This is a genomic window from Pseudomonas sp. MDT1-16, assembly GCF_054898115.1.
Window position 1 is genome coordinate 6,142,147 of sequence record NZ_CM142717.1, and the last position, 87,401, is coordinate 6,229,547.

General features: G+C 59.7%; 84 protein-coding genes, 1 other RNA gene and 5 pseudogenes (1 of these 90 running past the window's edge). 37 read left to right on the top strand and 53 right to left on the bottom strand.

Features of this window, described 5'->3' with window-relative positions; all coding sequences use genetic code 11:
• Nucleotides 1-1,263: the 5' portion of an OprD family porin gene (locus tag ACYZT3_RS28440; protein WP_462031223.1), read on the bottom strand. Its footprint begins 102 nt before the window's first position; 1,263 of the gene's 1,365 nt are visible here — the first part of the coding sequence; its start codon is at nucleotides 1,261-1,263; its stop codon lies off the left edge, out of view.
• 363 nt (nucleotides 1,264-1,626) lie between these two features.
• On the opposite strand from ACYZT3_RS28440, the pseudogene tauA reads away from it, so the two are divergent.
• Nucleotides 1,627-1,797, top strand: a pseudogene (gene tauA, locus ACYZT3_RS28445) (taurine ABC transporter substrate-binding protein); the annotation flags it as partial.
• Between the two features lie 269 nt (nucleotides 1,798-2,066).
• Here the strand turns inward: tauA and argA are convergent.
• A complete protein-coding gene (gene argA / locus ACYZT3_RS28450; protein ID WP_283182106.1) occupies nucleotides 2,067-3,365 on the bottom strand; it encodes an amino-acid N-acetyltransferase in 1,299 nt (432 codons plus the stop codon).
• Between the two features lie 135 nt (nucleotides 3,366-3,500).
• On the bottom strand, nucleotides 3,501-4,658 hold the full coding sequence (argE, locus tag ACYZT3_RS28455) for an acetylornithine deacetylase (RefSeq protein WP_462031224.1): 1,158 nt from the start codon (nucleotides 4,656-4,658) through the stop codon (nucleotides 3,501-3,503).
• Between the two features lie 158 nt (nucleotides 4,659-4,816).
• Here argE and ACYZT3_RS28460 point away from each other — a divergent pair, with 158 nt between their 5' ends.
• Nucleotides 4,817-6,184 carry a CYTH domain-containing protein gene (locus ACYZT3_RS28460; RefSeq protein ID WP_462031225.1) on the top strand — a complete coding sequence of 456 codons (1,368 nt, stop codon included), beginning with the start codon at nucleotides 4,817-4,819 and terminating at the stop codon, nucleotides 6,182-6,184.
• 100 nt (nucleotides 6,185-6,284) lie between these two features.
• Here ACYZT3_RS28460 and ACYZT3_RS28465 read toward each other — a convergent pair whose 3' ends face one another.
• A complete protein-coding gene (locus ACYZT3_RS28465; RefSeq protein WP_046045137.1) occupies nucleotides 6,285-6,749 on the bottom strand; it encodes an Lrp/AsnC family transcriptional regulator in 465 nt (154 codons plus the stop codon).
• Nucleotides 6,750-6,875: 126 nt separating this feature from the next.
• On the opposite strand from ACYZT3_RS28465, the pseudogene ACYZT3_RS28470 reads away from it, so the two are divergent.
• From ACYZT3_RS28470 to ACYZT3_RS28490, 5 genes and pseudogenes are all read left to right on the top strand, one after another.
• Nucleotides 6,876-7,215, top strand: a pseudogene (locus tag ACYZT3_RS28470) (hypothetical protein).
• Nucleotides 7,216-7,305: 90 nt separating this feature from the next.
• On the top strand, nucleotides 7,306-9,090 hold the full coding sequence (locus ACYZT3_RS28475) for a GspE/PulE family protein (RefSeq protein WP_462031226.1): 1,785 nt from the start codon (nucleotides 7,306-7,308) through the stop codon (nucleotides 9,088-9,090).
• Nucleotides 9,091-9,198: 108 nt separating this feature from the next.
• Nucleotides 9,199-10,119 carry an SPFH domain-containing protein gene (locus tag ACYZT3_RS28480; protein WP_008150402.1) on the top strand — a complete coding sequence of 307 codons (921 nt, stop codon included), beginning with the start codon at nucleotides 9,199-9,201 and terminating at the stop codon, nucleotides 10,117-10,119.
• Between the two features lie 8 nt (nucleotides 10,120-10,127).
• Entirely contained in the window at nucleotides 10,128-10,577 is a 450-nt protein-coding gene (locus ACYZT3_RS28485; protein ID WP_282376115.1) for an NfeD family protein, read from the top strand.
• Nucleotides 10,578-10,645: 68 nt separating this feature from the next.
• Complete coding sequence (locus ACYZT3_RS28490) at nucleotides 10,646-10,963, top strand: DUF2388 domain-containing protein (protein WP_010466645.1); 318 nt, start codon at nucleotides 10,646-10,648, stop codon at nucleotides 10,961-10,963.
• 57 nt (nucleotides 10,964-11,020) lie between these two features.
• Here the strand turns inward: ACYZT3_RS28490 and gcvP are convergent, their stop codons facing one another.
• The 10 genes from gcvP to ACYZT3_RS28540 all read right to left on the bottom strand — a co-directional run bounded on the left by gcvP (nucleotide 11,021) and on the right by ACYZT3_RS28540 (nucleotide 23,075).
• Nucleotides 11,021-13,894 carry an aminomethyl-transferring glycine dehydrogenase gene (gcvP, locus tag ACYZT3_RS28495; RefSeq protein ID WP_282376116.1) on the bottom strand — a complete coding sequence of 958 codons (2,874 nt, stop codon included), beginning with the start codon at nucleotides 13,892-13,894 and terminating at the stop codon, nucleotides 11,021-11,023.
• A 145-nt stretch (nucleotides 13,895-14,039) separates the two neighbouring features.
• A complete protein-coding gene (gene gcvH, locus ACYZT3_RS28500; protein WP_282376117.1) occupies nucleotides 14,040-14,423 on the bottom strand; it encodes a glycine cleavage system protein GcvH in 384 nt (127 codons plus the stop codon).
• Between the two features lie 50 nt (nucleotides 14,424-14,473).
• On the bottom strand, nucleotides 14,474-15,556 hold the full coding sequence (gcvT, locus tag ACYZT3_RS28505) for a glycine cleavage system aminomethyltransferase GcvT (RefSeq protein WP_131063329.1): 1,083 nt from the start codon (nucleotides 15,554-15,556) through the stop codon (nucleotides 14,474-14,476).
• A gap of 156 nt (nucleotides 15,557-15,712) precedes the next feature.
• Nucleotides 15,713-17,329: an ABC transporter permease gene (locus ACYZT3_RS28510; protein WP_282376118.1), complete on the bottom strand. Its 1,617-nt coding sequence runs from the start codon at nucleotides 17,327-17,329 to the stop codon at nucleotides 15,713-15,715.
• Between the two features lie 156 nt (nucleotides 17,330-17,485).
• Nucleotides 17,486-18,490 carry an extracellular solute-binding protein gene (locus tag ACYZT3_RS28515; RefSeq protein ID WP_282376119.1) on the bottom strand — a complete coding sequence of 335 codons (1,005 nt, stop codon included), beginning with the start codon at nucleotides 18,488-18,490 and terminating at the stop codon, nucleotides 17,486-17,488.
• Between the two features lie 118 nt (nucleotides 18,491-18,608).
• On the bottom strand, nucleotides 18,609-19,826 hold the full coding sequence (locus tag ACYZT3_RS28520) for a 2-octaprenyl-3-methyl-6-methoxy-1,4-benzoquinol hydroxylase (RefSeq protein ID WP_282376369.1): 1,218 nt from the start codon (nucleotides 19,824-19,826) through the stop codon (nucleotides 18,609-18,611).
• Nucleotides 19,827-19,835: 9 nt separating this feature from the next.
• Nucleotides 19,836-19,976 (bottom strand): hypothetical protein, encoded by a 141-nt coding sequence (locus ACYZT3_RS28525; RefSeq protein WP_462031227.1) that lies wholly within the window; start codon nucleotides 19,974-19,976, stop codon nucleotides 19,836-19,838.
• Complete coding sequence (gene ubiH, locus ACYZT3_RS28530) at nucleotides 19,969-21,156, bottom strand: 2-octaprenyl-6-methoxyphenyl hydroxylase (protein WP_282376120.1); 1,188 nt, start codon at nucleotides 21,154-21,156, stop codon at nucleotides 19,969-19,971. Before ubiH ends, ACYZT3_RS28525 begins: the two co-directional genes overlap by 8 nt.
• Entirely contained in the window at nucleotides 21,153-22,487 is a 1,335-nt protein-coding gene (pepP, locus tag ACYZT3_RS28535) for a Xaa-Pro aminopeptidase (protein ID WP_282376121.1), read from the bottom strand. The genes ubiH and pepP overlap by 4 nt, the downstream gene beginning before the upstream one ends.
• Nucleotides 22,488-22,514: 27 nt before the next feature.
• Nucleotides 22,515-23,075 carry a YecA/YgfB family protein gene (locus ACYZT3_RS28540; RefSeq protein ID WP_282376122.1) on the bottom strand — a complete coding sequence of 187 codons (561 nt, stop codon included), beginning with the start codon at nucleotides 23,073-23,075 and terminating at the stop codon, nucleotides 22,515-22,517.
• Between the two features lie 125 nt (nucleotides 23,076-23,200).
• Between ACYZT3_RS28540 and ACYZT3_RS28545 the strand changes: the two genes are divergently transcribed.
• The 4 genes from ACYZT3_RS28545 (at nucleotide 23,201) to ACYZT3_RS28560 (ending at nucleotide 24,623) form a co-directional block, all read left to right on the top strand.
• Entirely contained in the window at nucleotides 23,201-23,410 is a 210-nt protein-coding gene (locus tag ACYZT3_RS28545; protein ID WP_007982902.1) for a TIGR02449 family protein, read from the top strand.
• The gene (locus ACYZT3_RS28550; protein WP_053163708.1) at nucleotides 23,407-23,724 is read left to right on the top strand and encodes a cell division protein ZapA; all 318 of its coding nucleotides are present in this window, start codon (nucleotides 23,407-23,409) and stop codon (nucleotides 23,722-23,724) included. Before ACYZT3_RS28545 ends, ACYZT3_RS28550 begins: the two co-directional genes overlap by 4 nt.
• Nucleotides 23,725-23,754: 30 nt before the next feature.
• A non-coding RNA gene (gene ssrS / locus ACYZT3_RS28555) (6S RNA) lies at nucleotides 23,755-23,933 on the top strand.
• Between the two features lie 84 nt (nucleotides 23,934-24,017).
• Complete coding sequence (locus ACYZT3_RS28560) at nucleotides 24,018-24,623, top strand: 5-formyltetrahydrofolate cyclo-ligase (RefSeq protein WP_282376124.1); 606 nt, start codon at nucleotides 24,018-24,020, stop codon at nucleotides 24,621-24,623.
• 34 nt (nucleotides 24,624-24,657) lie between these two features.
• Here ACYZT3_RS28560 and ACYZT3_RS28565 read toward each other — a convergent pair whose 3' ends face one another.
• Nucleotides 24,658-24,810, bottom strand: coding sequence for a hypothetical protein (locus ACYZT3_RS28565; RefSeq protein WP_008024268.1), 153 nt, complete (start codon nucleotides 24,808-24,810; stop codon nucleotides 24,658-24,660).
• A gap of 201 nt (nucleotides 24,811-25,011) precedes the next feature.
• On the opposite strand from ACYZT3_RS28565, the gene ACYZT3_RS28570 reads away from it, so the two are divergent.
• Nucleotides 25,012-25,464 (top strand): EVE domain-containing protein, encoded by a 453-nt coding sequence (locus ACYZT3_RS28570; protein WP_462031228.1) that lies wholly within the window; start codon nucleotides 25,012-25,014, stop codon nucleotides 25,462-25,464.
• 47 nt (nucleotides 25,465-25,511) lie between these two features.
• On the opposite strand, the gene ACYZT3_RS28575 is transcribed toward ACYZT3_RS28570, so the two are convergent.
• Nucleotides 25,512-25,919 (bottom strand): flagellar basal body-associated protein FliL, encoded by a 408-nt coding sequence (locus ACYZT3_RS28575; protein ID WP_282376129.1) that lies wholly within the window; start codon nucleotides 25,917-25,919, stop codon nucleotides 25,512-25,514.
• A gap of 150 nt (nucleotides 25,920-26,069) precedes the next feature.
• Between ACYZT3_RS28575 and ACYZT3_RS28580 the strand changes: the two genes are divergently transcribed.
• Both ACYZT3_RS28580 and glpT read left to right on the top strand, forming a co-directional pair.
• On the top strand, nucleotides 26,070-27,047 hold the full coding sequence (locus ACYZT3_RS28580; RefSeq protein WP_462031229.1) for an NADPH:quinone oxidoreductase family protein: 978 nt from the start codon (nucleotides 26,070-26,072) through the stop codon (nucleotides 27,045-27,047).
• A 291-nt stretch (nucleotides 27,048-27,338) separates the two neighbouring features.
• Nucleotides 27,339-28,688: a glycerol-3-phosphate transporter gene (gene glpT / locus ACYZT3_RS28585; RefSeq protein WP_282376132.1), complete on the top strand. Its 1,350-nt coding sequence runs from the start codon at nucleotides 27,339-27,341 to the stop codon at nucleotides 28,686-28,688.
• On the opposite strand, the gene ACYZT3_RS28590 is transcribed toward glpT, so the two are convergent.
• The 7 genes and pseudogenes from ACYZT3_RS28590 to ACYZT3_RS28620 all read right to left on the bottom strand — a co-directional run.
• Nucleotides 28,664-29,332, bottom strand: coding sequence for a gamma-glutamylcyclotransferase (locus ACYZT3_RS28590; protein WP_282376133.1), 669 nt, complete (start codon nucleotides 29,330-29,332; stop codon nucleotides 28,664-28,666). The genes glpT and ACYZT3_RS28590 overlap by 25 nt on opposite strands.
• 196 nt (nucleotides 29,333-29,528) lie before the next feature.
• On the bottom strand, nucleotides 29,529-30,494 hold the full coding sequence (locus ACYZT3_RS28595; protein ID WP_282376134.1) for a CDP-6-deoxy-delta-3,4-glucoseen reductase: 966 nt from the start codon (nucleotides 30,492-30,494) through the stop codon (nucleotides 29,529-29,531).
• Nucleotides 30,494-31,960: a 4-hydroxy-3-polyprenylbenzoate decarboxylase gene (gene ubiD, locus ACYZT3_RS28600; protein ID WP_056738783.1), complete on the bottom strand. Its 1,467-nt coding sequence runs from the start codon at nucleotides 31,958-31,960 to the stop codon at nucleotides 30,494-30,496. Before ubiD ends, ACYZT3_RS28595 begins: the two co-directional genes overlap by 1 nt.
• Before the next feature lie 298 nt (nucleotides 31,961-32,258).
• Nucleotides 32,259-33,518 carry a transcription termination factor Rho gene (gene rho / locus ACYZT3_RS28605; RefSeq protein ID WP_007942421.1) on the bottom strand — a complete coding sequence of 420 codons (1,260 nt, stop codon included), beginning with the start codon at nucleotides 33,516-33,518 and terminating at the stop codon, nucleotides 32,259-32,261.
• A gap of 248 nt (nucleotides 33,519-33,766) precedes the next feature.
• Nucleotides 33,767-34,096, bottom strand: coding sequence for a thioredoxin TrxA (trxA, locus tag ACYZT3_RS28610; protein WP_008150340.1), 330 nt, complete (start codon nucleotides 34,094-34,096; stop codon nucleotides 33,767-33,769).
• 120 nt (nucleotides 34,097-34,216) lie between these two features.
• Nucleotides 34,217-34,390, bottom strand: a pseudogene (locus ACYZT3_RS28615) (FCD domain-containing protein); the annotation flags it as partial.
• Nucleotides 34,391-34,503: 113 nt separating this feature from the next.
• Nucleotides 34,504-34,653, bottom strand: a pseudogene (locus ACYZT3_RS28620) (transposase); the annotation flags it as partial.
• Between the two features lie 214 nt (nucleotides 34,654-34,867).
• On the opposite strand from ACYZT3_RS28620, the gene ppx reads away from it, so the two are divergent.
• On the top strand, nucleotides 34,868-36,370 hold the full coding sequence (ppx, locus tag ACYZT3_RS28625) for an exopolyphosphatase (RefSeq protein WP_282376137.1): 1,503 nt from the start codon (nucleotides 34,868-34,870) through the stop codon (nucleotides 36,368-36,370).
• A 65-nt stretch (nucleotides 36,371-36,435) separates the two neighbouring features.
• Here ppx and ppk1 read toward each other — a convergent pair whose 3' ends face one another.
• Complete coding sequence (gene ppk1 / locus ACYZT3_RS28630) at nucleotides 36,436-38,658, bottom strand: polyphosphate kinase 1 (protein ID WP_282376138.1); 2,223 nt, start codon at nucleotides 38,656-38,658, stop codon at nucleotides 36,436-36,438.
• Nucleotides 38,659-38,676: 18 nt separating this feature from the next.
• Nucleotides 38,677-39,690 (bottom strand): porphobilinogen synthase, encoded by a 1,014-nt coding sequence (hemB, locus tag ACYZT3_RS28635; RefSeq protein ID WP_282376139.1) that lies wholly within the window; start codon nucleotides 39,688-39,690, stop codon nucleotides 38,677-38,679.
• Between the two features lie 207 nt (nucleotides 39,691-39,897).
• On the opposite strand from hemB, the gene ACYZT3_RS28640 reads away from it, so the two are divergent.
• Nucleotides 39,898-40,521, top strand: coding sequence for a DedA family protein (locus ACYZT3_RS28640; protein WP_282376140.1), 624 nt, complete (start codon nucleotides 39,898-39,900; stop codon nucleotides 40,519-40,521).
• Here the strand turns inward: ACYZT3_RS28640 and ACYZT3_RS28645 are convergent.
• Nucleotides 40,502-41,737, bottom strand: coding sequence for a sterol desaturase family protein (locus ACYZT3_RS28645; protein ID WP_462031230.1), 1,236 nt, complete (start codon nucleotides 41,735-41,737; stop codon nucleotides 40,502-40,504). The genes ACYZT3_RS28640 and ACYZT3_RS28645 overlap by 20 nt on opposite strands.
• A 115-nt stretch (nucleotides 41,738-41,852) precedes the next feature.
• Between ACYZT3_RS28645 and elbB the strand changes: the two genes are divergently transcribed.
• Nucleotides 41,853-42,521, top strand: a complete 669-nt coding sequence (gene elbB / locus ACYZT3_RS28650) for an isoprenoid biosynthesis glyoxalase ElbB (protein ID WP_462031231.1) — start codon at nucleotides 41,853-41,855, stop codon at nucleotides 42,519-42,521.
• Between the two features lie 34 nt (nucleotides 42,522-42,555).
• Here elbB and ACYZT3_RS28655 read toward each other — a convergent pair whose 3' ends face one another.
• Together ACYZT3_RS28655 and ACYZT3_RS28660 are read right to left on the bottom strand one after the other, a co-directional pair.
• Nucleotides 42,556-43,011 (bottom strand): YaiI/YqxD family protein, encoded by a 456-nt coding sequence (locus ACYZT3_RS28655; protein WP_282376144.1) that lies wholly within the window; start codon nucleotides 43,009-43,011, stop codon nucleotides 42,556-42,558.
• A 29-nt stretch (nucleotides 43,012-43,040) separates the two neighbouring features.
• On the bottom strand, nucleotides 43,041-44,939 hold the full coding sequence (locus tag ACYZT3_RS28660; protein ID WP_462031232.1) for an FTR1 family protein: 1,899 nt from the start codon (nucleotides 44,937-44,939) through the stop codon (nucleotides 43,041-43,043).
• A gap of 330 nt (nucleotides 44,940-45,269) precedes the next feature.
• Here ACYZT3_RS28660 and ACYZT3_RS28665 point away from each other — a divergent pair, with 330 nt between their 5' ends.
• The 4 genes from ACYZT3_RS28665 to ACYZT3_RS28680 are packed head-to-tail and all read left to right on the top strand — an operon-like array spanning nucleotide 45,270 to nucleotide 48,425.
• Nucleotides 45,270-46,664 carry a COG3014 family protein gene (locus ACYZT3_RS28665; RefSeq protein ID WP_462031233.1) on the top strand — a complete coding sequence of 465 codons (1,395 nt, stop codon included), beginning with the start codon at nucleotides 45,270-45,272 and terminating at the stop codon, nucleotides 46,662-46,664.
• 15 nt (nucleotides 46,665-46,679) lie between these two features.
• Nucleotides 46,680-47,051, top strand: a complete 372-nt coding sequence (locus ACYZT3_RS28670; protein WP_462031234.1) for a YcfL family protein — start codon at nucleotides 46,680-46,682, stop codon at nucleotides 47,049-47,051.
• Between the two features lie 39 nt (nucleotides 47,052-47,090).
• Nucleotides 47,091-47,678, top strand: a complete 588-nt coding sequence (gene lpoB / locus ACYZT3_RS28675; RefSeq protein WP_282376149.1) for a penicillin-binding protein activator LpoB — start codon at nucleotides 47,091-47,093, stop codon at nucleotides 47,676-47,678.
• Nucleotides 47,679-47,681: 3 nt separating this feature from the next.
• Nucleotides 47,682-48,425: a penicillin-binding protein activator LpoB gene (locus ACYZT3_RS28680; RefSeq protein WP_282376150.1), complete on the top strand. Its 744-nt coding sequence runs from the start codon at nucleotides 47,682-47,684 to the stop codon at nucleotides 48,423-48,425.
• A 97-nt stretch (nucleotides 48,426-48,522) separates the two neighbouring features.
• Here ACYZT3_RS28680 and ACYZT3_RS28685 read toward each other — a convergent pair whose 3' ends face one another.
• The 3 genes from ACYZT3_RS28685 to ACYZT3_RS28695 form a co-directional block, all read right to left on the bottom strand.
• Nucleotides 48,523-49,155, bottom strand: coding sequence for a LysE family transporter (locus ACYZT3_RS28685; RefSeq protein WP_462031235.1), 633 nt, complete (start codon nucleotides 49,153-49,155; stop codon nucleotides 48,523-48,525).
• 115 nt (nucleotides 49,156-49,270) lie between these two features.
• Entirely contained in the window at nucleotides 49,271-49,852 is a 582-nt protein-coding gene (locus tag ACYZT3_RS28690) for a mechanosensitive ion channel domain-containing protein (protein WP_462031236.1), read from the bottom strand.
• Nucleotides 49,852-51,762, bottom strand: a complete 1,911-nt coding sequence (locus tag ACYZT3_RS28695) for an ATP-binding cassette domain-containing protein (RefSeq protein ID WP_282376153.1) — start codon at nucleotides 51,760-51,762, stop codon at nucleotides 49,852-49,854. The genes ACYZT3_RS28690 and ACYZT3_RS28695 overlap by 1 nt, the downstream gene beginning before the upstream one ends.
• A gap of 50 nt (nucleotides 51,763-51,812) precedes the next feature.
• Between ACYZT3_RS28695 and ACYZT3_RS28700 the strand changes: the two genes are divergently transcribed.
• Complete coding sequence (locus ACYZT3_RS28700) at nucleotides 51,813-52,277, top strand: TIGR02444 family protein (RefSeq protein WP_462031237.1); 465 nt, start codon at nucleotides 51,813-51,815, stop codon at nucleotides 52,275-52,277.
• Here the strand turns inward: ACYZT3_RS28700 and ACYZT3_RS28705 are convergent.
• A complete protein-coding gene (locus tag ACYZT3_RS28705) occupies nucleotides 52,274-53,224 on the bottom strand; it encodes an AlgP family protein (protein ID WP_282376155.1) in 951 nt (316 codons plus the stop codon). The two genes, ACYZT3_RS28700 and ACYZT3_RS28705, sit on opposite strands and share 4 nt — an antisense overlap.
• 192 nt (nucleotides 53,225-53,416) lie before the next feature.
• Between ACYZT3_RS28705 and ACYZT3_RS28710 the strand changes: the two genes are divergently transcribed.
• Entirely contained in the window at nucleotides 53,417-54,082 is a 666-nt protein-coding gene (locus ACYZT3_RS28710) for an FKBP-type peptidyl-prolyl cis-trans isomerase (protein ID WP_282376156.1), read from the top strand.
• Nucleotides 54,083-54,144: 62 nt separating this feature from the next.
• Here the strand turns inward: ACYZT3_RS28710 and rsd are convergent, their stop codons facing one another.
• From rsd to ACYZT3_RS28750, 8 genes and pseudogenes are all read right to left on the bottom strand, one after another.
• The gene (rsd, locus tag ACYZT3_RS28715) at nucleotides 54,145-54,603 is read right to left on the bottom strand and encodes a sigma D regulator (protein ID WP_282376157.1); all 459 of its coding nucleotides are present in this window, start codon (nucleotides 54,601-54,603) and stop codon (nucleotides 54,145-54,147) included.
• A gap of 178 nt (nucleotides 54,604-54,781) precedes the next feature.
• Nucleotides 54,782-55,333: a disulfide bond formation protein B gene (locus tag ACYZT3_RS28720; protein ID WP_282376158.1), complete on the bottom strand. Its 552-nt coding sequence runs from the start codon at nucleotides 55,331-55,333 to the stop codon at nucleotides 54,782-54,784.
• Between the two features lie 229 nt (nucleotides 55,334-55,562).
• Entirely contained in the window at nucleotides 55,563-56,801 is a 1,239-nt protein-coding gene (locus tag ACYZT3_RS28725; protein ID WP_282376160.1) for a heme biosynthesis protein HemY, read from the bottom strand.
• Nucleotides 56,798-57,940 (bottom strand): uroporphyrinogen-III C-methyltransferase, encoded by a 1,143-nt coding sequence (locus ACYZT3_RS28730; RefSeq protein ID WP_282376161.1) that lies wholly within the window; start codon nucleotides 57,938-57,940, stop codon nucleotides 56,798-56,800. Before ACYZT3_RS28730 ends, ACYZT3_RS28725 begins: the two co-directional genes overlap by 4 nt.
• Nucleotides 57,941-57,956: 16 nt before the next feature.
• On the bottom strand, nucleotides 57,957-58,724 hold the full coding sequence (locus tag ACYZT3_RS28735) for a uroporphyrinogen-III synthase (RefSeq protein WP_282376162.1): 768 nt from the start codon (nucleotides 58,722-58,724) through the stop codon (nucleotides 57,957-57,959).
• Nucleotides 58,721-59,662 (bottom strand): hydroxymethylbilane synthase, encoded by a 942-nt coding sequence (hemC, locus tag ACYZT3_RS28740; protein WP_282376163.1) that lies wholly within the window; start codon nucleotides 59,660-59,662, stop codon nucleotides 58,721-58,723. Before hemC ends, ACYZT3_RS28735 begins: the two co-directional genes overlap by 4 nt.
• 137 nt (nucleotides 59,663-59,799) lie before the next feature.
• A complete protein-coding gene (locus tag ACYZT3_RS28745) occupies nucleotides 59,800-60,546 on the bottom strand; it encodes a LytR/AlgR family response regulator transcription factor (protein ID WP_462031238.1) in 747 nt (248 codons plus the stop codon).
• Nucleotides 60,543-60,656: pseudogene (locus tag ACYZT3_RS28750) on the bottom strand (sensor histidine kinase); the annotation flags it as partial. The gene ACYZT3_RS28745 and the pseudogene ACYZT3_RS28750, both read right to left, overlap by 4 nt.
• 357 nt (nucleotides 60,657-61,013) lie before the next feature.
• Here ACYZT3_RS28750 and argH point away from each other — a divergent pair.
• Complete coding sequence (argH, locus tag ACYZT3_RS28755; protein WP_282376166.1) at nucleotides 61,014-62,408, top strand: argininosuccinate lyase; 1,395 nt, start codon at nucleotides 61,014-61,016, stop codon at nucleotides 62,406-62,408.
• 93 nt (nucleotides 62,409-62,501) lie between these two features.
• On the opposite strand, the gene ACYZT3_RS28760 is transcribed toward argH, so the two are convergent.
• Nucleotides 62,502-63,161, bottom strand: a complete 660-nt coding sequence (locus tag ACYZT3_RS28760) for a glutathione S-transferase family protein (protein WP_462031239.1) — start codon at nucleotides 63,159-63,161, stop codon at nucleotides 62,502-62,504.
• 124 nt (nucleotides 63,162-63,285) lie between these two features.
• On the opposite strand from ACYZT3_RS28760, the gene ACYZT3_RS28765 reads away from it, so the two are divergent.
• The 3 genes from ACYZT3_RS28765 to ACYZT3_RS28775 all read left to right on the top strand — a co-directional run bounded on the left by ACYZT3_RS28765 (nucleotide 63,286) and on the right by ACYZT3_RS28775 (nucleotide 67,068).
• Nucleotides 63,286-63,582, top strand: a complete 297-nt coding sequence (locus tag ACYZT3_RS28765; RefSeq protein WP_282376168.1) for a hypothetical protein — start codon at nucleotides 63,286-63,288, stop codon at nucleotides 63,580-63,582.
• Nucleotides 63,583-63,780: 198 nt separating this feature from the next.
• On the top strand, nucleotides 63,781-64,026 hold the full coding sequence (locus ACYZT3_RS28770; protein WP_008150272.1) for a TIGR02647 family protein: 246 nt from the start codon (nucleotides 63,781-63,783) through the stop codon (nucleotides 64,024-64,026).
• A 195-nt stretch (nucleotides 64,027-64,221) separates the two neighbouring features.
• The gene (locus ACYZT3_RS28775) at nucleotides 64,222-67,068 is read left to right on the top strand and encodes a class I adenylate cyclase (protein WP_462031240.1); all 2,847 of its coding nucleotides are present in this window, start codon (nucleotides 64,222-64,224) and stop codon (nucleotides 67,066-67,068) included.
• A 7-nt stretch (nucleotides 67,069-67,075) separates the two neighbouring features.
• On the opposite strand, the gene rnk is transcribed toward ACYZT3_RS28775, so the two are convergent.
• The 3 genes from rnk to cyaY form a co-directional block, all read right to left on the bottom strand.
• Nucleotides 67,076-67,486 carry a nucleoside diphosphate kinase regulator gene (rnk, locus tag ACYZT3_RS28780; RefSeq protein WP_282376171.1) on the bottom strand — a complete coding sequence of 137 codons (411 nt, stop codon included), beginning with the start codon at nucleotides 67,484-67,486 and terminating at the stop codon, nucleotides 67,076-67,078.
• A 294-nt stretch (nucleotides 67,487-67,780) separates the two neighbouring features.
• Nucleotides 67,781-67,999 (bottom strand): DUF1289 domain-containing protein, encoded by a 219-nt coding sequence (locus ACYZT3_RS28785; protein WP_282376172.1) that lies wholly within the window; start codon nucleotides 67,997-67,999, stop codon nucleotides 67,781-67,783.
• A 4-nt stretch (nucleotides 68,000-68,003) separates the two neighbouring features.
• Complete coding sequence (gene cyaY, locus ACYZT3_RS28790; RefSeq protein ID WP_282376173.1) at nucleotides 68,004-68,336, bottom strand: iron donor protein CyaY; 333 nt, start codon at nucleotides 68,334-68,336, stop codon at nucleotides 68,004-68,006.
• A 239-nt stretch (nucleotides 68,337-68,575) separates the two neighbouring features.
• Here cyaY and lptM point away from each other — a divergent pair, with 239 nt between their 5' ends.
• Genes lptM through ACYZT3_RS28820 form a run of 6 tightly spaced genes read left to right on the top strand, consistent with a single transcriptional unit; the run spans nucleotide 68,576 to nucleotide 73,186 of the window.
• Entirely contained in the window at nucleotides 68,576-68,749 is a 174-nt protein-coding gene (gene lptM, locus ACYZT3_RS28795; RefSeq protein WP_282376174.1) for an LPS translocon maturation chaperone LptM, read from the top strand.
• Between the two features lie 9 nt (nucleotides 68,750-68,758).
• Nucleotides 68,759-70,006, top strand: a complete 1,248-nt coding sequence (gene lysA, locus ACYZT3_RS28800) for a diaminopimelate decarboxylase (protein WP_449645365.1) — start codon at nucleotides 68,759-68,761, stop codon at nucleotides 70,004-70,006.
• Between the two features lie 4 nt (nucleotides 70,007-70,010).
• The gene (dapF, locus tag ACYZT3_RS28805) at nucleotides 70,011-70,841 is read left to right on the top strand and encodes a diaminopimelate epimerase (RefSeq protein ID WP_102614570.1); all 831 of its coding nucleotides are present in this window, start codon (nucleotides 70,011-70,013) and stop codon (nucleotides 70,839-70,841) included.
• Nucleotides 70,842-70,854: 13 nt separating this feature from the next.
• Nucleotides 70,855-71,580, top strand: a complete 726-nt coding sequence (locus tag ACYZT3_RS28810) for a DUF484 family protein (protein ID WP_282376177.1) — start codon at nucleotides 70,855-70,857, stop codon at nucleotides 71,578-71,580.
• A 2-nt stretch (nucleotides 71,581-71,582) separates the two neighbouring features.
• Nucleotides 71,583-72,482 carry a tyrosine recombinase XerC gene (gene xerC, locus ACYZT3_RS28815; RefSeq protein WP_462031241.1) on the top strand — a complete coding sequence of 300 codons (900 nt, stop codon included), beginning with the start codon at nucleotides 71,583-71,585 and terminating at the stop codon, nucleotides 72,480-72,482.
• A complete protein-coding gene (locus ACYZT3_RS28820) occupies nucleotides 72,479-73,186 on the top strand; it encodes an HAD family hydrolase (protein WP_282376180.1) in 708 nt (235 codons plus the stop codon). The genes xerC and ACYZT3_RS28820 overlap by 4 nt, the downstream gene beginning before the upstream one ends.
• Before the next feature lie 75 nt (nucleotides 73,187-73,261).
• Here the strand turns inward: ACYZT3_RS28820 and sutA are convergent, their stop codons facing one another.
• The 4 genes from sutA to glnK all read right to left on the bottom strand — a co-directional run bounded on the left by sutA (nucleotide 73,262) and on the right by glnK (nucleotide 76,035).
• Complete coding sequence (gene sutA, locus ACYZT3_RS28825) at nucleotides 73,262-73,582, bottom strand: transcriptional regulator SutA (protein ID WP_282376182.1); 321 nt, start codon at nucleotides 73,580-73,582, stop codon at nucleotides 73,262-73,264.
• 101 nt (nucleotides 73,583-73,683) lie between these two features.
• Entirely contained in the window at nucleotides 73,684-74,109 is a 426-nt protein-coding gene (locus tag ACYZT3_RS28830) for a secondary thiamine-phosphate synthase enzyme YjbQ (RefSeq protein WP_282376183.1), read from the bottom strand.
• 214 nt (nucleotides 74,110-74,323) lie between these two features.
• Complete coding sequence (locus ACYZT3_RS28835) at nucleotides 74,324-75,661, bottom strand: ammonium transporter (protein ID WP_095126951.1); 1,338 nt, start codon at nucleotides 75,659-75,661, stop codon at nucleotides 74,324-74,326.
• A gap of 35 nt (nucleotides 75,662-75,696) precedes the next feature.
• A complete protein-coding gene (glnK, locus tag ACYZT3_RS28840; protein WP_002555808.1) occupies nucleotides 75,697-76,035 on the bottom strand; it encodes a P-II family nitrogen regulator in 339 nt (112 codons plus the stop codon).
• A gap of 420 nt (nucleotides 76,036-76,455) precedes the next feature.
• Here glnK and ACYZT3_RS28845 point away from each other — a divergent pair, with 420 nt between their 5' ends.
• A complete protein-coding gene (locus tag ACYZT3_RS28845; protein WP_462031242.1) occupies nucleotides 76,456-76,716 on the top strand; it encodes an accessory factor UbiK family protein in 261 nt (86 codons plus the stop codon).
• A 441-nt stretch (nucleotides 76,717-77,157) separates the two neighbouring features.
• A complete protein-coding gene (locus ACYZT3_RS28850; RefSeq protein WP_282376186.1) occupies nucleotides 77,158-77,679 on the top strand; it encodes a BRO-N domain-containing protein in 522 nt (173 codons plus the stop codon).
• A 52-nt stretch (nucleotides 77,680-77,731) separates the two neighbouring features.
• Here the strand turns inward: ACYZT3_RS28850 and ACYZT3_RS28855 are convergent, their stop codons facing one another.
• Both ACYZT3_RS28855 and ACYZT3_RS28860 read right to left on the bottom strand, forming a co-directional pair.
• Nucleotides 77,732-78,037: a HigA family addiction module antitoxin gene (locus ACYZT3_RS28855; protein WP_030129123.1), complete on the bottom strand. Its 306-nt coding sequence runs from the start codon at nucleotides 78,035-78,037 to the stop codon at nucleotides 77,732-77,734.
• An 8-nt stretch (nucleotides 78,038-78,045) separates the two neighbouring features.
• Complete coding sequence (locus ACYZT3_RS28860) at nucleotides 78,046-78,324, bottom strand: type II toxin-antitoxin system RelE/ParE family toxin (protein WP_150631401.1); 279 nt, start codon at nucleotides 78,322-78,324, stop codon at nucleotides 78,046-78,048.
• Nucleotides 78,325-79,096: 772 nt separating this feature from the next.
• On the opposite strand from ACYZT3_RS28860, the gene ACYZT3_RS28865 reads away from it, so the two are divergent.
• A complete protein-coding gene (locus ACYZT3_RS28865) occupies nucleotides 79,097-80,590 on the top strand; it encodes a YifB family Mg chelatase-like AAA ATPase (RefSeq protein WP_282376189.1) in 1,494 nt (497 codons plus the stop codon).
• A 111-nt stretch (nucleotides 80,591-80,701) separates the two neighbouring features.
• Here the strand turns inward: ACYZT3_RS28865 and ACYZT3_RS28870 are convergent, their stop codons facing one another.
• The gene (locus ACYZT3_RS28870) at nucleotides 80,702-82,678 is read right to left on the bottom strand and encodes a methyl-accepting chemotaxis protein (protein ID WP_462031243.1); all 1,977 of its coding nucleotides are present in this window, start codon (nucleotides 82,676-82,678) and stop codon (nucleotides 80,702-80,704) included.
• A gap of 182 nt (nucleotides 82,679-82,860) precedes the next feature.
• Nucleotides 82,861-83,781 (bottom strand): LysR substrate-binding domain-containing protein, encoded by a 921-nt coding sequence (locus ACYZT3_RS28875; protein WP_462031244.1) that lies wholly within the window; start codon nucleotides 83,779-83,781, stop codon nucleotides 82,861-82,863.
• Between the two features lie 176 nt (nucleotides 83,782-83,957).
• Here ACYZT3_RS28875 and ACYZT3_RS28880 point away from each other — a divergent pair, with 176 nt between their 5' ends.
• Nucleotides 83,958-85,355: a NorM family multidrug efflux MATE transporter gene (locus ACYZT3_RS28880; protein ID WP_462031245.1), complete on the top strand. Its 1,398-nt coding sequence runs from the start codon at nucleotides 83,958-83,960 to the stop codon at nucleotides 85,353-85,355.
• 109 nt (nucleotides 85,356-85,464) lie between these two features.
• Here the strand turns inward: ACYZT3_RS28880 and ACYZT3_RS28885 are convergent, their stop codons facing one another.
• Entirely contained in the window at nucleotides 85,465-87,138 is a 1,674-nt protein-coding gene (locus ACYZT3_RS28885; protein ID WP_462031246.1) for a putative bifunctional diguanylate cyclase/phosphodiesterase, read from the bottom strand.
• Nucleotides 87,139-87,401 lie beyond the last annotated feature (263 nt).

Consider the following 87,401-nt stretch of genomic DNA (forward strand, 5'->3'; position numbering starts at 1 on the left):
AAGGTTTTTCAGCGGGCCTTCCTGAATGACGTAAGCAACAGAGATGTCACGTTCCCACTCGGATTGACCGGTAGTCTTGGCGCGAGCAGCAGTGTTGGCCACGGTATCGATGTCGCTACCCTTCAGGTAGACAACACCGGCGGTCAAACCAGGAACGCCCACCTTGGCGAAGTCGTAAGCGTAACGAGCTTGCCAGGTACGCTCGCCGGCACGGGCGAATTTCTGGATCTGCATGTCGGTAGTCAGATAAGCCGACGAACCGTCACCCTGGTTCAGCCAAGGGAAATCGCTGCTACCGTTGCTGACCTGATAGCCGCCTCCGAAGGTGTGACCGGCAACCGAGTACAGGAACAAGCCGCTATACAGGTTGTTGTCGACCTTGCCACGACCGGCGCGAAAACCGTCGTAATTACCCGATGTGTAGTAAGCGGTATCGTGACCGTTGGCACCGTCATCGGAGCTGTTGAAGTAACGCAGGTCAGACTTCAAGACGCCCGGACCGATCGACCAGTTGTGAACCAGACCCAGGAAGTGTTGCTTGTAGAAGTCTTCCAGGTTGCCGTAGTAGTACTGGGCAGTCAGGTCCTTGGTGAGCTTGTAGTCACCACCGGCATAGTAGAATTTGTTGCTGTCGCGAAAGTTCACACCGCGGGTGTTCGCACCAGCCAGCGACAGGCTTTCGTTATCGGTGGAGTTACGGCCCTTGGCCTTCTCAATCTGACCGGCAACCAACGTCAGGTCTTTGATGTCGTTGGTAGTGATTTGACCGCCCTGGAAAGTTTGCGGCAGCAAACGACCGTCGTTAGTCACGATAACCGGCAATTTTGGTTGCAGAGTACCCAACTTCAACTCTGTCTGAGAGACCTTAACCTTACCGGTCACACCCAAACTGGCGTAATCATGGACAGCCTTGTTGCCGTCACTTGGGAACACAGTACCGCCTGAAGCCGTACCGGTATAGTTGCCATGGTCTTCGCGGCTGGAATCCAGTCGCACGCCATACAGGCCAATGGCGTCAACACCGAATTGGACAGTACCTTGGGTGTAACCCGAGATAAAGCGCAGATCGAAGCCTTGACCCCATTCCGCGTTCTTGCTCCTGGTGTTAGACGTTGCCGATGGATGGCCATTACGGTTATCAGTGTTGATGTAGAAGTTACGCAGCCCCAATGTAGCCTTGCTGTCTTCGATGAAACCGGCGGCGCCTGCCTGCTGCGCCAAAACCCCTACGGCCACAGCCAGGGCCAAGGTGGACTTGTTCATTTGTTTCGCTCCTATCGTTTCTAATTTTGTGTTCTTTGGTCTCGGGTCTAACGCCCCAGATCCAAGATGCGCGATTAGCACCAGACCGTGACTTATAAGGCAATCGTAACTATATGTGTCTACGACCAAGGTCTAACCGCAGTGATTTGGTCCCTACAAGGAGAATTCCTAAAAACCAAAAGGAATTATTTTGTCAGTTTTAATAGCATTCAGGAATATAGCTCAGCACTACCTATCCGAACCGGGACACTGGGTATCGGCTCATAAGCTAATTCCTAAATAGTATTTGTTAGCCTTTTTTTAGATCGATTAGCGTTTAAGCATCCCGAAAACGTCAATCCCTATCGGATTTGCGACCCCATGATGGCCAAGCGCGCACTATCCAGTCCATTTGTTACAGTTTGTGTATCGGTATTATTTTCTTTTAGCGCTCACGCGGCGAACCTCACGGTCGGTTATCAAACCGGTATCGACCCCAGCAAAGTCCCCCAGGCAGATGGACTGTACGAGAAAACCATCGGCCAGAAAATTGACTGACGTCGTTTCAATAGCGGCCCGGAAGTGGTTACAACCAGTGGAAGCGTGGGGACATTGATGGGCTTTTGTCGGCTCAACAGACCACCGCGCTGCTGGACGGCGGCACGGCCAAGGCCATTGGCGAAACGGCGAAGTTCTTGAAGGAACAAGGGAAGGTCGAGACGGTTGCTGCCGGATTATTCGCCGTATGTCAGCGCAAAGTTTGTAGCGGAGTAACACAAACCCTGTGGCGTGGGAGCAAGCTCCCTCGCCACAAAAGCCTGCGGTTACAGGGTCTTTTCGAAGATCTTCGAATTACGCTGAAAGTTGTATAGCGATGCCCGCGCCGACGGCAGGCGTTCGACGCTGCTTGGCACGAAACCACGCTCGCGAAACCAGTGAGCGGTCCGGGTAGTCAGTACGAACAAGGTTTTCAACCCTTGCGCCCGGGCGCGGGTTTCGATGCGCTCCAGCAGCTCATCACCACGACCGCCATGGCGGTATTCCGGGTTCACCGCCAGACACGCCAACTCCCCCGCATCCGAATCAGCAATCTGATACAGCGCCGCACAGGCGATGATCATGCCTTCGCGTTCGACCACACTGAACTGTTCGATCTCACGCTCCAGCACCTCACGGGAACGCCGCACCAGAATGCCCTGCTCTTCCAGCGGGCTGATCAAATCCAGCAAGCCGCCGACGTCTTCGATGGCCGCTTCGCGCACAATCTCGAATTGCTCCTGGGCCACCAGCGTACCGCCACCGTCACGGGTGAACAGTTCGGTCAGCAGCGCGCCGTCTTCGGCGTAGCTGACGATATGACTGCGCGCCACACCACCGCGGCAGGCCTCAGCGGCCGCATCCAACAGCTCAGCCTGATAGTTGCTGCCCAGGCGCTGCAGATGCGCGGGCACTTGTTGCGGACGCAACTCACGAACCAGCCGACCGTTTTCATCGATCAGCCCCAGGTCGGCGCCGAACAACAGCAGCTTGTCCGCCCCCAGATCGATGGCCGCGCGAGTGGCGACGTCTTCGCAGGCGAGGTTGAAAATCTCACCGGTCGGCGAGTAACCCAGTGGCGACAACAGCACGATGGAGCGTTCATCCAGCAGACGATTGATGCCCTTGCGGTCGACCCGACGCACTTCGCCGGTGTGGTGATAGTCGACGCCTTCAAGCACGCCGATCGGCCGCGCCGTCACCAGATTGCCGCCGGCCACCCGCAGACGCGAGCCCTGCATCGGCGATGAAGCCATGTCCATGGACAGTCGCGCTTCGATGGCGATACGCAACTGGCCGACCGCATCGATCACGCACTCAAGGGTCGCGGCATCGGTGATGCGCATCCCATGGTGGTAATGCGGGGTCAGGCCGCGCGCAGTGAGGCGGGTTTCAATTTGCGGACGGGAACCGTGAACCAGCACCAGTCGCACGCCCAAGCTGTGCAACAACACCAGGTCGTGGACGATATTGCCGAAGTTCGGGTGCTCCACGCCGTCGCCGGGCAGCATGACGACGAAGGTGCAATCACGGTGGGCGTTGATGTAAGGCGAAGCATGACGAAGCCAATTAACGTAGTCGGGCATGAACCTGGGCCTGTAATAAATAGCAGCCAAAAAATGGGCGAAACTGAAAACGCACAGCGGGCTGATGGTTATCGTCGGAACAGGCTTGGCGACACGCGCGCTCTCCTCATGAATACGGGTTGGGATGCTGGCAATTTATACGGCTTGGGCCGGTGTGAGGCAGTAATGTTCAATCAGTTGTCGTAATAGATGCACGGTAGGCTGCAAACGTGACATTTCGAGGTATTCCCCCGGTTGGTGCGCGCAGGCGATATCGCCAGGGCCCAGCACCAGTGTTTCGCAGCCAAGACGCTGAAGATAAGGCGCTTCGGTGGCGAACGCCACTGCTTCGGCGCGGTGGCCGGTGAGCTTTTCCGCGACACGGACCAATTCGGCGTCCTCGGCTTGCTCGAACGGCGGCACTTCGGGGAACAGCGGTGCGTAATCGATCTTCACCTGATGCCACTCGGCAATGGGCTTGAGCTTCTGCAGAATCTGCGCGCGCAGGGCATTGGGGTCCATGCCCGGCAACGGGCGCAGATCAAACTCCAGCGAACACTGGCCGCAAATGCGGTTGGGGTTATCGCCACCATGGATGCAGCCGAAATTCAGGGTCGGCGTCGGTACACCGAACTGCGGATTGCGAAACTCGCGCTGCCACTGCAGGCGCAAACCGCGCAGCTCGCCGATGGCATCGTGCATGGCTTCGAGGGCACTGTGGCCGAGGCGCGGGTCCGAGGAGTGGCCGCTCTGACCGAGGATGTCGATGCGCTCCATCATGATGCCTTTGTGCATGCGGATCGGCTTTAGCCCGGTCGGCTCGCCGATGACAGCGGCACGACCCAGTGGCCTCCCGGCTTCGGCCAGTGCGCGAGCGCCGGACATCGAGCTTTCTTCATCACAGGTCGCGAGGATCAGCAGCGGTTGTTTGAACGGTTGGTCGAGCAGAGGAATGACGGCTTCGATGGCCAGGGCGAAAAAACCCTTCATGTCGCAACTGCCCAGCCCGATCCAGCGGCCATCGACTTCGGTCAGCTTCAGAGGATCGGTCTGCCACAGCGCGCCGTCGAACGGCACAGTGTCACTGTGTCCGGCCAGCACCAGGCCTCCGGGGCCAGAACCGAAACTGGCCAGCAGGTTGAATTTGCCGGGGCTGACCTGCTGGATGTCGCAGGTAAAACCCAGATCGCCGAGCCACGTCGCCAGCAGATCAATCACTGGACGGTTGGATTGATCGAGGCTGGCCTGCGTACAGCTGACGGACGGCGTAGCGATCAGCGCAGCGAACTGATCTTTCATGGACGGCAAAGGCATCGCTGACTCCCAACTCCCGATGTGAAGTCCATCATAGAGCCATCCAGTGACAGGAATAAACCGCCGCGGCACGTAGGACTGATGAGTCCTGTACACTGCACGACCTTGGCAGCCACACATTCCCCCCGGCTGCGCTCCCGATCCTGGATTTTCCGGCCATGCAGAAAGAAACCGAAATCAAACTCCGCGTCAGCCGCGAAACCCTCGCCGCGCTGCGCGAGCACCCGCTCCTGAAAAAACGCAACAAAAGTGGCTGGGAACGCCGTGAGTTGATGAACCAGTACTTCGACACGCCTGAGCGCGACCTGGCCCGCGCCAAGGTTGCCCTGCGCCTGCGCCGCGATGGCGAAGAAGTGATTCAAACCCTCAAGACCCGTGGTCAGAGCGTCGCCGGCCTGTCGGTGCGTAACGAATACGACTGGAACCTGCCCAAAGCCAAGCTCGACGTGAAGAAACTCGACGGCGAATGCTGGCCCGAAGAACTCGCCGAGCTGGACAAGAAAACCCTGAAGGCGATCTTCACCACCGATTTCGTCCGCGAACGCGCTGAAATCGCTTGGGGCCGTGGCAAGACCAAAGTGGTCATCGAAGCCGCGCTGGACCTCGGCCACGTGGTGGTCGGCAAGCAGAAAGAAGAAATCTGCGAACTGGAGCTGGAACTGCGCGAAGGCGAGCCGTCCGCTTTGCTGGAACTGGCCGCCGAACTGGCCGCGACCCTGGCCCTGATGCCATGTGACATCAGCAAGGCCGAACGCGGTTATCGCTTGTACGACGCCAACAGCTATTCGTTGAGCCTGCCGGCGCCGCAGATCACCACCGAAACCCCGCTGGATGACGCTTTCGCCGCGCTGAGCTGGCACTTGCTGAGCAGCAGCCAGCGTCTGGCCGAGCAGTATCGCTTCAACGGCCACTGGCGCCTGCTGCAGGACTGGGTCGAAAACCTGGCTGAATTGCGCGCGCTGCTCAGCAGCCTGGGTCAAGCCGCACCGCGTCAGTCGACGCACGATCTGCGCGTCGCGCTGGATGCCTTGCTCGAAGACTGGCGTCCGCTGGTTCAAGCCGGGATAGATGACGAAGACGTGCGCAAAGCCGCGCCGGAGCAGTTCCTCGAAGAACTCGAAGACCCGCGTTGGGGCCTGTTCTCGCTGAACACGTCGCGCTGGTTGCTGGCCCGCACCTGGGCGGCCGATCGCAACGTCCGCGGCAATCGCCAAGGCGCCGCGCAACTGGGCAGCTGGCTGCCGCGCCTGCTGGGTGAAGAAGCGACTTCGCTGCAGTTGCAGCGTTATCAGCAACAGCCGGAAGACCTGGCCGAACAACTGCCGCGCATCGAGCGCATCCAGGCCTGGCTGCATCACGCCCGCAGCGTGTTGGACATCCCGGAAATGGATCGCCTGTATGGTGAGCTGAAACAGCTTGCTCTGCTCGCTAACGAGCCGATCACCGATGAATCGCTGGATGCGCGCAAGCAGCAGGCGATTGCGGTTTATCAAAATCGCGCCTGGAAAATGCTGCTGCGTATGTAACACCGCCTTCGCGGGCAAGCCTCGCTCCTACAGAGGATCACCGAAATCCTGTAGGAGCGAGGCTTGCCCGCGAAGAGGCCAGCCCATTCACCGCAAAACCTCAGACCGGCAAACTCGTCGTGGACTTGATTTCCGACAACGCCACGATCGAGTTAACCTCCTGAATCCCCGGCACCATCGACAGCTTCTCGAAGAAGAAGCGCTCATACGCTTCGATGTCCGCCGTGACGATGCGTAGCAAGAAATCCACCGACCCCATCAGCACATAACACTCCAGCACTTCGGGAAAGCCACGAATCGCCTCGGTGAACTCGGTGAAGTTCGAACGCCCGTGAGCGTTGAGTTTTATTTCAGCGAAGATCTGCGTGTTAAGCCCGATCTTCTTGCGATCAAGCAACGTCACCTGCCCCCGAATGATCCCCTCTTCCTTCATCCGCTGAATCCGTCGCCAGCACGGCGACTGCGAGAGTCCCACCTGTTCGGCGATCTGTGCGCTGGAGAGTGAGGCGTCCTCTTGCAGCAACGCGAGAATCTTGCGGTCGTAGCCATCCAGCTCGCTATGCATAAAAAAACCTTTGATCGATAACTTTACGAATCAAGCAATTCAAATAACTGCCAATAATCCCAATCATAGATAAGAAATGCCGGGCACCTAATGTAAAAATTCCTCCAGTGATTTTGGAGTCCGACCATGCCGCATCTAGAAGCCGTGAACACCCCGCACACCCGCGCCGATGTCTGGAACGTCAGTAACGTCCACTGCCGCGTTCACTATCAATTGCTGGCCGAGGCCGAACCGGATCTGCTGTGCCGGGCACTCAACCTGTTTGCCTTGCAGTGCCTGACACCGGTGCAGTTCAACATGCAGCGTATGGACGACCTGCTGTCGATCGACATCGTCGATGGACGGTCTGAGCTGGCACCGCGCCCAAGTGATCGCGGAAAAATTACGTAACCTGATCAGCGTCTGTTCGGTTGAGCTGCAAGCGGCTGATTGCGCTTGGGATGAACCGGTTCAAGCGGCAGGCTGAAAAAACTCGACACGGCTTCGTCCGGTAGTGGCCCAACGGTCTGCGGGTCCGAGACTATCCTTTGCGAACTGTTGTTCATGAGGAGCCCGCATGTCCGTTCACCTTGCCATTCAGGACCGCTGGCTGGATCTCAATGATTTGCTGCGTGAACTGGTCGCCCAAGGCTTTATCAGCCAGGACGCGGCCGAACACGCGCTCAATGCTCGACGCCGTCACGCCGCCAATGGCCAGATGCACCCACTGGAATTCATCGCCAGCCAACACCTGGACGATTTCAGCCGTCCCGGCAAACACCTCGACCTGGAAAGCCTGACGCTTTGGCTGTCGCAGCAGGCCGGCCAGCCATATCTGCGAATCGATCCGCTGAAAATCAACGTCGCGGCGATTACGCCGCTGATGTCCTACGCCTTCGCCCAGCGCCACAAGATTCTTGCGGTCTCCATCGACCGCGACGCGGTGACCGTGGCCAGCGCCCAGCCCTACGTCACCGGCTGGGAAGCCGACCTGACCCACGTGCTGAAACTGCCGATCAAGCGTGTGGTGGCCAACCCGGTCGACATCCAGCGCTTCAGCGTGGAGTTCTTCCGCCTGGCCAAATCGGTCAGTGGCGCGACCAACGCCGATCAGCAGATGAGCACCTTGGGCAACTTCGAGCAGCTGCTTAACCTCGGCGCCAGCGACCAGGAACCGGACGCCAACGACGCGCACATCGTCAACATCGTCGACTGGTTGTTCCAGTACGCGTTCCAGCAACGCGCCAGCGACATCCACATCGAACCCCGGCGCGAGCAAGGCACGGTACGTTTTCGCATCGACGGCGTGCTGCATAACGTCTATCAATTTCCGCCACAAGTGACCATGGCCATCGTCAGCCGCCTGAAAAGCCTCGGGCGGATGAACGTCGCGGAAAAACGCAAACCCCAGGACGGACGGGTCAAGACCAAAACCCCGGACGGTGGCGAAGTCGAGCTGCGGCTATCGACATTGCCTACCGCATTCGGCGAAAAAATGGTCATGCGGATCTTCGACCCGGAGGTACTGCTCAAGGACTTTGACCAGCTGGGCTTCTCCGCCGATGACTTGCACCGCTGGAAGGACATGACTAGCCAGCCCAACGGCATCATTTTGGTCACCGGGCCGACCGGCTCCGGCAAAACCACCACGCTTTACACCACGCTAAAGAAGCTGGCGACGTCAGAGGTCAATCTCTGCACCATCGAAGACCCGATCGAAATGGTCGAGCCGGCGTTCAATCAGATGCAGGTCCAACACAACATCGACCTGACCTTCGCCGCCGGTGTGCGCGCACTGATGCGACAGGATCCGGACATCATCATGATCGGCGAGATCCGTGACCTCGAAACCGCAGAAATGGCGATCCAGGCTGCGCTCACTGGCCACTTGGTGCTGTCGACGCTGCACACCAACGATGCGCCGAGCGCGATCAGCCGCTTGCTGGAGCTGGGCGTGCCGCATTACTTGATCAAGGCCACGGTGCTCGGCGTCATGGCCCAGCGCCTGGTCCGCACCTTGTGCCCGCATTGCAAGGCGCCGCTGACGCTGGGTGAAGAAGACTGGCAAACCTTGACCCGCCCCTGGCAGGCACCGTTGCCGAACAACGCACAGCGCGCCATTGGTTGCCTGGAATGCCGCGATACCGGTTACCGCGGCCGCGCCGGGGTCTACGAAATCATGCAGCTGACAGACGGCGTCAAAGCGCTGATCAACCCCGACACCGATTTGCTGGCAGTGCGGCGTCAGGCGTTCAAGGAAGGCATGCGCAGTTTGCGGTTGTCAGGGGCGCAAAAAGTGGCGGCCGGTTTAACGACGATTGAGGAGGTCTTGCGGGTGACGCCGCAGAGCGAGCAGAAATGAAGCCTTTTATGTCTCCTGATGATGCGAGGGCCGACTAACGGTTCTTATCCCCAACCGGCACCGCTACACTCCTGTGATCGCAACTTCATTGATCAACAGGGAATCGTTATGCAGATCGGTAGCGTGCTTTTACTTTTTGTCGGCCTGGTGGTCGCCATTCTGTTCATGGGTTTCAAGGTCGTGCCTCAGGGGTACCAATGGACGGTCGAACGTTTCGGCCGCTACACCAACACGCTCAAGCCCGGCCTGAACATCATCATTCCGGTGATGGACCGCATCGGCCGCAAGATCAACGTGATGGAAAGCGTGCTGGATATTCCGCCCCAGGAAGTCATCACCGCCGATAACGCCACGGTGCAGATCGACGCGGTGTGTTTCTTCCAGGTGGTTAACACCGCCCAGGCCGCCTACGAGGTCAACAACCTCGAACACGCGATCCGCAACCTGCTGCAAACCAACATCCGTACCGTGCTCGGCTCCATGGAGCTGGACGCGATGCTCAGCCAGCGCGACGGGATCAACGAAAAACTGCTGCGCACTGTCGACGAAGCCACAGCACCGTGGGGCATCAAGATCACCCGGATCGAGATCAAGGACATCAGCCCGCCGGCTGACTTGATGGCTGCAATGTCGGGGCAGATGAAAGCCGAGCGGATCAAGCGCGCGCAAATTCTTGAAGCCGAAGGCCTGCGTGCCGCGGCGATTCTGACTGCCGAAGGCAAGAAGCAGGCACAAATCCTGGAGGCCGAAGGTGGCCGTCAGGCAGCGTTCCTTGAGGCCGAAGCCCGTGAACGCCAGGCCGAAGCCGAAGCCCAGGCCACCAAAGTGGTGTCCGAAGCCATCGCTGGCGGTAACGTGCAGGCGGTCAATTACTTTGTCGCGCAGAAGTACATCGATGCGCTGGGCAAACTGGCCTCGGCCAACAACAGCAAAGTGATTCTGATGCCGCTCGAGGCCAGCTCGATGATCGGCGCAGTCGGCGGCATCGGCGAAATCGTCAAGGCCACGTTCGATAACAAGAAAGCCTGAGGCACGATATGTGGGCATTCCTGCAGCATTTATCGTTCTGGGACTGGCTGGCATTAGGCACCGTGCTGCTGATTCTCGAAGTGTTCGGCGCCGGTGGCTACTTGCTGTGGATCGGTATGGCAGCCGCCGCCGTTGGCGTACTGATTTATGCAGCGCCGGACATCACCTGGGAATTGCAGTTTCTGCTGTTCGGCCTGCTGTCGATCGCTACCGCCCTGTACTGGTGGAGACGCCAGCGTAGCGCGGTGCGGATGAGTGATCAGCCGAACCTCAATCTGCGCGGTCAGGAATTGATCGGTAAAACCTTTGTGGTACATGAAGCGATTGTCGACGGTCGCGGCAAGATCAAGGTCGCCGACGGCGTGTGGATGGCCCGAGGGCCTGACGCCGCAGCGGGCCGCCGCGTTCGGGTGATCGGGCAGCAAGGGGCTATTTTGCTGGTTGAACCAGCTGAATGAGCCGTTACGGAACTCGACTGGGTGATTAGCAATCCAAGGCCGTAGATAACCCAGTGGAGTCACCCCTCATGCGTCTCAAACTTGCTGTCGCTACCATCGCCCTGTTGTCCCTTCCCGTCGGTTCGGCGATGGCCGATAGCTTTTGGCGTAACGTCATCTCGTCCGGTGCGACCACCGGCTCGACCTACCTGACCTTCAAGGATCACAAGCTGATCGTTGCCGCCCAGGACGACGCCGGCAGCTTTGTTGCCAGTGACGGCGGCATTCGTGGGCCATACCTGGAAGCCGCGATGCAGAAAGTCCGCGCCGACAACCCTGGCCTGCAGGCCACGGACATGGAATTGGCGAACGCGATCCTGGCGAAGAATGCCGTCGCTTCGGAATAAGCTTTTTGGCTGAACAAAAATGCCGCTCCCATGAGCGGCATTTTTTTGCCCGTGCGGTCAGCGGTAATCATCCACCGGTACGCAAGCGCAAAACAGATTGCGGTCACCGTAGACATTGTCCACCCGGTTCACCACCGGCCAATATTTATGCGCCTTGGTGTGAGCATCCGGCGTCACCGCCTGCTCGATGGTATAAGGCCGCTCCCAAATCCCGGTGATGTCCGCCAGGGTATGCGGCGAACGTTTCAGCGGGTTGTCATCGGCCGGCCAGTTGCCGTTCTGCACCTCGGTGATTTCCGCGCGGATACTCAGCATCGCGCCGATAAACCGGTCCAGCTCTGCCTTCGACTCACTTTCGGTCGGTTCAACCATCAACGTCCCCGGCACCGGAAATGACATGGTCGGCGCATGAAAGCCATAGTCCATCAACCGCTTGGCAACGTCTTCCTCGCTGATCCCGGTCAGCGCCTTGAGTGGCCGCAGGTCAAGAATGCACTCGTGAGCCACCCGTTCGTTACGCCCGGTATAGAGCACCGGAAACGCACCGGACAGATGCTGCGCCAGGTAATTCGCGGCAAGAATCGCCACCTCACTGGCATCCGCCAATTGCGGCCCCATCATCGCGATGTACATCCAGCTGATCGGCAAAATGCTCGCGCTGCCCCAAGGTGCTGCGCTGACCGCTCCGTTCTGCGGCAGTGGTCCTTCAATCGGCACCACCGGGTGATTGGCCACGAACGGCGCCAAATGCGCCCGCACCCCAATCGGCCCCATGCCCGGCCCGCCTCCGCCGTGGGGAATACAGAAGGTCTTGTGCAAGTTCATGTGGGACACGTCGGCGCCTATGTCCGCCGGGCGCGCCAGCCCGACCTGGGCGTTGAGGTTGGCGCCATCCATGTACACCTGGCCGCCGTGACTGTGGATAACTTCACAGATTTCGCTGATGCCTTCCTCGTATACCCCGTGGGTAGAAGGATACGTCGCCATCAGGCAGGCAAGTTTGTCGCCCGCCTCCGTAGCTTTGCCTTTCAGGTCATCCAGATCGACGTTGCCCGCCTCGTCGCACTCGACGATCACCACGCGCATGCCGGCCATTTGCGCCGACGCCGGGTTGGTGCCGTGGGCCGAAGACGGAATCAGGCAAATATCCCGCGCGCCCTCATGACGACTCTCATGGTATTTGCGGATCGCCAGCAACCCGGCGTACTCGCCTTGGGCGCCGGAGTTGGGTTGCATACAGATTGCGTCGAAACCGGTAATCGCGCAGAGCCAGCGCTCCAGTTCTTCGATCATCAGTGAATAACCGACCGCCTGCTCTTTCGGCGCAAACGGGTGCAGGTTGGCGAACTGCGGCCAGGTGATGGGAATCATCTCGCTGGTGGCATTGAGCTTCATGGTGCAGGAGCCCAGCGGGATCATCGATTGATTGAGCGCCAGGTCCTTGTTCTCCAGTTGCTTGAGGTAACGCAACATTTCGGTTTCGCTGTGATGGGCGCTGAACACCGGGTGACGCAGATAAGGCGAGGTACGCAGCAGACCTGCGGGAATGCCGGAATCAAGGGCTTCAGCGTCCAGTTCGTCGACGTTAAGCCCGTGATCGGACCCGAGGAACACATCAAACAACTTCGCGACGGTGGCTTCGTCAGAGGTTTCGTCGAGGCTCAGACCCAACTGCCCACGCCCGAGAATGCGCAAGTTGATCTGTGCGGCCTGAGCGCTTTCGATGATTGCCGTCTGAGTACCACCGACCTCCAGCGTCAGGGTGTCGAAAAAGTGTTGGTTGTGGCGGTTGATGCCGTGGCGCTCAAGGCCGGCGGCGAGGATACAGGTCAGCCGATGGACGCGTTGGGCAATGCATTTGAGCCCTTCCGGACCGTGATAGACCGCATAGAAACTGGCGATGTTGGCCAGCAGCACCTGAGCGGTGCAAATGTTCGAGTTAGCCTTCTCCCGGCGGATATGTTGCTCGCGGGTTTGCAGGGCCATGCGCAAGGCGACATTGCCGCGAGCATCTTTCGACACGCCGATGATCCGCCCGGGAATCGCCCGTTTGTACTCATCGCGACTGGCAAAAAACGCCGCGTGAGGCCCGCCGTACCCCATGGGCACGCCGAAACGCTGGGATGAACCGAACACCACGTCGGCGCCCAACTCCCCCGGTGGCGTCAGTAACAGCAAACTCAGCAGGTCGGTGGCGACACACGCCAAGGCTTGCTGAGCATGCAGATGATCGATCAACGGACGAAGATCGCGGATCTCGCCGTGGGTATCGGGATATTGCAGGAGCGCACCGAACACCTGGTGCTGTTTCAAGTTATCCACAGCGTCGATGATCAGCTCGAAGCCGAACCCTTCTGCTCGGGTCTGGACCACGGAAATGGTCTGCGGATGACAGTTCTCGTCGACGAAGAACAGATTGCTTCTGGACTTGGCGACACGCTTGGCCAGTGCCATGGCCTCCGCCGCCGCCGTGGCTTCATCCAGCAGCGAGGCGTTGGCCAGTTCCAGGCCGGTGAGGTCGATGGTCAATTGCTGAAAATTCAGCAGCGCTTCGAGCCGACCCTGGGCGATCTCGGGTTGATACGGCGTGTACGCGGTGTACCAACCGGGATTTTCCAGCACGTTGCGCACAATGACGGTCGGCGTGAGGGTGCCGTGGTAGCCCATGCCGATCAGGCTGGTCCAGACCTGGTTTTGCTCGGCGTAACCGCGCAGTTTCGCCAGCGCGGCTTCTTCGTCGAGGGCGGGTGGCAGGTCGAGCGGCCTGTTCAGGCGGATTCCCGGCGGCACCGTCTGCTCGATCAACTCGACCCGGCTGCCGAGGCCGAGGCTGTCGAGCATTGCCTGTTGCTCGGCGGCATCGGGCCCGAGGTGGCGGCGAAGGAAGGCATTGGGGTCGCGTAACTGGCTCAAGGACGGCAACTGGGACATGACGGGCTCTCTCTTGACTGGCGCTCAACGTCGATGCAACACGGTCAAACCAGCATAGCAGTCGATGCCGGGGAGCCTTGAAGATCAGGATCCCGGAAACTGAAAAGCCCCGACAAGTCGGGGCTTTGGGGATGGCGCTTAAGGCTTACTCGCCGATGGCGGCTTTGTAGCCAGCTGCATCGAGCAGCGTGTCCAGATCGGCTGTGTTGCCTGGTTTGAGCTTGAAGATCCAGGCACCGTACGGGTCGGAGTTGAGCAGTTCCGGGTTAGCGCTCAGTTCTTCGTTGATGGCAATCACTTCACCGGCAACCGGGGAGTAGATGTCCGAAGCCGCTTTGACCGACTCCACCACGCCAGCTTGATCACCGGCAGCGAAGACTGTTCCGACTTCGGTCAACTCAACGAACACCACATCGCCCAAGGCTTCCTGAGCGTGATCGCTGATGCCCACGGTGACGGTGCCATCGGCTTCGAGACGGGCCCATTCGTGACTTTCGGCAAAACGCAGGTCGGCAGGAATATCGCTCATGTTCTGTGTCCTCAAGAGAATTGTCAGCGGTCGTTGCCCGCCAGAAAAGATTAGATCAAGGTTTTGCCATGGCGTACGAAGGTCGGTTTGACCACTCGGACCGGGTACCACTTGCCACGGATTTCCACTTCTGCGCGGTCGGCTGTCGCCATCGGCACGCGCGCCAGTGCTATCGACTTGCTAAGCGTAGGAGAGAAACTACCACTGGTGATCTCCCCTTCGCCAACATTGGCGATGCGGACCACTTGATGAGCGCGCAAAACCCCACGCTCCTCAAGGACCAGCCCGACCAGTTTGTGCTGAACGCCACCCGCCCGTTCGGCTTCCAGAGCACTGCGACCGATGAACTGGCGAGTGGCCGGCTCCCAGGCAATGCTCCAGGCCATGTTGGAGGCAAGGGGTGAAACGTCTTGGTGAATGTCCTGACCGTAGAGGTTCATACCGGCTTCGACCCGCAAAGTATCGCGCGCGCCGAGGCCGATCGGCGAGATGCCCGCGCCCACCAGATCGTTGAAGAATCCCGGCGCTTGATTGGCCGGCAGAACGATTTCCAGGCCATCTTCGCCGGTGTAACCCGTGCGCGCGATGAACCAGTCACCATCGGCCTGGCCTTCGAAGGGCTTGAGCATCTGAATCAGGTTGCCGCGAGACTGGGTCACCAGTTCGGAGATTTTGTGCCGGGCCTGAGGCCCTTGAATGGCCAGCATCGCCAGCTCGGAGCGCTCGTTGAGCCGCACCTTGAAACCATCGAGGTGAGCCTGCATCCAGGCGAGGTCCTGATTACGGGTGGAGGCGTTGACCACCAGCCGATAACCGTCCTCGAGACGGTAGACGATCATGTCGTCGACGATGCCGCCGCGCTCGTTGAGCATGGTGCTGTACAAGGCACGGCCAGGGCTGTGCAGACGTTCGACGTCATTGGCCAGCAAATGCTGGAGCCAGGCCTTGGCCTGACGGCCGCTGACATCGATCACGGTCATGTGGGATACATCGAAAACCCCGCAATCGCGGCGCACCTGATGGTGTTCCTCGACCTGTGAGCCGTAATGCAAAGGCATATCCCAACCGCCAAAATCGACCATCTTCGCGCCGAGGGCGAGATGAAGGTCATACAGAGGCGTACGCTGTCCCATGGGTTTCTCCTTCCGGGCGTGGCGAAGGTGCGGGCAGGTGCTGCACGGAGTGAAAGCCTTGAAATATATGGCTTTCAGCCGATTTCAGCTACCTGGTCTGTAGGACGGACCGCACCGAATGCCGCGCATTGTAGCCTCAAGGTGTAGGACTGGCACCTAGGTGTTTCGATGCGCCGAACGTCGAATCAATCCGATGACCGGTAACAGCCCGACCAAAATCAGGGTCAGGGCCGGTAATGAGGCCCTCGCCCACTCGCCTTCACTGGTCATTTCGAAGATCCGCACCGCCAGCGTATCCCAGCCAAACGGGCGCATCAGAAGGGTCGCGGGCATTTCCTTGAGCACATCGACGAATACCAGCAACGCAGCGCTCAACGTTCCTGGCAGCAACAATGGCAGATACACTTTGAAAAACAGTCGTGGCCCACTGACGCCAAGGCTACGTGCTGCTTCGGGCAAAGATGGCCGTATTCGCGCCAGACTGCTTTCCAGCGGCCCATACGCCACCGCGATGAAACGCACCAGATAGGCCAGCAATAACGCCGACAAACTACCCAGCAGCAATGGCTTTCCGGCGCCGCCCAGCCAACCCGATAACGGAATCACCAGTTCGCGGTCCAGGTAACTGAACGCCAGCATGATCGACACCGCCAGCACCGAACCCGGCAAGGCGTAGCCGAGATTGGCCAGACTGACGCCGGAGCGGATTGCTCGGGTCGGCGCCAGGCGTCTCGCAAACGCCAGCACCAAAGCAACACTGACGGTGATCAGCGCCGCCATGCCGCCCAGGTACAAGGTATGAACGATCAGGCCCGCGTAACGCTCATCCAAATCGAAGCGCCCGCGCTGCCAGAACCACACCATCAGTTGCAGCATCGGAATGACGAAGGCGCAAGCGAACACCAGACCGCACCAACTCATGGCCGCCAGCGCTTTGAAACCGCGCAGGTGATACAGCGCGTTGACCCGAGGTCGTTCGTTGCTCGCCCGGTTGGCCCCGCGAGCACGACGCTCGCCATACAGCACGACCATCACCACCAGCAGCAACAGGCTGGCCAGTTGCGCGGCAGTGGAGAGGCTGAAGAATCCGTACCAGGTCTTGTAGATGGCGGTCGTGAACGTGTCGAAGTTGAACACCGACACCGCGCCGAAATCCGCCAGGGTTTCCATCAGCGCAAGCGCCACGCCAGCACCGATGGCCGGGCGCGCCATGGGCAACGCGACTCGCCAGAACGCCTGCCACGGGGATTGCCCCAAGACTCGCGCCGCTTCCATCAAGCCTTTGCCTTGAGCCAGGAACGCGGTTCGCGCCAACAGGTAAACGTAGGGATAGAAGACCAGCACCAGGACCAGAATCACCCCGCCGGTGGAGCGCACCCGCGGCAACCTCAAACCCGTGCCGAACCCTTCGCGCATCAACGTTTGAACGGGGCCGGCGAAATCCAGGAGGCCGACGAAAACGAATGCCAGTACGTAGGCGGGAATGGCGAATGGCAGCATCAGCGCCCAGTCCAGCCAACGCCGACCCGGAAATTCACAGAGGCTGGTCAGCCAGGCCAGGCTCACGCCCAGGAGCGTGACGCCGATACCGACGCCGAGCACCAACGTCAGCGTGTTGCCGAGCAGGCGCGGCATCTGGGTGTCCCAGAGGTGGGACCAGATTTGATGATCGATGGTTTGCCATGACAACAGCAAAACGCTAAGTGGCAGCAGGACCAGCGCAGCGATGGCGAAGACCAAGGGGTACCAGCGGCGTTGGGCGGGGTGGGCCAAGAAAGGTCTCTCGCGGATAAATCGTGAAGTTTAGGGAAAACGCAAAAAGATCGCAGCCTCGTTTCACTCGACAGCTCCTACATGGGTACGCCATCCCAATGTAGGAGCTGTCGAGTGAAACGAGGCTGCGATCTTTTGATCTTTAAAGATAGAGACTCAGTTCCAGCCAGCGCGATCCATCATCCGAATCGCTTCAGCCTGACGCTTGCCGGCAATCTCCACCGGCAACGTATCAGCCACAAACTTGCCCCAGCTCGCCACTTCTGCGGAGGGTTGAACCGCAGGGTTAGCCGGGAATTCCTGGTTCACGTCAGCAAAGATCTTCTGCGCTTCAGGCGTGGTCATCCATTCAACCAAGGCCTTGGCCGCTTCCGGGTGCGGGGCGTGTTTGGTCAGGCCGATGCCCGACAGGTTCACGTGCACGCCACGGTCGCCCTGGTTCGGCCAGAATAGCTTCACCGCCAGATCAGGCTTCTGCTTGTGCAGACGACCGTAGTAATAAGTGTTGACGATGCCGACGTCGCATTGACCCGCGTTGATGGCCTCCAACACCGCGATGTCATCCGAGAACACATCGGTGGACAGGTTACTCACCCAACCCTTGAGAATCTTCTCGGTTTTGTCGGCGCCGTGGACTTCGATCATGGTGGCGGTGAGAGATTGGTTATAGACCTTCTTCGCGGTGCGCAGGCACAAGCGGCCTTCCCAGTTCTTGTCGGCCAGACCTTCGTAGGTGGTCAGCTCACCGGGCTTCACCCGAACGGTGGAGTAAGCGATGGTCCGCGCCCGCAGGCTCAAACCGGTCCAGGCATGGGTGGAAGAGCGATATTGGAGCGGGATATTGGCGTCGATCACCTTGGAGGTGAACGGTTGCAGGATCCCCATTTGCTCGGCCTGCCAGAGGTTGCCGGCATCGACGGTCAGCAGCAGGTCAGCGGTGGCGTTCTCGCCCTCGGCCTTGATCCGCTGCATCAGCGGCGCTTCCTTGTCGGTGATGAACTTCACCTGCACACCGGTTTTCGCGGTGTAGGCATCGAAGACCGGTTTGATCAGCTCGTCGATCCGCGAGGAGTAAACCACCACCTCGTCAGCGGCCTGGGTAGCGGTGCTGCCAATCAGGGTCAGGGCGAGCGCGGTCAGTAGACGCTTCGGTATCAACATGGGAGCGATCTCTCGGTTGAAAAATTGAAGCCAAATGATATGGACTCACATTTACCTTCTCAATCGAACAGTTCGCGGAGGCGTTACCAGATGTTGCACGCAGGCCTACAAGGGTGAGTCAGGCTTTGGCCAGCGCCGGCAGATCCCCGATCAAACCCAGCGCTTCGCGCACAAACAGCGCCTTGGCTTCAGGCATCTGGTCGACCATATTCAACCCGGCATTGCGCAACCAGCGAATCGGCAACGGATCAGCCTGGAACAAGCGCTCGAAACCCTCCATCGCCGCCATCAATGCCAGGTTGTGAGGCATGCGCCGACGCTCGTAACGGCTGAGCACTTTCACATCCGCCAAACGCTCGCCACGCGTGGCCGCTTGCAACAGCACTTCGGCCAGCACGGCGGCATCGAGGAAACCGAGGTTCACGCCCTGTCCGGCCAATGGGTGAATGGTGTGGGCCGCGTCGCCGATCAGCGCCAGGCCTTCAGCCACGTAACGCTTGGCATGGCGCTGACGCAGGGGCACGCACAGACGCGGATCGGCGCTGAGCACCGTGCCGAGTCGGCCTTCGAAGGCTCGCTCCAGCGCTTTGCAGAAACCTTCGTCGTCCAGCGCCATCAGGCGTTCGGCTTCGCCCGGGGTGGTCGACCAGACGATCGAACACCAATCCTGCTGACCATCACGCTCCAGCGGCAGAAACGCCAATGGACCGTTGTCGGTGAAACGCTGCCAGGCGGTCAGTTGATGAGGTTTTGAGCTGCGCACGCTGGTCACGATCGCATGGTGCAGATAGTCCCACTCGCGAGTCGCCACACCGGTCAGCCGCCGCACTGCGGAGTTGGCGCCATCCGCCGCAATCACCAGCGGTGCGCGCAACGTGCGCCCATCGGCCAGGGTCAGCAGCCAATCGTCGCCGGAGCGACGCATTTGCTCCAGGCGCGCGTTGGCCAGCATTCCCAGATCACAGTCATGCAAACGGTCGAGCAAGGCATCTTGAACCACGCGGTTCTCGACGATATGCCCCAGCACTTCGGCATGCACACTGGTCGCCGAAAAATGAATGTGCCCGGTGCCACTGCCGTCCCAGACGTGCATGTCGGTATACGGGCTGCTGCGCCGGTTGGCGATACCGTCCCAGACACCGAGGCGTTCGAGAATCCTATGGCTGGCCGTCGACAAGGCGCTCACTCGCGGTTCGAACGGCGATTGCTCGTCGAAGGGCTTAACGCTCATCGGGCTGCCGTCCAGCAGCAGGACTTCCAGTCCGCTGTCCTGCAACGCCAGCGCCAGGGTGCTACCGACCATTCCGGCCCCGACAATCAGCAGATCTGCGCGCATTTCCATGCTTTAAGCCTGTCTCGCTTGCGGCTTGAGCCGCACGTAAAGGGTTTTTCCGGCAATGTACCGGTGACCGAGGTTCTCCAGCAGCATCTGCATGAAAAACGGATCGACCATCGAGTCGAGTCTTGCAGTCAGCCACTTAAGCATCGGGTCGAGTACCCAAGCCCATGGCTTGCCGGGCGAACCAGCGTTTGGCCGGCGGCAGCAGATCGAGACCGAGCAGGCCGATGTTACGGACCAAGGAAACCAGCGGTTGAGTGCTGCCGAACAAACGGGTGACCTGATCGGAGAAACCCACGGTCAGGTTCTGATCCAGACGCTGACGTTCGCGGTAAGCCTGCAAGGTCGCAAAATCGCCGGGAGAGGTTTCGCTCGCCAGCAGCGCATCAGCCAGCGCTTGAGCATCACGCAGGGACAGGTTGAAACCCTGGCCGGCAATCGGGTGCAGGCTGTGAGCGGCGTTACCGAGAATGGCCAGATGCGGACGCACCTGCTCTTCGGCTTCGATCAGCGTCAGCGGGTAAAGATGTCGCGCCCCCACCTGCTTCAAGGTGCCGAGGCGATAACCGAACACGCCCTGCAACTCGCTGAGGAAGCTGCGTTCATCAAGCGCGGCCAGCCGTTGCGCGTCCATGCCCAATCGAGTCCACACCAGTGCGCAGCGGTTTTCCGGCAGCGGCAACAACGCCATCGGGCCGTCATCGGTGAAACGCTCGAAGGCCATGCCGTTGTGCGCTTCGCTCGGGGTGATGTTGGCAATCAGCGCGCTCTGGTTGTACGGGCGCTTTTTGATGCCGATCCCCAGTTGTTCGCGCAGGCCGGAACGGCCGCCATCAGCCAGCACCGCAAGGTCGCATTCCAGGGTGGTTTCATCGTTGAGGGTCAGGCGATAGCCGTCGGTCAGTGGCTCCATGCGCGTGACTTCCGCCGGGCAACGCCATGTGATCACGTCCTTATCCAGACCTTGCCAGAGGCATTGGCCGAGCCAGGCGTTTTCCACCACATAACCCAGCGCCGGAACGCCCTCTTCCATCGCCGACAGTCGCGCGGTGGAAAAACGTCCACGGTCGGAGACATGAATCTGCTTGATCGGCTCGGCGCGGCGGGAGATTTCCTGCCACACGCCCAACCGTTGATAAATCTGCTTGGCGCCGTAGGACAACGCCGAAGAACGGGCGTCGTAGCTCGGTTGATAAGTGTGGCCGGGGGCAAAGGGTTCGATCAACACGATCTTCCAGCCACGCGCCTTGGCCCCTGCTTGCAACGCTAACGCCAGGCTGGCGCCGACCAGACCACCACCGATGATTGCCAGATTGACTCGACTCATGCCGCTTGTGCCCGCGCGGCGGCCATCAAGGCCTCGATCTCGGCGACCGTTTTCGGCACGCCTTTGGTCAGGATTTCACAGCCGGTTTTGGTGACCACTACGTCGTCCTCGATGCGCACGCCAATGCCGCGCCATTTCTTCGCCACATTCTGGTTGTCCGGGGAAATGTAGATACCCGGTTCCACGGTCAGCGCCATGCCAACTTCCAGCACGCGCCATTCCCCGCCGACCTTGTATTCGCCGACATCATGCACATCCATGCCCAGCCAGTGGCCGGCGCGGTGCATGTAAAACGCTTTATAGGCTTCGCTGGCAATCAACTCGTCGACGTCGCCTTGCAACAAGCCCAACTTCACCAGCCCGGTGGTAATGACCCGGACGGTGGCTTCGTGGGCCTGATTCCAATGTTTATTTGGGGCGATTTCGGCAAACGCGGCTTCTTGCGACGCCAGCACCAGTTCGTAAATCGCCTTCTGTTCCGCTGAATACTTGCCGTTGACCGGCCAGGTGCGGGTGATGTCGCTGGCGTAGCAATCGATCTCGCAACCGGCATCGATCAACACCAGATCGCCGTCCTTGAGCACGGCGTCATTCTGCTGGTAATGCAGGATGCAGCTGTTGCGCCCCGCGGCGACGATCGAGCCGTAGGCCGGCATCTTCGCCCCGCCCTTACGGAACTCATAATCGAGCTCGGCTTCGAGGCTGAATTCATGCAGCCCGACCCGGCTGACCTGCATCGCGCGGATATGCGCCTGGGCAGAAATTCGTGCGGCTTCGCGCATCACCTTCACTTCTGCCGCCGATTTATACAGGCGCATGTCGTGAAGCAGATGATCCAGGGCAACGAATTCGTTCGGCGGCTGGGCGCCGAGGTGCGCTTTAGAGCGGATCACGTTGATCCAGTCCATCAGGTGCCGGTCGAATTCCGGGTTGCTGCCCATGGCCGAATACACCCGGTCACGGCCTTCGATCAGGCCCGGCAGGATGTCGTCGATGTCGGTGATGGGGAAGGCGTCGTCGGCGCCAAAGTCGCGAATCGCGCCTTCCTGCCCGGCGCGCAGACCGTCCCACATTTCTCGCTCGGCGTTGCGTTCACGGCAGAACAGTATGTATTCGCCATGTAAACGTCCAGGCATCAAAACGATGACCGCCTGAGGCTCGGGAAAACCGCTGAGATACTGGAAGTCGCTGTCCTGACGGTAGACGTGCTCGACGTCGCGGTTGCGGATGGCAACGGCGGCGGCGGGCAGAATGGCGATGCTGTTGGGTACCATCTGCGCCATCAGGGCCTTGCGGCGCCGGCTGTATTCCGATTTCGGGATATGAATCATGGGCAGATGGCTTTCCCTGGCACGCGATTAATGCAGCGATGGTTTGGCAGCAGCCGGCGCGTCTGGCTTCTTGGTTTCGGTGAACAACAGCAGCGGCGCAACACGCAGGTACTCCATCACTTCCATGTAATCGCTTTCGCCGTCGTCGGACTCTTCCAGAGCGTCTTGCACCTGCGAGATAGCCGCCAGATCCTGCAAAACTTCAGTGGCCTCGGTGCTCAGCATGCTGCTGTCACGGCAGTTCAGGCCGAAACCGCTGAGGAAGCCCTGGCACCATTGGCCCAGTGCGGCGGCGCGATCAGCCAGTGGCTCGTCATCGGTCGGAAGCAGCAGAACGACGGTCACGTCGTCGCCGGTGAGCTCGCCCTTGACCATCTCTTGCAGGCCGATCAAGGCATTGCGAATGTTGTCCTGCGGCTCGCCTTCGAGCAGCTCGGCGGCATCAACCAGCCAGCCTTCGGCATCGAAGCCGGCACCGGCGCAACTGCGGCCGAGCAGCAGGCCATGCAGTTCGGCAGGCGAGACGTTATGACCGCTGGAAGTCAGCAGTGTGACGAAGGCTTGGTACGGGGAATTCTGAATGGGCATGGGCAGCTAGGCGCCAGACGGCGCTATGTCTAGAATGAAGGCCTTGTATCCTACATCGACAGACTCGCCAAGACTATTAAAGGCTGTCCGCCAGCTATCACCCATCTGACATTTCAGTGGACCCAATGGAAGACACCGACCTGCAAGCGCTAATGGCCAGACTCGAACTGCTAATTACCCGCGTCGAGCAACTAAAGAGTCAAAACGGACTCCTATTAGCTCAGGAAAAGACCTGGCGCGAGGAGCGCGCTCACCTCATAGAAAAGAACGAAATCGCCCGGCGTAAGGTCGAATCAATGATTTCGCGCCTCAAGGCCCTGGAGCAAGACTCATGAGTTCAAGCAATAGCGTTACCGTGCAGATCCTCGATAAAGAGTATTCGATCATCTGTCCCCAGGAAGAGCGCAGCAACCTGGTGAGCGCCGCCCGTTACCTGGACGGCAAGATGCGCGAAATCCGCAGCAGTGGCAAAGTCATTGGCGCCGATCGCATCGCCGTGATGGCCGCGCTGAACATCACGCACGATCTTCTGCACAAGGAAGAACGCCCGGATGCACAGGCCAGCGGCTCGACCCGTGAGCAGGTTCGTGACCTGCTGGACCGCGTCGATCTGGTGCTCGCAACCGACCCGGACGTCACCAAGGGCTGAAACGCGAAACCGCTTGGGGTATACTCGCAACACTCCCTGGGGTGCTTGCCAGTTGGCGATGTCCCTGAGCCGATTTGCTATACCCTGGAGGTTGCACGTTGGGCTGGTGTGCATGTCCGCTAGACGGAAAGCCTTAAAGCCTACTGCATCTTCCACCTTGAACTTTCGGGTTCAAGGGCTAAGTCGACAGCGGTACATCCGGGGAGCCTGATTCCAGTCCGATGCCGGTTTAAATACCGGCATCGGCTTTTTTACGGGTACGCTTCAGGTACTTGTCCCGCGAGCCCGAATCCATGAACGAACCTGCGCTGCTACCCCGCCCGCAACTTCGACGCATGCTGCGCAAGGCCCGCCGCGCACTGACTCCCAGTCAGCAACGCCAGGCTGCACGCGGGCTGTACAAGCAATTGGCCCAGCAGCCGCTGTTTCGCCGCGCAAAACATATCTCTCTGTATCTGCCCACTGACGGTGAAATCGATCCGCGTGTTGTGCTGCGTGCCGCTCAACGTCGGGGCAAGGCAACTTATCTGCCGGTGCTCAGTGCCTGGCCACGAACCAAAATGGTGTTCCAGCGAATTCGCCCCGGTGAAAAACTGAAACCCAACCGTTTCCGTATTCTCGAACCCCGGCACAACCTCGCCCGGCAACGCAAAGTCTGGGCGCTCGATCTGGTGCTGTTGCCATTGGTGGGATTTGACGATGTCGGCGGACGCCTGGGCATGGGCGGTGGTTTTTATGATCGAAGCCTGGCGTACCTGGCACGACGAAAAAACTGGCGCAAGCCGACGCTATTGGGGCTGGCCCATGAATGTCAGAAGGTCGAGCGATTGGCTCAAGCGAGCTGGGATGTGCCGTTACAGGGAACGGTGACAGACAAGGCGTGGTATTTCGCAGGCTAGACGCCGCAGGAATCAGCGGCGTCCCAAAACAGGTTCAGCGTTTGAACGCCGACGGCTGCTGTTGCTGCGCGATTTCGATCGGAGCATCGGTCTTGTTGCTCCACAGGCTTTGGGCATAGCCAGTGGTCACGACGCCGAGGCCGAACAAAATAACCAAAATCCATAGTAAATCCGGTTTGCGTTTCATCGATTGCCCCCCAAAGGCACATCAACACGATGACAGCAGCGGTTTCCGTTATAGGTGTAGGCCGTGCAGCAGCGTCATGCTTAGAAGGCCGGCATTCTGCGACAACGTGAACCGACACGCAAACGCTGGCGTCAACCGACCGTCGGTTTGTCATAAAATTGCCCGACAACTTGCCCACCCACCTCGCAAGGAGCAAAAACCATGGCTTATTGGCTGATGAAATCCGAGCCCGACGAGCTCTCAATCAAGGGCCTGGAGACGCTTGGCAAAGCGCGCTGGGACGGAGTGCGCAACTACCAGGCGCGTAATTTTCTGCGGGCCATGGCCGTGGGCGACGAGTTTTTCTTCTATCACTCCAGCTGCCCCGAACCGGGAATTGCCGGGATCGGACAGATTGTCGAAGCCGCGTATCCGGACCCGACGGCGCTGGAGCCGGAGAGCGTTTACTTCGATCCGAAATCTTCACCCGAGAAAAACGCCTGGAGCGCGATCGATGTCGCTCACGTCGAGACGTTTCCCAAGGTGCTGAAGCTGGAGTATCTGAAACAGCAGGCGGCGCTGGCCGAGATGCCGCTGGTGCAGAAAGGTTCGCGACTGTCGGTGATGCCGGTGACGGCCGAGCAGTGGGCGGCGGTGATTGCGCTCAAGCCGTAAAATCTCCTGCGTTTACCGGAATGAGGCCCGCCGCAACAACGAACGTCTTACTGAATAATCAGGTTGTTGAACAACAGATCCTCAACCACCGGCTTACCGGTTTCGTCGTTCATGATTTGCTGGGTCTGTTTCAGGGCTTCCTGACGCAGCTTTTCCTTGCCTTCGATGCTGTTCATCGCCTCGGTGGTCTGCTGGGTGAACAACGCGACCAGTTGATTGCGAATCAACGGTTCATTGGCCTTGACCAGTTTGGTCGATTCTTCACCGGTCACCCGCAACGCCACGTCAGCCTTGAAGACCTTCAACTTCGGCGTGCCATCCAGGCCATAGTTACCCACGAATGGCGGACTCAGGGTCAGGTAGCTGACTTTCGGGGCTTCACCTTCTTTGGCTTCTTCGGCCATCGCTGCCACGGGCAGAGACAGGGCCAGCAACAACATGATCCACGCTTTCACAATTCGCTCCTTATCCGGTTTGCGGTCTAGCATAACGACCCGTCGCACAAGCACAAGCTTATGGCTGACTATCAGGGCCGGGCATGCTCGTTGACCCATCGACTTACACACCTACACTTATCGGCCATCACTCCCAAAGGAATAGCCCTGATGAAAGCCGTGCTGTGCAAAGCCTTCGGCCCTGCCGAATCGCTGGTGCTGGAAGACGTCGCCAGTCCTGTTGCGAAGAAGAATGAAATCCTGCTGGACGTGCACGCCGCCGGGGTGAATTTCCCGGACACGTTGATCATCGAGGGCAAATACCAGTTCAAGCCGCCCTTCCCGTTTTCCCCGGGTGGCGAAGCCGCCGGCGTGGTCAGCGCGGTGGGTGAAAAGGTCAGTCACCTCAAGGTCGGTGATCGGGTCATGGCCCTGACCGGTTGGGGCAGTTTCGCCGAACAGGTCGCGGTGCCAGGCTACAACGTGCTGCCAATCCCACCCTCAATGGACTTCAACACCGCCGCCGCTTTCAGCATGACCTACGGCACTTCGATGCACGCGCTCAAGCAACGAGGCCATCTGCAACCCGGTGAAACCCTGCTGGTGCTCGGCGCTTCCGGTGGTGTCGGCCTGGCGGCGGTGGAAATCGGCAAAGCCATGGGCGCCCGCGTGATCGCCGCCGCCAGCAGCGCCGAAAAACTCGCGGTGGCCAAGGCCGCCGGCGCCGATGAGCTGATCAACTACAGCGAAACCAGCCTCAAGGACGAAATCAAACGCCTGACCGATGGCCAGGGCGCCGACGTGATCTACGACCCGGTGGGTGGCGACCTGTTCGACCAGGCCATCCGCGCCATTGCCTGGAATGGACGCCTGCTGGTGGTCGGTTTTGCCAGCGGTCGCATTCCGGAATTGCCAGTGAACCTGGCGCTGCTCAAAGGTGCGGCAGTGGTCGGCGTGTTCTGGGGTTCGTTTGCTCAGCGCCAGCCTCAAGACAACGCAGCGAACTTCCAGCAATTGTTTGGCTGGTTTGCCGAAGGCAAGTTGAAGCCACTGGTGTCGCAGGTGTATCCGCTGAGTAATGCGGCGCAGGCTATAAATGATCTGGGCCAGCGCAAGGCAGTCGGGAAAGTGGTGGTGCAGGTTCGCTGAGCCCAATGAAGCGGTCTGGACTTCAAATCAAAGTGTTCAGACTGCTTATTTCCCTTTCAAACGAAGGACATTTCCCAAAGCCTCGTCCTACCCTGGACCGAAATGCGGCATGAAGACCTGCAAGTAACGTTTCCCACAGCGTCCTTCATTTATACCTGAGCGACATGTTCATAAAGGAACACCGAATCTCCAGAATTTCCGCTATTTGGTCGGTGCGAACCGGTGCTATTTTCGGTAACGAAACTGTAACATTCGCATCCGCAGTCAAAACAAGAAATCTGGAGCTCTTGAATGTTTGCTTTCTTTCGTCCTGCCGCACATCAGGCTCCATTGCCTGAAGAAAAAATAGACAGCACCTACCGACGCCTTCGCTGGCAGATCTTCGCCGGGATTTTCTTTGGCTATGCGGGTTATTACTTGCTGCGCAAGAACTTCTCCCTGGCCATGCCATACCTGATCGACGAGGGTTACACCCGTGGTCAGTTGGGGTTGGCGATGTCGGCAATCGCGATTGCCTACGGCCTGTCGAAGTTCCTCATGGGCCTGGTGTCCGACCGCTCCAACCCGCGTTACTTCCTGCCCTTCGGCCTGCTGGTATCGGCGGGGGTGATGTTCATTTTCGGTTTCGCACCGTGGGCTACGTCCAGCGTCACCATGATGTTCATCCTGCTCTTCATCAACGGCTGGGCCCAGGGCATGGGCTGGCCACCGAGTGGCCGGACCATGGTGCACTGGTGGTCGCAGAAGGAACGCGGTGGCGTGGTGTCCGTGTGGAACGTGGCGCACAACGTCGGCGGCGGCCTGATCGGCCCGCTGTTCCTGCTCGGCATGGGCTTGTTCAATGACTGGCGCGCGGCATTCTACGTACCGGCGGCGGTGGCTCTGGCGGTGGCAGTGTTCGCCTTCATGACCATGCGCGACACCCCGCAATCGGTTGGCCTGCCGCCGATCGAGAAGTACAAAAACGATTACCCGGAAGGCTACGACGCCAGCCACGAAGACGAATTCAGCGCCAAGGAAATCTTCGTCAAATACGTGCTGCACAACAAAATGCTCTGGTACATCGCCATGGCCAACGTCTTCGTCTACCTGCTGCGCTACGGCGTATTGGACTGGGCTCCGACTTACCTGAAGGAAGCCAAAGGCTTCACCGTGGATAAGACGTCGTGGGCGTACTTCCTCTACGAATGGGCAGGTATTCCGGGCACGCTGCTGTGCGGCTGGATGTCGGACAAGATCTTCCGTGGCAACCGTGGCCTGACCGGCATGGTGTTCATGGCGTTGGTGACTGTGGCGACCCTGGTGTACTGGCTCAACCCGGCCGGTAACCCGACCGTGGACATGATCGCGCTCGTCTCGATCGGCTTCCTGATTTACGGCCCGGTGATGCTGATCGGCCTGCAAGCGCTGGAACTGGCGCCGAAGAAAGCCGCCGGTACGGCAGCGGGCTTCACGGGTCTGTTCGGTTATCTGGGTGGTTCGGTCGCGGCCAGTGCAGCGATGGGTTACACCGTGGACCATTTCGGCTGGGACGGCGGCTTTGTGCTGCTGATCGGTGCATGCCTGCTGGCGATGGCCTTCCTCGCGCCGACGCTGTGGCACAAGCAAGTCGCCAGTCAGAGCCGCGAAGCAATCGCCTGATCGGCGTTTGATTTGCAGCGCTTGAGCCGCGCCTCCAGATTCCGGTCTGGCATGGCGTGGCTACGCAGGGCGTTGGCGGTCTGCTCGACATAATCTCGAGTGGTGCCGTAACGCCCGCAAGCGTTTTCGAACACATGGCTCAGCACGTGATCCGGCAAGTTGCCGGCATAGCTGGGCAGGTGTCGCTCCAATACAAATCCCAATGCCTGAACCTGGCTTCCGTCTTCGAGGCGGCAGTTGAGCCAGTGTGGACGATATGACGGGAATGGCATTTCGCGCTGCCACAAGGCGTAGAGCGAAGCGTCGAGTTGTTCTTCGGGCAAGCGGTAAGCGAAACCGCTGCAAGAGCCGCCGCGATCCAGACCAAACACCAGGCCAGGCACTTCCGGCGTGCCGCGATGTTCGTGGGACCACAGGTACAAACCGCGATGGTAGCCATGCACCCGCCCCCGCACACGCTCCACCGCCGGGCATTCAGGCCGCCAGATCAGCGAGCCGTAAGCGAACAGCCAGACCGGCCCGCCCTTGTGGCGCGCCATGGTCGACTGCATCGAGCGGAGCAATTGTTCGTGCGTGAGCTGCGGCCCCAGATCGAGCCGCGGAGGGTAAGCCAGATTCAAAAAAGCAGATTCAATGGCGCTCATGGCGAATAGCGTTCAGCTCCCCCACGGGTAAAGAATTACTTAATAGAACGCACCGCTGTAACAATAAGGCACATATGTTTCGAGGCAATTTAAGTGCCATGGCACAGTTTTTAAACAATTGCCTGAATGACATATAACCTACCGGAATTTATATGATTGTATAAATACCGATCGGCTATATAGGGAGTTATAACGATTAACGGGGAGCGTACGCAAACACATCCGCGCGCATCTGATGAGCGTCCATCCCGGCTTCGACCAGAGCATCCAGCGTGCCGTAGACCATGGCCGGCGAGCCGCTGGCGTAGACATGCAAGGATTTCAGATCAGGGAAGTCCTCACACACCGCCTCATGCAACATGCCACAGCGCCCCTGCCAGCCGCATTGATCGCTGACGACTTTATGCAGGAACAGATTGGGCAGTTTCAGCCATTCATCCCAATGTTCAATGTCATAAAAATCTTCAGGACGACGCACGCCCCAATACAAATGCACCGGATGTTTGAAGCCCGCGGCACGGCAATGTTCGATCAGGCTATGGATCTGGCCCATGCCGGTGCCAGCGGCAATCAGCACCAGCGGACCGTCCGGCAACTCCGCCAGATGGGTGTCGCCGAACGGCATTTCAATCCGCACCATCGGGTTGCGCTGAAGTTGCTCGATCAGGCTCAGCGCACTGCTTTCGCGCGCCAGCACCTGGATTTCCAGATCGCGCCCGCCGTGCGGCGCCGAGGCCAGGGAGAACGCGGATTTCTCGCCGTTCTCGCGCTCGATCATCAGGTACTGACCGGCGTGATAGCGCGGTGGCTTGCCGGCCGGCGCTCGCAGACGCACACGCCAGGTATCGCCGCCGACGTCCCTGCATTCAATGACCTGACACGACAAGCTGCGCACCGGCAATTCTCCCCGCGCGAGCACGCCATCCCACAGCACGATGCAGTCTTCCAGCGGCTCTGCTATGCAAGTGTAGAACTCGCCATGGTCGCGCACACCGCCTTCCTGTTCGACCCGCCCTTCCACCAGCAGCGCGGCGCACACATGACAATTGCCGTTTCGGCAGCTTTGCGGGCATTCATAGCCCAGACGCCGCGCGCCATCGAGAATCCGCTCGCCGGGCAGAATCTGTAGCACTGCTCCGGAGGGCTGCAAGGTTACACGCATCAATCTATTCCTAACTGATTCCAGATGGCATCGATCCGTTGGGTCACGGCTTCATCCTTGACGATCACCCGGCCCCACTCGCGAGTGGTTTCGCCCGGCCATTTATGCGTGGCATCGAGCCCCATCTTCGAACCCAGGCCGGAGACCGGCGAGGCGAAGTCCAGGTAATCGATCGGCGTGTTGTCGATCATCACCGTGTCGCGCTTGGGGTCCATGCGCGTGGTGATGGCCCAGATCACGTCGTTCCAGTCGCGTGCGTTGATATCGTCGTCAGTGACGATAACGAACTTGGTGTACATGAACTGTCGCAAAAACGACCAGACACCGAGCATTACCCGCTTGGCATGGCCGGGATACGACTTCTTCATGGTCACGATGGCCATGCGGTACGAGCAGCCTTCGGGCGGCAGATAGAAGTCGGTGATCTCCGGGAACTGCTTCTGCAGGATCGGCACAAACACTTCGTTCAGCGCCACGCCGAGAATCGCCGGCTCATCCGGCGGACGGCCGGTGTAGGTGCTGTGATAAATCGGTTTGATCCGGTGGGTGATGCGTTCGACGGTGAACACCGGAAAGCTGTCGACTTCGTTGTAGTAGCCGGTGTGGTCGCCGTACGGGCCTTCATCAGCCATTTCGCCCGGATGGATCACGCCTTCAAGGATGATCTCGGCAGTCGCCGGAACCTGCAGATCGTTACCGCGGCATTTCACCAGTTCGGTGCGGTTGCCGCGTAACAAGCCAGCGAAAGCATATTCGGAAAGGCTGTCCGGTACCGGCGTTACAGCGCCAAGAATGGTCGCAGGGTCGGCGCCCAGCGCCACGGACACCGGGAACGGTTGGCCAGGATGCTTCTCGCACCACTCGCGGTAATCCAGCGCGCCGCCACGGTGGCTCAGCCAACGCATGATGACCTTGTTGCGGCCGATCACTTGCTGACGGTAGATGCCGAGGTTCTGGCGATCCTTGTTCGGGCCTTTGGTGACGGTCAGGCCCCAAGTAATCAGCGGGCCGACGTCGCCCGGCCAGCAGGTCTGCACTGGCAGCATCGCGAGGTCGACATCGTCGCCTTCGATGACCACTTCCTGGCAGACTGCGTCTTTGACCACCTTCGGTGCCATAGCGATGATCTTGCGGAAGATCGGCAGCTTGGACCAGGCATCTTTCAGGCCTTTCGGCGGCTCGGGCTCCTTGAGGAACGCCAGCAGCTTGCCGATCTCGCGCAATTCGCTGACCGCCTCTGCGCCCATGCCCAGCGCCACGCGCTCAGGGGTGCCGAACAAGTTGCCGAGCACTGGGATGTCATAACCCGTGGGCTTTTCGAAAAGCAGCGCCGGACCTTTGGCACGCAAGGTGCGGTCGCAGACCTCGGTCATTTCGAGCACTGGGGACACCGGAACCTGGATGCGCTTGAGTTCGCCGCGTTTTTCCAGGCCGCTGATAAAGTCGCGCAAGTCGCGATACTGCATGCGTGAGCCTCGTGTTGGCCGTGGCGTTCGGGGGGAGGCAGTTTAGCGCCGAACCCCTCTATTCAGAACCACGAACTGCCGGTTCATCAAAAATCAGATAGCAAAAAGCCGGGTTTCCCCGGCTCTGGTGCCCTGTATGGCTGTCTCTGTTAGTCAACTTCGGCGCCGCAAGCTCATATCCTGCGTTGCTGCTCCTCGCCATAGCCAGCTATGACTCGTCGCAGCGCCTTGGCTATGAGCCTGCGGCATCCGAATTTGAACTAACGAGACAGCCACACAGGGCACAGCCCTTATCGACTTACTTGCGCTTCATCGACAGGAAGAACTCATCGTTGGTCTTGGTCGTTTTCAGCTTGTCGACCAGGAACTCAATGGCAGCGATTTCGTCCATCGGGTGCAGCAGCTTGCGAAGGATCCACATGCGTTGCAACTCGTCGTCGGCCGTCAGCAACTCTTCGCGGCGGGTGCCGGAACGGTTGATGTTGATGGCCGGGAAGACGCGTTTTTCGGCGATGCGGCGATCCAGAGGCAGTTCCATGTTGCCCGTGCCTTTGAATTCTTCGTAGATCACTTCATCCATCTTCGAGCCGGTTTCAACCAGCGCGGTGGCGATGATGGTCAGCGAACCGCCTTCTTCGATGTTCCGCGCGGCGCCGAAGAAACGTTTCGGTTTCTCCAGGGCGTGAGCATCGACACCACCGGTGAGTACTTTGCCGGAGCTCGGGATCACGGTGTTGTAGGCGCGAGCCAGACGGGTGATGGAGTCGAGCAGAATCACCACGTCCTTCTTGTGTTCGACCAGGCGCTTGGCCTTCTCGATCACCATTTCGGCAACCTGCACGTGGCGGGTTGGCGGCTCGTCGAACGTCGAGGCAACCACTTCGCCGCGCACGGTGCGCTGCATTTCGGTGACTTCTTCCGGACGTTCGTCGATCAGCAATACGATCAGATGAACTTCAGGATTGTTACGCGCGATGTTCGCTGCGATGTTCTGCAGCATGATGGTTTTACCGGCTTTCGGCGGTGCAACGATCAGACCGCGCTGGCCTTTGCCGATCGGGGCGCACAGGTCGATGACACGACCGGTCAAGTCTTCGGTGGAACCGTTGCCGGCTTCCATCTTCATGCGCACGGTCGGGAACAGCGGGGTCAGGTTCTCGAAGAGAATCTTGTTTTTCGCGTTCTCGGGACGATCGTAGTTGATCGTGTCGACCTTGAGCAGCGCGAAATAACGCTCGCCTTCCTTTGGAGGACGGATCTTGCCAACGATGGTGTCACCGGTGCGCAAGTTGAAGCGACGGATCTGGCTCGGCGAGACGTAGATATCGTCTGGGCCGGCGAGATAGGAAGCGTCAGCGGAGCGAAGGAAGCCGAAGCCGTCCTGGAGAATCTCCAGCACGCCATCACCGGAGATTTCCTCGCCGCTTTTAGCGTGCTTTTTGAGCAGGGAGAAAATCACGTCCTGCTTGCGCGAACGGGCCATATTTTCTATGCCCATCTGTTCGGCCAATTCGAGCAGTTCGGTAATCGGCTTTTGCTTGAGTTCAGTCAGATTCATATAGGAATGACGTAATCATTTATGGAGGGGGGGAAATTAAGCTTTTGGCTTAATGAGGCCGCGCCGCAGAGAAGGCGACAGGATCGCGTACTTATTCGAAAAGGAGTGCGTCGGCGACGGCTAGTAGGGGGCAGTGGAGAAACCAGTGCGGGGCCGAATGTACCACCTGAGTTTCGGAGCGTCTAGCCCTCAATAACGAAAAGGCCCCGCGATATGCGGGGCCTTTTTGATGACGCTTTAAACGACGCTTAGATGTTGGCGTCGAGGAAAGCAGCCAGTTGCGACTTCGACAGGGCGCCGACCTTGGTCGCTTCAACGTTGCCGTTCTTGAACAGCATCAGCGTCGGGATACCACGCACGCCATGCTTGGCCGGAGTTTCCTGGTTTTCGTCGATGTTCAGTTTGGCAACGGTCAGCTTGCCTTTGTAGGTTTCAGCAATTTCGTCCAGAACAGGAGCGATCATTTTGCAAGGGCCGCACCATTCAGCCCAGTAGTCGACCAGTACAGCGCCTTCGGCCTTGAGGACGTCGACGTCGAAGCTAGCGTCGGTGACGTGTTTAATAAGATCGCTGCTCATGGAAGTCTCCAGGTTGTAAGCAAAAAAACGTGGCCCATCATAGCCGCCCTTCCCTCGTTCAGGAAGGTGCAGATGATTGAGTCTCGCTATGGTGGCGCATGAGTTTGGGTATAGCTCAAGTCACGAGGTGGCGGGAGTGACGAAGGCAATTGCGGTGCGCAGGGCGGCGTTGCGTACATGTTTGTGCATGGCCTTCTGCGCCGCTCCGGATGCCCGCCGGGCCAGTGCGCGGAGGATTTTTCGGTGTTCCCGCCAGGTTTCCATGGCGCGCTCGGGCCGGATGAACGGTAGCTTTGATCTCCAGCCTCGGCAAGAACCCCGAGCGCGAGAAGGTCATTGACTTCTCCCGTGCCAAAAATCCCTGCCCCGCTGCTTCGCCCGCACCTCCATCGAGCTGTTCCAGGGCACGCCGCACCGTGCACTTGGAAGGCCGCTACCCATTGGCGCAACGAGGAAAAATCCACCCCGTGACGATGCGCGACCTCTCTAAATCCCGCTTTGCCGGAACAGTAATCCTGTACCGCTGATAACTTTGCTTGATCAGTGTACTTACCCATGAAACACCCCATCAGTTGTGTCCAACTTTTGGGGTGCAGACCACTCTGCGTGGGAATGTCTCAACGGACGCTCTGCGTCCGCTTTTGGGACGCGGAGCGTCCCGGGCTGCATTCCTTTGCTGCGCGTGGGAACGATCGGCAATAAACCGTACGCGTTGGCGGCAGCGTTTGATCGTGGCACGATGTCGAGGTTATCGACCGAGACCCCCTGACCATGCCGCAATCTCAAGCCAAGAATCTGTCCCTGATCGCCGCAATCGACTTGGGCTCCAACAGCTTTCACATGGTCGTGGCCAAGGCCCAGAACGGCGAAATCCGTATTCTCGAACGACTCGGGGAGAAGGTTCAACTGGCCGCTGGCATCGACGATGAGCGCCAGCTCAGTGAAGAATCCATGCAGCGCGGGCTCGATTGCCTGAAGCGTTTTGCCCAACTGATCAACGGTATGCCGCCCGGCGCCGTACGGATCGTCGGCACCAACGCCCTGCGTGAAGCCCGTAACCGTGGCGAATTTATCCGCCGCGCTGAAGAAATTCTCGGCCACCCGGTGGAAGTCATCTCCGGCCGTGAAGAAGCGCGTCTGATCTACCTCGGCGTTTCCCACACCCTCGCCGACACCCCGGGCAAGCGCCTGGTGGCCGATATCGGCGGCGGCAGCACCGAATTCATCATCGGCCAGCGCTTCGAACCGCTGCTGCGCGAAAGCCTGCAAATGGGCTGCGTCAGCTACACCCAGCGCTATTTCAAGGACGGCAAGATCACCCCGGCCCGCTACGCCCAGGCATACACCGCGGCGCGGCTGGAGATCATGAGCATCGAACACGCCCTGCATCGCCTGACCTGGGATGAAGCCATCGGCTCCTCGGGCACCATTCGCGCCATCGGCCTGGCGCTGAAGGCCGGCGGTCATGGCACGGGCGAGGTCAACGCACAAGGCCTGGCCTGGCTCAAGCGCAAGCTGATCAAGCTCGGCGACGTCGAGAAGATCGACTTCGAAGGCATCAAGCCTGACCGCCGGGCGATCTTCCCGGCCGGCCTGGCGATTCTCGAAGCGATCTTCGACGCGCTCGAACTGCAACGCATGGACCACTGTGAAGGCGCCCTGCGCGAAGGTGTGCTTTATGACCTGCTGGGCCGTCATCATCACGAAGACGTCCGTGAGCGCACCCTCAGTTCGTTGATGGAGCGCTATCACGTCGATCAGGAACAAGCGCTGCGCGTTGAGCGCAAGGCGTTGCATGCCTTCGATCAAGTGGCTGAGGATTGGGACCTGGATGACGGCGTCTGGCGCGAATTGCTCGGTTGGGCGGCCAAGGTCCATGAAGTGGGCCTGGACATCGCTCACTATCACTACCACAAGCACGGCGCCTACCTGATCGAGCACTCGGACCTGGCCGGGTTCTCCCGCGAAGACCAGCAAATGCTCGCGCTATTGGTGCGTGGCCACCGACGCAATATTCCCCGGGACAAGTTTGCCGAGTTCGGCGATGAAGGCATCAAGCTGATTCGCCTGTGCGTGCTGCTGCGCTTTGCGATTCTGTTCCATCACATCCGCGGCACTCAGGAAATGCCTCAGGTCGTGCTGCACGCCAATGGCGACAGCCTGGATGTGCTGTTCCCGGAAAACTGGCTGGACGAAAACCAGCTGACCCAGGCCGACTTCGGTCTGGAAGCGGAATGGCTGACCCGCGTCGGCTTCGTGCTCAACGTTCGCTGAAACCTTCTGAAAGAAAAAAGGGCGATCCACCTGGATCGCCCTTTTTTTGCGCAAAATAATTCGCGTTAACGAACGGTCAGAATCGGGCTCCCCAAACGCTCCAGCAGCGTAGCCTGCGCACTGCGCGGGTTCTGGTTGCCGGTCGGCGTGTTGCGGATGTAACGGCCGTCCGCCTGCAAGCTCCAGCTGTGAGTGTTATCGGTGAGATAAAGCTCCAGCTCTTTCTTGACCCGCATGATCAGCTTCTTGCCCTCGACCGGGAAGCAAGTCTCAACGCGCTTGTCGAGGTTGCGCTCCATCCAGTCGGCACTGGACAGGAACATCTGCTCTTCACCGCCATTGAGGAAGTAGAAGACCCGAGTGTGCTCCAGGAAACGACCGATGATCGAGCGCACGTGGATGTTATGCGAAACCCCGGCGATGCCCGGACGCAGGCAGCACATGCCACGCACCACCAGATCGATACGCACCCCGGACTGACTGGCCTTGTACAGCGCGCGGATAATCTTCGGATCGGTCAGCGAGTTGAACTTGGCGATGATGTGCGCCGGTTTGCCGTCGAGGGCGAACTGGGTCTCACGGCCAATCATGTCGAGCATGCCCTTCTTCAGCGTGAACGGCGCGTGCAACAGCTTTTTCATGCGCAGGGTTTTACCCATGCCGATCAACTGGCTGAACAGTTTGCCGACGTCTTCGCACAACGCGTCGTCGGATGTCAGCAGGCTGTAGTCGGTGTACAGACGGGCATTCGCCGCGTGGTAGTTGCCGGTACCCAAGTGGGCGTAACGGACAATCTCACCGGCCTCGCGACGCAAGATCAGCATCATCTTGGCGTGGGTCTTGAAGCCCACCACGCCATAGATCACCACCGCACCGGCCGCTTGCAGACGGCTGGCCAGTTGCAGGTTGGACTCTTCGTCGAACCGCGCACGCAACTCGATCACCGCAGTGACTTCCTTGCCGTTACGCGCCGCATCGACCAGCGCATCGACGATTTCCGAGTTGGCGCCGGAGCGGTACAGGGTCTGACGGACCGCCAATACATGCGGGTCCTTGGCCGCCTGGCGCAGCAGGTCGACCACCGGCGTGAACGACTCGAACGGGTGCAGCAACAGGATGTCCTGCTTGCTGATCACACTGAAAATGTTCTCGCTGTTCTGCAGCAGTTTCGGGATCTGCGGGGTGAACGGCATGTATTGCAGCTCACGCTGACTGTCCAGACCGGTGATGCTGAACAGGCGGGTCAGGTTGACCGGACCGTTGACCTGGTACAGCTCGGTTTCGTGCAGGTTGAACTGCTTGAGCAAGTAGTCGGACAACTGTTTCGGGCAGGTGTCGGCGACTTCAAGACGCACCGCGTCGCCGTAGCGACGGGAAAACAACTCGCCGCGCAGGGCGCGGGCCAGGTCTTCTACATCTTCGGTGTCGACGGAAAGGTCGGCGTTACGGGTCAGGCGGAACTGGTAGCAGCCCTTCACCTTCATGCCCTGAAACAGGTCATCGGCGTGAGCGTGAATCATCGACGACAGGAACACATAGTTGTCGCCAGAGCCGCCGACTTCTTCCGGCAATTTGATGACGCGCGGCAGCAGACGTGGCGCCGGGATGATCGCCAGACCGGAATCGCGGCCGAAGGCGTCGATACCTTCGAGCTCGACAATGAAGTTCAGGCTCTTGTTGACCAGCAACGGGAACGGGTGCGTCGGGTCGAGGCCGATCGGGGTAATGATCGGCGCGATCTCGTCGCGGAAATAGCGGCGCACCCAGGTTTTGATCTTGGTGGTCCAGTGACGCCGACGGATGAAGCGCACCTGATGCTTTTCCAGTTCCGGCAACAGAATGTCGTTGAGGATCGCGTATTGGCGGTCGACGTGACCGTGTACCAGTTCACTGATGCGGGCCAGGGCCTGATGCGGTTGCAGGCCATCGGCGCCAGCCTGTTCACGGGCGAAGGTGATCTGCTTCTTCAGACCCGCCACACGAATCTCGAAGAACTCGTCCAGGTTGCTGGAGAAGATCAGCAGAAACTTCAGCCGCTCCAGCAACGGGTAGGACTCGTCCAGCGCCTGCTCCAGCACGCGGATGTTGAACTGCAGTTGCGAGAGCTCGCGATGGATGTAGAGGCTGCTGTCATCCAGGCCGGGAATGGCAATCGCCGGCGCCGCATGTGCGGGTTCGGCCACCACCGCGGGTGGAGCAGGCTCCAGTTCCGGCGGGGTCTCGGCGATTTGCTCCACCACAGGTTGAGCGTCTTTTACGGCAACTTCAGTGAGTCCTTCGGTATTCATCGAATGTTCCTGGGAGGGCTATTTTTGCTCTCGTAACAATTGAGCAGCACGGACGGCAAAGTAAGTCAGGATGCCATCGGCGCCTGCACGTTTAAAAGCAGTCAGGGATTCGAGGATAACCCCTTCGCTCAACCAGCCATTCTGGATTGCCGCCATGTGCATGGCATATTCACCGCTGACCTGATAAACAAAGGTCGGCACTTTAAATTCTTCTTTGACCCGGTAAAGGATGTCCAGATACGGCATGCCTGGCTTGACCATGACCATGTCCGCGCCTTCTGACAAGTCCGCCGCCACTTCATGCAGGGCTTCGTTGCTGTTGGCCGGGTCCATCTGATACGAGGCCTTGTTGGCCTTGCCCAGGTTCAGCGCCGAACCGACCGCATCGCGGAACGGGCCGTAATAGGCGCTGGCGTACTTCGCCGAGTAGGCCATGATCCGCACGTTGACGTGATCGGCCAGTTCAAGCGCTTCGCGGATCGCCTGGATGCGACCGTCCATCATGTCCGACGGGGCCACCACCTGAGCGCCGGCTGCGGCGTGGGACAACGCCTGCTTGACCAGTGCATCGACGGTGATGTCGTTCTGCACGTAGCCTTCTTCGTCGAGGATACCGTCCTGACCGTGGGTGGTGAACGGGTCAAGAGCGACGTCGGTGATCACGCCCAGTTCAGGAAATTGCGCACGCAACGCACGGGTGGCGCGCTGGGCGATCCCGTTGGGGTTCCAGGCTTGCGCGGCGTCCAGCGATTTGAGCTCCGGCGGCGTCACCGGGAACAACGCCAAGGCCGGAATCCCCAGCTCGACCCACTTGGCCGCTTCTTCAAGCAACAGATCGATGGTCAGGCGCTCGACGCCTGGCATCGACGCCACCGCTTCGCGACGGTTTTCACCGTCCAGCACGAACACCGGCAGGATCAGGTCGTCGACGGTCAGAACGTTCTCACGAACCAGTCGACGCGAGAAATCATCACGACGGTTGCGACGCAGGCGGGTTGCTGGAAACAAACGGTTGGCAGGGGTAAAGCTCACGGCAGACTCCTGAGCCCGCGCTGGCGGGCGAGCGTGACAGTTATAAGCGGGCATTATGACGAACAGATGACAGTTATGCTTAGCCCTGTGACACGTAGCCGCATCCATTGTCCTTGTAGGAAATGTTCACGTCGAGACACATTTGGACACTTTCATGAATGTGCCCGAAGGGTTAGGCTGCGCGTTCATTTCGCCAGCATCCAGACAATGCTCCAACAATTTCTTCAGGAATTCGGCTACTTCGCCCTCTTTCTTGGCACGTTTTTCGAAGGCGAAACCATTCTGGTTCTCGCAGGCTTCCTCGCGTTCCGCGGATACATGGACCTCAAAGTGGTCATGATCGTGGCGTTCCTCGGCAGTTATGCCGGTGATCAGCTGTGGTATTTCCTGGGGCGCAAGCACGGCCGCAAGTTGCTGGCGCGCAAACCGCGCTGGCAATTGATGGGCGACCGGGCGCTGGAACATATCCGCAGGCACCCGGACATCTGGGTGCTGAGCTTCCGCTTTGTCTATGGCTTGCGCACGGTGATGCCGGTAGCGATCGGCCTGTCGGGCTATCCGCCGGGACGTTATCTGCTGCTCAACGGGATTGGTGCAGCGATCTGGGCCGTCGCACTGGCTGCTGCTGCTTATCACTTCGGCGCGGTGCTCGAGGGCATGCTCGGCAGCGTCAAGAAGTACGAACTGTGGGTGCTTGGCGCCCTGTTGATACTGGGCTTTTGCCTGTGGTTGCGCCGACGCTTCAAGAATGCCCGTCTGGCGAAGAAGATCTACGCCGACGAGCAGGCCGAGTTGGCCAAGTCTAACGAGACTAAGACGCCAGCCGAGTGAAACGGTTTCTGCAACAGTAGAGACCGATCCCGCTGAGCAGGCTGTAACTGAGCAAGCCGACCCAGCCCACCGCGCTGGCCGGCCACAGCCCAACGACCGGCGCCAGCCACACCAGCGGCACATTCGACGCCAGGCGCAGCAGTTCCAGCTTCAGCGTCCACGGGCGATTCTCCAGGGCCACGCCCAACGTAAACAAACCCAGCGCCACGGCGCTCCAGCCGAGCACCAGCGCGGCGGTTGGCAAACGCTGCTCCAGGTTCATCAAATAACTGCCCAGCGCGATGTAGATGCAAAACTGCAACACGACGTAAAGCTGCTGACGTCCGTCCAGCGGCACCTCGAATTTACGGAACTGACTCAGATCCGGCTTGTTCATCGGGTACTTGGCCGCCACGTCCGCCGGCCGCCAACCGGTGCGCATGAACCAGATACGCAGCGTGTCCCAGTTGCTTTGCGCACGCCGCGCGTCATCCCACAGCTGCGCGTAGAACTGCACGTTCGCCCACAACGGGTTCCAGCTCGCCAGCGGCGTAGTCACGCCGAAAATCACCGGTTCGTTGTCGTCCTCTTCCTGGAACGAGCCAAATAGACGGTCCCAAATAATGAACACCCCGCCGTAGTTGCGATCCATGTAGAGAGCGTTCTGTGCATGGTGAGCCCGATGATTGGACGGCGTGACGAAGAACCACTCGAACCAGCCGAGCTTGGGAATGTGTTGGGTATGCACCCAGAATTGGTACAGCAAGTTCAGCGCGGCGACGCTGACGAACACCAGCAGCGGCACGCCGAGCACCGCCATCGGCAGGTAGAAAATCCAGCTCAACAGGAAGCCCGTACTGGTCTGGCGCAGCGCCGTGGAAAGGTTGTAGTCCTCGCTCTGGTGGTGCACCGAATGCGCCGCCCAGAGGATGTTGCGTTCGTGGCCCATGCGGTGCAGCCAGTAGTAGCAGTAGTCGTAGAGGACGAAAGCGAATAGCCAGACCCAAACGCTGTCGGCCGAGAGTTCTAAAAGCGCCAGATGCTCAAGGGCAAAGCCATAGGTCACCAGCCCGACACCTTTGGTCAACAGGCCAGTGGTGGTCGACAACACACCGGTGCTGATGCTGTTGATCGCGTCGGCCACGCGATAATTGCTCACCCCGCGCCAACGGTCGGCCAGCAGTTCGACGGCAATCAGCACAAAGAAAAACGGCACCGCATACAGAATGAAGTCCATGACGCGCCCCGATCGGAATCTTAAGGACAGATGCTAGGTGTAGCCGCGAATTAACCCTATGGCAACGAGTGACAAATTAGTGGACATTTAACGCCATGAATCTGGAGAAAAGCCCATGAGCAAAAAAATTGCAGTGATCCTATCCGGCTGTGGCGTGTACGACGGCGCCGAGATCCACGAAAGCGTGATCACCCTGCTGCGTCTGGACCAGCGGGGGGCTCTGGTGCAGTGTTTCGCACCGAACATCGCGCAGTTAAATGTGATCAACCATCTGACCGGCGCAGAAATGCCCGAGTCGCGCAACGTACTGGTGGAATCGGCGCGGATCGCAAGGGGCAACATCAAGGATATCCGTGAAGCGAACGCCGAAGACTTCGACGCGCTGATCGTGCCTGGTGGTTTCGGGGCGGCCAAGAATCTGTCGAACTTTGCCATCGAAGGCGCCGGCTGCACCGTGCAACCGGACGTCCTGGCCCTGGCCGAAGCATTCGCCGAAGCGGGCAAACCGGTCGGTTTGATCTGCATTTCGCCTGCACTGGCGGCGAAGATCTATGGACCGGGGGTGACCTGCACCATCGGCAACGACGCCGACACAGCAGCCACCATGAATAAAATGGGCGCTACACACACAGACTGCGCGGTCACTGACATCGTTGAAGACAAAGCGCGCAAACTGGTGAGCACCCCGGCGTACATGCTGGCGCAGAGCATCAGTGAAGCGGCTTCGGGTATCAACAAACTGGTCGACCGTGTTCTGGAATTGACCCACGAAAACGACGCCTGAGACCTGATCGTTCCCACGCTCCGCGTGGGAACGATCATTGTGAACGGGATAACCGCGTGAGAATCCGGTCCAGCGCATTGGCAAACGCTTGCTTCTCGCGCTCGCCAAACGGCGCTGGCCCGCCGCTCATCTGCCCCTGTTCACGTAGATCGGTGAACAGGTTACGCACCGCCAACCGATCGCCCATGTTCTGCGCATCGAACTCTTTGCCCCGTGGATCCAGCGCCGCAACGCCCTTTTTCACCAGACGGTCGGCCAGCGGCACATCGCTGCAGATCACCAATTCGCCGGGTACCGCGTATTCCACCAGGTAGTCGTCGGCGGCATCCGGACCACTCGGCACCACGATCAGTTTCACCAGGGCCAAACCCGGCTTGATCTGCGGCTGTCCAGCCACCAACACCACTTCGAACTGGCGCTTGAGAGCGAACTTCACTACCAGATCCTTGGCCGCCCGAGGGCAGGCGTCGGCATCGATCCAGACACGCATTGTGTTTTTCCTTTTAAAGGATCACTCGCTCAGGAAGCCGGCACCCGCCGCTTCTCGGCCATCCGGCTGCGACTGTACAGCACGATGATCGCCATGATCGCCACGACCTGAGCACTCAGCGAATACGCATCAGCGTGGATGCCCAGCCAGTCGAAGTCAAAGAACGGCACCGGTCGGGTGCCGAAAATCCCGGCTTCCTGCAACGCCTTCACGCCGTGCCCGGCAAACACCACCGACAGCGCGCACAGCAAACCGGCGTTGATGCTGAAAAACAGCGACAGCGGCAGTTTCGCCGAGCCACGCAGAATCACCCAGGCCAGGCCGACCAGCAACACCAACGCCGTCGCACCACCCGCCAACACCGCGTTATGACCCGCTGGACCGGCCTGCAGCCACAGGGTCTCGTAGAACAAAATCACTTCAAACAGCTCGCGATACACCGAGAAGAACGCCAGCGTCGCAAACCCGAAACGCCCACCGCCGCCCACCAGGCTGCTCTTGATGTAATCCTGCCAGGCCGCCGCGTGACGACGATCGTGCATCCACACGCCGAGCCAGAGCACCATGACAGCGGCAAACAACGCCGTTGCACCTTCCAGCAATTCGCGCTGCGAACCGCTGACATCGATCACGTACGCCGCCAGCGCCCAGGTCGCCAGACCCGCCAGCAGCGCCAGCCCCCAACCGACGTTGACGCTGCGCACCGCCGATTGCTGGCCGGTATTGCGCAGGAACGCGAGGATCGCTGCCAGCACCAGAATCGCTTCCAGGCCTTCGCGCAACAGAATCAACAAACCGGAAATGTAGCTCAGGGACCCACTTAAGCCATCGCTGCCCAGCAGGCCGGCGGATTCCTTCAACTTGGCCTTGGCCGCGTCCAGACGCTGCTGGGCCTGGACCACCGGCAAACCATCCTGCAACGACTGACGGTATGCCATCAGCGATTTTTCAGTATCTTTGCGCACGTTGGCGTCGACGTTATCCAGCGAGCTTTCGACCAGTTCGAAACCCTCCAGATAAGCCGCCACCGACAGGTCATAGGCCTGATCGTGATCGCCGGCACGGTAGGCCGCCATGCTCTTGTCCAGGGTCGCTGCGGTGTAGTCGAGCAATTGCGCCGGGCCACGCTTGACCTGCGGCGGTTGCGCCCGCTGCGCACGGAAGGTCGCCGCCGCTTGCGGCCCCTCGGCGACCTGCACTTCTGCGGGAGTCTGACGGGCCAGGTCGGCGATGTTGTAGGTCTTTTCGGATTTTGCAGCAGCCGGGTCGGCGCTGAAGCTGGCGATATAAGTCGCCAGATCCCAACGCTGACGATCGTCCAGCTGATCGGCGAAGGCCGGCATGTCGGTGCCTTCGACACCGAGGCCCAAGGTGCTGTAGATCGCGTAGAGGCTCAGGTGATCCAGCCGCGTCGCATCACGCAGATTGGCCGGCGGCGGCGTCAGACCGACACCCGCCGGACCATCCCCGGCACCCGCGTCACCGTGGCAAACCGAACAATGCTGAGCGTACAGCGGCGCACCACGGGAAGGATCCGGCGTAATGATCGGTGCCTGGCTGACCTCATAGGCCACGGCCAGCCTGGCGCCGAGTTGCCGCGCCTGGCGACCGACATCCGCGCCGTCCTGACGCGCAGCGATCGCGTTGCGCAACGTGCTGACGCCCTGCTCCAGTCCATTTTTTTCCGGTTTGGCCGGCATCGCGGCGATCAAGCCTTGCAGTACCTTGATAAATTCCAGCTGCTCTCGGTATTCGGACTCATCAATGACCTTGCCCGCGTGCACCGTTTGCGGGTAATCCGCGCCGATGTAATCGAGCAAATGCAGCGCTTGCGGCGCGCCTTCCACGGTGTCAGCCAACAGATTGAAACTGCACAAGGCAAACAGCGGCAACATCAGCCAGGCCAGGAAACGAGACGGGGCAGTCATGAATGAATCTCAATTGGAAATACGAAGTAACACATTGTTCACTTCCAATCACTTTCACTCAAGCTTTGTTATGCATTGGCGGCACGGGTGGTGATCGGCGCCTTGGGTTCGCGTTTCCGAGCCATAGTGGCATTCCGTGAAAACGCGCGGCTAAAAAGCCATTACATGGCCAGCATCCCTGTTTATAATGCCGCGCCCTCGTTATTGCGATTCGGCATTTAAGCTCCTCTTGTTATGAGGAATTGGCAGGAGGCCAACATCCCCGCCAGTAGGTCTTATCAGCCCGACCAGCATTTGTGGCTGCTTACATTCAGGGAAGAAGTACCCGCCATGGCATCCCGCGCCCTTACCACGATCGCGCTCAGCGCCGTCACCTTGCTCTCCGGTTGTTCCGCCTTTCGCAACTACGATAGCGAACTTGCGCAAACCAACCAGCAACTGGCGGCCGGCAATGTCGACGCCGCGCTGACCTTGCTGGAAAAGAACAACACCGGCGTAGACAAGGACCTGCTCTATTACTTCGAGAAAGGTGAACTGCTGCGCGCCAAAGGCGATTTGTCCGGCAGCCAGAACGCCTGGACCCGTGCCGATCAAGTGGTGGGCAAGTGGGAAGACTCGGTCAAGCTTGATACCGCCAAGTACCTCGCCCAGTTCGGCAGTTTCCTGGTGAACGACAAAGTCCGTCGCTACGAAGGCTACGATTACGAAAAAGTCATGCTAACCACGCAGATGGCCCTCAACCTGCTGGCGGTCAACGACTTTGACGGCGCGCGCCTGTCGATCAAAAAGACCCACGAACGGGAAGCCGTGATCGCCGACCTGCGCGACAAGGAATACCTCAAGAGCGAAGAGCAAGCCGAGAAAGAAGGCGTCAAAACCCAGTACAAGGATTTGCAGGGTTACCCGGTCGCCAGCCTCGACGCACCGGAAGTAGTCAGCCTGAAAAACAGCTACCAGAGTGCGTTCAGCCACTACCTGGCCGGCTTCGTCTACGAAGCCCTGGGTGAAAAAGACCTGGCCGCACCGGGCTATCGTAAAGCCGTCGAACTGCGCCCGAACACCCCGTTGCTGGAACAGGCGCTGGTGAATCTCGACAAGCCAAGTGGCAAGGGAGAGGAAAGCGACATTCTGATCGTCGTGCAAAGTGGTCTGGCGCCCTCCCGGGACTCGATCCGCGTGCCCCTGCCTCTGCCAATCAGCGGCAATCTGGTGATCACCCCGCTGTCGTTCCCGATCATCAAGCCGGACACCTCCACCGCCACGCTCACCCAGATTGGCGTGGACGGTCAGCAACTGAACCTGACCCAACTCAACAGCACCACCGCCATGTCCCGCCGCGCCCTGCGTGATGACATGCCGGGCATCATCCTGCGCACCACCGTGCGTGCCGTGACCAAAGGCGTGGCGCAGAAGCAGATCAACGACACCAACCCGCTGGCGGGCCTGGCAGTCGGTATCACTTCAGCCGTGCTCGAAGGTGCCGATACCCGTACGTGGCGCACCCTGCCGGACAACACCCAAGTGGTGCGTCTGCGCCTGAAGAAAGGTGAGCACCAAGTCATCCTGCCGAGCGCCGTGGGCGGTTCGGTGGTCAAGGTCACCGTCGATCAGCGTTACCAGGTCATCAGCCTGCGCGCCGTGGGCAATCAGGTGTTCGCCAGCGGCCTGGCCGCGCACGTGATCCCGAGCGCCAACCCGACCGCCGTGGCCAGCCTCAAACCTTAAGAACGGAGTCTTTGCATGCGTTTCAAACTCATCGCTGTCGTCGCCCTGGCCTTGCTGGCCGGGTGCGCCACCCCGCCACCGCCGGAACCTGGCAGCGCCGCCAGCAAGGTCGTGGCCATGGGCAAACTCAAGAACATCGTGGTCGGCGCCCTGCGCGTCGCCCGGGAAAACGGTTTCATGACGGTCAATGCGCAGCTGAGCAACACCAGCTTCAACAACAAGACCTTCTACTACCGTTTTGCCTGGCTCGGTCCTGAAGGCTTCCCCGTCGCCGAAGAAGAAACCTGGAAAAGCCAGATGATGTACGGCGAGCAGACCCGCTTCATTCAGGCGATCGCGCCAACCGCCAAAGCCGTGGATTTTCGTCTGGAAATCAAAACGCCTTAAGCCCGACACCCTATTCGTTCAGTTCTAGAGAGCATTCCCATGTTTGCACGCTTTTCGTTCATTGCCGTTATCGCCCTTCTGGCCAGCGGTTGCGCCAACACTTCGCCAACGCTGGGCAGCAAAAGCATCAGCTACGGCGACACCAAGGCTGTGGAAACCGTGACCAACGAGTTCGGTTCCACCGACCTGCAGATGATCGCTGAATCCATGACCCGCTCCCTGGCCCAGTCCGGCATCCTGCAGGGCCGTCCGGTGGTTCAGGTCTACGACGTGAAGAACAAGACCAGCGAGTACATCGACACGCGTGAAATCACCACCAGCATCAAGACCCAGCTGATGAAGACCGGCACCGCCCGTTTCGCCAGCGACAACACCGCCATGCAGAGCCAGGTCGACCAGCTCAAGCTGCAAAACCAGAGCGGTCTGTACAAGAAGAACACCGTGGCCAAGACCGGCAACATGATCGCCGCCAAATACCGTATCGAAGGTTCGATCAGCTCGATCGTCAAGCGCAGCAGCGACTACAAGGACGTCTTCTACAAATTCAGCCTGCAACTGATTGACGTTGAAAGCGGTCTGGCCGAGTGGATGGACGAGAAAGAAATCCGCAAGACCACGGAGCGTTAATCAATGCGCGCATGGATTGGCATGATGGCCCTGGCTTGCGCGTTCAGCGTGCAAGCGGCCCCGAAAGTCGCGGTGACGGACCTGGCGTACCAGGAGCGCGTGGAAGAGTACATCCACATTGTTTCGGCGCAGAGCAGCCACAGCCAAAGTTACTACGGCGCCAGCGGGTCTTCGAGTTACAACGAAATCGAAGCCACCAGCAGCTACATCGAACAAGGTGAATTGCGCAAATTCACCGGCGACATCAAAGGCGAGATTCTTCGTACCGGCATGTTCCAGCTGGTCCAGGGCACGCCTTATACATCGGCGTCCAAGGGTGACGTCTATGACGTGATCAAGCGGATCAAGGCCGGCAACTTCAAAGGTGCCGACTACGTGTTGTTCGGCACCGTGTCGGACATCGACTTCAACAACGACATCAACGAGCTCGCCAACACCGACAGCTACTCGGCGGTGCTGGCGTTGACCCTGGTGGCGGATTTCAGCCTGATCAACACCAAGACCTTCGAAATCACTTCGGCCTTCACGGCGATGGGCGAAGGTCAGGACACCAAACTGATGAACCATCGGGACATCCGTGTCTCGCTGAACCGCCCGCGGGTGGTGCGTGACGTGTCCAAGTCCTTAGGGGAAGACGTGGCGGGGCAACTGAGCCAACAGCTCGGTGGCGGCGGTTACGAACAGCCGGGCCAAGCCCCGCTGCGCAATCACCTGCCAGCGGACACAGCGCCGGTCATTCTGCGCTGATAGTGCCGAACGCGGAGCGTCCGTTGAGGCATTCCCACGCAGAGCGTGGGAACGATAAGGCGACCTGTAGAGGTCGCCTTTTTTGTGTCTGGCGGTTTTACACCGCCGCTTTGCGAAGGGTCGCCATGAATGCCGCCGCACCAATGAACAGCCCGGCAAAGGTGCGGTTCATGCGTTTTTGCTGTTTGGGCGTACGCAACAGGCGCAACACCCTGGAAGCCAGCCCGGTGTAACCGGCCATGACGATCAGGTCGACGCAGATCATGGTCACACCGAGGATCAGGTACTGCGCCACCAGCGGTGCCTGCGGATCAATGAATTGCGGCAGCACCGCGAGCATGAACACCAACGCCTTGGGGTTGCTGACGTTCACCAGAAAACCCCGGAACACCAGTGCCATCGGCTTGCCAATTTGCCGGACTGCCGCGTCGTCGCTCATGTCATTGGGCAGCGCGCGCCATTGCTTGACCGCCAGGTAAACCAGATAGGCCACGCCAAACCATTTGATCGCGTAGAAAGCGCTGGCCGACGCCGCAAGGATCGCACCGACACCGGCGGCGACAATCGCAATCTGTAACGCCAGACCCAGTTGCAGGCCCAGGGCGTTCCAATAACCGCGCCAGAAACCGTATCGCAGACCGCTGGACATCGACGCAATGGCGCCGGCACCGGGGGACAGGCTGATCACCCAGCAGGCGGCAAAAAACGCCAGCCATGTTTGAAGCACCATCGCACACCTCGACTCAGACTCGTGACAGATGTCTAAGCTAATGCGGCGTTGGGCCGATGACTACCGATTTTTTGCAGGACAGTACAGCTGCCGACCAGCGTGGTCGGCATTTCGGCTACTTTTCGAAACTGCTGGAAGGGAATACATCGTTGCCGCGCCAGCGTCGAACCGAGCGCTGGAAGAACAGGCTGTTGGGCACTTGCACCATCGCGCTGCCGGTGCCGAGTTCTTCGGCTTCGATCAGCGTGGTGTAGAGCAGATTGATCGCCACTACCCGGCCTTTGACGCCAGGCTTGTCGGTGGTGTCCACCAACTCGACCACGTCGCCGAGGCGGAAGGGGCCGACGGTGAAGATCAGGATCGCGCACAGCAGATTGGAGAGCACGCTCCACATCGCGAAGAACGCCACCGCCGCTACCGCGACAAACCCGGACAACGCCGTCCAGAGCACCGTCGCCGACACCCCCAGGCGTTCCAGTACGAAGATCAGCGCACTGCCCATGATCAGCCAGCGCAGACCACCGCGCAGCGGCATCAGCAATTGCGGTGGAAACGGATACCGCTCACCCAGGCGAGTCAGGCACTTGGCGACGCAGCGCTGGGTGACATAGCCCGCCAACAGAATCAGCAGGACTTGCACAAAGAGCAAGATCGGCTCAATCCACACGGCAGGCAATGGCAGCTTGAAGGCTTCCATCAGGACAGCGCCTCCAGCTCCGCCTGCATGCTTTCGAGCAATTCCAGTGCTTCCATCCAGGCTTCTTCCAGCTCGGCTTCACGTACCTTCAGCTTGGCCTGTTCGGCTAACAGATCACGCAATTCGTTTTTGCGCGCCGGTTCGTAAATGTCGCTGTCGCCGAGGCTGGTATCGATCTTCGCCAGTTTCTCGTGCAGCTTGCCCAGCTCGGCTTCGAGCTTGTCGGCCTCGCGCTTGTGCGGCGCCAGTTGCTGACGCAACGCAGCGGCGGCCTGGCGCTGGGCCTTCTTGTCGGTCTTGTCCGGGTTTACCGGGGTGTTGCTGACGGGCGCATTGCGCTGACGGTAGTCCACCAGCCAACGGGTGTAGTCTTCCAGATCGCCGTCGAATTCCTCGACCTTGCCGTCTGCCACCAGGTAAAAATTGTCGGTGGTGCTTTTAAGCAAATGGCGATCGTGGGAGACCACCAGTACCGCACCGCTGAACTCCTGAAGCGCCATGGTCAGCGCCAGGCGCATTTCCAGGTCCAGGTGGTTGGTCGGTTCGTCGAGCAGCAGCAAGTTCGGCCGGCCCCAGGCGATTAACGCCAGCGCCAGACGAGCCTTCTCGCCACCGGAGAAATTCAACACCGGCTCATCGATCCGCGCGCCACGGAAGTCGAACCCGCCGAGGAAGTCGCGCAGGGTCTGCTCGCGCTCGGTCGGCGCCAGGCGCTGCATATGCAGCAACGGGCTGGCCTTGGAGTCGAGCGAATCCAGCTGATGCTGGGCGAAGTAACCGACGACGGTGTTCTCGCCACGGGTCAATCGACCGGACAACGGCTCGAGTTCACCGGCGAGGTTTTTGATCAGGGTGGATTTACCGGCACCGTTCGGGCCGAGCAAACCGATCCGTGCACCGGGGGTCAGTTGCAGCTTGACCTTTTCCAGCACGGCTTTGTCGCCATAACCCAGCCGAGCATCAGACAGGTCAATCAGCGGGCTGGAGATCTTCACCGATTCGCGGAAGACGAAATCGAACGGCGAATCAACGTGGGCGGCGGACAGTTCTTCCATCCGCTCCAGGGCCTTGATCCGGCTCTGGGCCTGACGGGCCTTGGTGGCCTGGGCCTTGAAGCGGGCGATGTAGCTTTCCATGTGCGCACGTTGCACCTGTTGCTTCTCGTAGGCCTGCTGTTGCTGGGCCAGACGTTCGGCACGGGCGCGTTCGAAGGCGCTATAACCACCGCGATACAGGGTGATCTTGCGCTGATCGACGTGGGCCACGTGATCGACCACGGCATCGAGGAAGTCCCGGTCGTGGGAAATCAGCATCAAGGTGCCGGGATAGCTTTTGAGCCATTCTTCGAGCCAGATGATGGCGTCGAGATCCAAGTGGTTTGTCGGTTCGTCGAGTAGCAGAAGGTCCGAGGGGCACATCAAAGCCTGCGCCAAGTTCAGACGCATCCGCCAACCACCAGAGAAATCTCCTACCTGGCGATCCATTTGCTCGTTGGTGAACCCAAGCCCCGCCAGCAACTTGCGCGCTCGGGCGTCGGCGGTGTAACCGTCGGCGCTGTCGAGCTCGGAGTGCAGGCGGGCCTGGGCGGCACCGTCATGGGCCGCTTCGGCTGCGGCGAGATCGCGTTGCACCTCGCGCAGTCGCAGGTCACCATCGAGCACATAGTCGACCGCCACGCGATCGAGGGTGTCGATCTCCTGGCGCATGTGGGCGATGCGCCAGTCCGCCGGCAAGAAGCAATCACCCGAGTCCGGGTGCAGGTCACCCAGAAGCAAGGCGAACAGGCTCGATTTGCCGGCGCCGTTGGCACCGATGAGGCCGGCTTTGTGGCCGGCGTGCAGGGTCAGCTCGGCGTCTTCTAGCAGACGTTGCGGGCCACGCTGTAAAGTCAGGTTCTGAAGTCGAATCATAATGGCGGCGGAGTCTACCAGCTTCGCTCGCAACTGGCGCGAGTAGCACTATGTCCTCTGACCTGTGGAGCTTTTCCCTTTGCACTTACGCCCGTCCCGGCGTTGAACGCGCATGCCTGCGATTACAGTCGGCGGGCGTGAATGTGTGCTTGCTGCTCGGCGGATTGTGGCTGGGGCAGCGGGGAGTTGCCTGTAACGAGCAACGATTGCAGCAACTTCGTGATGTGGCCGTGCCCTGGGATACCGATGTCGTTCAACCGCTGCGAGCATTGCGCATGCAATGGAAAGCGGCCGCGACTGAGGATGCCGAGCTGACTACGTTGCGCGGACAAGTGAAGGCGTTGGAGCTCGATGCCGAACGGCATCTGTTGTTGCGGCTGGAGCGATCGGCACAGAGTTGGCCGCAAGGTGAGGCCACCGATCTATCGGCCTGGCTGGACGGTGTGACGGCAGGCGCCGTCCACCTGGACCGCGACGCGCTGCATCAGCTGCGCGTCGCGGTATCCGGCACTTAGGAAGCGCTGGTTGGGGTGGTTGCTGCACTCGAAGCGGTTGCCGGTGTTGACGCCGGCGTGGCTGTCGAGGTGGTTGCTGATGGAGCAGGCGTTGCAGCGGGTTTGGCGGTGGCCGGTTTGGCAACTGGTTTAGCGGCCGGCTTGGCCGCTGCTTTTACAGCGGGTTTGGCCGCGGTTCTCGCAGCAGGTTTTGCAGCGGTTTTAGTCGCGACAGATTTGGCGGCCGGCTTGGCAGCAGGTTTCGCCGCTGCAGTTTTGGCTGCTGGTCTTGCTGCGGGTTTAGCGGCCGTTTTTGCAGCTGGTTTTGCAGCGGCCGTTCTTGCAGCACCAGATTTGGCGGCGGCAGGCTTGGCAGCCGTCGTTTTAGCAGCCGGTTTCGCAGCGCTGGCAGCGACTGCGTTTCTCGCTGCTGGTTTTGCTGCGGCTTTCACCGGTGCTTTGGCAGCCGCAGCTTTCTTGACAGGAGCCGCAGCAGACTTGACCGGTGCTTTTGCAGCAGCCGGTTTGGCAGCGGCTTTCTTGGCAGGAGCCGCAGCAGGCTTGGCCGAACGCAGGGACAACGCCTTGCCGACAGCCTCTTGTACACGACCGACGCCTTGGGCCAATTTCAGGCTTTCTTGAGCATCGCGCTTGAGTTGCAGAATGTAGCTGCGAGTTTCCGATTGACGATCCTTGAGGGCATCAAGCAGGTCCTCAAGCTCCTTCGCCGCTCCCTTGGCTTTGGTTTGTGCCTTGGCCTTGCCGGCCGCCGCAGCGTCCTGCAATTTGGTACGGGACTTGTGCAATTTTTCCTGCGCTTTTCCGCGCTGCTTTTCCAGTTTGGCGAGCAGTTTTTCAGCATCAGCCAAGGCTTGGGAACAAGCGTTTTCCAGATGCTCGAGCAAGCTGCCCGAGAGTTGTTGGAGTAAGTGCAACGGAGTATTTACTGGCTTCTTGGTGGCCGACATGGTTTACCTCCTGGCTGACGTGGGTGCGGCTCATACTAGACCTCTGCTGCTACCGCCGCTAGGGCATGTTGACAGTATCCAAAGCGCTGTGTTGCAACGGATTGAAATTCTTCTTCACCTGCGCAAAACCAGTTCACCGTTGAGCGCATTCACACTGGCATAATCCTGCGCATCTCAGGTCGGAGAATGCCCATGTCGCGCTACCTTTTTTTATCACTGTGCGTGTTTTTTTCCGTGGCTCAGGCCGCCGAAAAACCCAAAGGAGATGACACTCACGATCTCTCTTACAGCTTGGGCGCAAGCCTCGGCGAACGCCTGCGCCAGGAGGTTCCCGATCTGCAACTTCAGGCGCTGATCGAAGGTTTGCAACAAGCCTATCAAGGCAAACCCCTGACGCTGAAAGATGAGCAGATCGAACAGATTCTTGCCGAGCACGAAGCCCAGGTCGCCTTGCAACCAACCCTGCCACAAAGCGAAATCGCTCTCCAAAAAGAGCGGGCGTTTCTCGACGAGGAAAAAGCCAAACCGGGCGTTCGCGAGCTGACCGATGGAATTTTGCTAACGGAGTTGGCGCCGGGCACTGGTGCCAAAGCCGGCCCCAACGGCAAAGTCCAAGTGCTGTATATCGGTCGCCTTCCCGACGGCACGGTGTTCGATCAGAACAGTCAGCCGCAGTGGTTCGGTCTCGACAGCGTGATCAGCGGATGGCGCAGCGCGTTGCAGCAAATGCCGGTCGGCGCGAAATGGCGTCTGGTGATTCCATCGGCCGAAGCCTATGGCGCCGAGGGTGCCGGCGACCTGATTGCGCCGTTTACACCGCTGGTATTCGAAGTCGAATTGCGCGGTGCCACAAGCTGAATACCGGCAACGAAAAACGGCGCGCATAGCGCACCGTTTTTGGAGGTCTTGCAGGAAGGGGTTCAGGCCTGAACCGAATCTTCTTCCTTGTGAGCGGTGTGCAGCACTTCGATCAGGCAGTCTTCCAGTTCGAAGCGTTCGTGCAACAGGCCACCCAGCTCTTTGAATTTCTCTGCCACGCATTGACCTGCATCACACAGGTCGTTGAACGCGAGCAGCTTCTCGGTGATGACGTCGATGCGCGGGTAAATTGTCTCGGCCAACTCCAGACCACGCTTGTCGTTGAAGGCCTTGGCCTCCCCCGTCAACTGTTCGTAGATCTCGAAGTGCCCGGCAGACACGTAATCGACCAGCACGCCGCAGAACTCCTGCAACGGCTTGCGGTTCTCGCTCAGAGTCTCAGGCTTGGCGCCGAGAGCATCATAGGCCCGAACCAGTTCGTGACGCTCCTGCAACCAGCGATCGATCAGCAGATGCACTCCACCCCAGCGTTCTTGAGCATTCTGACAACTTTCGAGCATGGTGATCTCTCTTCCCTTGTGGGTCATGCTGCCCTACACCCGTCGCACACTTGAAGGTCAAGTATCGGCCAGGCAGAGCGTCATTCGAGCAACATAATTCCAATGACACGTGCGGGCCAGATTATGCCCGCGCGACAATGGCTTCAAGGTACGCAGGAGATAAAGTTCATACAAGTGTTTAATCACCCGCCAGCGCCCGGTGTGACAACTCGCCGCTGAGCGGTCGCTGACAGGCTTTCCAGACAAGACGCAGCACCTGATAAATACCTAAAACCGTCATCGCCATGAAGAGCAGCAGACTCCACTCAGGAATGCTCAGATCGAACAGTGTCCAGGAAATTTCCGCGCACTCTGCCTCCCCTTTAAACATCTGCGTGACCTGACAGAACCAGGGCAGGTCCTCGTACTGAACAGCCAGACTGGGTGAGCACGTCAACAGCTGATGCATTGGATCGCTCTGCAGCAATACCTGCCGCCACGCCGTGACCGTTCCCGCCAGACTGCAAAGCAGACCGAGCATCCAATACAGAAAAGACCCGAAGCGGCCCGGCCCATGCACCGAAGCCATCAGGCAGATCCCCGTGAGTAACGCGAGGGAAAACCGCTGCAACAGGCACAACCCGCAGGGCTTGAGGCCGACCGCATATTCCAGGTAATAGGACACGCCCAGGGCCAGGGCACCTGCAATGAAAGCCATGAAAAACAAGGAGCGTGAGCAGGCCAAAGACATGGCATTTCCGTAACAGTAGAGACAGGCGGTTACGGTAGAGGAAAGCGCGCCAGCCTTTCAAGACAGGCCAGCAGGGACACTTCAACAGAAGTGTAGGGAATTCCCGACAGGAACGAGAGGATTAGGTGTAGTCCTCTGTAGGACTCTGCCGATGATGGACTACAAAGGTAAAATCCCGGCAGATTGCAGCCGACTGGATCGCCCGTTCGAGCGACCCGTCATTTACTCATCAAGCGTGAACAGGAACCGGTAACGGTGCCGCCAGCAAGCGCTCGTCCAACAAGCCCAAGCCCTCCTGGAACAACTGATTGCTGCGCTCGGTGTCACCCAGCTGCGCCAGCAACCGCGCCAGTTCCGCGCAGGCTTCCGGATTGCGCTGCATGCGCAAGCTGCTTTCCAGATAGTCCCGGGCCTTGCCCCAAAGGCTGCTTTGCAGACACAAGCGCCCCAGGGTCAGCAGCAGGCTCGGGTCGGCCGGATGGTCTTTGAGCCAGCCCTCGGCGGTGTGCAGTTGACGTGCCGGATCACTGCCGCGAACGAGTCCATAGAGGCGTGCAAGATGACTGTTGTAGTTGCGCTTGAGCGCCGCTCGCAGGATTTCTTCGGCGTCGACCTGAGCACCCAGTTGCCGAAGTTGCTCGGCATAAGCGAGCACCAGTTGCGGCTCCTGACGCTGAGCGGAGGTCAACTGCTGCCAGGCGCGATTGAGCGATTGCAGGCCGACCGTCCCGTCTTCTTCCTGATGCGCCGCCAGGGACAGATTCTCACCCCAGGCCCGGCGTTCCAGTTCGGTCAGCTCAGCCGGTGGCAGGACCTTGTCCTTGCGTAGCTCCGGCAGCAGGCGAATCACCGCCGACCAGTCGCCCCGCTGTTGGTGCAAGCGCTGCAACTGACGCAAGGTCTGGACGTTATGAGGATGACGCTCGTGCATGGCTTGCAGGGTCACCAGGGCGCCTTCGGTATCGCCGCGGTCAGTCTGTAATTGGGCGTGGCTCAGGGCAATCGCCAATTCTGCCTGGGGTTGTCGCTCTAGAGCGCGCTCCAGCAGGTTGTCGCTTTCCTCGTAATGACCTTGTTCGTTCGCGGCCCGGGCAGCGCCGAGGTAGTAAAGCAAAGGCTGGCGCTCGGCTTCCGCAGCCCGATGCAGATGGCGCTGCGCACTGGCCCAGCGACCTTCGGCCAGATCCAGCTGACCGTGTTCAATCGCCACCTGCACCCGGCGACTACGGTTGCGTCGCGACCAGGGATTGACCACACCGCTGGAGGTCGTCACCAGTTCGATTAGCGCCTTGATGCCCCAGAACACCAGCCACAGCACGGCGACCAACGCCAGGGTTGCCCACAGGCTCGATTCGTAACGGAAACTTTTGTAGGCGATCAGCACGTAACCGGAATGCTCGGCAATCGCAAGCCCCAGCGCGGCAGCAGCGGCGATCACCAGGAACACGATCACATAGAGGCGTTTCATGGCGTCGCCTCCTGCGCGGTGTCCGCGGCAGGTTTGACCATCGGCTTGATCGAGTCCTCGGCGTTGACGTTACGCCGCTCCAGATACCCCTGAACCGCGCTCAGCGTGCCGGCCAGATCTGGCGTGACGACGGTGACCGGCTGCTTGCTCAACTCGCCAACCTGCTCAAGCATCACTTTGCTCTGAGGGTTGTCCGGATTGAAGTTGCCTTTGAGCACGTCCCGCGCCTCCGCCAGCGCCTGGGTGTAAACGGCTGCCTGGCCATTGAGCGCGGCCCATTGCGCCTGCTCCAGTGCCAGGCTCAGAGCCAGGCGAACCTGGCTCAGGCTCTGCCCAGCCAGCAATGGACGCACATTCTTGTCGGCGTTGAAGTCGATGCGGATGTAGCGCGAGACCTGATCCCACCATTGCGCCCAGCGATTCGCGCCGTCGCCATCGGCGGTGAGACCCAACAGGGATTCACCGCGATCCTTGTACTCGGGTGCCAGCTCGGTGAGGCTGATCACCTGATCGCGCAACGCCCCCAGTCGCAGGAACAGCCCGGTGCGATCCGGCTGCTCGATGCTACGCAATGCCACCAGCGTTTTGGCCACTTGCTCGCGAGCGGCAAAGGAACCCGGGTCGTTCTGTTCGCGCAGAATTTCATCCGCGCCCTGCACCAGGGCCTGGGCACTGCTGATGTCCTGCAACGCGGAAAGACGCAGGCTGGCCAGGCGCAACAGGTGCTCGGCTTCGGCCAGACGCCAGTCCTTGCGGCTGGCGCCGAGGACCGTTTCCAGACGTTGATTCAACCGTTGCTGATCGCCTTGAAGTTGAGTGACTAAACGACTGCGCGCGTCGAGCTCGTCGGCGGCAGGCATTTGTTCCAGGCGGGCAGTCAGACGTTGTTCGTTGAGTTTCAGGTCCTGCGCCTGATCGTTCAATGCCTGAACCTGGCTCAACTGCTGTTGAGTATGGGCTTGCAGGTGACGCACCTGCCAGACTCCCCAACCGCCCACGGCGACACCGGCAGCGCCCAGCAACAGCGCGACGATTGCCAGCCCATTGCCTCGGCGCTGCACTGCCGCAGGTGGCCCGGTTTCAACCGGTGCATCGAGCACTGGCTGGACGTCATCTTTAGGCAAGGCTGTTTCGCTCACGTATCCATCCTTTGCATTAGAGAACGGGTCCGGGATGCTCCCGTAACGCCGTCAGCAAAGCCGCGGCACTGGCGCCGCGACAATCCACAACTGTTTGGGCCCCGGCGGCACGTGCCAGCTCGGCGACCCTGGGGCTTGGAACAAACAACGGCAACCGCGCCAATTGCGGCCAGGCATCGCCGGCCAACTGATGCAGGTGCTCAAAACCCTGTCCACTGCTGACCACCAGCCCGTTCAAGCGTTCCGCCCGGATCCGCTCAGGCAGGGCCGCTGACGGGTACTTCGGCAGGCGGCGACTGTACAACTCCAGATACTCGACACTAGCACCTAGCTCGCGCAAACGCTCAGCCAGCAACTCGCGTCCGCCCTCCCCGCGCATGATCAGCACGCGTGGACCGGGTCGTGCGATCGCCTCGCGCAACGAGGGAAGTTCAAGCAAGGCTTCGCTGTCATCGCCATCCACCGGGAAGTTGATGTCCAGCCCGCGATCCTCGAGGATCTGCGCGGTGGCTGCGCCCACGCTGAACCACTTCAGACGAGGGGGTTGCGGCCGATACCGGTCGAGCAGATCCACAGCGATTCTGGCGGCTGGCTTGCTGACTACGATCACCGCGCAAAAGCGATCCAGACCCTGAATCACCTCGCGCATTGTGTCAGAGACAGAAATCGGCTCGATCTCCAAAAGCGGCAAACTGCTGCTGAAAATCCCTTTTTCGGTCAAAAGACTGCTCAGCGCCGCCGACTCATCCGCGGGACGCGTCAGCAGCAGGCGCCAGCGCGTCACTCGTGACCTGCCTCGCCGTAGACTGCTTTGAGAATGTCGTTGGCGCCTTGACTCAGCAGGTCTTCAGCCACTTGCACGCCCAGGGCTTCGGCGTCGCTGCGTGGTGCTCGAGCCTCGGCGCTGAGCAGCAGACCACCGTTCGGATCACCGACAAGGCCACGCAACCAGATCTGCTCACCTTCAAGCACGGCGTAGCAGGCGATTGGCACTTGGCAGCCGCCATTCAAATGTTTGTTGAGAGCACGTTCGGCGGTCACGCGGGTGGCGGTATCCTGATGGTGCAGCGGCGCCAACAGCGCGTGAATTTCGCTGTCGACGCTACGGCATTCGATACCCACCGCGCCTTGGCCACCGGCCGGCAGACTGTCGTCGACGCTGATGGCCGAGGTGATGCGTTCTTCAAAGCCAAGACGAATCAGGCCGGCAGCAGCAAGGATAATGGCGTCGTATTCGCCGGCATCGAGCTTGGCCAGGCGCGTGTTGACGTTACCGCGCAGGAAGCGGATCTCCAGGTCCGGACGCCGGGTCAGCAATTGAGCCTGACGGCGCAGACTGGAGGTGCCGACGATGCTGCCTTGCGGCAACTCATCCAGGCTGGCGTAGGTGTTGGAGACGAACGCATCGCGCGGGTCTTCGCGTTCGCAGATGCAGAACAGACCGAGACCTTCAGGGAAGTCCATCGGCACGTCTTTCATGGAGTGCACAGCGATGTCGGCTTCATTTTCCAGCAACGCGGTTTCAAGCTCTTTGACGAACAGGCCCTTGCCGCCGATTTTCGACAGTGGCGAGTCGAGCAACTTGTCACCGCGACTGACCATGGGCACCAACGTCACGAGCAGACCCGGATGGGCCTCTTCCAGACGAGCTTTGACGTATTCGGCCTGCCACAGGGCGAGAGCGCTTTTACGGGTGGCGATGCGGATTTCGCGAGAGGACATGGATCAATCCGTACTGAATAGATACGGCGGATAATAACAGCTCAGCCAAATCCACTTTGACTTGTATCAGAAACCGCGTGGCCTCCCTGGCCTCAGACACCCAGCAATCGGGATAAAACCCGCCCGTAAATGGCGGATTAAAGCTGCTGCATCATCTTGCGCACGCCGGCCACATGCCGTCGGCTGACGATCAGGGCATCGCCGTTCAAGCCTTTGAGGAACAGCTGAAAATGCCCAAGAGGCGTGCGTTGCAGGCGTTCGATGCGTTCGCGGGCGACCAGCGCGTTGCGGTGGATGCGCACGAAGCGGTCGCCAAATTCATCTTCAAGTGCCTTGAGCGGCTCATCCAGCAGCACTTCGCCGCCCTCGTGGCGCAAGGTCACGTATTTGTGATCCGCAATGAAATAGACCACCTGACCCAACGGGATCAGTTCGATACCTTTACGGGTACGGGCGCTGATGTGACTGCGTGGGCCGCTGCCACTTTCGGCCGCGGGACGGGTCAGGGCCGCGAGTTGGACGCGATTGGGCCGCTCAGCCTTTTTTAACGCTTCATGCAATTGTTCTGTACGCACAGGTTTCACCAGATAGCCTACGGCGCTGGCCTGTAAGGCTTCCACGGCAAATTCATCGGGCCCTGCGCAGAACACCACGGCGGGTGGGGTTTCGCGTTCGCACAATCGTGCAGCCACTTGCAGGCCATCGAGGCCCGGCATGCGGATATCGAGCAGCACGATATCCGGTTTGTGGCTGTCGATCAGTGCCAACGCCTCTTCGCCGTTCGTGGCGCCAGGCTCCAGGACACTGTATCCCTCGAGTTCGCCAACCATTCGGCTCAGGCGCTCGCGGGCAAGGGGTTCGTCATCAACGATCAGGACATTCATATTGCGCTGGATTCCTGCGTGAGTCTCGCACAAGGATAGCGTAGACAGGTGAAGTGACGTCCGTCACCGCGATCCACGCTAAGACTAGCGCGAGGGCCAAAAAGTGCCGCCCGACCGACGGCTAAATTTTCATCTGTCGTGCGTTTGGCGGCCCAGGCCCGCGTTGGCGAAGCATCGCCGTAGGGTTTGTTGATACACAATATGAACACCCCCTCTTCTTATAGTCAGTTGCAGCGCCTGGAAGTGCGCTGATCCACCTGTCCTACTGTCCAACTGTAGACGGTTGCCGGCACGATATTGCTCAATTGGAAAATATCGTTGCGCAATTCCCCGATGCGCTGGCTCGAGTATGGACCGCTGCATGAGAAAAAAACGTGTCGACCAGTGTCAGCGACAGGATTGGCAACCCTGTTATTATTCGCGACAGCTTTCAACGCCATCTTTCTTCAGCCGATACGAGCGAATTCATGAGCACTGACAAGACCAATCAGTCCTGGGGCGGCCGCTTCAGTGAACCCGTCGACGCCTTCGTCGCCCGCTTCACCGCCTCCGTCACTTTCGACCAGCGCCTGTATCGCCACGACATCATGGGTTCGATCGCTCACGCCACGATGCTGGCCAAGGTCGGCGTGCTGACCGATGCCGAGCGCGACAGCATCACCGATGGTCTGAAGACCATCCAGGGTGAAATCGAGGCCGGCCAGTTCGACTGGCGCATCGACCTCGAAGACGTGCACATGAACATCGAGGCGCGTCTGACCGACCGCATCGGCGTGACCGGTAAGAAGCTGCACACCGGCCGCAGCCGCAACGACCAGGTCGCCACCGACATCCGCCTGTGGCTGCGTGATGAGATCGACCTGATCCTGAGCGAAATCACCCGCCTGCAAAAAGGCTTGCTGGAGCAGGCCGAGCGTGAAGCCGGCAGCATCATGCCGGGCTTCACTCACCTGCAAACCGCGCAGCCGGTGACCTTCGGGCACCACATGCTGGCCTGGTTCGAAATGCTCAGCCGCGACTACGAGCGCCTGGTCGATTGCCGCAAACGTACCAATCGCATGCCACTGGGCAGCGCTGCACTGGCGGGCACCACCTACCCGATCGACCGCGAATTCACCGCCCAACTGTTGGGCTTCGACGCTGTTGGCGGTAACTCGCTGGACAACGTTTCCGATCGCGATTTCGCCATCGAATTCTGCTCGGCCGCGAGCATCGCGATGATGCACTTGTCGCGCTTCTCCGAAGAGCTGGTGCTGTGGACCAGCGCCCAGTTCCAGTTCATCGATCTGCCAGACCGTTTCTGCACCGGCAGCTCGATCATGCCGCAAAAGAAAAACCCGGACGTGCCGGAGTTGGTGCGTGGCAAGACCGGGCGCGTATTCGGCGCACTGATGGGCCTGCTGACCCTGATGAAAGGCCAGCCACTGGCCTACAACAAGGACAACCAGGAAGACAAGGAACCGCTGTTCGACGCCGCCGACACGTTGCGTGACTCGCTGCGAGCCTTTGCCGACATGATCCCGGCGATCAAACCCAAGCACGCGATGATGCGAGAAGCGGCCCTGCGCGGTTTCTCCACCGCCACCGACCTGGCCGACTACCTGGTACGTCGTGGCCTGCCGTTCCGTGACTGCCACGAAATCGTTGGCCATGCCGTGAAGTACGGCGTGGAAAGCGGTAAAGACTTGGCGGAAATGAGCCTGGAAGAGCTGCGCAAGTTCAGCGACCAGATCGATCAGGATGTGTTCGCCGTGTTGACGCTGGAAGGCTCGGTGAATGCCCGTGACCATACCGGCGGAACCGCGCCGGCGCAGGTCAAGAAGGCTGTGGTTCGCGGCCAGGCATTGCTGGCTAGCCGCTAAAAGCTTCGCGGGCAAGCCTCGCTCCTACAGATCACACAAATCCTGTAGGAGCGAGGCTTGCCCGCGAATGCGGTCTTGAAGACGCTAAAAAACCTACTTTTTGGACGCGACCATCGCCATAAACGCTGGCATCGCCGCTTCCTTGTCCTTTGCAATCCGCTGCACGTGCGGGTTCTGTTCCAGACGCTCCAGCAACGCTTTGGCCGCCGGCATCTCAGCCAGCAAATCCAGGTCAAACAGCTTCTGCGCCACCGCACACGCCAGCGGCACGCTGTAAAGGAAATACAAATCGGCAATGCTCAGGCTGTCACCTGCCACGTAAGGGGCAAATTTGCCGTGCCTGCTCAATGAGGCAAACCCCAGCAGCAACTCGGCTTTGGTCTTGTCTTTGATCGCCTCCGGCACGGTCATGCCGAAAAATGCTTCGCCATAGCAGGCGCGCCCCGGCAGTTCAATGTACAGCTCGATTTCCTTGGCAAGTGCCAAGACCTGGGACCGCTCAAAGGGATCGCTCGGCAACAGCGGCGTGCCTTTCTGGCTGTGTTCGAGGTATTCGAGAATCACGCTGGTTTCGTTGACGAAACCCTGTTCGACGCCCAGCACCGGTACCTTCCCGCGCGGGCTGATGGCGAACGCTTCGGCGCTCGGCCCTGGGTAAAACAATACTTCTTCAAACGGCAGTCCCTTCTCCAGCAGCGCCAGCTTGACCATGTTGTAGTAGTTGCTGACGGAAAATCCATAAAGCTTGAGCATCACTTAGCCTCCAGGCCGTGCAGGGGTTGGCAGTGCCCTTTATAGAACGCCGAGGTGCTTCTTGCCAGCAGCATCACAGCGCTGAATGCAGGTAAACTGGCCGCCTTAACTTGAGGAGCCTGCCATGAGCGAGCCAACCCCCGATAACAACCAAGACGACATCGACGAAGAAGAGTTCGCCGAAAACACCCTGATCGAAGCCATCGAAAACCAGATTGAAAGCGACAATCCGCCGGCCGCCAAGGCGACCTTCAACAAGCTGACATTGGTGGGTTACGAGCGTGAAGAAATCCTCAATCTGATGGCCCACGTTCTGGCAGTAGAAATCGACGCAATCCTCGAAGAAGACCGCGCGTTCAACACTGAATGGTATGAAACTGCGTTGCGTGCATTGCCAGAGTTGCCGCCCGAAAAGAAATGATCCCCCCTTCTCGTAGGAGCGAGGCTTGCCCGCGAAGGCCACAACGCGGTCCCCCATAGAAACCGCGTCATCTTTCTTCGCGGACGAGCCTCGCTCCTACAAAGGCGAAAAAACCCTGTCGCGAGCACTGGACATGCCGCCCGAGTGAGATCACCTTAGGGGCGCTGTCGTCCAATTCCTAGAAAGTCTGGAGTCCTTATGTCGCTTACCCCTGAGTTGGTTGCCGAACTGGAAATCCTCGCACTCTTCAACCTGGACAGTTCCCAGGAAGGTTTGAAAATTCATCAGACCGCTGCCCCGAAAGCCATTGCCGCCGCCCAAAGACTGTTCGACAAAGAACTGATCACCCAGCCAGATGGTGGTTATCTGACCAGTCTGGGTCGTGACGCCGCGCAAAATGTGCAAACCGTTCTGACCATTCTCAACGTACGGGAAACTGCCTGAGCATTACCGCAGCGCCCACGGAAACCCCTGCTACGGGATTTCCGCGGGCTCACTCTGTTGCCTGCCGTCGCCCCGCGATAAAAATCTGACGCCAGAAAAACAAAATCAGCTTAAAAGTCCCAGGGCCGAAGCGCTAAACTGCCCCTCATCCTGAGACCTCCCACGTCCGAGCCCCGCAAGCCGGTTTGAGCTGACATGACCCGCACCCATGAAATCCGCCCCGATCTGGACGAGGGAATCGACCGCAAGGTTCTCAGCCAGCTGCGCGCACGTTTTCTGAAGCTCAACGAAGGCCGCATGGCCCGCGCCATGGAAGGGTTGTCGACCCGTCAGCAAGCGGTGCTGACCCTGTTGCCGCTGTTTTTCCACGTCAATCATCCGCTGTTGCCGGGATACGTTTCGGGCGGTACGCCAGCCGGGCTGTCGAATTACGAACCCGACGCCAACGCCCTTGCCGAAGCCCAACGCCTGACTCGCTCGTTTTCCTATAAGCCCCGCCACGGCAGCAATCCGCCGCGACCGATTCACGGCCTGTTCCTGATGGGCAGTCTCGGTACCCTGGCCCAGGCCGACCAGAGCGACATGGACGTGTGGGTCTGTCACGGGCCGGACTTAAGCGAAAACGAGCTCACTGAGCTGCGCAAAAAATGCCAGCTCCTCGAAGTCTGGGCTGCCAGCCAAGGCGCTGAGGCGCATTTCTTCCTGATCGACCCGACCCGTTTCGTACGCGGCGAACGTGATACGCAACTGAGCTCGGAAGACTGCGGCACCACCCAGCACTATTTGCTGCTGGACGAGTTCTATCGCACCGCGATCTGGCTGGCCGGCCGCACACCCATTTGGTGGCTGGTGCCCGTCTACGAAGAGGCAAGCTACGACCGGTACACCCACACGCTGATGTCCAAGCGCTTCATCCGTGCCGACGAAACCCTGGACTTGGGGCATCTGGCCTATATCCCACCCGGCGAGTTCATCGGTGCCGGGCTCTGGCAGTTGTTCAAGGGCATCGAATCGCCGTACAAATCGGTGCTCAAACTGCTGCTGACCGAGGTCTATGCCAGCGAACACCCCAAAGTCCATTGCCTGAGCCTGCGCTTCAAGCAAGCGGTGTTTGCCAATCGGCTCGACCTTGATGAGTTGGACCCGTACGTCGTGGTCTACCGGCGCATCGAGGAATACCTCACCGCCCGTGGCGAGCCGGAACGGCTGGAGCTGGTACGCCGGGCGTTGTACCTGAAGGTCAATCGCAAACTCACCGGCAACAGCAGTCGCACTCAGAGCTGGCAGCGTTCGTTGCTTAGACGCCTGGCCCACGAATGGCACTGGGATCAGCGTCAACTGGCCCTGCTCGATAGCCGCAGCCAGTGGAAAGTCCGTCAGGTCAGCGCTGAACGCAGGGCCTTGGTCAACGAGCTCAATTACAGCTACCGCTTCCTGACCCAGTTCGCCCGCACCGAACAGACGGTCAGCCTGATCAACAAACGCGACCTTAACGTGCTGGGTCGGCGGCTGTACGCGGCGTTCGAGCGCAAGGCCGACAAGGTCGAGTTCATCAACCCTGGCATTGCACCGGATATGGCCGAAGACACCCTCACGCTGGTGCAAGCGCCGAACAAAAAAGAATCGGGTCAACCTCAGTGGGGTTTGTACAACGGCAGCCTGACGGCCCTGGAGTGGGAGCATTTCGCACCGATCAAGCGCAGCCGCCAGTTGCTGGAACTGCTGACCTGGTGTCACCGCAATGGCGTGATCGACTGCAGCACTCGCCTGGCCTTGCACCCCGGCAGCAGCGACCTGAGCGAGTTCGAACTGTTCAACCTGCTCGGCAGCCTGCAACAGAGCATCGTCCTGCCGCTGACAACCGTCGCTGAAAAGCCGTTACTGCGTGCCAGTGTGCCGAGCGAAGTGCTGATTCTGGTAAACGTCGGTGTCGATCCACTCAAGCACCACCGCGACCTGAACATCCTGATGACCACCGAGCGCACCGATTCGCTCAGCTACGCCGGCGTTCGGGAAAACCTGGTGCTGACGCTGGATCAGGTCACGCTCAATAGTTGGAACGAAGTGCTGGTCAGCCGCTTCAACGGCCCCCACGCGCTGCTCGACTGCGTGCGCGATTACCTCAACAACCTGCCCAGCGGGCTACAACAACCCACGTTGCGAGTACGTTGCTTCTGCCACAACCGCGCACAGTTCATCGCCCAGCGGGTCGAAGAAATCCTCGACACCGCGCAGAACCTGCTGTTGAGCAAACTCAATCATCGTTACCTGATACAGGTCCAGCAGCACTACCACGTGCTGGAACTGGTACCCGGACAAGTCAATCATGTCGCCCTCGCCACGCTGCCGGCGCTGGTCGATTATCTGGGCGAAGAGCTGGCAAGCTACAGCCCGCTGCACCTGGACCCGATGGCACTGGAAGATCACGACCTGGCGCTAGTCCTGCCGATGGGTCAGCCCGACTGCATTCAGGTGTTCTACCGGATCAATGAATACCACGCCGACCTGTACGTACTGGATGAATTCAGTGCCCTGTGGCAGCAGCGTTTGCCCTACCACGACGAGCAAAGCCTGCTGGTGCCCTTGCAACGTTTCCTGCAATCGCTCCAGTACCGGCGCGACGCATTGCTGCCGATGGACGTCGCCCAGCCGCTGAGCCTGGACACCTTGTATTACCAACTGCTGCCCTCCGGCCCCGTACGGGCACGTCGGGTCGAAGCTCGGCCAGCGCCGCAAACCCCGGTCAACAAACCGTTCTACGACGTGCAGGCGATTGTCGGCAAAGCCGCACCGGGACAGGTGCAGGTCACGTTGTATTGCAATCAGCGGGAGTTTTCAGAGTTGGAGCATGGCGACCAACTGTTCAGCGTGGTCGCCCGGGAAATCGTCGAGCAACGCCGTGAAACCGAACGCTATCGCTGCTACATCACCGACCTGGATCTGTCGGGCCTGCTCGGTGATGGGCAGAACTCAAGCAATCTGTATTTGCGCTACAAGGCCGACCTGGAACGCGCATTGAATGACGCGCTCGAGCAGGTCTGAGGGGACGTCATTCCGGGAAGGCGCCGCCATTGGCAGGCTGCGATTCGACTTCCAGCAGCGTCAGCTTGAGGGTCTTGCCGCCCGGAGCCGGCCAGTCGATGTGCTGACCCACCTTCAGGCCGAGCAAGGCACTGCCCACTGGCGCCAGAATGGAAATCTTGCCTTCGTCGGCATTGGCATCCTTCGGGTAAACCAGCGTCAGGTGATAGTCCTTGCCACTGATTTCTTCACGGCAATGCACACGGGAGTTCATGGTCACGACATCGGCGGGCACATCTTCGTGACCGACCAGGGTATCGGCGCGGTCCAGTTCGGTTTGCAGCGCGATCACGCCCGGCAGCGTGTCATCCAGGCTGTCGATCAGGCGTTCCAGACGTTGAACGTCCAGACGGGTAAGGGTGATTGAAGGTGCGGTCATGATTTGGGCAGACTCCTTTCTTCTGCACAGAAAAAGCAAAACCCCGCCAGAAAAAGGCGGGGTTTTCACGAGCCTCGATGGGTTGAGGCGTAACCGGACACTATCACAGCTCAATAAATATACAAGTCAGGGCGACGACACACTTTTGTAGCAGCTGGCGAAGCCTGCGTTCGGCTGCGCAGCAGTCGTAAAACCTGAGTGCTCGGTATTCCTGATACACCTTAGCGCCTGATCTCACGACTGCTGCGCAGCCGAACGCAGGCTTCGCCAGCTGCTACAGGTCGCGTGAAGGCTTCAGGTGGAGGTCTTGCGCTGAACTGCTTGGGCGCAGATGACACGCCGCCGATCGTCATCGGCCGAGCGCCATTCGCGGATGTCTTCGACAGGGCGAAAACACCCAAGGCAGACCTTTCGCTCATCCAGCCGACACACACCGCTGCACGGCGAAGGCACCGCCGGGCTGACATTGCTGTAGAGCGGCTTGGGCGGACGAACGGGCGCAGGCTGGGTCACGATCTCACAGGCCTTCGAAATCGAGTTCGACGCCAGCTTGCTGCATGACGATGCGCTCAAGCATCTCGCCCAATTGCTCCTCGCTCTTGTCGCACATCCAGCGCTCGCTCTCTTCGTCGTAATCGAAGTGGAACCCGCCGGACACCGCCGCCAGCCACAACTGCCGCAGTGGCTCCTGACGGCTGAAGATCAACTGGCTGCCGTTTTCGAACTTGACGGTGAGCACACCGGCCGAGCTCTCCAGATCAATATCCAGGTCACTTTCGTCAAAAACATCCTCCAGCGTCTGCTGGGTGGCATCGACCAGATCGTGGAAACGGGCTTCAGTCAAACTCATTGCGGGAACCTCAAAAAGTGTCTACTCACGCTCAAGCGCCGCAAGATACGGGCGAGCCCCGGTGATTGCAAAGGATAACGACCAAGGGCCCGACAGCGTTACGAAATATCCGTGTACGGTGCAGGACAAGTTACCGCGCTACGGTCCAAGCCCCGCCGGACGGGAGCCCCGTCGCATAGGCAAGCTGCCGGGTGGCCGGTATACTCCGGCGCAATTAATGCATTTTCAAGGATTTCGCCATGAAGCGCCTGATCTCGTCCCTTGCTGCGCTCGCCGCGGTTGCCTGCCTTGTGTCGGCCTGTGGTCAAAAAGGCCCGCTGTACCTGCCCGATGACAGCCAGGACCCTGCAGAGCAGGCCAAGTCGTCGCAAAAACAGCCTGCATCCAAATCGCACAAGCACGACGTCTACTAAGGGAACGCCATGGACGCTTTTAACTACCGTGGCGGGGAGCTGTTCGCGGAAGGTGTTGCCCTGTCCGCCATCGCTCAACGCTTTGGCACACCGACCTACGTCTACTCCCGCGCCCACATCGAAGCCCAGTACCTGGCTTTTGCCGATGCACTGGCCGGCATGCCGCACCTGGTCTGCTTTGCGGTCAAGGCCAACTCCAACCTGGGTGTACTGAACGTCCTGGCGCGTCTGGGCGCCGGTTTTGACATCGTCTCCCGTGGTGAGCTGGAACGCGTACTGGCCGCTGGTGGCAGCGCCGACAAGATCGTGTTCTCCGGTGTCGGCAAGACCCGTGACGACATGCGTCGTGCCCTGGAAGTCGGCGTGCATTGCTTCAACGTCGAATCCACCGATGAGCTGGAACGTCTGCAAGTCGTCGCCGCCGAGTTGGGTGTTCGCGCGCCGATCTCGCTGCGCGTAAACCCGGATGTCGACGCCGGTACCCACCCGTACATTTCCACCGGTCTTAAAGAGAACAAGTTCGGCATCGCCATCGCCGACGCCGAAGACGTGTACATCCGTGCCGCCCAACTGCCTAACCTGGAAGTCGTCGGCGTCGATTGCCACATCGGTTCGCAACTGACCACCCTGGCGCCATTCATCGATGCCCTCGACCGCCTGCTGGGCCTGGTCGACCGTCTCGGCGATTGCGGCATTTACCTGCGCCATATCGATCTCGGTGGTGGCCTGGGTGTGCGTTATCGCGATGAAGAGCCGCCCTTGGCTGCCGACTACATCAAAGCCGTGCGCGAGCGTCTCGACGGTCGTGACCTGGCGCTGGTGTTCGAGCCGGGCCGCTTTATCGTCGCCAACGCCGGCGTGTTGCTGACCCAGGTCGAGTACCTCAAGCACACCGAACACAAAGACTTCGCCATCGTCGACGCGGCCATGAACGACCTGATCCGCCCGGCGCTGTACCAGGCCTGGATGGACGTCACCGCCGTGCGCCCGCGCAATACCGCTGCCCGTGCCTACGACATCGTCGGGCCGATCTGCGAGACCGGCGACTTCCTGGCCAAGGACCGTCAGCTGGCCCTGGAAGAAGGTGATCTGCTGGCCGTGCATTCGGCCGGTGCCTACGGGTTTGTCATGAGTTCCAACTACAACACCCGCGGTCGTGCCGCTGAAGTGTTGGTGGACGGTGATCAGGCATTTGAAGTGCGTCGCCGTGAGACGGTAGCCGAGTTGTTTGCTGGCGAAAGCCTGCTGCCGGAGTAAAACCATGCTGCTGCGTTTTACCAAGATGCACGGCCTGGGCAATGACTTCATGGTCCTTGACCTGGTCAGCCAGCATGCGCACATCCTGCCCAAACATGCCAAGCAATGGGGCGATCGGCATACGGGTATCGGTTTCGACCAGTTGCTGATCGTCGAAGCGCCCAGCAACCCGGACGTGGATTTCCGCTATCGGATCTTCAACGCCGACGGCTCCGAAGTGGAACAGTGCGGCAACGGTGCACGCTGCTTCGCGCGCTTCGTGCTCGACAAGCGCCTGACCGCGAAACGGCTGATCCGCGTCGAGACCAAAAGTGGCATCATCGAACTGGATATCCGCAGCGACGGGCAGATCGGTGTCAACATGGGCGCACCGCGCCTGGTACCGGCCGACATTCCGTTCGACGCGCCGGAACAGGCCCTGAGTTATCAGGTTGACGTCGACGGCACTGCGGTCGAACTGGCCGCCGTGTCCATGGGCAACCCCCATGCCGTGCTACGGGTCAGCGATATCAACAACGCGCCGGTGCATGAACTGGGGCCGAAAATCGAAAACCATCCGCGCTTCCCGGCGCGGGTCAATGTCGGTTTTCTTCAGGTCATCGACCGGAACCGTGCGCAGCTGCGCGTTTGGGAACGCGGGGCCGGGGAAACCCAGGCGTGCGGAACCGGCGCTTGCGCTGCCGCAGTGGCCGCGATCAGCCAGGGGTGGATGGATTCGCCGCTATTGATCGACCTGCCCGGCGGGCGTTTGTCCATTGAATGGGCAGGCCCTGGCCAACCGGTCATGATGACCGGCCCGGCAGTGCGCGTATATGAAGGACAGGTGCGTCTTTGAGTGAGTTAAATCCATGACCGATAAGCCCCAGGTTCCCGCCCTACAGCCCGACGAATCCTCTTCCGAAAGCCTTGAGGCGGCGGCGATTGCCGCGTACCTGGAGGCTCATCCGGATTTCTTCGTCGAGCATGAAGAACTGCTCGCAACCTTGCGCATTCCGCACCAGCGCGGCGACACCATTTCGCTGGTCGAACGCCAGATGACCATCCTGCGCGACCGCAATATCGAGTTGCGTCATCGCCTCTCGCATTTGATGGACGTGGCCCGCGACAACGACCGCCTCTTCGACAAGACCCGCCGCCTGATTCTCGCGCTGATGGACGCCACCAGCCTGGAAGATGTGGTGATCAGCGTCGAAGACAGTCTGCGCCAGGACTTCCAGGTGCCCTTTGTCAGCCTGATTCTGCTGGGTGACAATCCCATGCCGGTGGGCCGCTGGGTGACCCATGCCGACGCGCAAACGGCCATCGGCGGCTTGCTCTCCGAAGACAAAAGCGTCAGCGGCAGCCTGCGTGAACATGAACTGGACTTCCTGTTTGGCGAAGAACAGCGCAAGCAGATTGGTTCCACCGCCGTCGTCGCCATCAGCTACCAGGGCATCCACGGCGTCCTGGCCATCGCCAGCCGCGACCCGCAGCACTACAAGAGCTCGGTGGGCACGCTATTTCTCAGCTACATCGCCGAAGTGATGGGCCGCGTGCTGCCGCGGGTCAACAGCTCCCTGCGCTCGGTACGCTGACCATGGAACGGCAACTGGACGCTTACTGCGAACACTTGCGCAGTGAGCGACAGGTGTCGCCCCATACGCTGTACGCCTACCGCCGCGACCTCGACAAAGTGCTGGGCTGGTGCGTCAAACAGAACATCAGCAGTTGGGCCGCCCTGGACATCCAGCGCCTGCGCAGCCTGGTCGCACGCCTGCATTCACAGGGTCAATCGTCCCGCAGCTTGGCGCGTTTACTGTCGGCAGTGCGTGGGCTCTATCACTACCTCAACCGCGAAGGCCTTTGCGATCACGACCCGGCCAATGGCCTGGCGCCGCCGAAGGGCGAACGTCGGCTGCCAAAAACCCTCGACACCGACCGCGCGCTGCAACTGCTTGAGGGCGCGGTGGAAGATGATTTCCTGGCGCGTCGGGATCAGGCGATTCTGGAGCTGTTCTATTCCTCAGGTTTGCGCCTTTCGGAACTGACCGGGCTCAATCTGGATCAGCTGGACCTGGCCGATGGCTTGGTTCAAGTGCTCGGCAAGGGCAGCAAGACCCGACTGCTGCCGGTCGGCAAGAAAGCACGCGAAGCGCTGGAGTTGTGGCTGCCGCTACGGGCCATGAGCAACCCGGCGGACGACGCGGTGTTTGTCAGCCAGCAAGGCCGGCGCCTCGGCCCTAGGGCGATTCAGGTGCGGGTTAAAGCGGCTGGCGAGCGCGAACTGGGACAGAACCTGCATCCGCACATGCTGCGGCACTCCTTCGCCAGCCATTTGCTGGAGTCCTCCCAGGACTTGCGGGCGGTTCAGGAATTGCTCGGCCACTCGGACATCAAAACCACCCAGATCTACACCCACCTGGACTTCCAGCACCTGGCGACGGTTTACGACAGCGCCCATCCAAGGGCCAAACGCATCAAAGGCGATGATTCATGAGAATCCAATTGATCACCTTCGACCTCGACGACACCCTGTGGGACACCGCCCCGGTGATCGTCAGCGCCGAAGCCGTATTGCGTGAATGGCTGACCGAGCATGCACCGAATCTGGGCGCCGTGCCGGTGGAGCATTTGTGGGCGATTCGCGAGCGGATCCTCAGCAGCGAACCAAGCCTCAAGCACCGCATCAGCGCCCTGCGTCGCCGAGTCTTGTTCCACGCGCTGGAAGAGGCCGGTTACGACCCGGGTCAGGCCTCAGGCCTGGCCGATCAGAGTTTTGAGGTGTTTCTGCATGCCCGGCATCAGCTGGAAATATTCCCGGAGGTGCAACCGACCCTGGAGACTCTGGCCAATCACTACGCTCTCGGCGTGGTCACCAACGGCAACGCCGATGTGCGCCGGTTAGGGCTGGCGGACTACTTCAAGTTTGCCTTGTGCGCCGAAGACATCGGCATCGGCAAGCCGGATGCGCGACTGTTTCATGAGGCGTTGCAACGGGGTGGTGCGACGGCTGAAACGGCGGTGCATATCGGCGATCATCCGGGTGACGACATTGCCGGCGCCCAGCAGGCGGGGTTGCGGGCGATCTGGTTTAACCCGGCGGGCAAGGTGTGGGAAGCGCAGAAGGCGCCGGATGCCGAGATTCGCAGTTTGACCGAGTTGCCGGCGTTGTTGGCTCGCTGGAATGCGGCTTCGGCCTGAGCTCAAGAATTTTATTTCACCCATGAAAAAGCCCGCAGCGACGGCGGGCTTTTTCAGCAAGCAAGCTGCTGGCGCTTAGATAGGCCGACTGCCGTACTTGTTGTCAGGCTTCTTGGGAGGATCGGCGACCACATTGGCCTCCACTTCCTGCACCTTACCGCCTTTGGAGAGAAACTCCTCCATGGCGCGTGCCAGAGCGTCACGCTCTTTGTTCTTGGCTTCAACGCTCGGCAGTTCATCAACCGATACCGCTGCCTTGGCTTTGCCTTTGGCGGTCGGAACGGGCGCTTCACCGCCATCGTCGTCAGCAACGTCTTCCGCTGCAGTTTCCAGACCTTCTTCGGTTTCGTCGTCGCCTACTTCGAGGTCGTCGTTTTCCAGATCATCGTCGCTCATGTTCTACCTCATGACTTGCGAAAAGCAGATTAGTTATAGCCCAGCTTCGCCATCTGTCGAAGGCCGCCGGAAAAAATTCTACAACCGCTGGTAACCACGGTTTATGCCCCTTCACCGTAGACGGTGGCGAGGACTTTACGGGCACCGCCATAATCACGGTGCTCGCCCAGATAAACGCCTTGCCAGGTTCCCAGCGCCAGTCGGCCTGCCGAAATCGGCAAACTGAGCTGACAGCCAAGTACACTGGCCTTGAAGTGCGCCGGGAGGTCGTCCAGGCCTTCGTCGTTATGCTCATAGCCGTCTGTTCCTTGTGGGATCAGACGATTGAAAAATCGTTCGAAGTCGCGACGTACCGCCGGATCGGCGTTCTCGTTGATGGTCAACGACGCCGAGGTATGCTGCAGCCACAAATGCAACAGACCGACCCGACATGCCTTGAGTTCAGGCAGGCCAGCGAGTAATTCGTCCGTTACCAGATGAAAGCCCCGGGGCCTCGCCCGCAGGGTAATCAGAGTCTGTTGCCACATACAGTTCTCCGCACGTTCGGGGCGCATTCTAGCGCGCTCTGGGAAAAAACAAAGGCCCTAATATTCCTTCAATCATGTAAGCCATTGGCCGCAGAAAAACGCTCGTCGTAAACGCCACTAAACGTGTACGAAAAAACCTTTCAGCAGTTCCTTCACTGACAAACTCCAGACAAAAAAATGCCCGGCAAGCCGGGCAAGTTTTTTGTGCGCGTACTTACAAGTTGTAGCCGCGTTCGTTGTGAAGCGCCAAATCGATGCCGACCGCCTCTTCTTCCTCAGTGATGCGTAGACCCATGACGGCGTCCAGGACCTTGAGAATGATGTAGGTGACGATCGCGGTGTAAATCACCGTGAAGCCCACGCCTTTCAACTGAATCCAGACTTGTGCACCGATGTCGGTGACAGTGCCGAAGCCACCCAGGGCCGGTGCAGCGAAGACACCGGTCAGGATCGCACCGAGGATACCGCCGATGCCGTGCACACCGAAGGCGTCCAGGGAGTCGTCATAACCGAGTTTGCGTTTCAGGGTGGTGGCGCAGAAGAAGCACACCACGCCGGCTGCCAGGCCGATGACCAGAGCACCCATCGGGCCTACGGTGCCAGCGGCTGGTGTGATTGCAACCAGACCGGCCACAACACCCGAAGCGATACCCAGAGCACTTGGTTTGCCGTGAGTGATCCACTCGGCGAACATCCAGCCCAATGCAGCGGCGGCGGTTGCGATCTGGGTCACCAGCATCGCCATACCGGCAGTGCCGTTGGCCGCAGCAGCGGAACCGGCGTTGAAGCCGAACCAACCAACCCACAACATTGCAGCACCCATCAGGGTGTAACCGAGGTTGTGCGGCGCCATCGGAGTGGTCGGGAAGCCTTTGCGTTTGCCCAGTACCAGGCAGGCAATCAGACCGGCTACACCGGCGTTGATGTGCACCACGGTGCCGCCGGCGAAGTCCAGCACGCCCCAGTCCCACATCAGGCCGCCGTTACCGGACCAGACCATGTGCGCGATTGGTGCATAAACCAGGGTGAACCAGACGCCCATGAAGATCAGCATCGCGGAGAACTTCATCCGCTCGGCGAAGGCACCGACGATCAGCGCAGGGGTGATGATGGCGAAGGTCATCTGGAAGGTGATGAACACCGCCTCAGGGAACAGCGCCGCGGGACCGGTCAGGCTCGATGGCGTGACACCGGCGAGGAATGCCTTGCCCATGCCGCCGAAGAATGAGTTGAAGTTGACGACGCCCTGTTCCATGCCGGTGGTGTCGAACGCGATGCTGTAGCCATAAATGACCCACAGAATGCTGATCAGACCGGTAATGGCGAAGCACTGCATCATCACGGAAAGAATGTTTTTGGAGCGAACCATGCCGCCGTAGAACAGCGCGAGGCCGGGAATGGTCATGAACAGCACGAGGGCTGTCGAGGTCATCATCCAGGCGGTGTCGCCGGAGTTGAGGACTGGGGCCGCCACTTCGTCTGCCGCCATAGCCAGGCTGGGCATTACGAGGGACAACAGGGCTCCTAGCCCTGCGAATTTACGCAGAGTCATTTTGTTTTCTCCTGGGGCGTTGGGTGTGTGGCGGCTTAGATTGCGTCGGTATCGGTTTCGCCGGTACGGATGCGAATCGCCTGTTCCAGATTGACCACGAAGATCTTGCCGTCACCGATCTTGCCGGTGTTGGCAGCCTTGGTTATCGCCTCGATAACCCGGTCAAGATCCTTGTCGTCAATGGCGACGTCGATCTTCACCTTTGGCAGGAAATCGACCACGTATTCCGCGCCGCGATACAGCTCGGTGTGACCCTTCTGCCGACCGAAGCCTTTGACTTCAGTAACGGTAATGCCCTGCACGCCGATCTCGGACAGCGACTCGCGTACGTCGTCCAGTTTGAACGGCTTGATGATGGCAGTGACTAGCTTCATGAAAACTCTCTCCCGAATTTGGTGGACTTGCCCCAGGAAAACAAACCCGACTCAAGTCTAAGCGCAGTGCCTGGCTTTGTAACGCATCGTCGGCCTTACCTGCCCGTCCGACGCCTGCTAACCACTCCGCACGAAACACTTTCCCCCGTTCCGCTTGGCGCACTGCATTCGTCACAGCGACTGCATCAGTGCATGGGTCACTACCGACTAAGCAGAAAGCTTGCCATCTCGCCAAAACCCACTGATTTCAAGCCCTTGGCCGCTGCCGCAAGCTACTTCGCTGCAATGACCCGACTGATACGCACAACAACAGTGCATTGCCGTCCGGCCGCATGCGCGAAAAGCGTGCAGCCCTGACTGCGAGATTGACTATAGACAGTGCGTGATACACTGCCCGCCATTGTTGACAGGACATTTCCCATGCTCGCACCCAAAGACTTCCTCGATGCCCTGAGCGGCACCGCCTCCCGCCTCTTCAGCGGCGACACCCCACTGCCGAAAAGCGAAATAGAAAGCCAGTTCAAGGCCCTGTTGCAGAGCGGCTTCAGCAAGCTGGAACTGGTGAGCCGGGAAGAATTCGATAGCCAGATGGTCGTGCTGGCACGGACGCGGGCACGGTTGGAAAGTCTTGAGGCGAAAGTGGCGGAGCTGGAAGCAAAGCTCAATCCGCCGACCGAATAACACCTCCGATCAACTGTGGGAGCGAGCTTGCTCGCGATAAGGGTCGCCTCAGTCTTCCAGCCATCCCACACTGGACCGACCACTCCTGTAGGAGCTGCCGAAGGCTGCGATCTTTTGATCTTCCGCCCCGCCACTATCTCGGCAACGTCCTACAAAGATCACACCGTCGTCCGATTGCGCCACAAAGCCCCGGTTCCTAAGCTCACCCAATGCTGAATGTTCAGCACTGGGTTTGGCGACCCGGATAGCATGTGACGCACCGCAACCACGTTCGACTCTGGGCATTATTCCCCTCTCGAATTATGGCGGCTGGGCGTGGGAGACCTTCGGGTCTGCCGGTTTTTCGCATGCACCGGTTCGCCAACCCGCGCACAGCTGCCACCCTTTTCGTTTGGCGACGATCAGCGGCAGTTTCCTTAATGCGAGTTTGAGTGATGCTCTATGGACGACAACTATCTGATCCCACACACCTTCACCCGCCACAAACTCCACCTCCACGCCCTCCTCCTGGAAAACCAGGCCTGGTTCAGCGCACGCGACCTCGGCCGATTGCTCAGACTATTCCTCGACGAACGAGCACTACGCAAACTCGATTCCGACCAGCGCCAATCTGTGCGAATGCTCATCCACGGCACGGTAGAAGACACACTGCTGATCAGCGAATCCGGCGTCTATGCATTACTGGTCTACCACTACTGCCCCGAACACCGAGGCCTGCGCGAATGGCTGACCCACGACGTAGTGCCAGCCCTCAGAGATGCCCAACAGCCAACGTCAACCGAACGCCCGATCCTGAGCCTGTTGAACTGGCCAGAGATGTCGCTGAGTTTGCTGCACTGGAATAACCAACCGTGGATTCGCTTGCAGGATGTTCCGCACATGCTGGCGGATAGTGAACGGCCGCAGCCTGCGGCCAATGCACCGTGGTGGAAGCGTGCTTCCCGAATACTCCAGGCATTCTGAACGACAAAAAAAACCCCACGTTATAGCGTGGGGTTCGTTCAGGAATTGAGGATCAGGCGCAGTGCGGAAGCCGCTCAACCTGATCCCGGATCGCTGCCCCTCGCTCAATCTCGGCTTTGCGCAAATCGTAAGTCGATTGCAGGTTCAGCCAAAATTCCGGGGTCGTGTCCAGACAGATAGATAGCCTTAGAGCCATATCAGCGCTGACACCCCGACGCTGGAGCACGATGTCGTTCACCGTTGGTGTCGAAACGCTCAATGCTCTAGCCAAGGCTGCCGCCGTAAGGCTCAGAGGCTCCAGGTATTCCTCTTTGAGGATCTCGCCGGGGTGAACCGGGCGCATACCATTCTTAGTCATTACTCACCTCAGTGATAATCGACGATTTCGACATTCTCTGGCCCGTTAAGACCCCAAACAAAGCAAATTCGCCATTGAGCGTTGATACGGATGCTGTGCTGACCTTTTCGGTTTCCCCCCAATGCCTCCAAGCGATTACCCGGCGGTGATCGAAGGTCAATCAGTACGGCAGCAGCATCAAGCATCGTCAGCTTTCGTTCCACGACACTCAGAATGGCTGACCACATACGGGTCTTACCATTGCGAAACAGGTACTCGGTCTCAGAACACTTAAAGCTAACGATCATAATTTAAAGCTTAACGTTATGCATTAATCTTGAGTGTATAACCTGAATTCACTTATGCAAATGCGCCAATGCGACTCTTGGCCATCCCTTCAAAGCTTTAGGAAAAGGACTACCAAGGGCCTTCAGAACTCCTTCCAAACCAAGACGCTTCCTACAAAAAGGAGCACCAATTCTCATTGCATCACTACCGCGCTCACCTCTTAAGCTGACCAACCTGTAAAACCATCTTCAATCCAAAAGAGATCGCTATGAAACCCGGAAAACGAAAAGCCAAACTGCTACTCATCGCTGGATATCATGCGGAGGCACTCCGGCTGACCGGGAACGTATCAGCCACTCAACGTCGCTTTTTTGAGGTTGCTGCGGCTCGCGGTAAAGAATTGGAGCCAAGCGGCTGGCTCGCCGGTTACAGAGCACCCGCTACGCCTGATTCGACAAAAAAAGGTGAACAACCTCAGCACCATGAGTGTATTCACTAAGGACGCAGGCCTTGGCCTCCCCGAAATCTGCACACAAAAAACCGCTTCCTCAAGGCGGTTTTTTTTCGCCTTCGATTCAGCTTTCGCCACCGTCCTTCATAGATCCAGGCAACGTCCTACAACAACCTCATCCCGCGACTGATTACGTCGCAAATCCCCACTCCCTTACGCTTCACCCATCAGAAAGACACTCGCAACATCCTGCGAAAATTTGGCGCCTGCGCCATTACGCGCCCCCGACTACCCTTCAAAAAACCGCAGGAAGCGGTTCCCGTAAAGCTCAAGGAACGACTATGTCACTCTCCATCGTTCACAGCCGCGCCCAGATTGGCGTGGATGCGCCCGCCGTTACCGTAGAAGTCCATCTGGCCAACGGTTTGCCGTCATTGACGATGGTTGGTTTACCCGAAGCGGCAGTAAAGGAAAGCAAGGACCGGGTACGTAGCGCGATCATCAATTCAGGCCTGCAATTTCCAGCGCGGCGCATCACGCTGAATCTCGCGCCTGCGGACTTACCGAAGGATGGCGGACGGTTTGATCTGGCGATTGCCTTGGGGATTCTGTCCGCCAGTGTGCAGGTGCCAACGTTGACGCTGGATGACATTGAATGCCTGGGAGAGTTGGCGTTGTCAGGCGCGGTACGTGCCGTGAGAGGCGTGTTGCCGGCTGCGCTGGCCGCACGCAAGGCCGGACGCTCGCTGATGGTGCCGCGGGCGAACGCCGAAGAGGCGTGCCTGGCGTCGGGGTTGAAGGTGTTTGCCGTGGATCACCTGCTGGAAGCCGTTGCGCACTTCAATGGACATACGCCAGTCGAGCCCTACGTTTCCAACGGGTTGCTCTATGCAAGTAAACCCTATCCGGACTTGAATGAAGTGCAGGGGCAAATCTCGGCCAAGCGCGCATTGCTGATTGCGGCGGCTGGAGCTCATAACCTGCTGTTTAGCGGACCGCCGGGGACCGGGAAAACACTGTTGGCGAGTCGGTTACCGGGGCTGCTTCCCCCGTTAGCCGAAAACGAGGCGCTGGAAGTCGCTGCCATTCAATCCGTCACCAGTTGCGTGCCCTTGAGCCACTGGCCGCAAAGACCATTCCGCCAACCCCATCACTCGGCCTCCGGCCCTGCGTTGGTGGGCGGCGGTTCGAAGCCGCAACCCGGCGAAATCACCCTCGCCCATCATGGCGTGCTGTTCCTCGACGAACTTCCGGAATTCGATCGCAAGGTGTTGGAGGTTTTAAGGGAGCCGCTGGAGTCCGGCCACATCGTGATTTCCCGCGCCAAGGATCGCGTGAGGTTTCCGGCGCGCTTTCAATTGGTGGCCGCGATGAACCCGTGTCCCTGTGGATATCTTGGCGAACCCAGCGGCAAATGCAGTTGTACACCGGATATGGTCCAGCGTTATCGCAACAAATTGTCTGGGCCGCTGCTGGATCGGATCGACCTGCACCTGACCGTCGCTCGGGAGGCCACAGCGTTGAATCCTGCGCTCAAACCCGGAGATGACACGGCAACCGCCGCGCTGCTGGTCGCCGACGCCAGGGAGCGCCAACACAAGCGCCAAGGCTGCGCAAATGCCTTCCTTGATCTGCCGGGACTGCGCCGGCACTGCAAGTTATCCACCGCCGACGAAACCTGGCTGGAAACTGCGTGTGAGCGACTGACACTGTCGCTGAGGTCGGCGCATCGGCTGCTGAAGGTAGCGCGGACGCTGGCCGACCTTGAGCAAGTCGATGCCATTACCCGGGAACACCTCGCCGAAGCGTTGCAGTATCGACCATCGACTCAGTAAGTGAGTAAACGAGTCGCCCCCCTTCGCGAGCAGGATCGTCGCCTCAAGAATGGTGGTCAACCAATCTCTGTGGGAGCGTGGCTTGCCCGCGAAGGCGGCTTCGAAGACGCCTCAACGAAACCGGTCGACCTCCGCTCGCAACTCCGCAGCCAGGCTTTCCAGCTCTTTAGCCGTGACGGCCAGATTCGATACCACTTCACGCTGCTCGCTGTTGGCCAGCGCAATGCTCTGCAGATTGCTGCTGAGCAATGTCGCGGTGCTGCTCTGCTCCTGCGTCGCCGTGGTAATCGCCGCGAATTGCTGCCCGGCAGAACGGCTTTGCTCATCAATCCGCGCCAGCGCCGAAGCGACGTTGGCGTTGCGCGACAGGCCTTCCTGCATCAACACGTTGCCCTGTTCCATGGTGCTGATGGCGTTACCGGTTTCCTGCTGAATGCTTTGGATCATGCCGGAAATTTCGTCAGTCGCTTTGCGAGTGCGTGAAGCCAGGTTGCGAACTTCATCGGCCACCACCGCAAAACCACGACCCTGCTCGCCGGCACGAGCGGCTTCGATGGCGGCGTTGAGCGCCAGCAGGTTGGTTTGATCGGCAATCGAGGTAATCACACCGACAATGCCACCGATTTCCTGGGAGCGCTGACCCAAGGTATTGATCACCGTCGCCGTGCTCTGAAGCGCGCCGGCGATTTGCTCCAGAGACGAGGACGCCTCGTCCATCGACGTACGACCGATCTGGGTTTGCTGTGCGTTTTCCTGAGCCAGACGCTGGGTGCTGCCCATGTTGTCGGCAATGTTCAGGGAGGTGGCGCTGAATTCTTCCACGGCGCCAGCCATGCTGGTGATTTCGCCCGACTGCTGCTCCATCCCTTCATAGGCACCGCCGGACAGACCGGACAAGGCCTGGGCACGGCTGTTGACCTCTTGCGAAGCTTTGCGGATGTGCTCGACCATGGTCGACAAAGCTTGGCTCATCTGGTTGAAAGCGCGGGCCAGCTGACCGATCTCGTCGTTGCTCGAGACGTTCAGCCGCACGCTCAAATCACCGGCACCCAAGGCTTCAGCCTGACGCACCAAATCACCCAGCGGCGCGAGTTTGCTGCGCAACAGCCAGACTGCCGAGCCCACAGCGATCAACATCGCCAGCAGACTGCCAATCGCCAATTGAATACCGACACTCCAGGTCACGGCACGGATTTCGGTTTTCGGCATACTCGCCACCACCGACCATGGGCCGCCTTCAAACGGTACGGCAATGCTGTAGAAATCTTCGGACTTGTCGCTCCAGAACTCGCCCTTGCCCGGCGTCTTCGCCAACCCAACGATGCTCGGAGTCGCCTGATCCAGCGCTTGTACACCCGCTATCGGCACCAGCCATTTGTTCTGTTCATCCAGCAGCGCCAGGGAACCGGTCTGGCCGATACGGAAGCGCTTGAGGTTGGCGAACTGCGCGTTCTGCGCGTCGGTGTAGTCGAATCCTACGAACAGGACGGCGATCACCTTACCGCTGCTGTCGCGTACGGGGGTGTACTGAGTCATGTAGGAGCGCTCGAACAGCAAGGCACGACCGACATAGCTCTGCCCCGCCATCAAACGGGCATAGGCCGGGTTAGCGTGATCGAGCAGCGTGCCGATGGCCCGGTTGCCGTCCTGTTTGCTAAGTGAGGTGCTGATCCGAACGAAATCTTCGCCGCTGCGCACGAACACCGTGGCGACACCCGCCGTCATTTGCTTGAACTCGTCGACTTCCTTGAAGTTGTTGTTCAAGACTTCGCTGCCCAGGTGCAGGCCCGGAGTCTGAGCGCCCGCCACGACCACCGGTTCGCCCGGATGCACGCTCAGACCCGCGCTGAAGCGTTTCTCGAACAAGCCAGCCAGGCGCTGGGTGCTTTCACGCAACGTGCCGTGAAAGGTGCTCAACTGATCGGCCAGCAACCGGGCTTCACTGGCCAGGTGCTCTTCGCGGGTGGCAAGGTTGGCGGTGTCCAGCGAGCGCAGGGCGAACACGGTACTGCCGCTGATGACAATCGCCAGTATCACGGCAAGCGCAAGACCAAGCTGTGAGGCGATCCGGGCACGAGGTTGAGACATGACAGCTCCTGGCCGAGTGACCGGATCATCCTGATCACGACGCACACTCAGCAAAATTTCTAATGGGAATTACGTCGAACCTGCACGAAGGTTCCATCTGCAGACTTTCGGCGGCAAACCTGAATACTTGAGTAATTGACCGGGATATGGCTCAAGGCCGCCATTGCGGCGGCTCTATCGATTCAGCTCAAGTGCTGGACATCGGGTAATTCCATTGCTAGGGCTTCGCCTTGCAGGAAATCGCTGAGACGACGCAAACGTTCACCTCCGGGGCGTGTTTTCGGCCAGACGAGGTAATAATTCTCACCGCTGGCGACGGCCGTCGGCCACGGCAAACTCAAGCGTCCCTGCGCCACATCCTCCGCCACCATCAGCAGATCGCCCATGGACACGCCGTAGCCTCGGGCGGCGGCGATCATGCCCAGCTCCAGCGTGTCGAACACCTGCCCGCCCTTGAGTGACACCTGGTCCGCCAGCCCCATGCGTTCCAGCCAGCTGCGCCAGTCACGACGATCCGGCGTCGGGTGCAGCAGTTCGGCATTGGCCAGTCGCGCGACATCCCACGGCTGATCCTGCAGAAGATTCGGCGCGCCGACTGGAATCAGCTCTTCCGGGAACAGGAAACTCGCCTCCCAGTCCGGCTGAAAATGCCCGTTGCTGAGGATGACGGCGCAGTCGAACGGTTCATGGTTGAAGTCCACCGAGTCGACGTCCATCCAGGCGCTGGTCAATTGCACCTCATTGCCTGGTTGTAGGTGCCGAAAGCGGCTGAGCCGTGCCAGCAGCCAACGCATGGTCAGGGTCGACGGCGCTTTCATGCGCAGAATGTCATCCTCGGCGCGCAAGGTACTGCAGGCCCGCTCCAGCGCGGTGAAGCCTTCACGAATGCCCGGCAGGATCAGCCGCGCCGATTCGGTCAATTGCAGATTGCGCCCGCTGCGGTGAAACAGCCGACAGGCAAAATGGTCTTCGAGCGTACGAATATGTCGGCTGACCGCACTTTGAGTGATCGATAATTCTTCGGCTGCACGGGTAAACGAGCTGTGCCGAGCCGCCGCTTCGAATGCGCGCAGGGCATACAAGGGAGGAAGACGACGGGACATTCGGAAACCTCCTATAGCGGGATTCGGTCACCCTAGCAGAAACTCTCCAGCATGAGTTTGAATCATGCCACCCATCCATTTTATCCCTTTGTGCAAACCCCGTAGAGCGCCGAGAATCGACGCCTTCCTGTCCTCTTTGGCTTTCCTTTTCTCTTTAAGAGCGGAGCGTGACGACCATGCAGCATCCAGCACGTACCGAACTCTGGGCCATCCTGCGGCTGGCGGGGCCGTTGATTGCCTCGCAGTTGGCGCACATGCTGATGGTCCTCACCGACACCTTGATGATGGCGCGCCTGAGTCCCGAAGCGTTGGCCGGGGGTGGCCTGGGTGCGGCGACTTACTCGTTCGTGTCGATTTTCTGTATTGGCGTGATCGCCGCGGTCGGCACCCTCGTGGCAATCCGTCAGGGTGCCGGCGACATCGTCGGCGCCGCCAGGCTGACTCAGGCCGGGTTATGGCTGGCGTGGTTGATGGCGCTGGTGGCCGGGCTGCTGCTGTGGAACCTGAAACCGGTCTTGCTGATGTTTGGCCAGACCGAAACCAACGTCCATGCGGCAGGACAGTTCCTGCTGATCCTGCCGTTCGCCCTGCCCGGCTACCTGAGCTTCATGGCCCTGCGCGGCTTCACCAGCGCCATCGGCCGGGCGACGCCGGTGATGGTGATCAGCCTGGGCGGCACCGTGGCCAACTTCGTCCTCAACTACGCGTTCATCACCGGGATGTTCGGCTTGCCAAAAATGGGCCTGGTGGGGATTGGCCTGGTCACCGCGATCGTCGCCAACCTGATGGCCGTGGCACTGGCGCTGCACATCCGTCGGCATCCGGCCTACGACGCTTATCCCTTGCGTCAGGGCCTGTCGCGGCCCAACCGTCAGTACCTTAAAGAACTGTGGCGCCTGGGCCTGCCCATCGGCGGTACCTATGCAGTGGAAGTCGGGCTGTTTGCCTTTGCGGCGCTGTGCATGGGCACCATGGGCAGTACGCAACTGGGCGCACACCAGATCGCCCTGCAAATCGTCTCGGTGGCGTTCATGGTTCCGGCGGGGCTTTCCTATGCGATCACCATGCGTATCGGTCAGCACTACGGCGCTGGGCAACTGCTGGATGCACGGCTGGCCGGACGGGTCGGGATTGCCTTTGGCGCGGCGGCGATGCTGGGCTTCGCCATGGTCTTCTGGTTGCTGCCGAATCAGCTGATCGGTTTGTTCCTGGATCACAATGACCCGGCGTTTCGCGAAGTCATCAACCTGGCCGTGAGTCTGTTGGCGGTGGCCGCGTGGTTCGAGCTGTTCGACGGCACGCAAACCATCGCCATGGGCTGCATTCGCGGGCTCAAGGATGCCAAGACGACGTTTCTGGTGGGTTTGGGCTGCTATTGGCTGATTGGCGCGCCAGCCGCCTGGTGGATGGCCTTCCATTTGGATTGGGGGCCAACGGGTGTCTGGTGGGGATTGGCGCTGGGGTTGGCGTGCGCGGCGGTGAGCCTGACGTTGGCGTTTGAGTGGAAGATGACGCGGATGATTCGGCGGGAGCCGTCGTCAGGGGCAAGCTTCCAAATCGCCCAGCCTGACTGAGATCCCTTGTAGGAGCGAGGCTTGCCCGCGAAGAGGCCATATCTGATACCACATGTGTTGAATGTCAGACCGCCTTCGCGGGCAAGCCTCGCTCCTACAGGGTCTGTGGTTAGCTCACGACTTCCAATGCGGGCTGCTGATTGCTGCCGAAGCTCAAATACTCAACCAGCTCCGTCAGCGGCAATGGCTTGCTGATCAGATATCCCTGCACCTGATCGCAACCAAACCCGCGCAAAAGTTCCAGTTGCTCCGGCGTTTCTACGCCCTCGGCAACCACTTCAAGGTTGAGGTTGTGCGCCAGATTGATCATCGCGTGGACCAGTTTGCGATTCTCTTCGCGCTGTTCCATGCCGCCGACAAAGCTCTTGTCGATCTTCAGCAAGGTAATGGGCAAGCTGTTGAGGTGCACAAACGAAGAGAAACCGGTACCGAAGTCATCCAGCGAGAAGCGTACGCCCAGTCGCCCGAGGGCATCCATGGTCTGCTTCACCAGATCGCTGCGACGCATGACGGCGGTTTCGGTCAGTTCGAATTCCAGCCATTGCGCCTCGACGCCGCGCTCGGCAATCAACCGACTCAGCGTCGACAGTAACTGGCTGTCCTGAAACTGCCGGAACGAGAGGTTGATCGCCATGTGCAACGCCGGCAAACCCCGTTCGCGCAACGCCTGCATGTCGCGCAAGGCGCGGGAAATCACCCAGTAACCGAGCGGCACGATCAAGCCGCTCTGCTCGGCCAGCGGCACGAATTCGCTGGGTGGCAGCAAGCCTCGCTCGCCATGACGCCAGCGCACCAAAGCTTCGAGGCCGACGATCTGCCCGTCCTCAAGGTTTAGGCGTGGCTGGTAATGCAGCTCCAGTTCATCCCGACGCAACGCCCGGCGCAGCTCGCTTTCGAGGTCGGCCATGCTGCGGGCATTGCGATTGATGCGTTCGTTGAAAATGTGAAAGGTGCAGCCCTGAGTGCTTTTGGCTTGTTGCATGGCGATGTGCGCGTGCCACATCAGCGGGTCGGCGCCGGCCTGGGCCCGGGCGTGGGCAATACCGAGGCTTGAGCCGATCAACAGGCTTTCGCCGTCGACCCAGTAAGGTTCGGCCAGCGCTTCGGTAATGCGTTCGGCCATCCATTCGGCGCGCTGAGGCGCGCGGCGGGTGTCGATCAGCAGGGCAAATTCATCGCTGCCCAACCGCGCCAGTTGATCGCCGGCCTCAAGCTGGCATTTCAGCCGCGCGACCACTTGCAGAATCAGCCGGTCACCGGCCTGATGGCCGAGGGCGTCGTTGGCGTGACGGAAGTTATCGAGGTCGAGGTGACCAAGGGCCAGGCCGCGGCCGTCGTTTTCCGCCAGGCGTGCCGCCAGCAAGGTCTGGAAACCCTGACGGTTGGCGATGCCGGTCAGCGGGTCTTGCGCGGCCAGGCGTTGCAGTGTGTTTTCCAGCACGCCGCGCTCACGCACATGGCGCAGGCAACGGCGCAACATGCCGGGATCGAGCAGATCGCGCACCAGCCAGTCACTGACACCATCGGGCGGCGACAGCGGCTCATGCTCGAGCAGCAACACCGTCGGCAGGCTGCAACGGCCGGGCAAAGGCTGGAGAGCCGGGATCGTCAACAACACCGCGCTGCGGTTGTCATCGAATAGACTGCTGACCGACTCCCAGCTCGGCGCGCTGATCAGCACGGCCGAGTTCCCCATCGGAGCCAGGCACTCGCGCAACAACGCTGCCCACGCTGGCTCTTCCGCCAGTAGCAGCAAACGCAAGGGTTCGACAGGCGTAGACAAGCTAGCTCCCTAGACTCTGCAAAGATGTAGGCGACGGGCATTATGCAGCGCCGGTAACCAATGACCAAATGACATCGGTTATCAACCGTTGCTTTGTATCGTGAATGACGAACATTAGACGCAAACTCATCGCGCATCCTGCGTGAAAGTATCAAAACCGGCAAATATAGATAGCGTGCTGCGTCACAAGTCGGAGAGAGCAGCACAATTCGCTGAGCCTGTTAAAATGCCGGCCCATTTCGCAAACGACTCCCTGATTTCGT

Coding starts and splice junctions, on each gene's coding strand:
- argA (WP_283182106.1), bottom strand. CDS start 3,365: ATGCCCGACTACGTTAATTGGCTTCGTCATGCTTCGCCTTACATCAAC.
- argE (WP_462031224.1), bottom strand. CDS start 4,658: ATGCCTTTGCCGTCCATGAAAGATCAGTTCGCTGCGCTGATCGCTACG.
- ACYZT3_RS28460 (WP_462031225.1), top strand. CDS start 4,817: ATGCAGAAAGAAACCGAAATCAAACTCCGCGTCAGCCGCGAAACCCTC.
- ACYZT3_RS28465 (WP_046045137.1), bottom strand. CDS start 6,749: ATGCATAGCGAGCTGGATGGCTACGACCGCAAGATTCTCGCGTTGCTG.
- ACYZT3_RS28475 (WP_462031226.1), top strand. CDS start 7,306: ATGTCCGTTCACCTTGCCATTCAGGACCGCTGGCTGGATCTCAATGAT.
- ACYZT3_RS28480 (WP_008150402.1), top strand. CDS start 9,199: ATGCAGATCGGTAGCGTGCTTTTACTTTTTGTCGGCCTGGTGGTCGCC.
- ACYZT3_RS28485 (WP_282376115.1), top strand. CDS start 10,128: ATGTGGGCATTCCTGCAGCATTTATCGTTCTGGGACTGGCTGGCATTA.
- ACYZT3_RS28490 (WP_010466645.1), top strand. CDS start 10,646: ATGCGTCTCAAACTTGCTGTCGCTACCATCGCCCTGTTGTCCCTTCCC.
- gcvP (WP_282376116.1), bottom strand. CDS start 13,894: ATGTCCCAGTTGCCGTCCTTGAGCCAGTTACGCGACCCCAATGCCTTC.
- gcvH (WP_282376117.1), bottom strand. CDS start 14,423: ATGAGCGATATTCCTGCCGACCTGCGTTTTGCCGAAAGTCACGAATGG.
- gcvT (WP_131063329.1), bottom strand. CDS start 15,556: ATGGGACAGCGTACGCCTCTGTATGACCTTCATCTCGCCCTCGGCGCG.
- ACYZT3_RS28515 (WP_282376119.1), bottom strand. CDS start 18,490: ATGTTGATACCGAAGCGTCTACTGACCGCGCTCGCCCTGACCCTGATT.
- ACYZT3_RS28520 (WP_282376369.1), bottom strand. CDS start 19,826: ATGCGCGCAGATCTGCTGATTGTCGGGGCCGGAATGGTCGGTAGCACC.
- ACYZT3_RS28525 (WP_462031227.1), bottom strand. CDS start 19,976: ATGCTTAAGTGGCTGACTGCAAGACTCGACTCGATGGTCGATCCGTTT.
- ubiH (WP_282376120.1), bottom strand. CDS start 21,156: ATGAGTCGAGTCAATCTGGCAATCATCGGTGGTGGTCTGGTCGGCGCC.
- pepP (WP_282376121.1), bottom strand. CDS start 22,487: ATGATTCATATCCCGAAATCGGAATACAGCCGGCGCCGCAAGGCCCTG.
- ACYZT3_RS28540 (WP_282376122.1), bottom strand. CDS start 23,075: ATGCCCATTCAGAATTCCCCGTACCAAGCCTTCGTCACACTGCTGACT.
- ACYZT3_RS28545 (WP_007982902.1), top strand. CDS start 23,201: ATGGAAGACACCGACCTGCAAGCGCTAATGGCCAGACTCGAACTGCTA.
- ACYZT3_RS28550 (WP_053163708.1), top strand. CDS start 23,407: ATGAGTTCAAGCAATAGCGTTACCGTGCAGATCCTCGATAAAGAGTAT.
- ACYZT3_RS28560 (WP_282376124.1), top strand. CDS start 24,018: ATGAACGAACCTGCGCTGCTACCCCGCCCGCAACTTCGACGCATGCTG.
- ACYZT3_RS28565 (WP_008024268.1), bottom strand. CDS start 24,810: ATGAAACGCAAACCGGATTTACTATGGATTTTGGTTATTTTGTTCGGC.
- ACYZT3_RS28570 (WP_462031228.1), top strand. CDS start 25,012: ATGGCTTATTGGCTGATGAAATCCGAGCCCGACGAGCTCTCAATCAAG.
- ACYZT3_RS28580 (WP_462031229.1), top strand. CDS start 26,070: ATGAAAGCCGTGCTGTGCAAAGCCTTCGGCCCTGCCGAATCGCTGGTG.
- glpT (WP_282376132.1), top strand. CDS start 27,339: ATGTTTGCTTTCTTTCGTCCTGCCGCACATCAGGCTCCATTGCCTGAA.
- ACYZT3_RS28590 (WP_282376133.1), bottom strand. CDS start 29,332: ATGAGCGCCATTGAATCTGCTTTTTTGAATCTGGCTTACCCTCCGCGG.
- ACYZT3_RS28595 (WP_282376134.1), bottom strand. CDS start 30,494: ATGCGTGTAACCTTGCAGCCCTCCGGAGCAGTGCTACAGATTCTGCCC.
- ubiD (WP_056738783.1), bottom strand. CDS start 31,960: ATGCAGTATCGCGACTTGCGCGACTTTATCAGCGGCCTGGAAAAACGC.
- rho (WP_007942421.1), bottom strand. CDS start 33,518: ATGAATCTGACTGAACTCAAGCAAAAGCCGATTACCGAACTGCTCGAA.
- trxA (WP_008150340.1), bottom strand. CDS start 34,096: ATGAGCAGCGATCTTATTAAACACGTCACCGACGCTAGCTTCGACGTC.
- ppx (WP_282376137.1), top strand. CDS start 34,868: ATGCCGCAATCTCAAGCCAAGAATCTGTCCCTGATCGCCGCAATCGAC.
- ppk1 (WP_282376138.1), bottom strand. CDS start 38,658: ATGAATACCGAAGGACTCACTGAAGTTGCCGTAAAAGACGCTCAACCT.
- ACYZT3_RS28640 (WP_282376140.1), top strand. CDS start 39,898: ATGCTCCAACAATTTCTTCAGGAATTCGGCTACTTCGCCCTCTTTCTT.
- ACYZT3_RS28645 (WP_462031230.1), bottom strand. CDS start 41,737: ATGGACTTCATTCTGTATGCGGTGCCGTTTTTCTTTGTGCTGATTGCC.
- elbB (WP_462031231.1), top strand. CDS start 41,853: ATGAGCAAAAAAATTGCAGTGATCCTATCCGGCTGTGGCGTGTACGAC.
- ACYZT3_RS28655 (WP_282376144.1), bottom strand. CDS start 43,011: ATGCGTGTCTGGATCGATGCCGACGCCTGCCCTCGGGCGGCCAAGGAT.
- ACYZT3_RS28660 (WP_462031232.1), bottom strand. CDS start 44,939: ATGACTGCCCCGTCTCGTTTCCTGGCCTGGCTGATGTTGCCGCTGTTT.
- ACYZT3_RS28665 (WP_462031233.1), top strand. CDS start 45,270: ATGGCATCCCGCGCCCTTACCACGATCGCGCTCAGCGCCGTCACCTTG.
- ACYZT3_RS28670 (WP_462031234.1), top strand. CDS start 46,680: ATGCGTTTCAAACTCATCGCTGTCGTCGCCCTGGCCTTGCTGGCCGGG.
- lpoB (WP_282376149.1), top strand. CDS start 47,091: ATGTTTGCACGCTTTTCGTTCATTGCCGTTATCGCCCTTCTGGCCAGC.
- ACYZT3_RS28680 (WP_282376150.1), top strand. CDS start 47,682: ATGCGCGCATGGATTGGCATGATGGCCCTGGCTTGCGCGTTCAGCGTG.
- ACYZT3_RS28685 (WP_462031235.1), bottom strand. CDS start 49,155: ATGGTGCTTCAAACATGGCTGGCGTTTTTTGCCGCCTGCTGGGTGATC.
- ACYZT3_RS28690 (WP_462031236.1), bottom strand. CDS start 49,852: ATGGAAGCCTTCAAGCTGCCATTGCCTGCCGTGTGGATTGAGCCGATC.
- ACYZT3_RS28695 (WP_282376153.1), bottom strand. CDS start 51,762: ATGATTCGACTTCAGAACCTGACTTTACAGCGTGGCCCGCAACGTCTG.
- ACYZT3_RS28700 (WP_462031237.1), top strand. CDS start 51,813: ATGTCCTCTGACCTGTGGAGCTTTTCCCTTTGCACTTACGCCCGTCCC.
- ACYZT3_RS28705 (WP_282376155.1), bottom strand. CDS start 53,224: ATGTCGGCCACCAAGAAGCCAGTAAATACTCCGTTGCACTTACTCCAA.
- ACYZT3_RS28710 (WP_282376156.1), top strand. CDS start 53,417: ATGTCGCGCTACCTTTTTTTATCACTGTGCGTGTTTTTTTCCGTGGCT.
- rsd (WP_282376157.1), bottom strand. CDS start 54,603: ATGCTCGAAAGTTGTCAGAATGCTCAAGAACGCTGGGGTGGAGTGCAT.
- ACYZT3_RS28720 (WP_282376158.1), bottom strand. CDS start 55,333: ATGTCTTTGGCCTGCTCACGCTCCTTGTTTTTCATGGCTTTCATTGCA.
- ACYZT3_RS28725 (WP_282376160.1), bottom strand. CDS start 56,801: ATGAAACGCCTCTATGTGATCGTGTTCCTGGTGATCGCCGCTGCTGCC.
- hemC (WP_282376163.1), bottom strand. CDS start 59,662: ATGTCCTCTCGCGAAATCCGCATCGCCACCCGTAAAAGCGCTCTCGCC.
- ACYZT3_RS28745 (WP_462031238.1), bottom strand. CDS start 60,546: ATGAATGTCCTGATCGTTGATGACGAACCCCTTGCCCGCGAGCGCCTG.
- argH (WP_282376166.1), top strand. CDS start 61,014: ATGAGCACTGACAAGACCAATCAGTCCTGGGGCGGCCGCTTCAGTGAA.
- ACYZT3_RS28760 (WP_462031239.1), bottom strand. CDS start 63,161: ATGCTCAAGCTTTATGGATTTTCCGTCAGCAACTACTACAACATGGTC.
- ACYZT3_RS28765 (WP_282376168.1), top strand. CDS start 63,286: ATGAGCGAGCCAACCCCCGATAACAACCAAGACGACATCGACGAAGAA.
- ACYZT3_RS28770 (WP_008150272.1), top strand. CDS start 63,781: ATGTCGCTTACCCCTGAGTTGGTTGCCGAACTGGAAATCCTCGCACTC.
- ACYZT3_RS28775 (WP_462031240.1), top strand. CDS start 64,222: ATGACCCGCACCCATGAAATCCGCCCCGATCTGGACGAGGGAATCGAC.
- rnk (WP_282376171.1), bottom strand. CDS start 67,486: ATGACCGCACCTTCAATCACCCTTACCCGTCTGGACGTTCAACGTCTG.
- cyaY (WP_282376173.1), bottom strand. CDS start 68,336: ATGAGTTTGACTGAAGCCCGTTTCCACGATCTGGTCGATGCCACCCAG.
- lptM (WP_282376174.1), top strand. CDS start 68,576: ATGAAGCGCCTGATCTCGTCCCTTGCTGCGCTCGCCGCGGTTGCCTGC.
- lysA (WP_449645365.1), top strand. CDS start 68,759: ATGGACGCTTTTAACTACCGTGGCGGGGAGCTGTTCGCGGAAGGTGTT.
- dapF (WP_102614570.1), top strand. CDS start 70,011: ATGCTGCTGCGTTTTACCAAGATGCACGGCCTGGGCAATGACTTCATG.
- ACYZT3_RS28810 (WP_282376177.1), top strand. CDS start 70,855: ATGACCGATAAGCCCCAGGTTCCCGCCCTACAGCCCGACGAATCCTCT.
- xerC (WP_462031241.1), top strand. CDS start 71,583: ATGGAACGGCAACTGGACGCTTACTGCGAACACTTGCGCAGTGAGCGA.
- ACYZT3_RS28820 (WP_282376180.1), top strand. CDS start 72,479: ATGAGAATCCAATTGATCACCTTCGACCTCGACGACACCCTGTGGGAC.
- sutA (WP_282376182.1), bottom strand. CDS start 73,582: ATGAGCGACGATGATCTGGAAAACGACGACCTCGAAGTAGGCGACGAC.
- ACYZT3_RS28830 (WP_282376183.1), bottom strand. CDS start 74,109: ATGTGGCAACAGACTCTGATTACCCTGCGGGCGAGGCCCCGGGGCTTT.
- ACYZT3_RS28835 (WP_095126951.1), bottom strand. CDS start 75,661: ATGACTCTGCGTAAATTCGCAGGGCTAGGAGCCCTGTTGTCCCTCGTA.
- glnK (WP_002555808.1), bottom strand. CDS start 76,035: ATGAAGCTAGTCACTGCCATCATCAAGCCGTTCAAACTGGACGACGTA.
- ACYZT3_RS28845 (WP_462031242.1), top strand. CDS start 76,456: ATGCTCGCACCCAAAGACTTCCTCGATGCCCTGAGCGGCACCGCCTCC.
- ACYZT3_RS28850 (WP_282376186.1), top strand. CDS start 77,158: ATGGACGACAACTATCTGATCCCACACACCTTCACCCGCCACAAACTC.
- ACYZT3_RS28855 (WP_030129123.1), bottom strand. CDS start 78,037: ATGACTAAGAATGGTATGCGCCCGGTTCACCCCGGCGAGATCCTCAAA.
- ACYZT3_RS28860 (WP_150631401.1), bottom strand. CDS start 78,324: ATGATCGTTAGCTTTAAGTGTTCTGAGACCGAGTACCTGTTTCGCAAT.
- ACYZT3_RS28865 (WP_282376189.1), top strand. CDS start 79,097: ATGTCACTCTCCATCGTTCACAGCCGCGCCCAGATTGGCGTGGATGCG.
- ACYZT3_RS28870 (WP_462031243.1), bottom strand. CDS start 82,678: ATGTCTCAACCTCGTGCCCGGATCGCCTCACAGCTTGGTCTTGCGCTT.
- ACYZT3_RS28875 (WP_462031244.1), bottom strand. CDS start 83,781: ATGTCCCGTCGTCTTCCTCCCTTGTATGCCCTGCGCGCATTCGAAGCG.
- ACYZT3_RS28880 (WP_462031245.1), top strand. CDS start 83,958: ATGCAGCATCCAGCACGTACCGAACTCTGGGCCATCCTGCGGCTGGCG.